This is a genomic window from Sphingomonas trueperi (genome assembly GCF_040545665.1).
GTDB classification, from domain to species: domain Bacteria; phylum Pseudomonadota; class Alphaproteobacteria; order Sphingomonadales; family Sphingomonadaceae; genus Sphingomonas; species Sphingomonas trueperi_B.
The window spans coordinates 1-112,996 of record NZ_JBEPMH010000001.1; the positions used below are offsets into that span (position 1 = coordinate 1).

Sequence of the window (112,996 nt, forward strand, 5' to 3'; positions counted from 1 at the left end):
CCATCCCGAACTCGGCCGTGAAACCAGACAGCGCCGATGGTACTATTGCTCAAGCAATGGAAGAGTAGGTCGCCGCCAGGCATTGAAGCCGGTGTCGGCAAAGGCACGGAAACCAAAACCCATTCACAACGTCCCCCGTTCTGCCTCCCACGAGGCAACCAGCATTGGCGCGGGGTGGAGCAGCCCGGTAGCTCGTCAGGCTCATAACCTGAAGGCCGCAGGTTCAAATCCTGCCCCCGCAACCAAACACCGACATACCAAACCGCTTCAGGAAATCCTGAGGCGGTTTTTTTATGTCTGTTTTCCGTGAGTTATTCCCGAGTCGCATGATCTCAGGAAGCTTCTCTGGACCCCACCGAACGCCAGGACGTCGATTTGCATTTGGGGGTATTTTCTGGGGTAATCGTCGCACCCCCAGCCGAGTACCCCCAGATGGCGCTCAAGGAACTCGAAGTCCGCTACGGGGCAAAGATCGAACTGACCGGTGTCCGCGCCGCGCACGAGCGCGGCGGGCCGGGCTAGGTGCGGCCGTCCTCGCCGTGGCAGTAGGTGGACAAGCGAGACGGTGGGCCATCCTACTGCCTGCCAGGTCGCGAAGCCGCCTCCAGCACCTCGGCTGCGCCCGCCTCTCTGCGCAGCACTGCAGGCCTGGTCGTGGCGGCGCCGCTGCCCTCTTCATCGACGACGACGCAAGGTGGATCGGATCGGTCGGCCTCGCCGTGCGATAGCGGGAGGTGGCGCCGGGGATGGCTTCGGCGGGGCGCGTTGCGGAGGTCGAGGATACGGGGACATCCGCGCACCCTAATCAGGCGCGCGAGCTTGTCCGGGACATGGCGTTGGGGCAGGCATGAGGCGACCCTTGCGTGGCGGTGCCGGACGCGATCCTCCAACTGACGCCTCGTGGGAAGATCGCCATCCGCCCGCGGACAATCATCCCTTTCCCCAAGATGGCGCCTATCGCCATATCGGCAGCCCGGCCGCATTGCTGCTGCTGGTCTTTGCGCTGAGCGCGCAGGCCGGCAGGAACGAGGGGCGGGGCCTCGCCGCGCTGGCGGCGACGACGCCCACATCGATGTTCTACCGGCGCGCTGCCTTCGTGGTGGCGGGCGCGATTTGGTCGTTGCTGATGGCCGTGCCGGCGACGCTGCGGGCGGGGTCGTCCGAACCGCTGCTGCTCGCGGGCGGCGTGGGCGCGAGCATGGCATTTCTCGCCATGGCCATCGCCGCCTTCACCGGCTCTGCGTTCGCGCCGCGCATGCTCCTGCTCGTCGGGTGGTACGCCTATTTCGCCACCTGACTCGACGTGCGGAAATCAGTGGGAGGGCGCGCGTTCCAAGCCAACGCGGAGATGGCAAAGGCCCGCGGTCGCGGGCCTTTCTATCTCCCTGAAGACCGGCGGATCTGAGCCCTCCCGAGCGCGGAGCCTCCCAAGGCAATTGCGCCACCAGCATCTTCTGCAAGCACCGGGGCAGCGGCTGTAGCCGGATCCGCTGCGCGCGGCTGGGCCAGAACACTCCCGGCACATCACCTTCCACAGCCGGGCGACAAAGGTGCGAAGCCCGCCGCGTACCGGCACGGTACCGGCCGGAGGGGGCGAACCTCGGTATAGGGTATAACCCTACCCCGTAGAATGGCCGCCATCCTCCTGATTTGCGAGGTTTTTGCCAGAACAAGCGGGAGCCGATCGCATGGATGTATCACCCCTGGCGACGGTCGTGCCGGCGCTGAAGGAACTGCCTGCCTTCACCGAAGGGCAACGGGTCCGCGTGCGGGAACGCGCGCCGATCGGCCATTACCGCGTGCCGATCTATCTTCGCGGCCATGCCGGCACCGTCGAGCGGGTGATCGAACCCGCGATGATCGACAATGAAGAAGAAGGCTATGGCCGCAACGCCGGCAACAAGCTGCATTACTACCGCGTGTCGTTCCCCATGACCGAGGTCTGGGGCGACTATGACGGTTCGCCGCGCGACGAACTCCACATCGAAATCTTCGAAACCTGGCTGGAGCAGGCCTGATGGCGCACGGCCACGACCATGATCACGATCATGACGACCACGCCCCGATCGTCGCCGACGCCGCCCCCGACTATTACGAGGTGATGGAGACGGCGGTCCGTGAGATCCTGATCGCCAAGGGTTATCTCACCGCCAATGACATCCGCCACCAGATCGAGGTGTTGGACAGCCGCACGCCCGCGCTGGGCGCGGCGGTGGTCGCGCGGGCCTGGACCGATCCCGCCTTCAAAGCGCGACTGCTCGAAAACGGCCGCACCGCCTGCGAGGAACTGGGGATCAGCTTCTACGACGATACCCAGCTGATCGTGCTGGAGAACACGGCCGAGGTGCACAACCTGATCGTGTGCACGCTCTGCTCCTGCTATCCGCGCCCGGTGCTGGGCCTGCCGCCCGACTGGTACAAGCTCAAGCCCTATCGCGCCCGCGCGGTGAGCGAGCCGCGCAAGGTGCTCGCCGAATTCGGCACGATCCTCCCCGACGATGTCGAGATCCGGGTCAGCGATTCCACCGCGGTCATCCGCTATCTCGTCCTGCCGCGCCGCCCCGAGGGGACCGAAGGCTGGTCCGAGGCGCAGCTGGCCGCGATCGTCACCCGCGACGCGATGATCGGCGTGATCCCCGTAACGCTCGAGAAGGAGGCCGCGTGATGCCCACCCAGGATTTCGTCAGCCGCCTGCCCAATGACATCGGCGGGTTCGAGGCCGGGTCGGTGCAGCGCGTCGAGCATGTGCTGGAGCCGTGGGAAAAGCGCTGCCACGCGCTGGCCGACGTGCTCGACTTCAAGAAGCTGATCAACACCGAGGAGAAGCGCAAGGGCGTGGAAGCGCTCGGCGAGACGCTGATCGGGAAGCTGCCCTATTACGAACGCTGGATCGTCGCCTTCGCGAACATCAGTTTCACCAAGGGCTTTTTCACGCCGACCGAACTGGCCGAAAAGATGGCCGAGGTGGAGGCACGGTTCGCGGCGCAGCAGGCGGACTGACATGGCAGCGCAGCCCACCTGCTTTCAGGAAGCCGATCCCAGGCTGGCGCTGTGGCGCCGCGCCGGCGTGGAGGGAGCCGGTACCTTCTTCCTGATGCTTGCCGCGGGCGGGGGCGGGATCGCCGCCGCGCGGGTCTTCGCGGCGGTGCCGGGCATGATCCTGCCGATCACCGCGATCGTGATCGCTTCGGCGCTGGTGGCGCTGATCGTGGCGCTCGGCAGCGTCTCCGGCGGCCATTACAATCCCCTGATCACCATGCTCCAATGGCTGGCCGGGGAGCGCTCGCGCGGGTGCACCATCGCCTATATGCTGGCGCAGTTCGCCGGCGGGCTTGCCGGCGGGATCGCCGCGGCGCTGCTCTGGGGCGCGCCGGTCGGCGGGGCAGGGGGCTTCGGCTGGCATGGTATCGCCAGCGAATTCGTGGCCAGCGCCGGGCTGATGCTGGTGGTGTTCGGCTGCATGCGCAGCAAGCGGGTGGAGACCGGACCCTTCGCGGTGGGTGCCTGGCTGATCGCCGCCGTCATCGCGCTGCCGACCACCTCCTTCGCCAATCCGGCGATCGTCCTCGGCGCGGCGGTCTCCGCAGGCCCTGTTGCGTTGGGAGGGGCGTCCCTGGTGCCTTATGTTGGCGCCGAGATCGTCGGCGCGCTGCTCGCACTGCTTCTTCTTCTGCTGCTGTTTCCCAGGGGAGCCGAGGCGTGATCCCGCCTGCGACGTCGGCGCCCGCGGCAAGCGCCCGCTTCCGTCGCCACCTCGCCTGGGTCTATGCGGTGCTCGCGGTCCTGAACCTCGGCGGATGGGGCGCCGCGCTGCTTTTCTTCTATCGTCAGCCGGCGATGCTCGGCATTGCGGCGGTCGTATATGGCCTGGGCCTGCGCCACGCGGTGGATGCCGACCACATCGCCGCGATCGACAATGTCACGCGCAAGCTGATGCAGGAACGCCAGGAACCGGTGTCGGTGGGCTTCTGGTTCGCCATTGGCCATTCGCTCGTCGTGATCCTCGTTACCGCATTGGTGGTTCTCGCTACGTCGAGACTGCAGGTGTTTGCCGCGTTGCAGGAAGCCGGAGGCACGATCAGCACCTGTGTCTCGGCCGCGTTTCTGCTCGCCGTCGCCGCGATGAATGTCGTCATCTTGCGCACGATCCTCCGCGCCTTGCGCCGCGTACGAGCGGGAGACGCGATCGATGACGGGGAACTCGATCTATTGTTTGCCGGCACAGGACCGCTGTCCCGTCTGTTCCGCCCGCTGTTCAGGTTGATTTCCCGACCCTGGCAGATGGCGCCGCTGGGGTTCCTGTTCGGCCTGAGCTTCGACACCGCGACGGAAGTGACCTTGTTCGGTCTCTCCGCAACCCAGGCCTCGCACGGCGTGTCGCCGATGGCCGCGCTGATCTTTCCCCTGCTGTTCGCGGCAGGCATGTCGCTGCTCGATACCACCGACGGGGTGCTGATGGTCGGCGCTTATCGCTGGGCGTTCGTGAAGCCGGTGCGCAAGCTCTACTACAATATGACGATCACGCTGATGTCGATTGCCGTCGCCCTCTTCATCGGCGGTGTGGAAATCGTCGCGCTGGTCGTCCGCCGCATTCATCTCGAAGGCGCTGTGGCCCAGATCGCCACCGCGCTGAACGAGAACTTCAATGCGCTGGGCTTCGCGATCATCGCTGCCTTTGGGCTTGCGTGGCTGCTATCCTATTGCCTCTTCGGACGCATCGAGGCACCGGCCCGCGCACTGGCCGAGCGCTAACGCCCGGCAGGCTGGCGATTCCGCGGCGCACGAGTGCCGAAGTAGCGCGTGGGCGCAGTCCTTCGCCGCCCTGACGTGCTTTTTGTCAATCCTGGCCTATAGGTCTGGCGACACCCGATGATAATCCCGGGCCCCCAGAATTGTTGGTTGCGGATGCCCTATGGATCGACTGGAAATGCTGCGGACGTTCATCGCGGTTGCCGACAGGGGCAGCTTCGCGGAGGCGGCGCGCAGCCTGAACATGACGCCCTCCACCGCCACCCGCGCGATCAAGGACCTGGAAGAGTCGCTCGGGCTGACGCTGCTGATGCGCACCACCCGCTCGGTGCGGCTGACCGAAGCCGGCGAGGGCTATATCGCCCGCTGCCGCGCGGCGCTGGCGGAGCTGGACGCAGCGGAACGGGACGTGCGCGGCGTCGGCGCCAAGCCGCGCGGCACGCTGGTCGTCACTGCGCCGATGGTGTTCGGCCGGCTCCACATCGTGCCGGTGATCGACGCGGTGATCCGCACCAATCCCGATCTCAACATCCGCCTGCTGCTGCTCGATCGCGTGGTGCGGATGGTGGAGGAGGGGATCGATGTCGCCGTGCGCATCGCCGATCTCTCCGACAGCGCGTTCCACGCCGTCCGCGTCGGCGAGATCCGCAAGGTGGTGACGGCGAGCCCGGCCTATCTCGCGGCGCATGGCGAGCCGGCCACTGTGGCCGACCTCGCCGCCCACCGTCTGATCCATTTCGACGGGCTCGCCGGGCCGCCGGGGGAATGGCGCTTCGGCCCTTCCGGGCGGCCGGCGCTTCGGCTCGAACCGCGCCTGATCGTCAACAGCGCGGACGCGGCGATCCAGGCGGCGTGCCTGGGGATGGGGATTACGCGTGCGCTCTCCTACCAGGTGGCGAACGATATCGGCGCAGGACGCCTGCAGCGGCTGCTGGTCGACCAGGAGCCGTCCCCCGTGCCGGTGCACCTGCTGTTCCAGGGCCAGCGCTCCGCCTCGCCCAACCTTCGCGTGTTCATCGAGGCGGCGAAGCAGTATTTCCGGACCGCCCACCTCGGCTGAGCCGGGGCAGGACGGGTGCGCAGGCCCTTGCGGGAAGAGGCCTGCGCACCAGGCTCATGCCGCGCGGTCGTGAAACGGATAGTCGGTGTAGCCGCGCGCATCCCCGCCATAGAAGGTCGCGCGATCATAGGCGTTGAGCGGCAGGCCCAGCCGCAGCCGCTCCGGCAGGTCGGGATTGGCGATGAACGCGCGGCCGAACGCCACCGCATCGGCATCCCCGGCCTCCAGCAGCGCTTCTGCGCCGGCGCCGTCGAACCCGCCGGCTGCGATGATCGTCCCGCGGAACAGGGGGCGCAGATGGCGCACCGCGACCGGTTCGGCCTCGGCGATCAGTTCCGTGCCCTTGATGCGCGGCTCGACGACGTGGAGATAGGCGATGCCCAGCGCATCGAGCTTTCGCGCGACATAGCCGAAGGTCGCCTGCGGATTGCTGTCGACCATCGAGCCATAGGTGCCGCTGGGGCTCAGCCGTACGCCGACGCGATCGGCACCGAACGCGCCGATGGCGGCTTGCGTCGCATCGAGCAGGAAGCGGGCGCGGTTCTCGATCGGGCCGCCATAGTCGTCGGTGCGCCGGTTGGTGCCGTCCTGCAGGAATTGATCGGGCAGATAGCCGTTGGCGCCGTGGATCTCGACCCCGTCGAAGCCGGCGGCTCGGGCCCGCGCCGCGCCCGCACCGAACTCGGCGACGATCGCCGGGATCTCGTCCCGCTCCAGCGCGCGCGGCATGCTGAATGGGACGGGGCCGTGCGTCGCATAGCCATAGCCCTCCGCAGCGATGGCCGAGGGCGCGACCGGCGCCGCGCCGTCCGGCTGGATGTCCGGATGCGATTGCCGGCCGACATGCCAGAGCTGCAGCACGATCTGCCCACCCCTGGCATGGACGGCATCGGTCACCGCCCGCCAGCCTTCGATCTGGGCATCGTCATAGATCCCCGGCGCGCCGGCATAGCCATAGCCCTGCCGCGAAATCGGCGTCGCCTCGGAGACGATCAGCCCGCCTCTGGAGGCGCGCTGGGTATAGTATTCGCGCATCAACGCGCTCGGGCGATCGCCGGGATCGGCGCGCATGCGGGTGAGCGGGGCCATCACCACGCGGTGGCCCAGCGAAAGGGCGCCGGCGCGGACCGGCGTGAACAATTTGGACATGGGGACGTACCTTTCGATGGGGCTTCAGGCGACCGGCACCAGCGCCTCGACACGGGCGATGGCGCGTCGGACGGCGGGGCGCTGCTCGACCTCGGCATACCAGCGGGCGACGTTGGGCGCGGCTTCCAGGCCGACCCCGGCGAATTCGCGGCGCCACAGCCAGCCGAAATGGGCGATGTCGGCGATGGTGAAGGCGTCGCCGGCGGCGAAGCGGCGTGTCGCCAGCACCGCGTCGAGCACGGCAACCGTCCGCCTGGCTTCTGCGGAGAAGCGCTCGATGGCGAGCGGCTGCGGCTCGGCAGCAAGGCGCTGGAAGAAACCGGACTGGCCGAAGGCGGGGCTCAGCCCGGAGGCGTGGAAGAACAGTTGCTCGAACACGCGCGCCCGCGCCTCGCCCGTGGCGGGGAGCAGCTTGCCGGTCTTCTCGGCGAGATAGACCAGGATCGCGGCGGACTCGGTGAGCACCAGGTCATTGTCGACCAGCACCGGCACCTTGGCGTTCGGGTTGAGCGTGACGAAATCGGGCAGCTTCTGCTCGCCCTTGCGGATGTTCACCGCGTGCAGGTCATAGTCGAGCCCCAACTCTTCCAGCGCGATCGGCACCTTGATGCTGTTGGGCGTGGCGAAGGCATAGACGTCAAGCATGGGAGTCCTCCCTGGAGTGGAGACGGGCGCGGAGCAGCGGGGCGGCCATCGCGACAAGCGCCGGGATGGGGCTGCCGGTGCTCTGAAAGGCGAGCAGCCCGTCGAGGACCGCGGGTGCGGCGCTGGTCCGCATCAGCCATGTCAGCATCGTCGTTCTCCTCGTCCGCTTCGGCCGATCCGAAGGCGTGACGTCCAGATGCCTATTCTGCTGTGGACATGGCAGCGGGCTCCGGGCGATAACGTCCATTCCAGGGAGGAATGACGTGGACCGATATCAGGCAATGGCCACCTTCGTGCGGGTGGTGGAGACCGGCTCCTTCTCGGCGGCGGCGCGCTACTTGAACGTCGGCCAGCCGGCGGTGTCGAAGACGATCGCGCAGCTGGAGAGCCGGCTGCAGGTGAGCCTGCTGATCCGCTCGACCCACGGCCTCACCCCGACCGAGGCGGGGCAGCGCTTCTACGAGCGCGCCAAGCTCGCCATCCAGGAGGCGGACGAGGCCGAGCTGGCCGCGCGCGGGGCGGGGGCTGGCCTGTCCGGCTGCTTGCGCGTGTCTGCCGCCACGACCTTCGCGCGGCTGCATGTCGTGCCGCTGCTGCCCCGCTTCCTCGAACAGCACCCGGAACTGGAGATCGACGTGATCCTCGACGATCGCGTGATCGACCTGATCGCCGAGGGCATCGACGTCTCGCTGCGGATGGGGGCGCTGCCCGATTCCTCGGCCGTCGCGCGCAAGCTGGCGACCGGGCGGCGTTCAGTGCTGGCAACGCCGGCCTATCTCGCCCGTGCCGGTGAGCCGCAGAACCCCGCCGAGATCGCGGCGCACGACACGTTGCTGTACAGCCAGCTCTCCAACATCTGGTCCTTCCACCGCGACGGCACCGAAGCCTCGGTGACGGTGCGCAGCCGGGTGCGGGTGAGCGCGGCGGAAGGGCTGCGCGCCGCGGTGCTGAGCGACATGGGGCTGACCATCGCCTCGGACTGGATGTTCTGGTCCGAACTGGCCGACGGGCGCGTGCGCCGGGTGCTGGCGGATTGGGCGCTGCCGCCGATCGACCTGTGGGCCGTGTTCCCCGCCGGGCGCATGGCGAGCGCCAAGGCACGCCAGTTCGCCGCCTTTGTCGAGGCGGCGATGGCAGACCACCAGGCTACATCCCCGAACTAGCAGCGGCGGCTGCTCATTCCCCGGCGGAATGGACGTTAGTCGCTAGGCGCGGCTGCACCGGCGGCGCGCGGTGGCGCATCTGTGCCTTGCCACTACGGACAAGGACCAAGCCCCATGACTCTCCAAGCCAAGCTCGATGCCTTCAAGGCCGATTTCGAAGCCGGCAAGCCGCCCTACAACGTGCCGCCCTCGGTGATCGCGACGATGCGCCGCGCGACGGCGGAGCTGATCGCCAGCGGTGCTGCCGGCGAAGCGCGCAAGGCGGGCGACAAGGCCCCGGCCTTCACCCTGAACGATCCCGACGGCAACCCCGTCTCCTCGGCGGCGCTGCTCGCCAAGGGGCCGCTGGTCGTCAGCTTCTATCGCGGCGTCTGGTGCCCCTATTGCAACATGGAGCTGCAGGCGCTGCAGGAAGCGCTGCCGGCGTTCCGGGCGCTGGGCGCCAGTCTCGTCGCCATCTCGCCCCAGACCGCGGTGAACAGCCGCAAGTCGGTGCGCCAGAATGCGCTCGATTTCCCGATCCTGTCGGACACCCATAACGATGTCGCCGCAGCGTTCGGCCTCCGCTTCGCGCTGCCCGACTATCTGGTCGAGCTCTACCAAGGCCTCAAGAACGACCTGCCGTCGTTCAACGGCGACTCCAGCTGGACCCTGCCGATGCCGGCCCGCTACGTGATCGGCCAGGACGGCACGATCCTCTATGCCGAGGTGAACCCGGATTACACCCGCCGCCCCGAGCCCGAGGACATGCTCCCGGCGCTTCGTCGCGCCATCGCCCTTTCCGCCTGAGCCTCCGCCCGGCCGCGCCGGCGGCCGGGCCTTTCAGGAGCAGTCCCATGTCGCGTACCTTCCTCGTCACCGGTGCCAGCAAGGGCATCGGCCTTGCCCTCGCCCAGCGCCTGCATCGAAGCGGCCATCAGGTCGTCGGCCTCGCGCGCCGCTCGACGGCGGACTTTCCGGGCACGCCGGTGCTGTCCGACCTTTCCGATCCCGCGGCGACCGAGGCGACGCTCGGCGAACTCGCCGCCCATTTTCGCTTCGACGGCGTGGTCAACAATGTCGGGCTGGTGCGCCCGCAGCCGCTCGGTGCCGTCGAGCTTCCGGTGCTGGACGAGGTGCTGCGCGTAAACCTCCACCCCGCGCTGCAAGCCGTGCAGGCGCTGCTGCCGGGCATGATCGAGCGCGGCTGGGGCAGGGTGGTCAACATCACCAGCCTTACCGTGCTCGGCGCGCCCGAGCGCACTGCCTATGCCGCCGCCAAGGCTGCGCTGGTCAGCTTCAGCCGCAGCTGGGCGCTGGAGCTCGCGACCACCGGCATCACCGTCAACGCGGTGTCGCCGGGACCGACCGAGACCGCGCTGTTCCGCGAGAACAATCCCGCGGGCAGCAGCGGCGAGCAGCGCTACCTCGCACAGGTGCCGATGCGCCGCTTCGGCCACCCGGACGAGATTGCCGCGGCGATCGCCTTCCTGCTTTCCGACGATGCCGGCTTCATCACCGGCCAGACGCTCCATGTCGATGGCGGCGCGTCGATCGGCAAGGCGGCGTTCTAAAACAGCATCCCGCGTCGGCGCTCACGGGCCGGTGCGCTGGTGGAGGAGCTGCAGGCACCAGTCCGTGAACGCGCGGACCTTGGCGGGCCGGTGCTGGCGGGTGGGATAGAGAGCGTAGAGCGGGAAGGTCTCGCCCGGCCAGTCCGGAAACAGCTCGACCAGCGCGCCGCGCGCCAGCAGGTCGCGGCTGCCCAGCTCCAGGATCTGCGCGATCCCGGCGCCCTCGCAGCAGGCCCCGATCATCGTGTCGACGTCCGATACCATCAGCCGCGCCGGCTGGCGCACGGGGAGCACCAAGTCCCCCCGGCGAAACTCCCAGGCGAAAGGACGGCCGGTGCGGGGATCCTGATAGTCGATGCAGGCGTGGTCGATCAGTTCCCGCGGGTCGGCCGGGCGGCCGTGCGCGGCGAGATAGCCGGGCGAGGCCACGGTCAGGATGCGCGTCTCCAGCAGCTTGCGCGCGGTGACCCCCACCGAGGGCGGCTCGCCGAAGCGCAGCGCCATGTCGAACCCGTCGGCGACCAGATCACCCATCTGTTCGCGCATCAGCAGCTCCAGCCGCAGCTCCGGATGCGCTGCGAGAAACGCCGTCAGCGTCGGCGCGAGCACCAGCCGCGAGAAGAACGGATCCACGTTCACCCGCAGCCTGCCGCGGACGCGCTGGCTGCTGCCGGCGGCTTCGAGCGCGGCCTGTTCGATCCCTTCGAGATGCGGGCCTACCCGTTCCCAGAAGCGCCGGCCTTCGTCGGTCAGGCGCAGGCTGCGCGTCGTCCGGTCGAGCAGCCGCACGCCGACGCGCGCCTCCAGCCGCTGGATGGCGCGCCCGACGCCCGACTGGGTCAGCCCCAGCGCCTCGGCGGCACGCGTCATCGTGCCGGCTTCCACCACCGCCATCAATACGGTCACACCCGAGAGCAGCCGTCCGTCATACGCCATGGTTCCATGACTCCTTGTCCGGAATGTCTGGACGGAACGGCGCTACGCCCGTCGGGGTTGCTGCGCCATAGCGGCTGGACCCGTTCTTCAGGAGGATCGCATGACGGAAGCTTCGACTGCCCTTGTTCTCGGTGCGTCGCGGGGGCTTGGGCTTGCCCTTGCCGAGGAATGGCTCGGCCGCGGCTGGCGGGTGATCGCCACCGCGCGCGGCGCATCGGAGGGGCTCGACGCGCTCGCGCGTCGTTATCCCGATGCCCTCGCAATCGAGCAGGTCGACATCAACGCGGCGGACGCGGTACGGGCACTGCGCGCGCGGCTGGACGGGCGGCGGCTCGACGTGCTGTTCGTCAATGCCGGCATCGCCCGCGCGATCGAGGCGAGCCCCGCCACGGCGGACGAAGCCGATTTCCTCGACATGATGCGGACCAACGCCTTTTCGCCGGTCCGCGCCGCCGAACTGCTGCGCGACCTGGTACCCGCAGGGGGCACGATCGCGGTCATGACGTCCGAGCTGGGCAGCATCGAGCATGCCGGCGGCGGCTGGCAGCTTTATTCGGCGAGCAAGGCCGCGCTCAACATGCTGATGAAGGGCTATGCGGCAAAGCATGCCGGTGACGGGCACGTGCTGCTCCTCGTCGCGCCGGGCTGGGTGCGGACCGACATGGGCGGCAGCGACGCGGCGCTGTCGATCGAGGAGAGCATTCCGCTGGTCGTCGACATGATCGACGCCAATCGGGGCAAGCCGGGGCTGCGCTATGTCGACCGGTTCAACCGGTGCATCCCCTGGTGACACCGCACGGCGTCCGCGGCGACCGAGCCTCCGCCGCGGACGCTCCCAGTCAGCGGGTCGGCAGCGTGCGGCCCAGAAAGTCCTGGATCAGCGGCACGATCTCGTCGGCCTTGTCCTCCAGCGCGAAATGGCCGGAATCGATCAGGTGCAGTTCGGCCTGGGGGTTGTCGCGCAGATAGGCCTTGGCGCCGGCGACGACGAAGCATTCGTCGTTGGCGCCCCAGACGATCAGCATCGGCGGCTTGCGCGTCCGGAAAAAGGCCTGGAATTGCGGATAGAGCGCCAGGTTGGTGCGATAATCGTAGAACAGGTCGAGCTGGATCTCGTCGTTGCCCGGCCGATCGAGCAGCGCCTGGTCGTGGCCCCAGGTGTCCGGGTCGACCCGGCTGGGGTCCGACACGCCGTTCAGATATTGCCATTTGGTGATCTCCGGCGTCACCACCTTGCGCAACGCGTTACGGTTCGCGGGGCTGGGATCGGCCCAAAGCGCCTGTACCGGTTTCCAGAAATCCTGGATGCCGTCGAGATAGGCGTTGCCGTTCTGGACGATCAGCCCGGTCACGCGGTCCGGGTGGCGCAGCGCCAGGCGCAGGCCGATCGGCGCGCCATAATCCTGGATGTACATCGTATAGCGGGTGACGCCGATCTGATCGAGCAGCGCTTCGGTCACGTCGGTCAGGTGCGCGAAGGTGTAGGCGAACTGGGTATGATCGGGCGCGCTCGACTGGCCGAAGCCGGGATAGTCGGGCGCGATCACATGGTAGCGCGCCGCGAGCGCCGGGATCAGGTTGCGATACTGGAAGGACGAGCTGGGAAAGCCGTGCAGCAGCAGCACGGTCGGCGCGTCCTTGGGGCCGGCCTCGCGATAGAAGATGTCGAGGCCCTGCACCTTGGCGGTGCGGTAGTGGATCACCGTCTCCGGCGCCTGCACGTTGGCGGCGTTTGTAGGGTCGGCGGCACGCGCGGCGGGTGTGCCGAAGGCGAGAGCTGTGGCAAGCGCGCCGAGGGCGATGGCTTTCATCATGATCTGCTCCTTGAGCGAAGGACTTTGAACGCGCGCTTTTCGCTCAAGGCAGATCGGATGATAATCAGTGTATATTGAAGTTCATCGTTGCGATTATGGTCGATAATCTCAGCGTGTGGACGCGACGAAGTCCAGAACCGCCTTGGCGAAAGCCTCGGGTTCCTCGAGATGCGCGAAATGCCCGCTATGCTCGAACAGGGCCTGGCGGGCGTCGGGCAGATGCTCGGTCAGGGCGTCTGCATATTCGGGGCCGAGGATGAAGTCGTCCCGGCCCGCCATCACCAGCGTCGGCGTGGCCAGCGTGTGCAGCCGTTCGCGCACGTCGAACGGCGCGGCGTCGCCGACCAGGAAGGTGGCGTGCAGGGCGCGGCGCAGCGCCGCCAGCATGTCGGCGGCGCGGACGGGATCGGAGAAATAGGCGGGCAGCAGCCCCTGCAGCGCCGCGGTATAATCGGCGTCGCTGCGGATCGCGGGCAGGCCGTTCCAGGCGGCGCGCACGCTCTCCGCGTCGGGCGTATCGCGATGGCGGCGCACGAAGTCGTCGATCCGCGTCGCGGCTGCTGCCATGAAGCCTTCGCTGGTACTGGCAGCGCCGGCATGGAGCAGCAGGCCCGCCACTGCGTCCGGCCGGCGCAGCGCCGCCTCGAGAACGACGAACGCGCCGTGCGAATGGCCGAGCAGGTACGGGCGGTGCACCCCCATGGCGTCGATCAGCGCGAGCAGATGGTCTGCAAAGCGATCGACCGAATAGCCCATCGGGTGCGTCGGCAATCGCCCGGACGCGCCGGTGCCGATCGGATCGAGATAGACCATGGTCAGATGCGCCTCGAGCAGCGGCATGCGCAGATAGCCGGAATCGATCCCCGGCCCACCGGAATGGACGATGCAGCAGGGGCCGGTGCCCGCCACGTGGAAATGCTGCGGGATGCCCGCGACGATAAGGGTGTGACTACCTTGCGGGAGAGGGAAATTCATGGGTTCGCTACCGATACTTGGTTGACGGAATGCAGAACCCGGCCCGCGCCATTGGGGCGCGGGCCGGGCAGGTTCGCACGTGGGGGAGGCGTGCGGGTCAGGCGGCCTTGGTCACCGGCTTGGTCCATTCATTGCCCTGCATGAAGCTGTCGAGCGGGGTGTGGACGATGTGGTTGGTGTAGTTGCTCATCACCTTGGTCGCGACGCCGAGCACCACCTCGAGCACGTTCTGGCGGGTGAAGCCGGCGGCGAGGAACGCGTCCACTTCCGCGCTGTCGACCCAGCCGCGGTTGCGGACGACCAGCGTGGCGAAGCGGTGCAGCGCCTCCAGCCGCGCGTCGGGCAGCGGGGTGCCGGCACGCAGCGCCGCGATCACGCCCGCGTCCATCTTCTGCATCTTGGCCAGGGTGGTGTGGCCGGCCATGCAGTAATGGCACTCATTCTCGAAATTGGCGGTGAGGTAGACCACCTGCTGCTCATGCGCGGTCAGGCTGGTCTTCGAGAACAGGTCCCACAGCGCGGTGTAGCCGGCGAGCAGCTCGGGCGATTCCGCCATGTAGGACTGGAGGTTGGGGACGAAGCCGAAGGCTGCCTTGACGCCTTCGAAGATCGGGCGTGCGGCGGCCGGGGCGGTGTCGACGGTATAGGCGGTGAAGTCGGTCATGGGTCGTTCCTTTCCTGGGGTGATGCGTTCGACAGGCAGGGAAATGCCGCTTTCCACCGCGGCGACGAAGACCGCTTGGCCGACTAATGCCTATGCCTGCCGAGAATGGGTTGGCGGCTGGTTGGGCTCAGCCGGGATGGCGCGCGAGGAAATCGAGGATCCGCTGCGCGATGGCATCGGTGGCTTCGTCGAGCGCGAAATGGCCGGCGTCGAGCAGGTGGATCTCGGCATCGGGCAGGTCGCGGCGATAGGCCTCGGCACCGGCGGCGACGAAGGACGGATCGTTGGCGCCCCAGGCGACCAGCGTCGGCGGCCGATGCGTGCGCAGCCACGCCTGCCAGACGGGATAGGCGGCGACGTTGGTCCGATAGTCGTACAGCAGCGCCGCCTGGATCGCGCGCTGCCCCGGCCGAGCGAGATGGGCGGCCTCGTCGGTCCAGCTGTCGGGGTCATAGCGTTCCGGATGGCGGGTGCCGGCGAGGTGGCGCTGCTTCGTGGCCCCGAAGGACAGGAAGGCGTCCACCACCTCGGGATGTTCGGCCGGCGCCGCCCAATAGTCGGCGATCTTCGCCCATTTCGGGCCGAGGCCCTCGCGATAGGCATTGCCGTTCTGGACGATCAGCGCCTGCAGCCGCTCGGGATGCGCGAGGATCATGCGATAGCCGACCGGTGCGCCATAATCGTGCAGGTACAGCGAAAAGTGACGGATCCCGAGCTGGTCGAGCAGCGCACTGATCGTCCGAGCGAGGTGATCGAAGCTGTAGCGATAGGTGAGGGGCGGCGGCGCGTCGCTCTGGCCGAAGCCGGGATAGTCGGGCGCGATGAGGTGATAGCGCGTCGCCAGCAGCGGGATCAGGCTGTTGAATTCGCGCGACGACGATGGGAAGCCATGGAGCAGGACGATCGTCGGTGCGTCCCTCGGTCCCGCCTCTCGGTAGAAAATCCCGACGCCGTCGACCTGCACCGTGTGGAAGCTGGTCGTCGCCGAGGTGGAGGGCAGGGGCGGGGTGGTCGGCGCGGGCAGCGCCGGTGTGGCAGCGCTGAGGGCAAGGGCCGCAAGCTGCTGGAACATGGAAGCCTCCGAAGGTTGTTGCGTTGCGCAGGTCGCCGGTCGACAGGGCCGTCAATGGAGCGCGGCGAGGAGTCCGTCGCGAAGCCACGCCCCCAGCCAGCCGCCGACGATGGCGGCGCTGCCGGCTTCGCCGTGCTCGTCCGCGAGGGCGGCGCAGAGCGCACCGAAAGGCATCCCCGCTTCCAGCTGCAGGATGGCCGTCGCCTCGGCTTGCTCGATCGTGCGGAAGCTGGGGTTGAAGCCGTCGCGCCAGAGCAGCACGGCGCCAGGCGCGGGCAGGCGCTGGGCGGCAGGCGGAACGGTGCCGTCGACAAGCGACTGCCACAAGGCGGCGGCATTGGTGGTCACCGGCAGCATGGCGAGGGTGGGCAGGAAGGCGAAGCGCGCCGTTTCCCATTCTACCGTGCCGAGCGCTTCCACGGAGAGGGCGGCGACGTCGGTTGTGGTGAACGCCGCCGCCAGCGCCCATTCGATGCGCGCCAGCTCGGCGCATTCGGGATCGTCGGGATAGAGCGCCGCGATGGTCGCCGGGAAGTCCTCGCCATAGGCGTCGAGCGTCCAGGCGGAGGGCGGCGAGGCTTCGATATGCCGTGCGGCCGCGGCGAGGAACGCCGTCTCGCCCAGCCAGCGCTGCAGCCGCGGAAAGCTGCTCTCGAGCGCGGCGACCAGCTGGCTGCGATAATTGTTGAGATAGACATCCAGACCCGCGCCGCCGCCCAGTCGCGTCGCCGCGTCCGGACATTCGGCCTGCAGCCAGCGGCCGAAATCCGCCTGGAGCGCCGCCAGCCTCATGCCGCCACCCGCAGCGCGGCAATGGCGCGCGCGTGATCGAGTTCGGCGAGCAGCTCGGCGAGCGGGGGAATGGCGTCGTCGCGCTCAATCATCGCCGCGACCGGCCCGACACGCTCCAATGCTTCGGCATAGAGCGCCCAGACGGGATCGGGCACCGGCCGGTCGTGCGTGTCGATCAGCAACGTGTCGCCGCGGCTGTGCCCGGCAAGGTGGATCTGCCGGACGCGCGTGGCGGGAATGCCGGCCAGATAGGCATGCGCGTCGAACCCGTGATTGGTCGCGCTGACGAAGATGTTGTTGACGTCGAGCAGCAGTTCGCAGCCGGTGCGGGCGCACAGCGCATCGAGAAACGCCCATTCGGTCATGTCCGCACGGTCGAAGGCGATGTAGCTCGACGGATTCTCGATCAGCATGGTGCGACCGAGCGCCTCCTGCGCGGCGTCGACATTGTCGCACACTGTCCGCAGGGCTTCCTCGGTATAGGGCAAGGGAAGCAAGTCGTGCGACTGGAAGTCGCCAAACCGCGTCCAGCAGAGATGGTCCGAGACGAACAGCGGCTCGACCGCGTCGACCAGCGCGCGCAAGCGCTGCAGATAGTCGCGATCCACGCCGTCCGCCGAGCCGACCGACATCGACACGCCGTGCAGCGCCACCGGATGGCGCTCGCGCACCCGGCGCAAGATGTCGCGGGGGCGGCCGCCGGGGACCATGAAATTCTCGGAGATGACCTCTACGAAGTCGACCGGGACCGGCGCTGCGGCCTCCAGGAAATCGGCATAATGCGGCTTGCGCAGCCCCAGGCCGAAGTGATGCGGATGGGCCATGCCCTTCCTCCTTCAAAACGGGGCGGCCCGGCGGGGAGGCCGGGCCGCCGGGCGCGTCACTTCGGCTCGGTGAGGCTGCCGCCCTGCGCCTTGCAGGCCTTGGCGGACACCGCTTTGAAGCCCTGGCCCTTGCATTCGTTCTGGCCCTTGCAGTCGTGGTTGCCCGACTTGCAGTCCGACGTGCCCTTGCAGCTGTTGATGCCGTAGCAATGGACGACCTTGCCCGCCGAAGCGGCCGGGGCGGCGACGCTGACGCCGGAGAGCGCGACGAGGGCGGCGGTGGCGGCGATGCTGGCGCCGGTCTGGAGTGTGATCATGGAGTGGTTCCCTTGGATGGATTGGTGCCGGATCGGCCTTCCACCTACGGGCCGGCACCAGGGCCGGTTACACGCTCACCACCGCAATACGCGCGGCCCCAGCAACGCCCCCAAGCCGGTCGCCAGCAGGATGCCGAGGCTGTACCAGGTCAGCACGAACACCGCGGCATATTCGTCGCAGTGGAGGCAGTAGATGGTGGCAGCCCAGGCGCCCGCGGCCAGGCCCGCGGCAGCGCCGGCAGCGCGCAGATTGGTCGGCGCGAGCTTGCGGAACGACCAGAGCAGTCCGAGGAAGATCGGCACCGCGAGCAGCAGCACGCGCCAGGGGCAGCGGTTCCAGCTGCCGCCCAGCCACATCGACAGCCAGTCGCGCATCGGCGTGCGTGACATTTCCTCGATGGCGAGGGCTCCGAGCAGCAGGCTGGGCAGCGCCAGCGGCCACAGCATGCGCAGCGACCCGCCCTCCGGCCGGGCCAGCCGCACCGTCGCCGCGACGGCGATCAGCCCCAGCGAAAGCGTGTAGGCCCATTTCATCCAGAACGAGAAGCCGAACATCGCCTGCGGAAAGTCCGGCCGCATGCCGAACAGCGCGAAGACCAGTCCGATGCTCACCACGCCGCCGCCGGCGATGCCCAGCGCGATGCGGCGCCCGATGAAGCGCGGCGGGATGGCTGGGACGTCGGCGGACAGCGCGGCGATCAGCCGCTCGGTGCTGTTGGTGTCGGGGTCGTGCGCCATCATTCGTGCCCCCGCAGCCGCGCCGCGAGCGCCTTGAGCCCGCGATGGACCGATACCTTGACGTCGGACTGGCCGATCCGCGCGCCCTCGGCCGCTTCGGCGACGCTCAGGCCCTCCAGATGCGTGTCGCGGATCGCGCGCGCCTGCTTGTCCGACAGGCCGGAAAGCAGGCGATCGACATCGACACGCGCGGTCACCGCCTCCTCGAAGCCCTCCGTGATCAGGATCGCCTCGACCTCCTCGATCGGCACCGAAACGCGGCGCCGTCGCAGATGGTCGATCAGCCGGTAGCGGGCGACGGCGTAGAGCCAGGCGGTGAAGGGTCGATCGCGGTCATAGGTGCCGCGCTTGGTGTGAATGGCGATCAGCGTTTCCTGCACCAGATCCTCGATATCCTCATCCCCCCGCATTCGCCGACGAAAGAAGCTGCGCAGCAACGGGACGAGCGCGCGCAGCAACGCCGCATGCGCCGCGGCATCGCCGTCCAGTCCCGCCGTCATCCACGCTCGTAGCTCTGCTTCGCTGTGCCGCATTCCCACTCCTGGTCGGGCGTACGTGGGCGAATGGCGGCAGGTTACAGAAGCGGTGCAGAAAAGAAATCGCACGGAGGGCCGGGGCGGATCTGTAACCGCGGCTTTGCCCGCGGCGTACGGCAGCAGGTGACCCGGCGCCTCCGCCTTCCCGGGGTCACCGCGCGGCGGCCATGCCCCCCCTGCGGACCGCCGCGCGAGAGGCCCCCTTCAACGGAGTATCCCCATGATCAAGACGTCCGCCGCGCTCGCCGCGACCCTCGCCCTCGGCATCGCCGCCACCGCCGCCCAGGCCCAGCAGCCCAAGATGGAGAAGTGCTACGGCGTGGCACTTGCCGGCAAGAACGACTGCAAGGCGGGCGCCGGCACCAGCTGCGCCGGCACCGCGACCAAGAACTATCAGGGCAATGCCTGGAAGCTGGTCAAGGCGGGCACCTGCACGTCGATCAAGACCCCCAAGGGCAACGGCTCGCTGACGCCCAAGGCGTGATCCCGTGCCCGGCCGCGAGACCGGCCGGGCATCCTCCCACATTCCGGAGTTCGCCATGCGATCCTTCGCCGCCCTCTATGCCAGCGCCTGCGCCCTTGCGGCGCGGCTATTGCCGCCCTCGTTCCTGCTGCTCGTCGCGCGTGTCGGCATCGCGGCGATCTTCTTCCTGTCCGGCCGCACCAAGGTGGATGGCTGGCTGACGATTACCGATTCCGCTTACGAACTGTTCCGAACCGATTATGCGCTGCCCTTCGCGCCGCCGGTGCTCGCCGCGCATCTCGCAACCTATTCGGAGCATCTCTTCCCGATCCTGCTCGTACTCGGCCTGTTCACTCGGCCTGCCGCGCTGGCGCTGCTGGGCATGACGACGGTGATCGAAGTGTTCGTCTATCCCGATGCCTGGCCGACGCATCTCAGCTGGGCCGGGCTGCTGCTCCCGCTGATCGCCGCCGGGCCGGGGGCGTGGTCGCTGGATCGCCTGATCGGGCTGGACGGGCAGGATACATAGCAGGGCGCGGCGGCGACGCGGCCGCAGCTTCTGCCGCAGCCCAAAGGGGCCGGTTGGGTCTCCCGGCAGATTGCTACCTTCCCCCTACGAATTGGCAGTTGCAACCTAGTTGATCGGGTTGTTGGCCGCGGGCGCGTCGCCGCGCGCTGCGGGTACGAAGTCCTCCCGCACCGCCTTGGCGACGAGATCGGGCGGTAACAGGCCGAGGCCGATCACGAAATTGTTGAAGGCGAGGCGATCGAAGCGCGCACCCAGCGCCAGCTCCGTTTCGACGCGCAGCTGGAGCAGGCGGGTATAGCCGTAAAAATAGCTGCCCGCCTGACCCGGCGCGCGGGAGGTGTAGCGCTCGATTTCCTGCCGCGCCATCGCCGGCGACTGCACCACCTCCTCGGTGAGAATGCGGCCGGCCTCGTCGAGCGAGATCCGGTTCAAGTTGAGCATTGGATCGAGCATTGCCCGCGCAGCGCGCAGCAGCCGCGCCTGCAGCGCCATCAATTGCCCGTCGAGCGGGTGGTAGGGCAGGGCCTCCGCCTCGGCATAGAGCGCCCAGCCTTCGACATTGACGCTGTTGAAGGCATAGAGCGAGCGCGCCTGCGAGACGCCGCGCTCGACCATCGCGGAGAATTGCAGCTCGTGCCCGGGGCGCCCCTCATGCGCGGCGACCGTCCATTGCACCGCACGGGAATTGAAGTCGTCATAGGCCGACTTGGGATCATTGCTGCCGACTCCGATCGGCAGCACGAACACGCCATGCTCGCCCTTGTTGCCCACCATCGGCGGCGGCTGCATGTGCGGGGCGGGGCTGGCGGCGGACTCCGCCGCGCTGGCAAGCCGCATCTCCATCGGTCGGCTGGGCAGGTCGACGATGTGTTCGCGGCGGATCACCGACTCGTTGGTGCGGATCACCTCGGCATAGCTTGCCTCGAGCTGGTCGTTGGGGACCGGCGCCTGCTTGATCCGGCGGATGACGTCGCGATAGTCGGTCTGGCTCCACCCCTTTTCTTTGGCAACGCGGGGTGCGAGCGCGATCATCGCCGCCCGCGTCTCGGCATATTCGATCTGGGCTTGGCGGATCAGCGCGTCGGGCGCGATGTCGATGCCGCGCTCCTTGAGCTGGAAGGCATAGACCTCGGCGGGCAGGTGAAAGTCCTCCCGGGCGAGCGGGAGCACCGTCGCCCGTTCCCACGCCGTATAGGCGGCGATTTGCGCATCGAGCTTGGCCAGCGCGCGCTCGGCCCCGGTGATCTTGTATTCCTGGAACAGGTCGCGGATGCCCTTGGCGTAGGTCTCGGCATTGGCGAGCGCGCGATCGAGCGTGACGCGGGTGGGGCCGAGCAGACCGGGCGCGCGGATTTCCTCGAAGCGCGCGCGGGCCTGGTCGACCAGCGGCGTCGTGCCGGGCCAGTCGCCGACATAGCGGCGCAGCAGTTCCACAGCCTTGGCGCGGCGGGCGGGCGCGACCTGATCGTCGAGCAGGCCTTTGATGCCCTCGAACATCGCCGCCGGCGCATCGGTCCAGGCGAGGAAGTGGCGGCGGTTCAGCCGGTCGCGCTCGAGCTGCTGATCGATCGCGCCGATCAGGATGGCGAGGTCCTGGCGGACATTGGCATCGTTCGCCGCGGCCAATCGGCGAACGAACTCGGCGCGTACCGGCGCAAGGGCGGCGGCACGGCGCGCCTCCAGCTTGGGCTCGAGGTCGCTGGCACGCCCGTCGAACGCCACCACGCCTTCCTGCGATATCGTCTCCGGATCGAACTGCCCCTCCGCTTCCAGCAGCAACCGGGTGTTGGCGTCGCTCACGGCGATCCAGGCCCGGCCGGTGGGGTCCGGCAGCGGGGCCGCGGCTGCGGGCGTCAGGCTATGGAGGGCGAACGCGAGGATGGAGGCGGTGCGATGCATGGCAGTTCCGGCGGGAAAGGAGGGATCAAGGCGGTGATGACCTGCGGCAAGCAACGGGAAAGCAAGCCGCGGTTCAAGCGGAAATGTTCGGCGCCTCGGCTCGAATTCAGGATGGCGTCGAGAAGGGCTGGAGGAACCCGGCCCCTGGGTACTTCCCGTTCGGCGGAGAAGGCGATAGGAGCCCATATCGACGCCGGCCGCTGAGCGAGCGTGCGGGCGACCCAACCGAATTCCTTGAAAGTCTCCGCGCGTGTCATCGACCAACGATCAAACTTCCGAAACTGCGCTTCCCCTCGACGTGCTGACTCCGTCGGCCACCCTGTCGATGGACGAGATCCACCAGCGCTATCCGGCACGGTCGCTGCCCGAAGGCGCACGCGTGACGCGGTTCGGGCCCAGCCCGACCGGCTTCATCCATATCGGCGGCCTTTACGTTTCGCTGATCTCGGAGCGCACCGCGCACCAGTCCGGCGGGCTGTTCTACCTGCGGATCGAGGACACCGATCGCAAGCGCGAGGTGCCCGGGGCGGTGGAGCTGATCCTCGGCGCGCTCAACGACTTCGGCATCGCCTTCGACGAGGGCCCCTCGGTGGCCGGCACCGAGACCGGCGCCTATGGCCCGTATCGCCAGAGCGAGCGGCAGGAACTCTACCAGAGCGTTGTCCGCGACCTGCTCGTGCGCGGCCATGCCTATGCCTGCTTCGCGACGCCCGAGGAGCTCGAGGCGATGCGCACCGAGCAGAACCTGCGCAAGATCCCGCCCGGCTATTATGGCAGCTGGGCGATCTGGCGGAACCGCAGCCTGGAGGACGTGCAGGCGGCGCTGGCCGAAGGCCGCAGCTTCGTGATCCGGCTCAAGGCGCCGGCGGCCGAGGGGAACGGCCGCGTCGAGCTGCCCGACCTGATCCGCGGCAAGCTCAACGTGCCGGCGAACAACCAGGACATCGTCCTGCTCAAGGCCGACGGCCTGCCGACCTATCACCTCGCCCATGTCGTCGACGATCACCTGATGGGCACCACCGACGTGATCCGCGGCGACGAGTGGCTGTCCTCCTACCCGGTCCACGCCCAGCTGTTCGACCTGCTCGGCTGGGAACGGCCGCGCTATGCGCATATCGCGCCGATCGAGAAGAATGTCGGCTCGTCGCGTCGCAAGCTCAGCAAGCGCCACGATCCGGAAGCGGCGGTCGACTGGTATTCGGTCGAAGGCTATCCGCGCCAGGCGGTGATCGAGTATCTGCTCAACCTTGCCGACGGCAAGTTCGAGGACTGGCGCAAGGCCAACCCGACCGCGGATTCGGAGAGCTTCCCGCTCCAGGTCGAACGCCTGAACCGCAGCGGCGCGCTGTTCGATCTGGTCAAGCTGTCGAGCATCAGCCGCGAGGTGATCGGCGCGATGACCGCGGCGCAGGTCTATGACGCGGCGCTGGCCTGGGCGCAGGTCCATGACCAGCCCTTCGCCGAACGGCTCGCCGCGCATGCCGATTATGTCCGGGCGATCCTGAACATCGAGCGCGGTGCGGCGCGGGCGCGCAAAGACATCGTCAAATGGTCCGACGTGCCAAGCGACACCGCCTATTTCTTCGACGATCTCTTCGTGCCGCGTGACGAGGCCAACCAGCCGCTCTGGGAGGCACTCGCGCCCGGCCTGGCCGCGATCTTGCGCGAAGTGGCGGAGGGCTTCGACCCGGCAGTCGATCGCGACGCATGGCTGGAATGGGTCCGCGCCATCGGCGAGAAGCATGGCTATGCTGCCAACGGCAAGGCCTACAAGGCCGAGCCGGAGCGCTATCAGGGCCAGTTCAGCGCGATCGCCGGTGTGCTGCGCCTGGCGCTGGCCGGCAAGCCGAACACGCCCGATCTGTTCGAGGTGATGACGGTGATGGGGCCCGAGCGCGTGCGCGCGCGCCTGTCAGCCGCCGCGGCATCGATCGAGGGCAGGGCGAGCGGTCAGAGCTGACGCTCGTTCCAGCAAGGACCGTGGGGCTCACCTGGAAGCGTTCGACAAATCGTCCGCCGCCGGTTAGGTCGAGCCTCGTGTCCGTCCTGCGCCGCCTCCTGCTTGAGCATCGCCTGCTGTGCGGCTGCCTGATCGCGGCTGCGCTGCTGATGAAGGCGGTGCTGCCGGCCGGGTTCATGCCGATGCAGAGCGGCGGCACGATCATGCTGGGTTTCTGCTCGGGATACGGGCCCAAGCCGATGGCGATGCCGATGGCCATCCCGATGAAGGATGACCGCTCGAGCCCCGACGAGCACCAGCCCAAGACCGAGATGCCCTGCGCATTCTCTGGCCTCGCGATGCCCGGCCTCGCCGCGGTCGACCCGACGCTGCTCGCGCTGGCGATCGCCTTCGTCCTCGAACGCGCGATCCGTACCGCGACCATCCTGCCCAGGATCGTCCGCGTCTATCTTCGCCCACCCTTACGCGGGCCACCACTCGCCGCCTGATCCCTCGTTACCCTTTCAAGCGTTCGCGCGGTTGCGCGGGCGCGCCCGGATCAGGAAGATTTCATGTCCAAGCTATTGTTTTCGGCGACCGTTTCGGCCGTCCTCTGCGCATCTGCCGCGTCCGCGCAGACGTATGACGATGCACGCCGTGCCGAACTGCTCCGCCAGCGCGCGGCGATCGACGCCGAGCTGGCCAGGCTCGATGCCGCCGCGCCGAAGCCGCAAGCCGCACCGGCGGCCGTAACGCCGCCCGGCACTGACGAGATTTTCGTCACCGGCAAGGCGCTGTCGCTGACCACACGCGTCAGCGGCCAGACGGTGACGACGGTCGACGCCGCTGCGTTCCGCAATACGCCGGCGACGACGATCGCCGATATCGTCCGGCTCTCGCCCGGCATCGCGGTCACCCAGGGCAATGGCCCGCGCGACGTCGGCGTCTCGGTGCGCGGCTCGAACGCACGCAACGGCTTCGGAGCGCGCAACCTGCAGGTCTTCGAGGATGATTTCCCAGTCACCCAGCCCGACGGCCTCGCACGCTTCGACCTGACCGACCCGCATGCGTACGGCGCGGTCGACGTGGTGCGCGGGCCCTCCTCGGCGCGCTACGGCAACTATGCGCTGGGCGGCGCGGTCAACTTCCGTACCCGCTCGGGCCGCGAGATCCAGGGCGTCGGGGCCGGGTTCGACGCGGGCGGCGACGGCTATGCCAATCTCTATGCGACGATCGGGCACGCGACCGCGGGCCACGATATCGCGGTGTTCGGCAGCTATGTCCGCGGCGACGCCGTCACCGGCCACACCGGCTACGAGACAGGGACGCTCAACGCGCTGGCCAAGTTCGAGCTGGGCGCGCGCGACCGCGTGGCGGTAAAGCTGATCTACAACGAGGGCGATTTCCGCCTCTCGACCCGGCTCTCGTACAATCAGTACCTGACCAACCCCTATCAGCAGGGCTGTCAGGCAGCGGCGACCGCCGCGCCGGGCTGCGGCACCATCTCGGTGCTGGTCAACGGCATCAACGGCGCGCGGATCGCCCAGACCGCCGACGAGGGCAATCTCGCGCGGAACGACCGGCGGACGATCGTCGGCACGCGCTACGAGCATGACCTGGGGCCGAACACCACCTGGCGCACCCAGGCGACCTTCGACAGTCGCGTGGTCAACCAGCCGACCAGCGCGACGCCGTTCAAGGGCACGCTCGACAGCTACAACCTCACCTCGGACGTGACCCATCACGGCCGGATCGCGGGGATGGAGTCCACGAGCTTCGTGGGCGTGTTCTACAATTATCTCGACAACCAGAGCTACAGCTTCAACAAGACCCCCGCCGGTCGCAACGGCTTCGGCGCGCTGACCCAGACGGTGTTCGGCGACGTGCGGAACATGGGGGTGCGTGCCCGCGAGGAACTGCAGTTCACAGGCCGGCTGCAGGCGATCGCCGGGATCGGCGCCGAACGCTCGATCCTCGACATGCGCCAGACCGCGTACAGCTATCCGGTCGGTACCAACCCGGTGCTCGCCTTTATCCCCGCCGATCGCCACTTCACCAACGTTGCCCCGGAGGCGGCGCTGTTCTGGCAGGCGGTCGACGCGGTGCGGCTGCATGCGCGGGTGGGCACCGGCTACGGCATCCCGCAGGCGGGCAACCTGTTCGTCACGCCCGCAGGCGTTGCGGGCAACAACGCCAGCCTCAAGGCGCAGCGCAACACCGGCATCGACCTCGGCGCCGAAGTGGCGCTCGGCAGCAACTTCAAGGCCGAGCTGACCGGCTATTACGAATGGTTCACCAACGAGCTGGTCAGCCAGTCGGCCGGGGTGAACCTGCTCGCCTATACCTCCAACGTGCCGCGCTCGGTGCATCGCGGGGTCGAGCTGGGGGTGAGCTGGAAGCCGCTGCCGGGGCTGCTGCCCGGCGCCAAGCTCGACGCGAGCTACAGCTACAACGATCAATATTACACCGACTTCCAGGAGCGGCTGACCGCCGGCAGCGTCTCCCGCGTGCTCGATCGGGGCGGCAAGGCGATCCCGGGCGTGATCCCCAACTTCGTCAACGCGCGGCTTGGCTATGATCAGCCGGCCGGCCCGCTCCAGGGCCTGGGCGGCTTTGCCGAGCTTTCCTATCGCGACCGGTTCTTCGTCGACAACAGCAACCTGCTGGCCATGCCCTCGGCGACGTTGGTCAACCTGAACCTGCATTATGACCCGCCAAAGGGCAGCGGCCCGCTGTCGCGGCTGAGCTTCTATGCCTCGGTGCAGAACCTGTTCGACGTGACCTATGTGGGTGCGGCCTCGGTGATCGCGAACAGCCTCGCGACTTCGGGCGCGGAGAACCCGGCATCGGTGCTCGCCAACACCACCGGCTCGGTCTACGCCGGGCAGCCGCGGACGGTCTATGCCGGCGTCAAGGCACGGTTCTGAGGGGAGGGGATCCATGGCGCATAGCCTCAACCGGCGCTGGCCGAACACCGCGACCGTGTGGCGCTGGCATTTCTACGCCGGCCTGTTCTGCATCCCCTTCGTGCTGTGGCTGGCGGTCACCGGCTCGATCTATCTGTTCCGCCCGCAGGTCGAGGCGCTGATCGACGCGCCTTATGCCAACCTGGCCATCACCGGCCCGCGCGCCTCGGCGGCGGCACAGGCGGCGGCGGCGGTGCGGGCGGTGCCGGGATCGGTGCTCCATCGCTACCAGCTGCCCGAGACCGATCGCCAGGCGGTGCAGATCATCGTCGGCAAGGGGCAGGACGAGACGCGCGTCTATGTCCATCCTCAGACGCTGGCGGTGCTCAAGACGGTCGACGAGGACCAAAGGCTGATGCGGGTGGTGTTCCGGCTGCACGGCGAGCTGCTCGCCGGCACCCTGGGCTCCTACCTGGTCGAGCTGGCCGCCTCCTGGACGATCGTGATGCTGCTCTCGGGCCTGTTCCTGTGGTGGCCGCGCCGCGCGGGGCTGGGCGGCATCGTCTATCCGCGGTTGAGCGCAGGCGGGCGGCGCTTCTGGCGGGATCTCCATGCGGTGACTGGCTTCTGGGTGTCGGCCTTCGCGCTGTTCCTGCTCGTCGCGGGGCTGCCTTGGGCGAAGAGCTGGGGTGGCTATCTGAAGGCCGTGCGCGGGGTGGTGGAAGGCCACCCCGTCAAGCAGGACTGGACCACCGGTCGCGCCGACGAACTCCGTCAGCGCGCCGCCGCCGATGCCGGCACCCGCGCAATGATGGGCGAGCATGCCGAGCGTCACGGCATGGCGATGGCGCACCCGTCGGTCTCCTATGTCCCGCTCGACCGGCTGATCGCCACGCTCGGCCCGCTGCGCCTGGCGACGCCGGTGCTGGTCTCCCCGCCGACCGGTCCCGGCCAGCCCTGGACTGCCAAGTCCGATGCCGCCAACCGCCCGCTGCGCACCGACCTGACGCTCGACGGCGAGACCGGCAAGCTGCTCACCCGCAAGGATTTCGCCCAGCGGCGGCTGGTCGACCGGCTGGTCGGATACGGCGTGGCGATCCATGAGGGGCAGGCGTTCGGGTGGCTCAACCAGCTGCTCAACCTGCTGACCGCGCTGGGGCTGATCCTGCTCGCGGTGAGCAGCGTGGTGCTGTGGTGGCGCCGGCGGCCCGAGGGTGCGCTCGGTGCGCCGCGCGGGGGGGAGCCGCGACCTGCGGCGCTGGCCTTCTTCGCGCTCGTGATCGCGCTGGGGTTGTTCCTGCCGCTGATGGGGATCAGCCTGCTCGCGGTCCTGGCGGTCGAGCGGTTCGTGCTGGTCCACCTGCCGGGCGCGCGGCGCTGGCTGGGGCTGCGCGGGGTGCCGGCAGCGGCCTAGACGCCATAAAGGTGCAGCGGCTAGCCTTGTAGCCGGAACCTATCGCCGCGCCGGACCTGTAGTCCGGGGCCGCGATGCGGACCGCAGGGGGAAGACGATGCATCCGGTCGACACGTTTGAGCTGGTTCTCGTGCTGTTCGCGGCGATCATCGCGCTGCACTGGGCGGCCGAGCGGCTGTCGTTCCTGCCCTCGGCGGCGTTGCTGCTGGGCGGCGGGGCGCTGGCCTTTCTGCCGAACCTGCCCAAGCTGTCGCTCGATCCCGAGCTCGTCCTGGTGCTGTTCCTGCCGCCGCTGCTGATGGACGGCGCCTATTATGCCGCGTTCGGGCGGCTTCGGCGCCATCTGCCGGGGATCCTGTCGCTGGCAGTAGGCGCGGTGCTGTTCACCACGCTGGTCGTCGGGCTGGTGCTGCACCTGCTGGTGCCGGGGCTGCCTTGGGCGGCATGCTTTGCCCTTGGCGCGATCGTCTCGCCGCCCGACGCGGTCGCCGCGCGATCGGTGCTGCAGCGGGTGCAGCTGCCGCGTCGTCTCCAGGCGCTGCTCGAAGGCGAGAGCCTGATCAACGATGCGACCGGGCTGGTGCTGTTCCGCTTCGCCGTCGCCGCCACGCTCACCGGCCGCTTCAACGCATTCGATGCGGGGACGAGCTTCGTCCTGCTGTCGATCGGCGGCGTGGTGGTCGGCACCGCCGTCGGCTTCGGCGGCAAGTTCATCCTGCGCCGCCTGCCCGACCAGACGCTGATCGTCGCCACCGCGACCCTGCTCAGCTGGGCGGCCTATCTGGCCGGCGAGGCGCTGCACGTCTCCGGGGTGATCGCCGTGGTCGCGGCGGGCATCGTGTTCGGCTGGTATCAGCACGAGGTGCTGCCGGCGCGGGTGCGGATGCAGGGCGCCGCCTTCTGGCGGACCCTGGTGTTCAGCCTCGAGGCGCTGGTGTTCATCCTGATCGGCTTCTCGCTGCGCGGCGTGCTCGATCGCGTCGGGCTGGAGCGGGTGTTCACCTCGATGGCGGTGCCGGTGATCGGCATCGTCGTCGCGGTGCTCGTCACCCGCTTCGTGTGGGTGTTCGGCAGCGAGCTGCTGCTCGGCACGCTCAAGCGGACCGGCGTATCGCGGGTGCGGCCGCTGGGCTGGCGACAGGCGACGGTGCTGTCCTGGGCGGGAATGCGCGGCGTCGTCACGCTGGCGGTCGCGCTGTCGCTGCCGAACGAGATGCCCGGCCGCGACCTGATGCTGGTCAGCGCCTTCGCGGTGATCCTCGCCACCGTGGTGCTGCAGGGTGCCAGCCTTGGCTGGGTGATCAAGGCGATCGCACCGCAGGACCGCGATCCGCCGCCCAACGTCACGCTGGTGCAGGCCGAGGCGGCGATCGCCCACGCCAAGCGCATCGAGGTGGAGGCACGCGCCTATGACGAGGAAGGCACGCTGATCCATCCCCGGCTACTCGAGGAATATCGCAAGCGGGACCATGTCACCGAACGCTATGCCGGGGATGCCGGCAGCTACATGCCCGGCATCCGCGCCCATTTCGACATGGTGCTCGCGGCGGTGGCGGCGGGGCGCAAGGAGCTGATCCGCCTGCACCGCCAGGGCGAGATCGAGGACGAGGTGCTGCACAATCTGGAGCGCGATCTCGATCTTGAGGAACTGGGCGCACTGTTCCAAGGGGGCGAGGGCGCCGAAATCCGCGGCCCGGGAGAACAAGCGTGACCGATCCGCAGCCCGCATCCTTCACGATCCGATCGGCGGTGCCGGCGGACCGGGCGCAACTCGGCCGGCTCGGCGCGCAGATGGTGGCGGTGCATCATGCCTTCGACGCGCGCCGCTTCATCGCGCCGACGCCGGAGACGCCCGAGGTCTATGGCGGCTTCCTCACCCGGCAGATCGAACGGGCAGAGTCCGTGCTGCGCGTGGCGGCAGCGGGCGATGCCGTGCTCGGCTATGTCTATGCCGGGGTGGAGGGCAACGACTATATGGCGCTGCGCGGGCCGGCGGGGGTGATCTACGACCTGATCGTCGCACCCGAGCATCGGCGCCAGGGCATCGGCCGCGCGCTGCTCGACGCGGCGATGGCAGCGCTGGCGCCGCATGCGCTGCCCCGGCTCGTGCTGTTCACTGCCGAGCGCAATGTCGAGGCGCAGGCGCTGTTCACCGCGGCGGGCTTCCACCGCACCATGGTGGAGATGACCCGCGATCTCGCCTGAGCAGCGCGCCGGCCAAGGAACCTTTGCAGGATCGGAGAGCTATGGCTAGGGGCCGCACGGTCAGGCGGCTGGAGCGGGCGTGAACCGAAGCGAAGACGACACCGACGCCGACGCGCGGCGGACCAGTGCAGCAGTGCGGGCGAAGCGACGGCGTCGCGTCGCGGTGGCGCTGCTCGTGCTGGTCTCGGCCAGCGTGGCGACGGTGTGGCTCCAGCGGCGGACGATCGCGCAGGGCTTTGTCGATCGCGAGCTGGCAAACCGCGGGGTGGCCGCACGCTACACGATCGAGCAGCTCTCCCCCTGGCGCCAGCGGCTGACCAACGTCTCGATCGGCGATCCGCGCAACCCGGACCTTACCGCCGATTGGATCGAGCTGCGCACGGCGCTCACCCCGTGGCGCGCCGAACTGCTGGTGGCGAAGGCGGGGACGGTGCGCGTGCAGGGGCGGATCGTGAACGGCGCGCTGTCGCTGGGGTCGCTCGACCGGCTGATGCCGCCGCCCTCGGGCAAGCCCTTTTCCCTGCCGCGGCTCAGCGTCGAGGTGGCGGACGCGCAGCTGCGGCTGGCGAGCGACGCGGGGCTGGTCGTGCTCGGCCTGCGCGGCAAGGGGCTGCTGACCGACGGGTTCGCCGGCACGGTGCGCGCGCAGTCGGCACAGCTGCAGTTCGGAAACTGCGATCTCCTCGGCCTGGGCGCCGAAATGCAGGTCCGCATCCGCAAGGGCGCGCCCAGTCTCACCGGGCCGCTGGCGGCGCAGCGGCTCGCGTGCGGGGACGTCCGGGCCTTGGGCCCGCGCGGCACCGTGCGCGCGACGCTCGATGCGTCGTTTGCCGGCTGGAACGGCGATGCGCGGCTGGGGCTGGCATCGCTGCGCGCTGGCTTGGGCACGCTTGGCCAGACCGATGCACAGGTTGACTTCGCCGGGGATCGCACCCGGACCGCGGGGAGACTTACGCTGCACGGAGTCGACGCGGCGACGGATGCGGTCCGCGCCCATATTGTCGAAGCAGGCGGGCGCTACGCGGTCGGCACGGTGCTGGCCTTCGACGGCCGCATCGGCCTGCAGGACGCGGCGATTTCCCCAGCGATCCAAGCGCAAATTCGCAGCTATCGCAAATCATTAGCAGGCACGCCGGTCGGTCCGCTGGCCGCTAAGTTCGCCGCGGCGGTGGATGCCGCGGGACGAAGCTTCGACGGTTCCGCCATGCTAGGGATCGCCACGCGGGGGAGCGGCGCGACGATGCGGGTGAACGCCGTCGATGTCACCGCGCGATCCGGCGCGCGCGTGCGCTTTGCGGGCGAGCAGGGCGCGGTGCTGGATTTCCCCAAGGGTACGGTCGCGCTTGCCGGGCAGCTGTCGCTCGGCGGTGGCGGGATGCCGGAGCTTGCGCTCGATCTCCTCCAGCGGCCCGGCAGCGACCAGCTTCAGGGCACCGGTACGCTGCGCCCCTATGCGGCCGGCGGCGCGCGGCTGGCGCTGGCGGACCTTTATTTCACCATGCGGGGCAGGGCGGGGTTGGCGCGCACCGTAGCGACGGTTTCAGGTCCGGTCGGCAGCGGACGGATCGAGGATCTGTCGATCCCGCTGGTCGCGCGCTGGAACGGCCCGAGCGTGCTGGTGAACCCCGCGTGCGAGACTCTCGGTTTCGCGCGGATCAGCGCGTCCGGCATGGTGCTGCGCGGCCATCGCCAGCGGCTGTGCCCGGTGGGGCCGGCGATGCTCGCCTGGAACGGCAGGCGCGTCACCGGCGGCGTCCGTACCGGCGCGATCGCGCTGGCGGGCAGCATGGGCAGCAACCCGCTGAGCCTCGCCGCGGGCGGGGCGCGGGTGGATCTCGCCCGGCAGGCCTTCGACCTCACCGGCGTTGCGGTGGGGATGGGCGCGGACCGGCCGACTCGGCTCGATATCGGCCAGCTCCAGGGCACGTTCGGCGGCGCGCTCGGCGGCAGCTTCGATGCGCTGGGCGGGCAGATCGGCGCGGTGCCGCTGGTGCTCTCGCAGGGCAAGGGCAGCTGGCAGGTCGCCGATGGCGGGCTGGCGCTGCTCGGCAGCTTCCGCCTCGCCGATGCCGAGGCCAGCCCGCGTTTCGAGCCGCTGCTCGCCCCCGCAGGCCGCCTCACGCTCCGCGGCAACCGGATCGAGGCGCAGGCCGATCTGATCGGCACCAAACGGGCGGTGGAGGTCGCCAAGGTCTCGATCACCCATGATCTCGGCAAAAGCGAGGGGCAGGCGCTGCTCGACGTGCCGGGCCTTCGCTTCAAGACCGATGGCCTCCAGCCGCTCGACCTCACCCCGCTCACCCTGGGCGTGATCGCCGATGTCGACGGCACCGTTGCAGGCTCCGGGAAGATCGCGTGGGACAGCGCGACGGTGACCAGCACCGGCCGCTTCACCGCCTCCAACGTCGCGCTGGCGGCGGCCTTCGGCCCGGTGCAGGGGCTGACCACCGAGCTCGACTTCACCGATCTGCTGAACGCACGGACCGCGCCGGGGCAGGTGGCGACGGTGACCGAGATCAACCCCGGCGTGCCGGTACGCGAGGGCGTGTTCCGCTACCAGCTGCTCGACAGCAGACGCGTGCGGGTGGAGGGCGCGCGCTGGCCCTTCGCCGGGGGCGAACTCATCCTCGAGCCGACCACGCTCGACTTCAACGAGGCGGGCAAGCGCCGGATGACCTTCCAGGTGAAGGGCGTCGACGCCGCCCTCTTCCTCAAGGAAATGGCGTTCGACAATCTCGATGCCACCGGCACCTTCGACGGCACGCTGCCGATGATCTTCGACGAGACCGGCGGGCGGATCGAAGGCGGCGAGCTGCGCGCCCGCAAGGGCGGCCACATCGCCTATGTCGGCGAGATCTCGCGCGAGAACCTGGGCACCTGGGGCAACATGGCGTTCCAGGCGCTCAAGTCGCTCGACTATCGCAACCTCGCGATCCGGATGAACGGGCCGCTGGCCGGCGAAATGATCACCGACATCAGCTTCTCCGGCCTCAGCCAGGGGCAGGGCACCAAGTCGAACTTCCTGATCCGCCGGCTGGCCAGGCTGCCGCTCGTCTTCAACGTGCGGATCAACGCTCCCTTCCGCCAGCTGATGGACTCGGTGCAGTCCTGGTACGACCCGCGCCGCCTGATCGAGCGCAACCTGCCGGCGTTGATCGAGGAGCAGAAACGTGCGCAGGAAGCGAGGCCGGGCACCGTTCAGCCCGCCGAAAGCACAACCCGTCCATGAAAGGCATGTCTATGAGCTTGGAAGCATGAAAAAGGGTTCGTCTCTTCGGCTGGGTGCATGCGGGATCGCGCCGCTGGCGCTGCTCGGCGGCTGCGTGACGGTGAACGCGCCCGACAAGCCGATCGTGATCAACCTCAATATTTCGATCACCCAGGAAGTGGTCTATCGCCTCGACAACAAGGCGAAGGCCATCATCCAGGACAATCCGGGGATTTTCTGATGCGACAGTTGCTCTCGACCTTCGCCATGGCAGCCGCGATCGCGGCGGGCGGGATCGCCCCGGCCTACGCCCAGCGCGACCCCGCCTATCAGGCTGCGCGCCAGCAGGGACAGGTGGGCGAACAGCCCGACGGCTATCTCGGCATCGTCGGCGCGGCGTCGCCCGAGCTGCAGGCGATCGTCAACAACATCAACATCCAGCGCAAGCGCCAGTACACCCAGCAGGCGGCGGCGAGCTCGACCGTCGAACAGATGGCGTTCGTCACCGGCTGCAACCTGATCCTGCGCACCGCCCCGGGCGAGAAGTATCGCGCCCCCGACGGCCGTTGGCTGACCCGCGGCAGCGACGCACCGGTCCGCGACCCGCGCTGCCTCTGATCCCCGCGGCGTAGCGGGGGCTCACCCTCGCTTACGCCCGCATGCGCCCCGTCCCGCCTAAGCGGACGGGGCGCATGCGGTCGGCCCCCGGTTCGTGCAGGCGCATCGCCAACAGCACGAAGGGACGGGCGCAGACCCCATGCATCGCCGATTTTCGCCTGCTGCAGTCCGCCGCCCGCGCATCTGGCTGCGCCTCGCGCCCCTCGCGGTGGTAGCGATCGGCGGCTGTGCGCGCCCCAGCGAACAGCTGGCGCCCCAGCGCTACAATCGTCCCTGGGCCCCCGCGACGGGTGCGAGCGGCGAGATCCTGCCGGTGCCAGCGGGCAAGGCCGTGCCCACGCTGCCGGGCGGCTATGTGCTGCCCGCAAACCCGGCGCTCGCGACGCTGCCTGCCGCACCCGAGACCGATCCGCAGCACGTCTATACCCTGACCGAGCTGGTCGACCTGGCGCACACCGCCAATCCCAGCCTGCGTGTCGCGTGGTATGAGGCACGCAGCGCGGCGCTGGTGCCGGGGATTATCAGCGCTACCCACGGCCCGCGCATTTCCGCGACGGGCGTGGGCGGCGGGGTGGTGAGCAGCGGCTATCTCGGCAAGGGCGCGAACGGTGAGGACCGCGATTCCAACGGCGGCACCGCGGTCGCGGCGATCTCGCTCGAATGGCTGCTGTTCGATTTCGGCGGGCGCGAGGCGCAGATCGCCGCGGCGCGCCAGCAGGCGCTGGTCGCCGACATCGCGTTCACCGCCGAGCACCAGCAGGTCACCCATCAGGTGGCACTGGCCTATTATGACGACGTCGCCGCGCGGTCGCGTTCGGCCAATGCCGATCGTGCGGTCGAGCTGGCGGCGCAGGTCCAGGTATCGGCCGAGGCGCGCTTCCGCCGCGGTGTCGGCACCACGATGGAGGCGGCGCAGACGCGCCAGGCGACCGCCCAGCTGCGTCTCGCCGCGGTCCAGGCGCGTGCGGCGGCCACCGACGCGCGGTTGCGGCTGATTACCGCGATCGGCCTGCCGCCCTTCACCAAGTTGCGCATCGCCGACACCGGGGATCGCACGCTCGCGCCGGCGATGGCGGACATGGCGGAGGAGGCTGTCGCCAAAGCGCTCTCCCGCCGGCCGGACATGCTGGCGGCGCTCGCCAGCCGCAAGGCGAGCGAGGAGGGCGTGCTGGCCGCCCGCGCCGACTTCAAGCCCAAAATCTTCGCCTCGGGCACCGCCTCGCACATCCGCGGCAATCGCGACCTGACGACGCTGCCCGGCACCGGCGGGGAATCGGCAACGCTCAACGTCTCCGCGCGCAAGACCAGCGGCTCGGTGCTGGTCGGGCTGCGGGTGCCGCTGTTCGACGGGGGGCTACGCGCCGCGCGGCTCGAACAGGCGCGCGATAGGGTGGAAGGTGCCTCGGCGAGGCTGGAGGCTACGCGCGATCGCGCCGTGCTCGAGATCGTCACTGCCGAGAACGGGCTGCGCGCGGCGCTGGAGGCGAATGCCGCCGCCGAGGAATCGCGCAGCGCAGCCAGCACCAGTTTCGATGCCGCCTTCGCCGCGTACAAGAACGGCGTGGGTGCGGTCGCCGAGGTGAGCCTGGCGCAGCAGCAACTGCTCGCCGCGCAAAATGCGGTGAGCGATGCTCGTGCCTCTGCGCTGCGGGCAGCAGCGACGCTGGCGCTGGCGACCGGCACGCTGGGTGCTGCGCCGGAATGATCCGTTAGCCCTGCATCTCACTGCCGCTAGCGCTCGCTTACGCCGTGCGGGCGTGACGCGGCCTTATCGTCACTATCATCTGGCGGGTTCTGCCCGCGCTCCATCGGGTTGCCGTTCCGGGAGGCACCGTGTCCACGAAGCCCTTCGATTACGCAGCAAAGCTTGATTATGCGGGGAAGACGGCAGCGATCATCGGGGGCGGGGTGATCGGCGCATCCTGGGCGGCGCTGTTCGCCGCCAACGGGCTGAACGTCGTCATCAGCGATCCTGACCCTGATATCGAGACCAAGGCGCGGACGCGCATTGCCGCTGCGATGCCCGCGCTGGTGGCGCTGGGGCATGCGCCGTTCGATATTGGCGAACGGATCCGCTTCGTCGATGATCATGCCTATGCCGTGGCCGATGCCTTCCTCGTGCAGGAAGCCGGACCCGAGCGACCGGGGTTCAAACAGGGCCTTTGGGAAGTCGTCGAGGGCGCCGCGCCCGCCGACGCGCTGCTGTGCAGCTCCAGCGCGGGCATCCCCGCCTCGCTGCAGCAGATCGAGATGCGGGATCACACGCGCCTCCTCATCGCGCACCCGATCAACCCGCCGCACCGGATGCCGCTGGTCGAGGTGGTGCCGACCCCGACCACCGATCCCGAGGTCACCGCGCGGGCGGTCGCCTTCTATGACGGGCTGGGCAAGGTGACGCGCGTAATCCGCAAGGAAGTGCCCGGGTTCGTCGCCAACCGCTTGCAGGCGGCGATCTTCCGCGAGTGCGTGGCGCTGGTGCGCGGCGGCGTGGTGACGATCGACGAACTCGACGATATCGTCACGACCTCGCTCGGCGTCCGGCTCGCCACCTCGGGCCCCTTCCTGTCGCTTCATCTGAGCGGCGGGGACGGCGGCTTGCCGCATTCGATCGAGCAGCTCGGCCCGCCCATGGAGCGACTGTGGGAGTCGCTGGACGCGGCGGACTTCGATCCGGTCACCAAGGAGTTGATCGCCCGGCAGGCCGAACAGTCCTATGGCGCCTGGCCGATCGCGCAGCTCGCCCAGACCCGCGAGGCCAGGGAGATCGCTGTCCTCAACGCGCTTGCCGCAGCCTGATCCTCAGAACCGTCTCATTCGGTGGGGCCGGACGCCGGAAGACACCACGACCTGGCGATGTTCGATCCAGGCGATGAACCGGTCGTGCCCGGAGAACTCGAAGCGAATCTCGTCGTTCAGGCTGTGCACGATCGGGCAGGTGAGGAAGCGATCGATATTGCGTGACCAGATCTTCCACATCCGCGGCCGAACATAGCCTTGTTCGCGCAGCTCGTAGAGTTCCAGAATCAGGTGCAGCACCTGCAGCAGCCCCGGCAGGATCCGGGCAACTTCCTCGGGGGGAAGCTCGGCGGTCCAGATCGGCAGCAACTCGGTGCGCAGCATGTGGCGGATGGTCTGCAGGCGATCCGAAAAGGACAGGAAGATTTGCGCGTTGAGCTGGCGGGTGTTGTTCCGCATGCCGACATACACGGCGATCATGCCGACGAACACGCCACCGGTGGTCATCAGTCGAAGAACAGTTTCCAGCATCACGCCCGTCTGTAGCAGCCGCTTGACTCCCTGGCTCAGGGACACGCCAAGCTAGGCGGCCCCTCGCACTTGCAGAGGTAAGCAGAGGTTAGTCGGCCATGCTGGGCAGCAGCGCCCGCGCGGCACGGATGTCGGCGAATGCGTCGTCGCCCTCGATGGTGGCGAGCACCGGCGCGAGGATCGCCTGCGCAGCGCTTGGTTCGGCGAGCCGCGCCAGCGAGGTCGCTGCGCGCAGAGCCCACAGTCCCGCGCCCTGTTCCTGGGCGAGCGCCAGGGCCTGCTCGAAGCGGCGCTGTGCACCCGCCACGTCGCCGGCATCGCGCTTGGCTTCCCCGTCGGCGCGGAGAATTTCCGCCGTGGCCCATTGCGGCGGACCGGCTTCGGCGCGTGCAACCACCTCCGCATCGCATAGTGCGGCGCAGGCGGTGACGAACACGTCCTTGTCGTGCGGGAGCGGCGGCCGCAACTGCTCCAGCGCGGGCAGCTGCGGCACCTTGCGCAGGCGGAGATCGGCGATCCGCGTGAACCAGTCGGCGAGCTCAGCCATATAGTTGAAGCGGTTGACCCCGGCCGTGCGGGCGAGCAGCCCCGCATAGTGGCGGGCAAGCTCGTCGTCGCCCAGCCACAGCGCGATCGGGCAGGCAGCGCTGGCCAGCAGGTAGCAAAAGGAATTGGAGTTGCGAAGCCGGTGGGCATCGATCGCCGCCTCCATGATCATCGCCTTGGCACTTTCCAGCTTGCCTTGGATCGCCAGCGTCACCGCATGGTTCCCGCGCGTGATCGTGGCGTGGTCGAAGCGGAGCACCGCGCCATAGGATCCCCGCCCGGTAAGCCCGCGGACGAGATCGCCGCCGATCGCCGCCGCCTCGCGCACGCGGCCGGAACGGAGCGTCATGACGGCGATCACGCGGCGGGCAAAGGCCTGCAGCTCGGAATCGAGAACCGACCCCTCCGGCCCCAGCATCTGCTGCGCGAGCGTGAGGGCTGCTTCATGGTCCCCCAGGATCGTGCGATGGCCGGACAGCAGCCAGAGGCCGGTGGCGCGGGCCAGGGGATCGCCGATCTTCTTGCCGATCCGCAACACCTGCGTCGCCGCGCGGACAAAGGCTTCGCTGGGCCGATCGGAATTGTAGAGCAGCACGCACAAGCCGTTCTGAAGCTGGATCTCCTCGGGACCGCCGGCTTCGCCGAGCGCCTCGAGTGTCGCCAGCGCGCGCTCCAGCCAAGCGTTGTATTCGCCGAACTGCGACATGCCGAGCCACAGCGGTGCCGAGGCGATCGTCAGCCGCACGCCCAGGCGCATGTCGCCGGCTTCGCCGAGCGACCAGGCGAGCGCCGCGCGCACATCGTCGATGGCCGGGCCATAGCGTTCCCACCAGATCGTGCGCTCGAGCCGGGACCAGTCCACCTGCGCGCGCGCCAACACGCCGCCGACCCATTCGGCGTGGCGGCGCGCGGTGACGCCTGCCAGCCCGGACTCCTCCAGCTTGCGCCGGGCATAGGCCTTGGTGGTCTCGAGCAGACGATAGCTGACGCCGTGCGGCGCGGTCTCGACGACGAGCAGCGACTTGGCTGCGAGCTGCAGCACCGCCTGTGCGGTTTGCGTCTCGGCCTCGTCGTCCAGCGCCGCCACCTGTACGGCGGCGGGCAGATCGAAGCCGGCGCGGAACTTCGCGAGGCAGCCGAGTATGGTGCGCTCCGTCGGGGAGAGCAGCTCGAAGCTCCAGTCGAGCATCGCCTCCAGCGTCTCGTGCCGGGCAAGGGTACGGCGGCCGAAGGCCAGCAGCGACAGGCGGACGGTGAGTCCGCTGGAAAGCGCATCCAGCCCCACCATCGGCACCGCCGCCGCCGCCAGCTCGAGCGCGAGCGGGAGCCCGTCGAGCGAGCGGCATACTGTTGCGATCTGCCGGGCATTCTCCTCGGTGATCGCGAAGCCGCCCATGGCCGCGCCGAGCCGCTCCGCGAACAGCGCGACGGCGGGATTGTCCGCGATCATGCCCGTCGTGTCGGCAACAGACGGGACGGGCAGGGGCTGGAGATGCACCTGCATCTCGCCCGGCACGCGGATCGGTTCGCGGCTGGTCGCCAGCAGCTTCACGCGCGGGCAGGAGCGCAGCACCGTGTCGGCGACATGTGCGACGACGCCGATCAGATGCTCGCAATTGTCGAGCAGCAGGATCAGTTCAGATTCGCGCAGACGATCGACCAGGACCGACGGGGTCGTGTCGCGCCCCATCGGGCTCTGCAGCGCCGCCGCCGCGGCCGCGGCGACATGCTCGACCGTCGCGCAGTTGGTGAGGTCGACGAAACACACCGGCGTCTCGTCGTCGATGCCCGCCAGCGCGGCGAGCGCGACGCTCGTCTTGCCGATGCCGCCCGCGCCGACGATGGTGACGAGCCGGTGGAGATGAATGCAGGCCTGCACCTGCGCCACGCTCTCCTCCCGGCCGATCAGCCGGTTGACCTGAAGGGGCAGGGGGAGCGGCTGGAACCCGGGCGATGGCGCGGCCTCGTCGCTCTCCTCCCCGGCATCGTCGACCGCCACGTCCGCGCTGAGCCGATAGCCGCGACCGGGCACGTTGACGATCTCCACGTCGCTGTCCGCGGCACGCAGCGCCCGGCGAATCGCGCTCATGTGGACACGAAGGTTGTTCTCCTGGACGAACAGGTTCGGCCAGACATGCTCGTTGATTTCCTGGACCGAGACGACCTCGCCGGCGCGTTCGGCCAGCAAGGCGAGGATCGCGAGCGCGCGGGAGCCGAGGCCGACGCGCACGCCGCCGTTCAGTAACTGCTCGCGCTCGGGCCGAAGCTCGAACGGGCCGAACCGCAAGATCCTCTCGGTCATGGCTGTGCCGCCATCGTTAAAGCCATCAGCGTCCCCCCGAACATACCGTTAGCGCTAACCTATGCGCGAATTAGCAGCTCTTGGCATCTGTTAAGTGGGGAAGTGTCGCGGCCTGGAGTATCCGCCACGAGCAGAGGGGGACGATCGGCAACCATGTCCGACGCCGCCCGATCACCATGATGGGGAGACTGTGTATGCGCCGGGCAGATCCTGCCGCGCCGGCCCGTGCCGGCGAAGAACCGTTGATCGAAGAACCCACGGCCGATGCCGTGCGTGGCCAGCTGGAGCGGCTGCGCACCCATGCGTTCGCCGGCTCGGGCAAGCTCTTTTCCTTCCTCCGCTTCGTCGTCGACGAGGCGCTGGCGGGGCGGGCGGCGACGCTCAAGGAACTGGTGATCGGCATCGAACTCTACGGCGGCGTGGTCGACTATGATCCGCGGATCGATTCCACGGTGCGGGTGGAGGCGCGGCGACTGCGGCGCAAGCTCGATGCCTATTATAGCGGCCAGGGCGCCGGCGACGCGGTGATCATTTCGATGCCGACCGGCAGCTATGCACCCTGCTTCCGGATGCGCGTCGAGGCCGAGCCGGTGCTGCCGAAGCTGCCCGAGGCGGTCCTTCGTGCGCCGATGCTGGCCGTGCTGCCGTTCACCGCCTTGTGCGGGGAAGAGCGTGCGTTCGCCGCCGGCCTTACCGACGAGCTGATCCATGCAGCCGAGCGCGCTGTCCGGTTCCGCGCGGCGCCGCGGGCGATCATGTTCCAATTCCGCGAGACCCGCTATTCGCTCGACGTCGTCGCAGCAGAGGCCGGTGCCGATCTCGTGCTCCACGGCACGGTGCGCCGCGCGCAGGACGTGCGGCGGATCGCCATGGAGCTGTCCAATCGTTGGGGCCAGATCCTCTGGTCCGATCGCATGGATGTCGCCGGCGACGACGATCTGGCTGCCCAGGAGCGGATCGCGGCGGAGATCCTCACGCGGCTGCCGGCGGCATTGGCGGAGGCGAGCTGACAGCGGTGTCGCTCTCCGGCGGCGGGAATGCCGCGAGCGTTTCCGCGTCGCGGGCGACCGCTTCTAGTTCCGCCTCTGCGCTCGGCTGCGCGAGCAGGAGCGGCGATTCCAGCCGATTGATGCGTGCGAGCAGGTCGTGCCGCGTCTCGATCCATTCGGGTGCGGGGCGGAGGCGCTCCGGCTCGAACGAGGCGAGTTCCATCGAGCGGCGGAGCGTCGTCGCTGCGGCCATCGCCCGGCTGACGCGCGCTTCGCGCATGGCACCGTCGGCGCCGGCCGCCTGACGCAGCAGCGCGACCAGCCGCGCGATCGCCGGATCGATTGTACTCGCCACCGACACCGGCCAGAGCCGGGTGAACACCAGATAGGACATGCCCGTACCGAGCAGCACGCCCAGCACGCGATCGCGCGCCACGCTGAGGTCGAACCCCGGCCCGTGCCCCTGGAGGCTGCACAGCAGGAAGGCGAAGGCCAGCTGGAACCCGGCATAGGCGATCCGCGCATCGCCGGCCGCCACCCAGGCGGCGAGGAACATCCCCACCGCGATCACCAGCAAGATGCCGGTGATCGAGGTGATCGCCGGCAGCACATAGACGATCGTCGCCAGTCCCAGGCCCGCGCCGACCAGGCAGCCGATGATGCGCAGCGACAGCTTCTCGATAGTCTCGGCCGCGGTGCCGAGGCCGACGATGTAGCAGGTGATCATCGCGGTATGGATGCCCGGCCAGTCCCACAGCGCGAACAGCAGGTAGCAGAGCATCGCGCCGATCGTGACCTTCAGCGCATATTCGACATGCGCCGGGTTGCTGAAGGCATCGGCGGCGAAGAAGCCGGATTTCTCCGCACGCGCCGTTGCGGGCATCGGCGGTGGCGTGGTGGTGAAGCCGGTGATCGCTTGGGTCAGTGCGGCGAGGGCGGGCGCGAGATCGGCCGGTACCTTCGGCCAGCATGGCGGATCGATGGCGACGGGATAGCCGCCGCCCGCAAGGATCGCCGCCATCGCGCGCAGCGTCGGTGCGAGTGCATCGGCAAGGGCTTGGCGCAGATCGGCGTCGGGCTGGCGGTCGAGCAGGTCGACGGCGGCGAGGATGTGCGCCGTGGCCGCCGCTGCCGAGCGATAGGCGGCCGCGCTTCCGGGCCGCAGTGCTCCCTCCATCCGCGCGAGCTTGAGAAGCCCGGGCGCGCCGATCGCGGCCTGACGCCGCAGCGCCTCGAACTGCGTCCGCGTCGCGTCGCCGGGTGCGTCGAGCAGGTCGGCGGCGCTGGCAAGCGCCCGCGCGAGCAGCCCGCCGGCCAGCCGGCGCGGCGACGGTGCGAGCAGCAGGTCGGCGAGTATCGACACCCCGGCGGGTACCCCGACGAACAGCCACGCATAGAGCAGCCCGCGCGTCGCCAGTTCGCCGCCCGGCAGGCTGCCGAGCAGATCGAGGACATAGGCGGTTATCAGCGCCATGGTCGGCGCGAAGGGGCGCAGCTTGCTCGCCGAGCCGAGGAACATCAGGCCGAAGGACAGCCCGCCCATCGCCATGGTCCGCCAGAAGGGGGTGTCGATCAGCAGCGCCGTGACCGGCACGAGCAGCGCGATCAGCACCGTGACGAACAACTGCATCACCACCGCCAGCATCACGCCGCTGGTCCGATCCGGTCGGTTGAGGAAGAGCCCGAGATACACGATCAGCGCTGGATCCGGGATCTCGAACCACAGCGCGATCAGCCCGGAGCCGCAGCAGACCAGGGTCAGCCGCAGGGCGTAGGCGAGGCGACCCGGCGTGTTCGCCCGGAGCGCCGCCCAGGCCGCCGCGAGCGGGCTGGGCGGCTCAGTGCTTGCAGGCACTGCCGGACCGGATCTGGACGACGGCGCTCGCGCCCAGCCGCATCAGCGTTGCGGGCGGTGCGGTCAGGCGGACGCGGACCGGGAAGCGCTGGGCGACACGCACCCAGTTGAGCGACTTCTCCACATAGGGCAGTGCGCGCGGCACGTTGATCCGCTCGCCGTCGAGCACGCCGGCGCCGATTCCGGTGACCACGCCGCGGATCGGCTGGGTGCGGTCGATCATCGTGTACACGGTGGCGCAGTCGCCGGGGGCGATGCGCTTGAGCTCGGTCTCGCGGAAATTGCCCACCGCGAACCATGCGTCGGCATTGACCAGCGTGAAGATCGACTGGCCGGGGGCGACCATCTCGCCCGAGAGGACGGCGAGCCCAGTGACCCGGCCGGCATGGTCGGCGCGGACCACGGTGTTGCCCAGCGAATGCTCGGCGACGGCGAGCGCGGCTTCGCGCGCCTGGATGTTCGCGGCGGAGCTGTCGGTGGTGTCGATCGCGGCGGCGGTGCCCTGGCGTTGCGTCTGCGCTTGACGCAGGCTGGTGGCGGCATCCCGTTCGTTGGTCTCGGCCTGGTCGAGCTGCTGGCGAGGGATATAACCCTGGTCGGCGAGCGGCCGTAGCCGCGCGACCGTGCGGCGGGCGAGCGCGAGATTGGCTTCGGCGCGCGCGATCTGCTCGGCGGCGACGGTGGCGGCGGAGCGCTGGGTCGATACCGCACGACTCTGGCTGGCATGCGAGGCGCGGGCGAAGGCCAGGTCGGCACGTGCCTGGGCGACGGCCTGCTGATAGGGTACGGGATCGATGCGGAACAGCAGCTGGCCTGGGCGGACGAGCTGGTTCTCGGTCACCGCGATCTCGACGATCCGACCGCCCACTGCGGGAGCGACGTGGACGACTTCGGCATCGATCGATGCGTCGTCGGTGGAAGGGTGGGCGCTGCTGCGCTGCAACGCATAGATGCCGAACGCGACCGCGAGAACGATGACGGCGATCGATACCAGCCGGGCCCCCAGGCCGAAACGGGACTTGCCTTCTACGCGCATCGTCACAGCCCCACGCAGAGCGCGGCGACGAGCAGCCCCGTGGTGGTGCCGATCGCGGTGCACAGCAGCAGCTGGTAGGGCAGCCGGTGCGACAGGCCCGAGACCACCATCAGCGTGCGCGCCACGCCGGCCGCGACGCAGCCGATCACGGCGCACGCCAGCCAGATCGGGAAATAGGCGCCGAAGAAGACGAGCGACGGCGCCCCACGCGCGCAGCCGGCGGCCGGCACCGCGAGGAACGCGGCGGTCAGACGCACCGCGATGCTGTCCGGCCTGCCGAGCCGGGTTGATAGGGGGCTGGCACGCACGTCGCCGTCTCCGAGGTTGCTGTCGGGCCGGTTTCGCCGTCCGCGCCGCGCTTCGGGAGTGAGGCCGGGTTGGTGCGATCGGCTTACCCGGGCTAACGTCTCGCCGCAGCTTCCGCGGCTAGAAGGTGATCCGTTCCGATTGGGAGAGCTCGGAGCGCGTAGCGGCGGGAGCAGGCCCGCAGCGCGTTCGCCCCCTCTTACACGCGGCGCGGCCTGCCCCCGCCTTAGTGGGCCAGCCGATCCGCCAGCCAGCGCGCGGCGGTATCCGGACTTTGCTTATCGGTATCGCGATCGACCAGGTAGTTGGCCTGCCGCATGTGCTCGACCGGTACGGCGCCGATCAGCGGGCGGAGCGCCGCCTGGAAGCGCGCATCGTTCGCATGTTTCGGCGAGATCAGCAGTACCGCGTCATAGCCGGGGATCGCGCCCTTGGGGTCCTTCAGCACCGCCAGTCCCTGCGCGGCGATCCGGCCATCGGAGGAGAAGGCCGGGATCACATCGGCGGTGCCGCTGGTCAGCGCGCGGTACATGAAGGTCGGTTGATAGGGATGCGCCTCGGCGAAGCGCAGGCCATAGGCACGCTGCACCGCCTTCCATTCCGAGCGCTCGAGGAACTCGATATCGGTGGCGAGCTTGAGCGACGGGGCGACCCTGGCGAGATCGGCGATGGTCGCGATGCCGCGTCGCCTGGCGTCGTCGCCGCGCATCACGAAGGCATAGGCATTCTCGAAGCCCAGAGAGCCGAGCAGCGTCACGTTGCTGGTGCGCTTCGCCCAATCGGCAACCCCGCGGACGATCTCGGCGCGCGGCGGCACATCGGTGCGGTGCATCTGGTTGGTCCAGATCGTGCCGGAATAGTCGACATAGACATCGATCGCATCGCTCACCAGCGCACCATAGGCGACGCCCGAGCCGAGCCCTTCGCGGTAGCGGACGGTATAGCCCGCTGCCTCCAGCCGCGCGCCGATCAGCCGGGCGAGAATATATTGCTCGGAAAAGCCCTTGGCGCCGATCGTCACAACGCCGCGGCTCGACGGCCAGGCGGGGGCCAGCGCGGCGAGCGCACCGGCGGCGAGCAGGCCCAGGCTCAGCCAAATGAGCAGGCGGCGACGGTGCGCGATGGCCCATTCGGCCAGCCCGAGCAGCGCGTCGACCGCCAGCGCCAGTCCCGCAGCGGCGATGCAGCCGGCGAGCACCAGCGCCCAGTTCTGCGTCTGCAACCCGGCGAAGATCAGGTCGCCCAGGCTCGGCTGGCCGACGGTGGTGGAGAGCGTCGCGGCACCGATGGTCCACACAGCGGCGGTGCGGATGCCGGCCATCACCATCGGCGCGACCAGCGGTGCCTCGACCAGGCGGAGCGTCTGCCACCGGGTCATGCCGACGCCGTCCGCCGCTTCGCGCACCGCCGGGTCGAGCGTGACCAGCCCGGTCACCGCATTCCGCAGGATCGGCAGCAGCGCGTAGAGGGTGAGCGCGAGCAGCGAGGGCAGGAAGCCCAGTGCCGGAATGCCGCCGCCGACCAGCGTGGAGAGCGACAGCAGCAGCGGGTAGAAGAGCGCGAGCAGTGCTAGGCTGGGGATGGTCTGGATCAGGCTCGCCAGCCCCAGTGCCGCGCGGGCAACGCCGCGATGGCGGGCGGAGAGTACCGCCAAGGGCAGGCTGATCGCGATGCCGAGCAGCAGCGCGGCGAAGGCGAGCAGCAGATGCTGCGCCAGCAATTCGGGTACGCGGGCGAAGGCGGCGGTCATCGGGCGAGCGCCGCCAGCCGCTCGGCCTGTTCGCGCGGCACCGCGACCAGCGCATCTGCCGCTGCGCCGCCCTTGCCGGCGAGCAGGTCGCGGGGGGAAGCATCGCCGACGACGCGGCCGGCTTCCATCACCAGGATGCGATCGGCGAGCAGCAGCGCCTCGGCCATGTCATGCGTGACCAGGATGGTGGTGAGCCCCATCGCCTCGTGCAGCGCGCGGATCGCCTTGCCCAGCGCGTCGCGGGTGACGGGATCGAGCGCGCCGAACGGCTCGTCCATCAGCAGCAGCCTTGGCGACGTGGCGAGCGCGCGGGCGACGCCGACGCGCTGGCGCTGGCCGCCGGAGAGGGCGTCGGGCATCCGCGCGGCCATGCCCTCGGGCAGGTCGACGAGCCGCAGCAGTTCGGCGACGCGTGCCTGCCGGTCCTTGGTGCCGGCCAGCTTGAGGCCGATCGCGACATTCTCGCCCACGGTCAGATGCTGGAACAGCCCGACATTCTGGAAGACATAGCCGATGCGGCGGCGCAGCAGGTGCGCCGGCTCGGCATCCACGGGCGCGCCGTCGATCAGCACCCGGCCCTCGCTCGGCTCGATCAGCCGGTTGACCATCTTGAGCAGCGTCGACTTGCCCGAGCCCGAGGCGCCGACCAGCGCGACGAAGCTGCCGCCGGCGATCTCCAGCGAAACGCCGTCGACCGCCCGCGCGCCCTTCGCATAGGATTTGCTTACGCCTTCAAAGGCGACGCTGCGCAACGGGTCCGGCATCTCCTTCCGCTTGTGGGGAAAGTCGCGGCAAAGGTCAAAGCGCCGCCTCAGTTGGGCCGGATCGCGATCCCCGCCACCACCGCATCGCCGCCGACCGGCTCGAACGCCAGCACCAGCCGCCCGCCGCTGCTCTTCACCGCGAAGCTGCGGGTGACCGCCTTGTTCGCGCCGCCCGCCGCCTGCATCGGCGAAAAGGCGTCGATCACCCGCTGCCCGTTGGAGAGAACTGCAAAGCTGCGCGCGGCGCCCTTGGCCGCATCGGGCTCGAAGCTGGCGATGGTCACCGTCCAGCTGCCGTCGGGCAGGGGCATGTCATAGCCGAACTTGCCCTCGCGGTAGCTGCCGAACAGCGCCGGCATGTCGGTGCCCTCCACCTTGGGCGGCGGTGCGAAGGGCGAGCGGCCGGCGAGCACCTTCGCCGTGCCGCCGCGGAAGAAGTCGTCCGAGCCGTAGCGGTCGCCGCCCATCGTGCCCCCGACCAGCGCGCCGCTATCGATGAACACGCCCTTGCGCGGATCGGGCGCGGTCCAATCGATCGCATCGCTGACCTGCTTGCCGCCGATCGTCGCGGTGGCGACGAGGTGGTTCGCCCCCGGCGCCAGCGCCACGCCCGGCCACACGCAGATCCGGTCGGGGCAGGCGACCGTGCCCACCGGCTTGCCGTTGACCGACAGCGACACCCGATCGGCATTGGAATAGCCGCGCACGTCGGTCACCGCATAGGCGCGGTCGACATAGCGGCGGCCGTTGAGGTGCAACACCGGCGCGTCCGACCAGCTCGCCTGGATGAAATAGAAGGCATCCTTGCGCGTCTTGCGGTCGTAGGAGACCAGGCCCTTGGTGTTGATGTCGGTCGCATCGCCTTCGTTGCGCATCGTCGTGGCGAAATCGAACAGGTTCCACAGCCAGCTCGCCGACAGATAGGGCCGCGCGCGGATCTGCTTCCAATTCTCTTCGATCGCGAGGCTCTGATATTCCTCGGGCTGCGGGCGGCCATAGGCGGCGACCGGGCCGCCGCGCGGATTGTCGCTATGCTGGGTCATCGCGCCGCCGGCACCCCATTCGCTCAGGCCCATCGGCAGCGTTGGGTGCTTGGCGTGGAGCGCGTCGAGCGCCGGGCCCACACCGTCCAGCGCGCCATAATACCAGCCATAATAGCGGTTGAGGCCCATCACCTGCGTGACGCCGTTGAGGCTGGGCGATCCTTGCATCGACAGGATCGAGGGCGTGTCCTCACAGCAATCGGCATAGACGGTGGGGCGGCTCGGATCTTCGGCGCGCGCCAGCCGATCGAGCTGCTCCAGCATCGCGCGCGACTGGGCGGGCTTTCCGCCGCCGCCTTTCCGCATCGCATCGATCGCCGCGCCGATATCGGCCTCGTTGCCGACCGACCAGAGCAGGATCGAGGGGTGGTTGTAATTCTGGTGGATCAGCTCGCGCAGCTGCTCCTCGGCATTGGCGATGGTCTCCGGCGCGGGCGGCAGGCTGGGCTCGACATTGGCCTCATGGACGAAGGGAAGTTCGGCCCAAACCACCATGCCCGCCTTGTCGGCCGCCTCGGTCCATTCCTGCGCGTGCTGATAGTGCGCGTGGCGGATCGTGTTGGCGCCGAGCTCGAGCGCGAAGGCCATGTCGCGCGCATGGTCCTCGGGCGACAGCGCCCAGCCCTTGCCGCCGACGTCCTGGTGGCGCGAGACGCCGTGGAGCGGGGTCGGCTTGCCGTTTAGGATCAGGCCGCGATTGGGATCGAAGGCGAAGCTGCGGATGCCGAGCGGCTGAACCTGCCGGTCGATCACCCGGGCCCCGTCGCGCAGCTCGCTGACGACGCGGTAGAGATAGGGATCGGCGCGGCCCTGCCAGAGGTGGGGCGTACGCACGGTGAGGCTGCGCTCCACCGCCAGCGCCTGGCCGGGGGCGAGCGCGGCCGGCGCACGATCGGTGGCGACGGGCTTGCCGGTCGCGTCCTGGATCGTGGTGGTGAGCGTCAGCGTGCGGGCGCGGGTGCCGAGGTTGCGCAGCAGCGTCTTGGCGGCGACCTCGGCGCGCTCGGCCGAGACCTTGGGCGTATGCAGATACACGCCCGGCCCGCCATGGTCGGCAAGGTCGATATGTGCATCCTCCACCGCGATCAGCCGCACCCCGCGATAGATGCCGCCCTGCACGAAGAAATCCCCGCCGAGCGGAATCACATGCTCGGTGCTGCTGCCCGGGGCCGAGGCGCTGTTGTCGGCGCGGACGGCGAGGGTGTTGGCGCCCGGTTTGAGCGCGGCGGTCACGTCGATCCGGAAGCGGCCGAAGGCACCGGCATGGCGGCCGACATGCTGGCCGTTGATCCATACATCGGCGATCTTGGAAACGCCGTCGAATTCCAGGAACAGCCGCCGCCCGTTCAGCGCGGCCGGCACGGTGAGGCTGCGCCGATACCAGCCTTGGCCCTGCCGCATGTCGGCATCGGCGGCCCGCGTGACGGCATAGGTGCCGACCTTGTTCCAGGTATGCGGCACCGATACCGGCTGCCAGGCCGCATCGTCGAAGCCGGGAGCGGCGGGGCTGGCATCCGCATCGCCGAAATGGAAGCGCCAGCCGGTGGAAAGATCGATCGTCGCGCGGGGCTCGGCGCTTGTCTGCGCCTCGGCAGAAACCGGCGCCACGATCGCGACGGACGAGAGCAGGAGTGTGGCCAGAGCAGAAGGGGTGCGCATCGCGATGTCTCTCCCATGGCGACCGCTCGGACGGCGCCTTATTGGTCATACCACTCGCATGGCGGTGGCCTGTCAATCAAGAGCATCGCATGGATGCAAATGCATCACCCGGATTTATACTGGGCCAGCCAGCGTCCGTCGGTAAAAGTCGAGCGTCAGCGCCATCGCCTGCAGGAAAAGCGCGGGATCGTAGCGCGGCCCTTCGTCGCGCAGGAAGGCGTGCTGCGCGTTGAACTCGTGCCAGGCATAGGACGCGCCAACTTCTTCCAGCCGCGCCCGGATCGCCTCGCGGCCGGCGAAGGGGATGTGCGGGTCCTGGCGCCCCCAGACGAGCAGCAGTTCGGCCTTCAGATCGGCCATCCGCGCGAGGCTGTCGTCGCTGCGGCCTTCGCCGAGCGTGCCCGAATGGATGTCGGTGGGGTAGAAACACGCCGCCGCCGCAACGCGCGGATCGAGCGCGGCGCGATAGGCGAGGTGCCCGCCCAGGCACACCCCGAAGGTGCCGAGCTTGCCCGAGCAGGCGGGGTGCGCCGCCAGCGCGGTGAGCGCCGCGGCGGCATCCGCATCGAAGGCGGCGACCGGCTTGGTGATCTTGAGCGCATTGCCGCGATCGGTGCCTGCGGGATCATAGGCGAGCACCGTGCCGGCCGGTTCATATTCGTGATAGACCTCCGGCACCGCGACGAGCAGGCCGTTGCCCGCGAGCATCGCCGCCAGCCGCCGGATCGGTGCGGTGACCTGGTAGATCTCGGAGAAGAGCAGCACGCCGGGGAAGCGCCCTTCCACCGCCGGGCGGAACAGGTGCATCCGCATCGTGCCGCCGCCGGGGACTTCGATATCCTGGGTCTCGTCGCTGCGGATGATCATGGGCTGCTCCCTTTGCCGGTTCGGCGGCGGCTTTACACGAGAGGGCGCGGAGAGGAACCCAAACTGCGCTACCAGCCGTCATCCCGGGGAAAGCCGGGATCCATTGGCGCTCCTTCGCGGCGCTTGCTGGCACCGGGAGGCGACTGGATCCCGGCTTTCGCCGGGATGACGAGGGCTAGGGAGTGCATCGCGCCATAATGCGTGCGCGCTATCCACAGATTCGTCGGCGCCCCCGCTGGACAGGCCTGCGCCCGCCCGAATAGCGGCAGGCGCATGCCTGTCATTGCAACCATCATGAATTCGAACACCGGCGAACCCATCCAGAAGATGACGTTCAACCGCATGCCCAAGCCCTGGGCGTCCTTCACCCTCTCGAACGGCGAACTGGTTCAGGCCAGCCGCGTCGACATCGGCAAGCCCGCGCCGGGCAAGGTCGTCGTGCCGGTCCATGTCTGGGTCGCACCCAAGAAGACCGACCGGCAGGACGATTAAAGCCAGCCGCCCTTGAAGCCAGCGCGCTGCAACCCGCGACGGATATGCGGGTTGCGGCGCATCACCTCCCAGACGAGGCCGGTGCGCAAATTCTCGATCATCAGCAGGATCGGCCCCTGGTCGATGCCGAGATGGTCGCCGTCCACCCAGCCGATGCCCGGCACGATCTTGCCATGCTTGAGCGGCGCGGTCGCGCGGGTCAGGGTGGGGTTGAAGCTGTCGAGAAAGCCGTAGCGGCCATAGATGCCGCGGCCGTAGCGCGCATGCATCGTCGCCACCGCGCGGCCGGCAAGTTCGGGCTCGAACGCGATCGAAGCCGCCGCCGCGGTCGGCGCCAGCGTGCCGTCGTCGCGATCATCGGGTCCGCGGGCTGAATAGCTGAAGAACTCGCGCTCGCGCCCCGCGATGCGCTGCTTGAAGTCGCCGGGGCCGTCGCACGCGGTCAGGCCCCACACGTCCGCGCCATAGCCCGCCCAGCCGCCAGGATTGGCGATCGCATAGTTGCGCTGCGCCCGCACCGCGCGGCGGCTGTTCTCGAAATAATCGATGCCCTTGGCCGCCATATAGGGATCGCGGATGCCGCGGAAATCGATCCAGCAATGGCTGTACTGGTGGATGAACAGCGGCGCGAAATGGAGGTGCGGCTCGCCCCATTTGTCGCTCCACTGCGCGTCGAACCGCGCGGTCCAGGCGGCCCAGGTCTCGGGCGGCAGCGGGTGGCTCGGCGAGCCCAGCGCCAGCACATAGAGCAGCAGCCCCTCGTTATAGATGTTCCAGTCGGAGGGGATGAAGCCGCTCTCGGGGTGCCAGCCCATCGAGACGAAGGGCGGGCGCGGGGTGATCCAGGCCCAGTCAACCGCGGCATAGAGCTGGTCGGCCAGCGTGCGGATCTCGGCCTCTTGCGGCTCGTCGGCATCGAACCAGCTCTGCGCGAACAGCACGCCGCCCAGCAGCAGCGCGGTGTCGATCGTCGACAGCTCGGCGCGGGCGAAGCGGCGGCCCTTGGTCACGCCGAGGAAATGGTAGAAAAAGCCCTTGTAGCCGCTGGCGTCGCTCTGCCCGTCGCCCTGCGGCGCGGTGGCGAAGAAGCGCAGCGTGGCGAGCGTTCGGGTCCGCGCCTGCTCGCGGGTGATCCAGCCGTTGGTGACGCCGATCGGATAGGCGGTCAGCGCGAAGCCCACCGCGGCGATCGAGGCGAAGGAGGGGGTGGGCCAGCGATCGGGCGCCAGGCCGGTCTCGGGATCGGTGGTGTCCCAGAAATAGCGGAAGGTACGTTCCTGCAGGTCGCGGATCAGCGGGTCCGCGCTCGGCGCGGGGCCGGTGCCGCCGATGCGGGTGCCGGGTTGCGAGCATGCGCCCGCGAGGCCCGCCAGCGCCAGCGCGCCGGAGCCGAGCAGTTGCCTGCGATCGATCATGAACTTGGGTCCTGCAAAAAGATGGGGCGGCGCAAGGGAGATGCGCCGCCCCAGTAGGAGGGATCAGAAGGAGTAGCCGACCGACAGCTTGAAGGTGCGCGGCGGGTTGCCGCCCACGTCATAGCTGCTGCGCGCGCCCCAATCCTGCGAGGCGGGGTCGTTGTTGAAGGTGATGTAGTTGTAGTCGTTGAACACGTTCAGCACGTCGACGCGGAAGCGCAGGCGGGTCTGATCGCTGATGAAGTGGATCGGCACGTACTTGGTCAGCGCCATGTCGAGCTGGCGCCGGCCCCAGCCGCCGCCCGAACCATCGACCTCGCGGCCGACGACCACGCGCTGGAACGGGTTGGACTGGTTGAGGATCGCCTTCTGATAGGCCGCGGATTCGATCTGGAACTTGGACGACAGCGCGAAGCCGAGCGGCAGGTCGACGCTACCCGCCATCACCAGCCGATGCCGTGGCACGCCCGACGAGCGCAGCATCGGATAGTCGCTGACCGATGGGAAATCGAGCAGATAGGTCTCGCCCAGCTGGTTCTCGGTCGCCTCGGTATAGGTGTAGGTCGCATCCAGGCTCCAGGGCGAGGCCTGGGTGTAGCTCTTGGTGACCTTGAAATAGACCGAGTCCGCGTTGGTCTTCAGCCCGTTGGTGCCGAGGATGATGCTGTTGTAGCCGGCAGGCGAGAAGCCGAAGGGCGGCGACGGCGTGTCGGTCGGGTTCGTCGGATCGTTGAAGAAGAAGCTGCCGTCCGGCCGGCGGTTGCCGAGAAGGAATGCGAAGCCGTTCTTGCTGGCGACATGGCTATAGCCGAGTTCGAGGCCGACCTGCTGGAAGCGCCCGCGGATGCCGAGGCTGAACTGGTCCGAATAGGGAACCTTCAGGTCGTTCCTGAGGAAGCGGAACTCGCGGCCGCCGCCGGTCGCGCCGGCGAGCAGCTGCTGGCGGCCTTCCGGGGTCAGGTAGATCGGATTCCAGGTGACGCAGGTCGACGCATCGGCGCCGACGCAGGCGTTGTTGGGATTGGAATCCGCGCCGCGGAAGTTGAAGCGACGCACCGCATAGACGCCCTGGCTCACTTCCTGCTGGAGGAAGTCGAACTGGTTGCGGTCATAGGAGCGGCCATAGCCGCCGAACACCGCGAACCGGCCGGCCTCGTCGATGCGATAGGTGAAGCCGAGGCGCGGCTGGAAGGCGCCGGTGAAGGTCTTGCGGTTGCGGCCGTTCGAGATGAAGTCGTTGATGTTGTAGTCGGCGTTGACCAGGTTCGGATAGTTGGCCGGCGACACCGCCGTCAGGTTCTCCTGCGAGGTCACATAGTTCACGAAGGCCGGGGTGCGCTCATAATCCCAGCGCAGGCCGAGGTTGAGCGTCAGGTGCGAGGTCACGTCCCAATCGTCCTGCGCATAGACGCCGAACTGGAAGTTGCTCGAACGGATGTCGACCGGGCCGTTGCCGGTGGGGACGCCGAACTCGAGCTGATACGGCACCTGGTCGTTGAAGCCGGTGGGGCTGAACGCGTTGATGTCGTAGGTATATTGCGGGTTGGCGCGGTTCTGCTCGATCGAGCGCAGGCGGATGAAGCTCGCCTTGGTGCCGACTTTGATGGTGTGGCCGTTGAAGCCGGTCCAGGTGAAGTCGTCCTGCACCGTCCAGCCCTTCTGGCCCTTGTCCTGCTGGCTGCCGCCGCCGCCGAAGCGGAGCAGGTCGGTGCGGGTGAAGTTGCTGTTGTTCACCGTCGAGGCCTGGAAGAAGCTGGTGTTGCCGACGGTTTCCGGCGTCGGCGCCCATTTGGTGTCCTGGTAGGATACGCGGGCGTCGTTGATCCAGTTGTCCTCGCTGCGCTGCCAGCGGAGCATGAAGCGCTTCTCGTCGACCTTGTTGAGCGTCGCGGTGTTCGCCGCGTTGATGCCCGTCGCGATCTGCGAGCCCGATTCCTTGCGATACTTGCCGGTGAGCTCGATCAGGTCCTTGTCGCTCGGCTCGAGGTCGATCTTGCCGAAATACAGGTCCTCGTTGAAGCGCTGCGAGAAGGTACCGAAATACTGCTGGTACTGCGTCGGGAAGATGCTCGTCGAGACGCCGTTCTCCGGCCGCACGTCATAGGGGCTGTCGATCCGCTTGCCTTCGTAGGTGACGAAGAAGTGCGCCCGATCCTTGATGATCGGGCCGCCCAGCGCGACGCCGAACTGCTTGTTGTTCGAATTGACCTTGTCGCGCTCGACCGGGAAGAGCTCGGTCGGACGGCGCGCGCGCAGGTCCTGGTTGGTGTAGTCGATAAAGCCTTCGCCGTGGAACTCGTTGGTGCCCGACTTGGTCGCGGCGGTGATCGCCACCGAGCTGACCTGGTCGAACTCCGCCTTGTAGTTGGACGAAAGCACCTGATACTCGCCGATCGCGAGCTGCGGGAACGGGTTGCCCGCCGAGCTGTCCTGCCCGGTGATGCCGTTCTTGAGGACGTAATCCTTCTGGCTGACGCCGTCGATGAACACGTTGACGGTGCGGCTGTCCTGCGCGCCGCCCTTGATGCTCGACGTGCCGTTGGCCCCTTCGATGAAGCGCACGCCCGGGGCGAGATCGGCGAAGGCAAGGAAGTTGCGGTTGTTCTGCGGCAGCTGCTCGATCAGCCGCTGGGTGATGTTGATGCCGACCTGGCCGCCGTCCAGCGAGCGGATGCGATTGCCGGTGACGACGATCTCGTCGCCCGTCGCGGGCGCTGCGGTATCGTCACCCGTGGGCGCGGCGCCGGCATCGGCGGCCGGGGCGGTCGTGGTCGTCGACAGGTCGAGGTCCAGCCCGGCATTCTGGCCGACGCGCAGCGTGAACGCATCCGAATTGCGCACGCCGTTCTCCAGCTTGATCTCGAGGCGATAGGTGCCCGGGCGCAGCGAGGCGAAGTTGTAGGTGCCGTCGGCGCGGACGGTCGCGCTGCGGCGGATGCCGGTCGACACTTCGATCGCGGTGACTTCGGTGACCGGGTTGTTCGCCGGCGCGGTGATCGTGCCGCGCAGCGATGCCTGGCCGACCTGGGCCATCGCGGGGGCGGGGGCGAGCAGGGCACCGCTGCCCAGCACGGTCATCGTCAGCAATGCGGAACGCAAAACTAGCTTGTTCATGGTTACTCTCTATCTCCCCGGCGGATCGGGTTTTCTGTTGTGTTTTTGGGGTGTTGGCGGGTCGATTCCCGCGCGATGACGATCGGCGCACGCCATTCGAGCGTGTCGTCCGGGGCGCCATCGATCAGTCCGGCGAGGCGCACCACGGCACGCGCGCCGAATTCGGCAATGTCGATGCTGGCGGTGGTGAGCGCCGGCGAGATCAGGCGGGTTAGCGGGATGTTGTCGAACCCAGCCACCGCCACCTGCTCGGGCACCGCGACGCCCGCGCGCTTGAGCGCCATCAGCGCGCCCACCGCCATCATGTCGTTGGCGGCGAACACCGCATCATAATCGGCGCGCTCGGCCTGGAGGGTGGCGATGGCGGCGGTGCCCGAATCCTCAAGGAAGTCGCCGGCGATCACCCGCAGCTCGAGTCCAAGCCGCGCACAGGCCTCGCGGGTGCCCTGCAGACGTTCGCGCGCATCGATATTGTCGTCGGGGCCGGCGATATGGACGATCCGGCGGCAGCCGCCTTGGGCGAGATGCTCCACGACCGCGACCGCTCCGGCAACGTTGTCGACGCGCAGTTCGGGACGCACGCCCTCGTGCGGCGCGCAGTTGACCAGCACCGAGGGCATCGTGCGCGGCAGATGCTGGAACAGCTCGTCCGAGGTGATTTGCGGCGCCATCACTACCAGTCCGTCGACCCGGCCGCGCATCGCATGCAGCGCGGTGACGCCGCGATCGGCCTCGCCGTGCATCACCATCAGCAGCAGGTGGAGGCCGAGTTCGGAGGCCTGGCGGTCCATGCCGCGGAGCAGTTCGGAGAAGAACTCGCCGTGGAGGTCCGGCACGACCACGCCGATCGTCGAGGAGCGGGCGAGGCTCAGGTTGCGCGCGCCGGCATGCGGCACATAGCCGAGTCGATTGGCGACCTCGCGGATATGATCGCGCAGTTCGGGACGGATGTTGGTTGCGCCGTTGAGCGCACGCGACACCGACGCGACCGACACCGACGCTTCCCGCGCGACATCACGGATCGTTGCGTTCGGCATGGCGGTCTTCGTCCCCTCCTGGGTCTTGGGTTGCGACGGCTTGTTTGCCGGTCTTGGCGTCAAGCTCTTGATGTAACCGGTTACATGAAGCAATAGCGGGTTGCAAGATTGTTGATGCGGTGGCCGATGTAGGGCCACGCTGTGGGAGGAAACGCGTGAAGGACGGCCATATTTCCAGGCGTGCGGTATTGATCGGGGCGAGCGCGGCGGCGGCCTGGGCGGCAAGCCCGGCGCGCGCGATGCTGCTCCAGGCGGGAGCGAAGAAACTGCCCGCCGCGGTCGAGTCGCTGCTCGCCAAGATGACCGTCGAGGAGAAGGCCGGGCAGCTCACGCTGATGGCTGCCGCCTGGTCGGGCGGGGCGGCGGTGACGCTCAACCCGGCGGGTGCGTCATCGAACTTCGACGGGCAGCTGGGCGAGGTGCGCGCCGGGCGGCTGACCGGCGTGTTCAACGGCAACGGCGCGGCGATGGCCAAGCGGATGCAGACCGTGGCGACGCGCGAATCGCGGCTCAAGATCCCGCTGCTGTTCGCCGCCGACGTGATTCACGGCTTCCGCACCGTCTTCCCGGTGCCGATGGGCGAGGCGGCGAGCTTCGATCCCGATCTCGCCGAGCGCACCGCGCGGGTCGCGGCGGTGGAGGCGGCGGCCGCCGGCATCGACTGGACCTTCGCGCCGATGGTCGACATCACCCGCGATGCCCGCTGGGGCCGCAGCGTGGAAGGCGCGGGCGAGGACGTGCTGCTCGGCAAGCTGATCGCCGCGGCGCGGGTGCGCGGCTTCCAGGGCGCCAAGGGGCTCGAGGCGGCGGACGCGGTCGCCGCCTGCGCCAAGCATTTCGCCGCCTATGGCGCGGTGGAGGCGGGGCTCGACTACAACACCGTCGACATTTCCGAGCGGACGCTGCGCGAAACCTATTTCCCGCCCTTCGAGGCGGCGCTCGCGGCCGGCGCGCCGACGGTGATGGCCTCGTTCAACGAGCTGTCCGGCATCCCCGCCACCGCCAACGAATGGCTGCTGACCGAAGTGCTGCGCCGCGAATGGGGCTTCGACGGCTTGGTCGTATCCGACTACACCGCCGACGAGGAACTGATCGCGCATGGCTTCGCGGCGGACGCGCGCGAGGCGACGAAGCTCGCCTTTATGGCCGGCGTCGACATGAGTATGCAGAGCGGCTTCTACATCAAGCACCTGCCGGATCTGATCGCCAAGGGCGAAGTGCCGATGGCGCGGCTCGACGAGGCAGTGCGGCGGGTGCTGGCGCTGAAGGTGCAGCTCGGCCTGTTCGACGATCCGTTCCGCCGCATCGATCCGGCGCGCGAGAAGGCCCGGGTGCGCACCCGCGCCAACCTCGCGCTCGCCCGCGAGGCGGGGTCGCGCTCAATTGTGATGCTGAAGAATGAAGGCGGCCTGCTGCCGCTGCCGCGTTCGGGCAAGAAGATCGCGTTGATCGGGCCTTTCGCCAGCGGGCTCCATGACCTGATCGGCACCTGGAACGTCTATGGCACCGATGCCGAGGCGGTCGATCTCGCGACCGGCGTCAAGGCGCTGGTCAAGGATCCGTCGCTGGTGAGCGTTACCGAGGGCGCCGGGCTCGACTGCCCGATCCCGGGCGGGATCGAGGCGGCGGTGGCCGCGGCGCAGGCCGCCGACGTGGTGGTGCTGGCGGTGGGCGAGCATGCCCGCATGTCGGGCGAGGCGCAGTCGCGTTCCGCGATCGTCGTGCCCCCGGCGCAGATGGCGCTGGCCGAGGCGGTGGCGGCGACCGGCAAGCCGTTGGTGGTGCTGCTCCGCAACGGCCGCGCGCTGGCGCTGGAGGGCGCGGTGCTCAAGGCGCCGGCGATCCTCGTCACCTGGTTCCTGGGTTCCGAGGATGGCCCCGCCATCGCCGACGTGCTGTTCGGCGTGGTCAGCCCCTCCGCGCGGCTGCCGGTCTCGTTCCCGCAGGCGACGGGGCAGGAGCCGTACCACTATGACCACAAGCCGACCGGCCGCCCCAACCCGGCAGGTCCGCTGCAGGAATATAAGACGCATTACCGCGAGTTTCCGAACCAGGCGCTGTTCCCGTTCGGCCATGGGCTCACCTATGGCGAGATCGCGTACAGCGACCTCGATCTCGGCGGCGGCAGGCTGACGGCGGACGGCAAGCTCGTCGTCTCGGCGACCATCGCCAACAGCGGGTCGCGTGCGGCCGAGGAAGTGGTGCAGCTATATATCCGCGACGTGGCGGCGAGCGTCACCCGACCGGTGCGCGAATTGAAGGCGTTCCGCCGCGTCGCGCTCAAGCCGGGCGAGCGCAAGCAGGTGCAGTTCACGCTCACCCGCGCCGACCTGCTGTTCATCGGCCAGGCGCTCAAGCCGACGGTGGAACCCGGCAAGTTCCAGCTCTGGATTGCACCGTCCGCGGAGGCGGAAGGCGTGTCCGGCAGCTTCGAGCTGATCTAGCTATAGCATTGGCAGCGTATCCTCCCCCGCCAGGGGGAGGTGGCCCGCGAAAGCGGGTCGGAGGGGGAGGAAGCACGACGGTCGTGAGGTTCTGGCATCCTCCCCCTCCGTCGCCTTCGGCGCCACCTCCCCCTGGCGGGGGAGGATAGGTCAGGCCAGCGTATCCCGCCTGAGCGGCAGCGCCAGCACCGCCGCCAGCGCGCCGAGCAGCAGCACCGCCGGCCCCGCCAGCATCAGCCAGCGGATCGCCGCCAGGCTCGCCGCCCCTTGCGGCGCCCCCGCGACGAAGCCGCTGGCCTGGTAGATTGCCCCGATCGCGAACCCTGCCGCCGCCAGCGCCGCCTTCTGGGCAAGCGCGAAGGTGCCGAAGGCGATCGCTTCCACCCGCACGCCGCTTCGCGCCGCACCCCAGTCGACGCTGTCGGGCAGCAAGGTCCAGGCGGCGAGCCCGAACCCTGCGAACGCGATCTGCATGCCGAGCAGGAACAGCGTCGCCGCGCCGACGCCGGGCGTGGGCAGCAGCACGAAGCAGGCGGGCAGGGCGAGCGCCAGCCCGCACGCCGCCAGCCATGCAGCCCGCGCCCCGGCCCGCCGCGCGGCGATCGTCCAGAGCGGCGTCGCGACGAGGCTGGCGAATGCCATCGCCGCCAACGCCTGCGGCCCGGCGGGATCGTCGGCGAGCACATAGCGGAAGAAATAGAGCACCGATTGCGTCGTCAGCGCCGCCGCCGCCGCACCCGCCGCCGCCGCGAGGTTGAGCGCGACGAACGCACGGTTGCGCGCGAGCAGCACCAGCGCCGGGCCGATCGCCGGACGGGTCGCCGCGTCCTCCGATGGCCGGCGCTCGGGCACCTTCCACGCGATCGCCAGCAGCAGCGGCACGCCGAGCGCCGCGAGCAGCGCGCTTGCCGCGCCGTAGCTCCCCAGCGTCCGCACCAGCCCTGGTAGCGTCCCCGCGACAAGCGTGGCGGCGACCGCGCCGAAGATCATCCGCAGCCCGGCGAGCAGCGACCGCTCGGCGCTGGTGCCCGCCAGCCGGGTCGTCCACGCCGAATAGGGAATGTTGGTGAAGGCGTAGAGCGTGCGGAAGCCGAGCTGCGCGGCCAGCGCCGTCGCCCAGCCGCCCACCGGCACCGCGAACATCGCGACGAAGGCGAGCCCCAGCGGCACGGCGCCCCAGCCGATCAGCCAGCGATAGGGTCGCCGCATCCGCTCGGCGACCACGCCCGCGACGAAGTCCGCCGCACCGTCCCAGGTCGCGCCGACCAGGAACAGCGTGCCGGCCAGCGCCGGGGCCAGCCGCAGCGTGTCGATATAGAAGAACAGCAGGTAGAGATTGACCGCCTGCCAGTAGAGATTGAACGCGAAGTCGCCCGCGCCGAACAGTAGCAGTGCGGTGCGGGATGCCGGGGCGGGCGGGGTCATCGAGGCAAGGGCTGCGCGAGCATCCGCCTCGTCTTAGCGCCCGGCCTGCGCCTGTCCACGGGACGGATTCAGAAGAAGCGCGGGATCGGTCCCAGCTGTGCGGTCTGGTCGGGCAGGTCTACCTCGATGCCGTCGGCATAGCACCAGCCCCAGCCTTCGGGCGGGTCATAGCCTTCCATGATTGGGTGGCCGGTCTCGTGGAAATGCGCGGTGGCATGGCGGTTGGGCGATTGGTCGCAGCAGCCGACATGGCCGCACTCGCGACACAGCCTAAGATGCACCCACCAGCTCCCGGTCTTGAGGCACTCCTCGCACCCTTTGGCGCTGGGCGTGACTTCGCGGACCGTTTCCGAATTCATGTGCGAGCAGCGGGTCATGGCGATCTCCTTGAACGAGGGTCTAGCGTAGGCCCAGCGCAGGGTCGCCTGTACGTGAGGATGGGGACGCAAAAAGGGGCCGCACCGATGGTGCGACCCCATTTTACGCGGCTTGCTGTCTACTTAGCGGCGAGCGTCGAGGCTCCAGCCGCCGGCGCCGAACGCGACGACCTGCAGCAGGCCGCCGGCCATCGCGATGTTCTTGAAGAAGTGGATGAACTGGTTCTGGTCCCCCAGCGCCGAATGGAAGGCGAGCGCGGTCGCGACCGAGAAGGCGGCGAGGATCGCGGCGACGATCCGGGTGCGGTAGCCGAGGATCAGCGCGATGCTGCCGCCCAGCTCGACGAGCAGCGCGATCGCGAAGCCCAGCTGCGGCAGGGGCAGGCCCGACGACGCGATGTAGCCGATCGTGGCAGCCGGCGCGGCGAGCTTCGACAGGCCGCTGAGCAGGAAGATCGCCGCGATGCCGATGCGGCCGACCAGCGGCAGGGCCGACTGTACCTTGGTAGGGGTGGCGGTGTGCGAATAGGGTGCGGTAGCCATGATGTGTCTCCGAATGAGGGCGGGGACCGATCTGCCTCGCCTGGTGACCGGAAGATGGTCCCGGCGAGATGGCCTGAGAACTGGAATAAAGTCGTCCCATACGTTCGACTATATCGAAAAGAGGCTATTCAAGTCTGTCGAACGAAAGCGTCGAAACTATCCGGCTGATCGGAAGTGTGGCGCCGGGCTAGAAACGGCCGAACACAGGAGGTTTCGATGGATCGTACCGCAGCACCCCAACTCAGCCAGACCGAATGGGCCGCCGTCTCGGTCGCCTTCCAGGACGCCGCGGCCTGCGGCTGCAGCGCCGTGGCGGCAACCGAAAAGCCCTCGCTGCTCGGCCGCGTCGCGGACACGCTGTTCGGTGCCCGCCGCCCGACGCCGCTCGCCAACCCGCGGCTGGAGGCGATCCGCCAGTTCGTCTGCACCACGCGCCGCCAGCGCCAGCCCGCCGCGCATCTGGTGCCGGTGCTCGCCGATCATGGCTTCAACCCTGCGCAGATCGAAGCGATCGCACTGCTGGCGATCTGAGGGCCACGACCATGCTGCACGCCACCGCCCATATCGGCGCCGAGGCCATGGAGACGCAGATCCAGGCCGGCAGCCATGCCATCCTCGCCGACGAGCCGCCGAGCAATGGCGGCACCGATGCCGGCCCCGCGCCCTACGAACTGCTGCTCGCCGCGCTCGGCGCCTGCACCGCGATGACGCTGCGCATGTACGCCGACCGCAAGGGCTGGCGGATCGACGCGCTCGATGTCGACCTGCGGATCCTCGGCAAGCCCGAGGAGCGCCACATCCGACGCGTGCTGACGATCGCCGGTCCCGACGCGGCCGCCAAGGCACGGCTCGCCGAGATCGCCGAGCGCACCCCAGTGACGCTGACCCTCAAGCAGGGTATCGCGATCGAGACCAAACTGGCGGAGCAGACGGCATGAGCAGCGAAGTGGCCTTGGACGCGATCGCGCGCGATACCGGCGCGGGCAAGTTCCAGGTGGCGGTGCAGGTCGCGGGCGTGGCGCTGATGCTCGACGAGCCGGTGTCGGTCGGCGGCATGGGGACGGGGCCGACGCCCTATCAGATGCTCGCCTCGGCGCTCGCCGCCTGCACGACGATGACGCTGCGGGTCTACGCGCTGCAGAAGGGCTGGCCGGTCACCGGCATCCGCACGCTTGCCGGGCATCAGCGCCAGGCAGGCGTCCAGCCGGCCGACCTGTTCACCCGTCGCATCGAGATCGAGGGCGACCTGGACGACACGCAGCGCGCCCGGTTGCTCGAGATCGCCGATCGATGCCCGGTGCACCGCACGCTCACCGGTGGCGCGCGCGTCGAGACCGAACTCGCCGACGCCGCGGCGCCCACTGAGCCGGCCGCCGCGCATGCCGCCGATCTGGAGCATGCGATCCGCGACGCCTGAGGCTTGTGTATCGAAACATTTCCGACATGCCATCGTTAGGCCCTCCAATAGCTTCGGGGGGACGACATGGTACGCACTGCACGGATATTGGGACTTACGACGGCGCTGCTCGCGGCCGGCAATGCCTTTGCCGACGACGATCCGCGCTTCTGCCCGACCCGCCCGAGCATCGGCGGGTCGAGCTGCACCACCGAGCCGGGCCGCGTCCATGTCGAGGCGTCGTTCGTCGACTGGGAGCGCGACGACACCGCCGACCAGCGCGAGGACCGGATCGTCGCCGCCGATCTGCTGGTGCGCGCAGGCGTGGGCTCCAAGACCGAGGTGCAGCTGGGCTGGACCGGCTATGGCCACGACCGCACCCGCGACAAGGCGAGCGGTGCGATCGATTCCGTGGGCGGCACCGGGGATTTGCGCTTCGCGATCCGCCAGCACCTCGCGGGCGAGAAGGGCAAGCCCTTCTCCGCGGGCGTGGAGGGGTTCGTGACCGCGCCGACCGGCAAGTCGCCGATCGGCGACGGCACCTGGTCCGCCGGCGCGATCGTGCCGGTGCAATATGACCTGACCGAGAAGCTCGCCATCGCCTTCACCGGCGAGGCCGACGCCGCCGCCAACGAGAGCGGGCAGGGCCGGCACTTCGCCTACAGCGGCATCACCAGCCTGCGCTACAAGCTCAGCGAGAAGGTGACGACGACGGCGGAGCTCTCGCTGGAGCGCGACAATGATCCCCAGGGGCACGAGACCCATGCGCTCGCCGCGCTGTCGACGGCGTGGCGTCCGACCAAGGTGCTGCAGCTCGACCTGCTCGCGGTGGCGGGGCTGAACCACGACTCCCCGGACGTGCGGCTGGTCGCGGGCGGGGCGGTACTGTTCTAGCAGGTGGACGCGGCGGGGCCGGGGGCTGTTTTGCCCTACCTGTCGTCATTCAAATCATGCTTCCCGCTTGTAGCTTACGAAAGCCGCTGCGCGCTCGATGGATCTCTTATCCCCGCTATACTACCGTGTCGGCGGATAGGGGTTGGGCCAGCGCCGGGTACTCCTTGTGGCGAACAGGAGTTTCGATGAATTTAGAAGAGCTTAGGTCGACGTTGCGGGGGGTCGGTATAATCATAGCGCAGGGCCACATCCCGCATTTTGCGACCGAAAGTCCCATCCAGCTGGATAGCCTCGTAGCCATCGGCTCGTGCAGCATCGGAGCTTTCACCTATGGGGCGAACCTGTTCCTTCACTATGCGGACGTCGGAAGATACTGCTCTATCGGTCCCGATGTCTGTATCGGGCTCGGTAATCACCGGACGGACCTCTTCAGCACACACCCGCTTGCCGTAAAGGGCGGCAGTCAGTTTACCTGGCACCATCAGTTCGGAGTGATGCGCAACAGTTTGAACGAACCAGTTGAAGCCGGGCCCGGTCTCCCGAGAACGACCATCGGCAACGATGTCTGGATCGGGCGTGGCGCCCTCATCAATGACAATGTCACCGTCGGCAATGGTGCGATCATAGGTGCGGGTGCTGTCGTCACTCGTGACGTACCAGACTATGCGGTTGTCGTTGGCGCGCCAGCGAAGATCGTTCGCTATAGGTTTGACGACGACCTCATAGAGAGGTTCCTACGCCTACGCTGGTGGGACCTTGATCTATCCGCGCTGAGCGCGGTCCCGGTGGAGCCAGACGCGTTCCTGGCCGCACTCGAAAACGCGTTGCGCTTGAAAGAGGTGGCAAGGTTGCCAACGGAATCGGTGAATATCGGCCCAGGTTGAAGAGCGCGAAGTATTGAAGGCCGGCATCCGTAGGCGTCGGATTATACCCTCTGTTGGTGATCAGCTGACCGCGTTACTGGCTCACGCGCCTTTCATGCCATCCCAACCTGCCCGTGTGCGCGGGCGAAACGTCCTAGACTCCCTGAACTTCGGACGATGACACCATCTCGCGCGGCGGTTCTCCATCATCTAAGCCTCGCCCAGGCCCTCCAGGTCCACGTCCTCGCGGCCGACGTCCACGAACCGCGCGCGCAGCCACGACGCCGCCGGGCCAGGTGGCACGTCCCGTCGCCAGATCGCGCCGAACCGGTACATGCCGCCGGGGCTTTCCGGCATCGCTAGCCGTACCAGCGTGCCCGCGACGAGGTCCGGCTCGATCAGCGGCAGCGGCATGTTGCCCCAGCCGATGCCTTCGCGGAGCAGCGCGTGCTTGGCGCCGAGATCGGCCAGCCGCCAGGTGCGCGGGCTCATCACCGCGAAATCGCGGCCGGCGGTGAGCGGGGAGCGGTCGGAGAGCACGAGCTGGACATGGTCGCGCCCCGCACCGGGCGGGATCGGGTCCATCCGGCCGAGCGGATGGTCGGGGGCGGCAACCGGCACCATCGCCACCGAGCCGGCCGCCTCGCACTCGATGCCGTTCATGCCTTGTGCCAGCGGGCCGGAAATGCCGAGCACCGCCTTGCCGTCCAGCACCAGGCTGGTGATCGCGCCCAGCGCCTCGACGTGGAGGCGCAGCGTCACCGTCGGAAATTCGGCGCGGAAGGCGCGCAGCACTTCGCCCAGTCGCCGGGTGGGCAGCATCACGTCGACGGCGAGGTTCACCTCTGCCTCCAGCCCGTCGAGCAGCCCCTTCACCTTGGCGCGCAGCCCGTCGATGCCCTGCGCCACCGTCCGCGCCTCGGCCAGCACCGCTTCGCCGGCGGTGGTAAGGCGGGGCTTCTTGGTGCCCTCGCGGTCGAACAACAGCACGCCGAGCTGCGCCTCGAGATTGGCGATGCCGTAGCTGATCACCGACACCGCGCGGTTGAGCTGGCGCCCCGCGCCAGCGAAGCTGCCGCTGTCCACCACGGCGAGGAAGATGCGGAGCTGGTCGAAGGTGGGCGTGCCCGGGTTTGACATTTCTATTTCCTGGAACGTTTCGCTTCAACTTATCCGACTGATTGGAGAAGTCGAGCCCGCCTATATCCGGGTCATCGAAGCGGCGCCGAGAGCCGGCGCACCCCCACAGGGAGACCCACAATGATCGAACTTCGCCCCTTTTCCAGCCTCGGCGGTGCAAACCATGGCTGGCTCGACGCCAAGCACCATTTCTCCTTCGCCAACTATTATGATCCGGCCCGCACCAGCTGGGGCAATCTGCGCGTGTGGAACGACGACACGATCGCGCCGCAGAGCGGTTTCCCGCCGCACCCGCACCGCGACATGGAGATCATCACCTATGTCCGCGACGGCGCGATCACGCACCAAGACAATCTGGGCAATCACGGTCGCACCGTCGCCGGCGACGTGCAGGTGATGTCTGCGGGCACCGGGATCGCCCATTCGGAATATAACAAGGAAGACGAGACCACCCGCATCTTCCAGATCTGGATCCAGCCGACCCGCGGCGGCGAGAAGCCGAGTTGGGGCACGCGCCCCTTCCCGAAGACCGATCGCGCCGGCCAGTTCGTGGTGCTGGCGAGCGGCTTCGAGGGCGACGGCGACGCACTGCCGATCCGCACCGATGCCCGCGTGGTGGGGGCGACCCTGCGCGCCGGCGAGACCGCGGAGTACACGCTCGGCAGCGATCGCCGCGCCTATCTGGTGCCCGCCACCGGAGCGGTGGAAATCGACGGCGTGCGGGTCAATGCCCGCGACGGCGCCGCGATCAAGGATGCCGACGTGGTGAAGATCACCGCGATCGAAGACAGCGAGATCGTGATGGTCGACGCGGCCTGAACGAAAGACGGGCGGTACTTCGGTGTCGCCCGCCCTGCTGCTGCGGGACTAAATTGCATTAACTTGTATCATGCTGATTTAAATAGAATTGTTGCCGTGATCTTGGAACGGCATGAAGCGTGGGCGGGTTCTCCCTGTTGACCGCAACAGGGAAACCGTCCTTGACCAACCATGCCGCTACCACGCATTCGAGCAGCAACTTCGCGCTGATCTGCTTTTCGCATCTTCGCTGGAACTTCGTCTTCCAGCGACCCCAGCACCTCATGACCCGCTTTGCGCGCAACATGGACGTGCTGTTCTGGGAAGAGCCGGTCGACGACGACAGCCCGACGCCTTGGCTGGAGTTGCGCGACGAAGGGGCAGGGGTGACCGTGGCGGTGCCCCATCTGCCCGGTAGCATGGGCGGCGATGCGCGAACGGCGGCGCTGCGGGCGCTGCTCGACGAGCATGTCGCGGGCATCGGCGAACAGCTGATCCGCTGGTATTACACGCCGATGATGCTGCCCTTCTCGCGGCATCTCGCGGCCGCCTGTACCGTTTATGACTGCATGGACGAGCTGAAGAACTTCCGCTTCGCCCCGCCCGAGCTGATGCCGCTTGAGCAGGAACTGTTCGGTCTCGCCGATCTCGTCTTCACCGGCGGCTACAGCCTCTACGAAGCCAAGCGCGGCAGCCATGCGTCGGTCCACCCGTTCCCCTCGAGCGTCGATACTGCGCATTTCGCGCAGGCGCGCGCGCTGGTGCAGGATGTCGCCGATCAGGCCGGGCTGCCGCGCCCGAGGCTCGGCTTCTACGGCGTGATCGACGAGCGGATGGACCTGGGGCTGATCGCGGCGATCGCCGATGCGCGGCCCGACTTGACGATCGTGATGGTCGGCCCGGTGGTCAAGATCGATCCCGCCGAACTGCCGCAGCGCGCCAACATCGCCTGGTTGGGCTCGAAGAGCTATGCCGAGCTGCCGCTTTATGCCGGCGGCTGGGACGTTGCGCTGATGCCGTTCGCGATCAACGCGGCGACGCGCTTCATCAGCCCGACCAAGACGCCGGAATATCTCGCGGCAGGCCTGCCGGTGGTATCGACGCCGATCGTCGATGTGATCCGCCACTATGGCGACGTCGCCGGCGTGTTCGTGGCGGAGGGCGCCGCGGCGTTCGTCGATGCCTGCGACCAGGCGCTGGCCTTGCGCCGCACCGGCGACGCCTGGCGGATCGAAGCGGACACGCTGCTCGCCGAGCAGAGCTGGGATCAGGTCGCGGCGCGGATGCTGGGGCTAATCCTGCAGGTCGCCGAGCCGGACCGGCCGCTGCTCAAGCCGGTGCGCAGCGCGCATTACGACTATCTGATCGTCGGCGCGGGCTTCGCCGGATCGGTGATGGCCGAGCGGCTGGCGGCCGATGCCGGCAAGCGCGTGCTGGTGATCGACAAGCGGCCGCACATCGCCGGCAATGCGTTCGATCACAAGGATGAAGCGGGCATCCTGATCCACCAGTACGGCCCGCATATCTTCCACACCAACAGCGCGGATATCTTCGACTATCTCTCGCGCTTCACCGAATGGCGGCCATATGAGCACCGCGTGCTCGCCGAGGTGCGCGGGCAGCTGGTGCCGATCCCGATCAACCGGACGACGCTGAACGCGCTGTTCGGTCTTTCGCTGGAGACCGAGGAGGAGGCCGCCGCCTTCCTCGCCGCGCGCGCCGAGCCGGTGACGGTGATCCGCAGTTCCGAGGACGTGGTAATCTCGGCGGTGGGGCGCGAGCTCTACGAGACCTTCTTCCAGGGCTATACCCGCAAGCAATGGGGGATTGATCCGTCGGAGCTCGACAAGAGCGTCACCGCCCGCGTGCCGACGCGGACCAACACCGACGACCGCTATTTCACCGACCGCTTCCAGGCGATGCCGCGCGACGGCTTCACCGCGATGTTCGCGAGGATGCTCGATCATCCGAACATCGACCTCGAACTGGGCGTGACCTTCGAGGAGGCGAAGCGCCGGTTCAGCTTCGACCAGATCGTCTATACCGGCCCGATCGACGAATATTTCGACTTCCGCTTCGGTAAGCTGCCCTATCGCTCGCTGCGCTTCGAACATGTCCAGGAGGACCGCGAATGGGCGCAGCCGGTGGCCGTGGTGAACTATCCGGACGAGACGGTGCCGTTCACGCGGGTGACCGAGTACAAGCACCTCACCGGCCAGCAGGCGCCGACTACCAGCCTCACCTATGAATATCCGAGCGCGGAAGGGGATCCCTATTACCCGATCCCGCGCCCGGAGAACCAGGCGCTGTTCAAGCGCTATGAAGCGCTGGCCGAGGCGACCAAGGGCGTGCTGTTCGTCGGCCGGCTGGCGACCTATCGCTATTACAACATGGACCAGGTGGTTGGGCAGGCGCTCGCCACCTATCGCCGCCACATCGCCGAAGAACGCGAGGCCCCGCCGCTCACGGCCGCGGCGCTGGCGGAATGAGGGCTGCTGCTTCTTGTCCCCCGCCCGCTTGCGGGAGGGGGATTGGCTGCGGGAGAGGAGAGAGCGTTACGCCGCCTTGGCCGAGCCGTCGGAAGTGTTCGGGCGGTCCTTTCCCGCCTCCACTCCAATGATCGGCCAATGGGGCGCCTTGTCGTCGAGCGTGCGCAACAGACGGAGGAACTCGACCTCGGTGTCGTCATAGGGAACGCCGCCGACGTCAAAGATGTCATGAAACCACTTGTCCTTGAGCCCCGCCAGATTCGGGTTTTCCCAGGCCGCCCAGGGCAGGTGGGTCTGCGTCTTGCCGCGCACCAGGCCCCAGCAGAACGCGCCGACTTGGCGAGCCTTGGCCACCGGCAGGATGGCCTCGAAGGTGCTGCCCGCCGGGCGCGCCATGAACTCGGTGCACCAGATCGGCCGGTCGAACCCGCTCAGCCAATCGATCCGCTGCGCGAAATCCTCGGCGGTGCCATAATTGTGGAACGAGATCACATCGGACAGGCCGGTCTGCGCCTGCTGCAGCGGCGTGAGCAGCTCGGGCGAGGACCAGTCGCCCAGCCAGATGCCGCTGGTCAGCGGCTGCACGGGGCGCATGCTGCGTGCCCAGGCGAACGCGTCGACCAGCAGCGGCAGGACGAGGTCGGCCTTGGCGCCGAGCTCGCCTGCGTCGCACAGCGAAACCTCGGGGCCATTGTCCGGCTCGTTCCAGATATCCCAGGCGAGCACGCGGCGATCATTGCGGAAGCGGCCGACCACGCCCTTGATATAGGCTTCGAGCCGAGGCCGTTGGGCAGGATCGCGCAGCGCCGGAATGCCGGGCGACTGCACCCAGCCGGAATTGTGCACGCCCGGCTTGGGCGCGGGCTGCGGGCCCAACGCGGGGTCCGGGTGCCAGCAGGAATCGAACAGGACCAGCATCACCCGGATGCCGTAGCCGTCCGCCACCGCCAGCATCGTTGCGATGCGGTCGAGAAAGCCTTGCGGGTCTTCGGCCCAGAGCAGGTCGTGCAGGTAGACCCGCACCGCGTTCATGCCGACGTCCGCCGCCAGCGCCAGCTCGGCGCGGATCGCTTCGATGTCGAAGGTCGCCGCCTGCCACATCTCGAGCTGGTTGATCGCGTTCGAGGGCGTGAAGTTGCAGCCCATTACCCAGGGCTGCTGCGCATACCACGTCTTCGCTTCGATTTCCGACCAACGGCTGACCATCGCCTCGAACTCCGCCAACACTCGTTCCGACATCGCTGCACAACCCCTGATAACAATGTGGTTTTTATAGGCGGAGAAGTGAATTGCGGTCGTATCCGCTACGCGCTTCCTCGGAGGGGAACGGGGAATTTTTGCGACGAACCGAGCCGCGACGCTAACCCGGGTTGGTCGCGAGCGTCGCTCCTCCAACCATCCGGCAGAGGAGGGCCCCGATGAAACCACTAGAACTTTGGGGCGGTGCTGAGTGCACGGTGAACCGCGTCGGCGATGGATTCCGCGATCAACTGATCGAAACCGGCCATCACGGCCGGCCGGAGGATCTGGATCGCATCGCGGCCCTTGGTGTGCAGGCATTACGCTTCCCGGTGCTATGGGAGCGCGTCTGCCCGGACGATTCGGCGTGCTGTGACTGGGCGTGGAGCGACAGCCGTCTGGCGCGGATCCGCGACCTCGGCATTCGGCCGATCGTCGGGTTGATCCATCATGGCAGCGGCCCTCGGCGCACCGACCTCCTCGATCCCCAGTTCGGCGTGAAACTGGGCGAGTATGCCGCACGCGTCGCCGATCGCTATCCGTGGATCGCCGACTGGACGCCGGTCAACGAGCCGCTGACGACCGCCAGGTTCGCCGCGCTCTATGGGCACTGGTATCCGCACGCCCGGGACGAGGGCAGCTTCTGGCGCGCACTGGTGCATCAGGTAGAAGGCGCGGTTTGCGCCATGGCGGCGGTGCGGCAAGTGCGGCCGGATGCTCGGCTGATCCAGACGGAGGATCTCGGCAAGACCTATGGTACGCCGGCTACCCGGCCCCAGGTCGCCTATGACAATGACCGGCGCTGGATGGGCTGGGACCTGCTGTGCGGCCGCGTCGTCCCCGGCCATGCGCTGTGGGAGCGGCTGGCCGGTTTCGGGCTGGCCGATAAGCTGGAAGCGCTCGCCGGCGCGCCTTGTCCGCCGGATGTGATCGGCATCAACCATTACCTGACGAGCGACCGCTTTCTGGACGAGAATGTCGCGGCCTATCCGCCGGCGATGCGCGGCGGCAACGGCAGCATTGCCTATGTCGATACCGAGGCGGTGCGGGTGCTCGATCCCGCGCCCGCCGGCTTGGCGAACGCGCTTGCAGAGGCCTGGTCGCGCTATCGCATCCCGATTGCGATCAGCGAGGTCCATAACGGCTGCACCCGTGAGGAACAGATGCGCTGGATGCGTGACGCCTGGCAGGATGCCGAGGCCGCGCGCGCCGCAGGCGTCGAAGTACAAGCGGTGACTGCCTGGTCGCTGTTCGGCGCCTCGGGCTGGAACACGCTGCTGACGGCACCGGGACTCTACGAGCCCGGTGTATTCGACATCCGCGGCGGCGGACCGCGCCCCACGGCGATGGTGCCGCTGCTGCAGGCGCTCGTTCGAGGCGGACGGCACGACCACCCCGTGCTCGACGGCAAGGGGTGGTGGCAGCGGGATTTACGCCTGACCCATCAACCCCGGCCGCACCCCTATCCGGGCTCGCGGTGCAGAAGCAGGGGCGGGCCCGGGCGTCCCTTGCTGATCGCCGGCGCGACCGGCACACTCGGGCAGGCACTCGCCCGCAGCTGCGAGGTTCGCGGGCTCGCCTATGTCCTCACCGATCGCGCGGGGCTTGATCTTGGCAACAGCGCCTCGATCTCCGCCGCGCTCGACACGCATCAGCCCTGGGCGGTGATCAACGCGGCGGGCTGGGTGCGTGTCGACGATGCGGAAGACGAGGAAGCGGCGTGCTTCGCTGCCAATTGCCTGGGCGCCACCCAACTCGCAATCGCGGCGTCCGAGCGCGACATCGCGACGGTCAGTTTCTCCAGCGACCTGGTGTTCGACGGCACCTCGGGCAGACCCTATACCGAGGCCGATCCTTGCGGGCCGCTTGGTGCCTACGGCCGTAGCAAGGCGGCGATGGAGGTAGCGATCGGCGGTGTGCCCGGCAGCCACCTGATTGTGCGGACGGCAGCGTTCTTCTCGCCCTGGGACCAGCACAACTTCGCGGTACACGCAATCGAGGCGCTGGCGGTTGGGCGGCGGTTTGCCGCCGCGAAGGATCAAGTCGTCTCCCCCGCCTATGTACCCGATCTTTGCAACGCGGTGCTTGACGAACTGATCGACGGAACGAGCGGCATCCTGCATCTTGTCAACCAGGGAGCGGTAAGCTGGGCGGGCTTCGCTACGTCGGTAGCAGAAGCCTGCGGGCTGCCGGTCCGACTGATCGATGCGGTCCCCGGCGCCGCGCTCGGCTGGAAGGCCGCACGCCCCTGCCATGTGCCGCTCGCCAGTCAGCGTATGCCCTCACTCGAGGCTGCGCTGCAGGCCTTCGCCACCACGCCCGAGGTGCTGGAACGCATCGAGAGAGCGGGGCAGGGGATCGAGGCGCTGCAATCCGCCTGAGCCCGGACCCTCCGGCAAAGCCCCTCTTGCGCTGGGCAGCCGGAGCGCCGATGTAGTCGCGGGCAATACAACAACCACGAGATCATCCCACATGCATCCGCTTTCCGGTCAGATGACCATCGATCCCGTTACCGGCGCACTCGTTCCCATCGTCATCGAGCAGTCGAGCCGCGGCGAGCGCAGCTTCGACATCTATTCGCGCCTGCTGCGGGAGCGGATCGTGTTCGTCACCGGCCAGGTGGAAGACCATATGGCCTCGCTGATCACCGCCCAGCTGCTGTTCCTCGAATCGGAAAATCCGAAGAAGGACATCTGGATGTACATCAATTCGCCGGGCGGCGTCGTCACGGCGGGCATGGCGATCCACGACACGATGCAGTATATCCGTCCGCGCGTCGGCACGGTGTGCATCGGCCAGGCGGCGTCGATGGGTTCGTTCCTGCTGGCCTCGGGCGAGCCGGGCCTGCGCGTGGCGCTGACCAACGCCCGCATCATGCTCCACCAGCCCTCGGGCGGTGCCCAGGGCATGGCGTCGGACATCGAGATCCAGGCCAAGGAAATCCTGCGGATCCGCGCGCGTATGAACGCGCTGTATGCGAAGTATACCGGCCAGCCGATCGAGAAGATCGAGACGACGATGGACCGCGACTCGTTCTTCGAAGCCGAGGAGGCCAAGGCCTTCGGCATCGTCGACGAAGTCTACGAGAAGCGCCCAGTGCCGAGCGAGGATGCGGCAGCGGCAAATTAACACTATATCCCTATCCTCGGCCGCCTGACGATTCCCGGTGCATGGAACGTCGGGCGGGCGGGGCGATTTATGGATTGCCGGAATTTCGCCTGCGTGTAGGATGGCAGGCGAGCGTTACGCGCCCGAGGCGCGAAGGATGGATTGAATGACCAAGCTCAGCGGCGGTGACTCGAAGAGCACGCTCTATTGCTCCTTCTGCGGCAAGAGCCAGCACGAGGTGCGCAAGCTCATCGCCGGCCCGACCGTGTTCATCTGCGATGAGTGCGTCGAGCTGTGCAACGACATCATCCGCGAGGAGACCAAGTCCTCGCTGGTGTCCAAGAAGGACGGGGGCGTCCCCTCGCCGCAGGAAATCTGCGACGTGCTCGACGACTATGTCATCGGCCAGAAGAAGGCGAAGCGCGTCCTCTCGGTCGCGGTGCACAACCACTACAAGCGGCTCAACCACGGCGCCAAGGGTGCCGATGTTGAGCTCGCAAAGTCGAACATCCTGCTCGTCGGCCCTACCGGCTGCGGCAAGACGCTGCTGGCGCAGACGCTGGCGCGCATCCTCGACGTGCCGTTCACCATGGCCGATGCCACCACGCTCACCGAAGCCGGCTATGTCGGCGAGGACGTGGAGAACATCATCCTCAAGCTGCTCCAGGCCTCGGACTATAATGTCGAGCGGGCGCAGCGCGGCATCGTGTACATCGACGAGATCGACAAGATCAGCCGCAAGGCCGAGAATCCGTCGATCACGCGCGACGTGTCGGGCGAGGGCGTGCAGCAGGCGCTGCTCAAGCTGATGGAAGGCACCACCGCGAGCGTTCCGCCACAGGGCGGTCGCAAGCACCCGCAGCAGGAATTCCTGCAGGTGGATACGACCAACATCCTGTTCATCTGTGGCGGCGCCTTTTCGGGCCTCGAGAAGATCATCGGGGATCGTCTGCAGGGCAAGTCGATCGGCTTCGGCGCGCATGTCGCCGCACCCGACGAGCGTCGCACCGGCGAGCTGCTCCGCCAGACCGAGCCGGAGGATCTCCTGAAGTTCGGCCTGATCCCCGAATTCGTCGGCCGTCTGCCGGTGATCGCGACGCTGGAAGACCTCGACGTCGAGGCGCTGATCAAGATCCTGACCGAGCCGAAGAACGCCCTGGTCAAGCAGTATCAGAAGCTGTTCGACATGGAGGCGGTCAAGCTCGGCTTCACCGACGACGCGCTCACCGCCGTCTCGAAGAAGGCGATCGAACGCAAGACCGGCGCCCGCGGCCTCCGCTCGATCCTCGAAGGCATCCTGCTCGACACGATGTTCGACCTGCCCAGCATGGACGGTGTCGACGAGGTCGTGGTCGACAAGGATGTGGTCGAGGGCCGCAAGGAGCCTGTCCGCATCTACGCCAAGAAGGAAAAGGCCGGCAGCGCCGCCTGATCCCGAACGACGGCATCGAACAAAAGGCGCGTGGGTCACCCCGACCCGCGCGCCTTCTTGTTTTTCAGCCATGCACCGGCGCTGGTTCTGTCCGGGTGCCGGTGGATGACTCAGTTGTCGTCGGCGCTTTCCGCATCGTCCAGTTCGGGCGGCCAGTCGAGACCATGCAGCAGCTCGGCGAACGCGTCTTCGAGCTTTGCCGAGCGCGACCAGCTTCCGCGCGCCGCCACCAGCCAGGTGCCGCCGGCGGGGCAGAACAGATAGCTTTCGGAGGTCAAGGGTTGCTCCTTCCCGTCGAGCGTTCCGGTCATGGTGAAGCGGGCGTGATAGGCGACGTCGGGGGTGGCGCCGGAAGGGGAGGGCCACCGGTCCTGCAACGCCAGCTTCACATCGGCATAGCTCCTGGCGACGTTGCGCTCGATCTCGGCAAACGCATCCGCGCAGTGCTGCCCGGGCGGGGCGGGGTAGACGTAGAGAGTCACGAAGCCGAGCTCGCCGCCGCGCCGCAGCGAGTAGCCGGCGCTGACGTCGAGCTGTTCGGCATCATAGCTGTGGATTCGCGTGCGCAGCGCATTGCCGAGCCGCTCCGGGAACACCATGCCGCTGGCGGTGTGCGTCCAGTCGCCGTCGATGCGCAGATCTTCCTGTGCGCTGGCCGGCAGCGCGGCGAGCATCAGGACAGGCCCCAGGATCAGGCCGCGAAGCAGTTTCATTCCTCACCCCAGCAGGTCGTGCGCATCTCATGGTGCGGTCGAAGAGTCGCAGAGCCTTGCGGACGATGCAAGCGGGGGCGTGCCGGTGCGCCCCGCGCGCAGGTCAGAAGAGGCCGGGCACGAAGCGCTTCACGCGGGCGGCATAGGCCTCATATGGGCGGCCGAACCGTGCGCGCAGCAGCGCTTCCTCCTCGACGACCCGGATCCAGGTACCCCAGGCGAACAGCGGCAGTCCCAGGACCAGTCCGCGCCAGTGGCCGAAGGCGGTCGCCATCGCCAGCAGCATCGCGAACAGGCCCGTATAGATCGGGTGCCGGATGGTGGCGAAGGGCCCCCAGGTGACCAGGTCATGGTCGCGCCGGGTGCGGGCGGCGAAGCTCCAGTTGCTGCCCATCGCCGTCGCCGCCGATAGGAACAGGCCGATGCAGGTGCCGACGAAGACCGTCACCACGACCGCCTGGCCGAGCGATGCCGCCGACGCGGCCTGCAGCGTGGGCCGCATCGGGCCGAAGGCGACGAGGAAAAAGCCCGCGCCCTGTAGCCAGATGCCACGGCCCGATCGGCTGCTGATCTGCGCGTCGGCCTCACCGCGGCGGAACCGGCGGAAGCGGAAGAACAGCAGTGCGGCGACGAAACCCGCCAGCCCGATCAGCAACGCAATCAGTGCCGGCACGCCGATCGGCGTGGGTGCGACGATCGCGATCATCGTTCGCGCGCCCAGCGCTGGACCGCGTCCACCGCGTCCGAGCGACGCAGGATATGCGCGTTCGGATCAAGCACGACATGTGCGGCGGCGGGAACGGTCAGCGTAGCGGCGCCGCCGGGCATCGCCACCTTCTGCAGCTTGCCGTCGATCGACACGTCCACCGGAAGCGGGAACGGCCGGTCGGCGCGCGTCTTCCAGCGCAGCGTCAGCCGGTCACCGGCGCGCTCGCTGACCAGCTCGGGCAGGTCGGCCTGGTAGAGATAGACGTCGAAGAACCATTGCAGGTCTTGGCCGGTCACCTGTTTGACGATGCCGATATATTCGGGCGTGGTGCCGAAGCGGGGCGTGAAGTTGCCGGGCTTGGGATCCGGCCGGCCATAGACGATCCGCCGGGTCACCTCGAAGAACTGGTCGTCGCCGATCAGGTAGCGCAGGGTGTGGAGGATCCAGGCGCCCTTGTAATAGATGTCCTGGCCGGGGCCGCCCTTGTCCTCCTCGTACACCTCTTCCTCGGTGCGGATCTTGCCCGCGACGATCGGCGCCTTGTCGCGGATGGCGAGGCGGTACTGGTCCATCATCGCGGCGTAGCGGGCATCGCCCTCGCGCCACTGGCCGTAGAGCGGCTGCATATACTGGGTATAGCCCTCGTGCAGCCAGTAATCGTCCCAGTTGGCAGCGGTCAGCTGGTTGCCGAACCATTCATGGCCAAGCTCGTGCTGGAAGATCTCGTCGAAGCCCGACGGCGTCTTGCGGTAGTTGTTGCCATACGCGTTGATCGTCTGGTGCTCCATGCCCATGTGCGGCGTCTCGACCACGCCGAGCTTCTCGTCGCCCCAGGGGAAGGGGCCGATCATGCTCTCGTAGAAATCGACCGTCGGTGCGAACTCGGCGAACAGCGCCTTGGCCTTGGCTTCACGGCCGGGCAGATACCAATAGTGCAGCGGGAAGCTGTTGCCGAAGCGGCTCTTATACACGGCCGTCAGCTCCTGATAAGGGCCGATGTTGAGCGCGACGTCATAGGGGTTGGGGCTCTTCGCGCGCCAGTGCCAGGTGGTGCGGCCGTCGGCGAGCGTCTCCACCCGCAACAGCTTGCCGTTGGACGGCGCCTTGAGCCCGGCGGGCACGGTGATGTGCAGGTCGACCAGCGCGGGCTCGCCCTGCGGGAAATCGAGGCACGGCCAGAACAGATCGCAGCCATAGCCTTCCGCGGTGGTGGCGATCCAGGGCTTCTTGTCGCCCGGCGTGGTCGCCCAGACGAGGCCGTCGTCCCAGGGCGCGCGCACCGCGACGTGCGGGGTTCCGCCATAGGCGATCTCGGCAACCACCTTGTCGCCGGCCTTGAGCGGGCGGGGCAGGGTGATGAACAGCCGGCCTTCGGGGTTGCGCCACTGCGCGGGCGTCAGGGGCTTGCCGTCGATCGTGATCGCGCTGACCGGCAGGTTGCGGTCGAGGTCGATCTGCAGCTCGCGTTGCGGTGCGCTGGTGCGCAGGGTGAGCGTGGCGGTGCCGTGCAGCGCATAGCTGGCCGGCAGCACCTCGATCGCGAGATCGGCATGGTCGAGCCGCAGCGCCGCGCGCTCCGGCGCGATGGCGCCGCCAGAGGCCTGGGTCGTCGGGGTGATCGGCGGCTCGCCGCGCTTCTGTGCCTGTGCCTGCCCCATCGTCGTCGTGAGCGCGGCCACGGCCATCGCGAATGTCGAAATCTTCAATGCGTCCCCCAAATGGCCCTGTTGTCCCGTTCCACGGGCGAATCGACAGGTGCGGGCATGATAGCGCTGCCGCCGTGCGAGGCGAGAGGCGTAAGAACGCAGCCGAGGGCTGGAGTTTTCCACCGCAATCTGGGTTAATGCCGCCACGCGATTGATGCGCTCGTTCCAGGCCCCATATATAAGGTCTATGGTGCCCCCCGATGGGGGCAGACCCGGAGTTTTCATGAAGCAGTCCTATCCCGTCCTGCCGCTTCGCGACATCGTCGTCTTCCCGCACATGATCGTGCCGCTGTTCGTCGGCCGTGATAAGTCGGTCGCGGCGCTGGAAGCGGCGATGGCTGCCGACAAGGAGATTTTCCTCGTCGCGCAGCTCGATCCGGCCGAGGACGATCCCGGCCGCGAAGACCTCTACGATACAGGCGTTTCCGCCGAAGTGCTCCAGCTGCTCAAGCTGCCCGACGGCACCGTGCGCGTGCTCGTCGCCGGTAAGGAGCGTGGCAACCTGCTCTCCATCGAGGAGACCGGCGCCTATCTCACCGCCCATGTCGAGCCGGTGGAAGCGGGCGATACCGCGCTCGAAGCCGCGCAGGAAGGCGTCGACGAGGCCGTTTCCAATCTGAAGCCCGAGGATCTCAGCCCCGAGCTGAAGGCGCTGATGCGCTCGGTCGTCGAGCAGTTCGAGAATTACGCCAAGCTCAACCGCAAGCTGCCGGCCGAGACCGCCGTCCAGCTGGGCGAGCTGGAAGATCCGTCGCGCCTCGCCGACGCGGTCGCCGCCAACATCTCGGTCAAGGTAGCCGACAAGCAGGCGCTGCTGGTCGAGAACGATCCCCAAAAGCGTCTCGAGATGGTGTTCGCCTTCATGGAGGGCGAGCTGGGCGTGCTGCAGGTCGAGAAGAAGATCCGCAGCCGCGTCAAGCGCCAGATGGAGAAGACGCAGCGCGAATATTATCTCAACGAGCAGCTCAAGGCGATCCAGCGCGAGCTGGGCAATGAGGGCGAAGAGGGCGAGGGCGATGAGGTCGCCGAACTCACCCAAAAGATCGCCACGCTTAAGCTCTCCAAGGAAGCCCGCGCCAAGGCGCAGGGCGAGCTGAAGAAGCTCAAGACGATGGCGCCGATGTCGGCCGAGGCCACCGTCGTGCGCAACTATCTCGACGTGCTGCTGGGCCTGCCCTGGGGCAAGAAGTCCAAGCTGAAGAAGGACATCGCCGAGGCGCAGGGCGTGCTCGACCAGGACCATTATGCCCTGGAGAAGGTGAAGGACCGGATCGTCGAATATCTTGCGGTCCAGGCGCGCACCAACAAGCTGAAGGGGCCGATCCTGTGCCTCGTCGGCCCGCCGGGCGTGGGCAAGACCAGCCTGGGCAAGTCGATCGCCAAGGCGACTGGCCGTGAGTTCATCCGTCAGTCGCTGGGCGGCGTGCGTGACGAGGCCGAGATCCGCGGCCATCGCCGGACCTATATCGGCTCGCTGCCGGGCAAGATCGTGTCGAACCTGAAGAAGGCCGGCACCTCGAACCCGCTGTTCCTGCTCGACGAAATCGACAAGCTCGGCCAGGATTTCCGCGGCGATCCCGCCTCGGCGCTGCTCGAGGTGCTGGATCCGGAGCAGAACAGCAAGTTCAACGACCATTATCTGGAGATCGACATCGATCTTTCGGACGTGATGTTCGTGTGCACGGCCAACTCGCTCAACCTGCCACAGCCTCTGCTCGACCGCATGGAGATCATCCGCCTGGAGGGGTATACCGAGGACGAGAAGGTCGAGATCGCCGAGCGGCATCTGGTCGCCAAGCAGGTCGACGCGCACGGGCTGAAGGACGGCGAGTTCACGCTCACCAACGAGGGCCTGCGCGACCTGATCCGCTATTACACCCGCGAAGCCGGCGTGCGTACGCTGGAGCGCGAGATCGCCAAGCTCGCTCGCAAGAGCCTGCGCAAGATCCTGGAGGGCAAGGAGACCCAGGTCACCATCACCCCCGAGAATCTGGCGGAATATGCCGGTGTCAGGAAGTATCGCTTCGGCGTGGGCGAGGAAGAGCACCAGATCGGTGCGGTCACCGGCCTTGCCTGGACCGAGGTGGGCGGCGAGCTGCTGACCATCGAGAGCGTCACCGTGCCCGGCAAGGGCGCGATCAAGACGACCGGCAAGCTGGGCGACGTGATGAAGGAATCGGTGGAAGCCGCGTTCAGCTTCGTCCGTGCGCGCAGCCCGAGCTACGGCATCAAGCCGAGCCTGTTCGCGCGCAAGGACATCCACGTCCACCTGCCCGAGGGCGCGGTGCCGAAGGATGGTCCGTCGGCGGGTATCGGGCTGGTCACCTCGATCGTCTCTACGCTGACCGGCGTCGCGGTTCGCAAGGACATCGCCATGACCGGCGAAGTGACGCTGCGGGGTCGGGTGCTGCCGATCGGCGGGCTCAAGGAGAAGCTGCTCGCGGCGCTGCGCGGCGGCATCAAGATGGTGCTGATCCCGGAGGAGAATGAGAAGGACCTCGCCGAAATCCCTGCGAACATTCGCGAGGGGCTGGAGATTGTCCCGGTTTCGCACGTCGACGAGGTTTTGCGGCTTGCCTTGACCGAGCCGCTCACTGCAATCGACTGGTCGGATGCCGATGATCTCGCTACCCAGCCGCCCGCCGGGCTGCCGGCGATCGGAGATGCTTTGCATCATTGACATGTCGTAACTTTTCTGACGCAATTCGCGCCGAAAGACTTTGACTCCGGCGGCTCGCCCGTGCTGACTCGCACGCTAGCGCAGCCGCCGCGACTCATTCGGCTATCCAATCCAATCCAACGCGGTATCCCGCACAATATCAGGGGGTTTGCACCAGCATGAACAAGCAAGAGCTGATCGGTCAGGTTGCGGATGTTTCGGGCCTGGCCAAGGGCGACGCGGTGAAAGCCGTCGAAGCGGTGTTCGACGTGATCACCGGCGCGCTCAAGAAGGGCGACGAAGTCCGCCTCGTCGGCTTCGGCACCTTCTCGGTCAGCAAGCGCAAGGCTTCGACCGGCCGCAACCCGCGTACCGGCGAGGAGATGACCATCAAGGCATCGAACCAGCCCAAGTTCAAGCCGGGCAAGGTGCTGAAGGATTCGGTGAACTAAGCACCGAAAATTTGCGGGCAGGGTGCGAAACGGGGCTGGACAGACCGCCAACCGCACCGTAAAGGCCCGCTTCCCGTTTCGGCCGCAGGGGTTTACCCACAGGCCAATGGGCGCGTAGCTCAGTGGTAGAGCACTGTGTTCACACCGCAGGGGTCGCTGGTTCAATCCCAGCCGCGCCCACCATGTAGAGAAGCCCGCCGGACCCCAGGTTCGGCGGGCTTTTTCGTTGCTCGCCCCGCTGGCGCGCGATAGGCGCGGCGCCACAGCCCATGGCCGGTCCTCCGATTGCCGCGCGCGGGCGCGGAAGGAGACGAGGTCGATGTTGTGGGCAGGAGCGACGGTCGCGGCGGCGGCCTTCCAGGTGGCGCGCAACGCCTTCCAGCGCGGCATGATGGCCTCCAGCGGCCCCTGGGGCGCGACGCTGGTGCGCTTCCTGTTCGGGCTGCCCTTCTCGACCGCGCTGATGCTGGGCGCCATCGCCGTGGCGGGGCCGGGCAATCTCCACCCGCATCTCGGCTGGGCCTTCTGGTGGCCGGCGCTGCTCGGCGCACTGGCGCAGGTGCTCGCCACCGCGGCGTTGCTCCAGGCGATGCACCATGCCGGCTTCGCGGTCGGCACCGCGCTCCAGCAGAGCTCGGTGCCGCTGGCCGCGCTGGCGGGCCTGATCGTCTTCGGGGATACGCTGAGTGCGCTGGGCTGGCTGGGCGTGGCGGCGACGACCGCGGGGCTTTCGGTGCTGGTCTGGCCACGCAAGGTGGGCGGGGAGGGGCGACTGCTGCCCGGCGTGGTGTTCGGGACGCTTTCCGGCCTGTTGTTCGGACTCGCCCTCAATGGCTTCCGCCATGCTGGACTCGCGCTGGAGCCGGCGCATCCCTTCTTCGCGGCGATGACCAGCGTCACGCTGGTGCAGGCGGTGCAGACCGTCGGGCTGATCGCCTTCCTGCTGTGGCGCGATCCGGCGGCACTGCGCGCGGTGATTGCGGGATGGCGCGGATCGCTCGGTGCCGGGTTGTTCGGGGCACTGGCCTCGTCCGGCTGGTTCTTCGCGCTCAACCTGGCGCCGGCGGCGGCGGTGCGCTCGCTCGGCGTGGTCGAGATGCCGATCGCCGCGGTGGCCGGGCATCGGCTGTTTCGCGAGGCGCTCAGTGTGCGACAGGCGATCGCCGGGCTGGCCGTTTGCATCGGCGTGGTGCTCACCGCCGGGCTTTGAGTCCTGGCACCCCAAGCGACGCAGGTTTCACCAAAACGTAATTTAAGCGACTTCAGAGTGTCATTAGAACCGCATTATCGAGTCATTTTCGCCGTCTAGGGCCCGCTTGGGCGCAAGAGGGGCATCGCACGCATCGCCACGCGCCCGGTTCACAACGAAGACGGGAGAAATTGCGCGATGGCGAGCTTCAAGCGCTACGGCCTAATGTTCATGACGACAGCCGCCACTGCGGCGCTCTCCGCCTGCAACGGCGCGGACAATGTGGCCTCGCCGGGGGCAGGCAGCGTCGTGATCGTCGCGCCGACCCCGACACCCACCCCCGTGCCCACCCCGGCGCCGACCGCCGACATCACTGCCGCGCAGTTCGCTGCCCAGACTACCGTCAATGGCATTTCGATCACTGCCGACGAACAGCTGGCGCTGGTCAAGGGCGGTGCTAACAATAATGTGAACGGCCTGAGCGCGGCCATCTCCGGCCTGTTCCCGGCGACCGCCACCTCGCTCACCGCCGCGACCGATCCGTCGTCGCTGGGCAGCTTCTTCACCAGCACCAACTATGTCGGCGCGCTGAACGGCCCGACCGACACCGCCTTCCAGCAGTGGACCTGCAACTCGACCACCGCGAATTTCGGCGGCACGGGTGCTGCCTGCACCGCGGTACCCGCGGTCGGCACCGGCGGCTCGGCCGCGGCCTGCCCGACGGGCACTACCGATGACGGTCTCGTCCAGACCTTCCGCGCCTGCCGCCTGCCGGCTGCGATCACCAACAACCTGACGCTGCCGAAGATCGCGGGCGTGTTCTACCGCCTGCGCGGCCAGACCGAAGTCGGCACCGACCAGGGCGCGAGCGGCGGCACCGGCGTGACGCTGACGATCGAGCCGGGCGTCGTCATCGCGGCTGATTCGAGCGAGGCAACCAACGACCTGCTGCTCGTCAACCGCGGCTCGAAGATCCAGGCGGTCGGCACCCGCGAGGCGCCGATCATCTTCACCTCGCAGCAGAACCTGACCAACAACGGCGTCAGCGACGCGACCCAGGGCCAGTGGGGCGGCATCATCCTGCTCGGCCGTGCGCGCACCGCGGTGTGCGCCTCCGGCACCGGCGGCGCAAACCCCACGCCGTGCCAGCTCGCGATCGAAGGCGTCACCGGTCGTTTCTACGGCGGCACCGACGATGCCGACAGCAGCGGCCAGATGTCCTATGTCCAGATCCGCTATTCGGGCATCGCCATCTCGGACGGCAACGAGCTGCAGGGCCTGACGCTGGGCGGCGTCGGCTCGGGCACCGTGCTCGATCACATCCAGAGCCACAACTCGGCCGATGACGGCATCGAAATCTTCGGCGGCGCCGCGAACATCAAGTATATCGCGGTCACCGGCGCGGACGATGACGGCTTCGACGTCGACAATGGCTGGCGCGGCTTCATCCAGTTCATGATCGCGGCGCAGAAGGTCTCGGGCGCGACGGCCGACTCCTTCTCGACCGAGATCGACTCGAACAATGCCGAGGACCTGCTGCCGCGCACCTGGGGCCGCTATGCCAACTTCACCTTCATTCAGACGGCGATCGCCCCGGCGGCGATCCGGCTGCGGGGCGGTGCGGACATGACCTTCGTCAACGGCATCGTGAAGACGCCGTCGAACGTCGCCTGCGTCAACCTCGTCGCCGGCGAGACGAGCCAGACCGACCGCTCGACGATCCGCGCCAAGAACGACGCGCTGCAGGACCAGGGCCCGCCGGTGTTCAATTCGGTGTTCTTCGCCTGCAACGGCCGCTGAGGCCGCAAGCACCCGCGAACCCGAGCCGGGGTGGTGCGCGCCACCACCCCGGCATCGCACGACCTTTCAAGACTGGATGACCCGGCCATGCAGCGACGCCACGCCTATGCCACGCTTCTTCTTCTGACGTCCCAGCTCGTGCCGGCGGCGGCGCTCGCCCAGAGCGCGGCCGCGCCCGCACCGACGCCGGCAGCCCCCGCGGCGACCCCGCAGGACACAGCCGCGCCGCAGGACGCGCAGCCGCCGGTCGAGGTCTCCGCGCCGGGCTTCGACGGCTCCGTGCCGCAGGAGATCGTCGTCACCGGTCGCTACATCCCCAACGTCGTCCGCGCGACCCCGCAGGTCGTCTCGGTCCTGTCGAGCGAGGATATCGCCCGCACGGGTGAAGGCGACATCGCCGGCGCACTCAGCCGCGTCACCGGTCTCAGCGTGGTCGGCGGCGGCTTCGTCTATGTCCGCGGCCTCGGCGACCGCTATTCCTCGTCGCTGCTCAACGGCTCGCCGCTGCCGAGCCCGGAGCCGCTGCGCCGCTCGGTGCCGCTCGACATCTTTCCGACCACCATCGTCGGCTCGGCGCTCGTCCAGAAGACCTATTCGGTCAATTATCCCGGCGAGTTCGGCGGCGGCGTGATCAACCTTACCACCAAGGCGATCCCGAAGAAGGATTTCCTCACCTTCGGCGGCTCGCTCGCCGCAGACGACGCGACCACCAGCGAGCTCGGCTACACCTATTATGGCGGCAAGCACGACTGGCTCGGCTTCGACGACGGCACCCGCTCGGTGCCCGACTTCATCCGCAACGCGCCCAAGGGCACGGGCATCATCCCGGCCGACCAGGTGCTGCAGCTCTCCAACGCCTCGACCACGCTGCTCCAGCGCAACGCGCAGCTGCCGGCGAACTGGTCCGCGGAGATCAGCGGCGGCGGGGCGCTCGACCTGGGGGCCGACCAGCTCGGCATCGTCGCCTCGCTAGGCTACAGCAACACCTGGAGGACGCGGCTGATTACCCAGCAGGACAGCGTCAACACCAATGGCGACCTGCGCAACGATTTCCGCACGCTGCTGACCGACAACCGGGTGATCGCCAACGGGCTGCTCGGCCTCGGCTATGCCTTTGGCGAGAACACCATCCGCCTCACCAACGTGTACATCCGCGACGTGCTCAAGCAGGGCCGCGGCGCGGCGGCGGAAGTGTACAACAACGCCAGCGGCCTGCGCTTCCAGCAGAACACGAACTGGTTCCAGCGCGAGCTGTTCGAGACCCAAGGCGTGGCGGAGCTCCGCCCGTTCACCGGGGTGAAGCTCGATCTGCGCGGTGCCTATGCCAATTCGAAGCGCAACGCGCCCTATGAGCGCCAGTTCGACTATCTCTGCTCGGCGACCACCACCACCGGCCAGCCGATTTCCTATGACGGCGGCAACGGCGCCACCGGCTTCCAGTGCAACGGCGCCTATCAGGTCACCCAGCGCTTCTCGCCCTTCGCCTCGATCATCTTCTCGGACCTCAACGAGAATCTGTGGACTGGGCAGGGCGACCTTTCCTACAAGCCCGATGCGATCCCGCTGACGCTGTCGACCGGCTATTATTATTCGGACACCAAGCGCTTTTCGCGGCGCCTGCAGTTCAACTACCAGACCAGCGTCGGCGGCGGCACCGCGCCGGGCTATCCCTACAACCTGCTGCGCCCGGACTATCTGCTGAGCCCGGACGTGGTGAACAACGCCTGCCCGCAGCAGGGCACCGGCGCCTGCACCATCCAGCTGCAGTTCAACACGCCGCTCGGCGCCTATGCCTATGATGCGGGCTTGCGCATCCATGCCGGCTATCTCCAGGCCGAGACCGATGCGATCGACGGTCTCCGCGTGGTCGGCGGCGTGCGTTACGAGAAGGGCAAGCAGTTCGTGACGCCCGTCGACAGTCCGTCGACGCGGCTGGACAATGATTATTGGCTGCCGGCGGTCACGCTCACCTGGAACTTCGCGCCCGACATGCAGCTGCGCGGCAGCTATGCGAAGACGATCTCGCGCCCGCAGTTCCGCGAGCTCGCGCCGCAGCAGTTCCGCGATCCGGACTCGGACCGCCTGTTCTTCGGCAACCCGCTGCTGCGCGACTCGACTCTTCAGAATTTCGAGGCGCGCTACGAGTGGTTCTTCGCGCGCGAGCAGCGCTTCACGCTTGCCGGCTTCTACAAGCGGATCCGCAATCCGATCGAGCAGGTCGGCTTCTACACCGGCTCGGACGATCGACTGCAGACCGGCTTCACCAACCTGCCCAAGGCGACGCTCTATGGCGGCGAAGTCGAGGTGCAGAAGTACATCCCGCTGGAAGGGCTGAACGGCGCCTTCTTCGCGACGCGCCGGATCACCGCGATCGCCAACTACACCTACACGCATTCGGAGATCACCGCGGACTGCAGCTGCGCGCCGAACGTGCTCAACCAGACGATCGGTTCCTGTCCGACCGGGTTCGGCCCGGCGTCGCTCCAGTTCCGCGACGGCGCGCCGCTCACCGGCCAGTCCGATCATCTGGTCAATCTGCAGCTGAGCCTGGAGGACACCGCCCGCCTGTCGCAGCTGACCTTCCTGTTCAACTATGCGAGCGACCGCGTGACCAATCGCGGCCCGTCCAACCTGTCCGGCACCGGCTTCCAGCCGGACGTGATCGAGCGGCCGGGCGTGCGCTTCGACATCGTCGGGCGCCAGGGCTTCGAGATCCGCGGCGCGCAGTTCGAACTGAAGCTGGAGGCGCGCAACCTTACCCGCACGCGCTTCAACGAGCGGCAGACGTTCGACAGCGGCAAGATCGTCTATGCGAACCGCTATATCCAAGGCCGCATTTTCAGCATCGGCCTCAGCACGACCTTCTGATCGAGGCCGTTCTCAGGAGCGAAACGCCCGGGGGAGGTTCCTCCGGGCGTTTTCGCATCGCGCGGTCACCAGGCCCAGGGCCGCTCGCGGAACCACTGGGTGATCACGTATTTGGTGCCCGCGCGCACCTTCATCGCATGGTGGATCGTCGCCGGATTGATGCTGCCATCGGGCCGCAGATTGTTCCAGGCGAGCAGCTTGCCGGGCTCGGGCTGGACGATCTTGTCGATCGCCTTGAAGCGCGTGGCGCCGCCCGCCTCGACATGGTTCAGGTAGAGCATCACCGTCCAGGTCCGCTGGCCGGAGACGTCGCAGAATTTGTAGAAGTCGGGCGTGCCGGGATCGAAATAGTCGGTATGCGCCTTGAACTCCTGTCCGATCGCATAGCGCTGGCCCTGCATCGGCTCGGCATGCGCGCCGTCGAGCCCGATGAAGTCGAGGATGCGGGCTTTGAGGTCGATCGCCAGCGGGTCGTCGGCGGCGAGATCGCAGGTCTCGCTGGTGCGGAAGGCGTAATCGTCGCCGGCATTGGCGAGGGTGGAGGGGCGGCGCTTCTCGTCGATGCGCGCCACCAGCGCCGCGCATTGCGCTGCATCGAGGAAGTTGCGCACCATGAACAGCGTCACCTTCGGGCTCGGCACTTTCTGCACGCCCGGATAGGATAGAATGCGTTCGACGACCGGTTCGGAGGGATGGCCGCTGCCGAGAGAGGAAAGGGGAGACATCTGCATGGCCGCACTTTTGCCAAAACAGGTGGCTTCCTGCCAGCAGGACGCGCGATCGTCACAAATCTGCAGGTCGATTGTCATAAAGCCTGCGTAGCCGGGCCTGGTCCAGCAGGGGGATGACAGGTGCATATCGAGGTCGAACGGCATCCCGAAGCGGCAGGCGCGCCAGCGGCCGGAGCAGTGCGCCTGGAGGTGTTGCTCGCCGAGGCGGCGCAGCTCGAAGCGTCTCACCTCCATTTCGAGCCGAACAACCGGGGCATCGAGATCGCGTTCCGCGCCTCTGGGCTGCTCCATCCCTTTCGCGAGGTCGATCGGGACGAAGGCGAGGCGCTGATCCGTCAGATCACCGCCGCGGCGCGGCTGTCTCCGGAAGGCGTGCTGCCCCAGCGCGGCGAGATGCGCTGGGAAGGCGAGGTGCTAGACGTCTTCGTGCTGCCGGTCGTGCTCGGGCAGCGGGTGGTGCTACAGCGTGCGCCCCGCCAGGCCGGGCACCGCGAACTGGAGGCGCTGGGGATGAGCGCGGCGCTGGCCAACCACGCGCGCACGGTGCTGGCGCGGCCCGGTCTCGTGCTGGTGGCGGCACCGGCGGGGCAGGGCGGCAGCACGACGTTGCAGACGCTGCTCGGCCTCGCCGTATCCCGCACCCGGCCGGGCCTCGCCATCGCGACCGGTGCGATGCCCGATATGCTGGGGGTGACCTGGGCGGACGGATCGGTCGTCGCCCCGGCGGAGACCCTGCGCGCGGCGATCGACCAGGACGTCGACGTACTGATGATCGATTCGATCGCCGATCGGGCCGCCGCCGCGGCGGCAATACAGGCGGCGCAGGCGGGGCGACTGGTGCTGGCGGGGATCGATGCGGCCGATTCGGTGGCGGCGATCCAGCAGATGCGCAGCTGGCGGGTGGAGGCCTTCCACCTCGCTTCCGCGCTCGGGCTGGTGATGGCGCAGCGGCTGGTGCGGCGACTGTGCCCCGAATGCCGCGAGCCGGTGCAGGCGACCGGATCGGTCTCGGCGCTGCTTGGCTTCGATCCCGGCGCGATCGTCTACGCCTCTGCCGGGTGCGTGGTGTGCGGGGGCACGGGGTTTGCCGGGCAGACCGGCGTGTTCGAATCGATTCGCGGCGACGCGACGATCCGCCGGCTGGTCAATGACGGCGGCGATGCAGCGATTCTCGCCCGCCATGCCTTTATCAGCACCCCCAATCTGGGCTCCGCCGCACGGCACCTCGCCCGCACCGGGGTGACGACGCCGGAGGAGGCAGTGAAAATTTCCCGCGGGCAGGGTGCGTAATCATCTTGCGCTCCGCTTCGGAGCCCGCTAAGCGCGCACTCCTTCACGGCGACCATAGCTCAATCGGTTAGAGCGCTGGTTTGTGGTACCAGAGGTTGCGGGTTCGATCCCCGTTGGTCGCCCCATTTTCCCCCTTCATCACAGCGCGGATCCATCCATGATCACCGACTGGGGCTTTCCCGATTTCGACGACCACGAGGGCGTTCACCTCTTCTCGGATCGGGCTTCCGGCCTTAGCGCGATCATCGCGGTCCACTCGACCGCGCTGGGCGCTGCCGCGGGTGGCGTGCGCTTCTGGCACTATGCCGATCACCGCGCCGCGATCACCGATGCGCTCCGCCTCTCGCGGGGGATGAGCTACAAGAACGCGATGGCCGATCTGCCGATGGGCGGCGGCAAGGGCGTGATCCTCGCGGACAAGCCGGGTGCGGAAGTGACCCAGGCGCAGCTGGAAGCCTTCGGCCGCGCAGTCGAGTCGCTCCATGGCCGCTACGTGACCGCCGAGGACGTCGGCATGTCCGAAGCGCGGATGAAGGTCGTCGCGACCCAGACCGAGCATGTCTCCGGCCTGCCGGTGGCGGCGGGCAGCGCGGGCGGCGATCCGGGCCCGGTGACGGCGCGCGGTGTCTATCTCGGCGTCAAGGCGGCGGCGAAGCGCGGGCTGGGCGTCGATTCGATGGCCGGCGTGCGCGTTGCAATACAGGGCGTCGGCTCGGTCGGCGGCGGGCTTGCCCGGCTGCTGGCGGCGGACGGCGCGAAGCTGACCCTGGCCGACGTGCATGGCGACCGCGCCAAGGCGCTGGCTGCCGAGCTGGGGGCCGAGGCGATCGATGCCGATGCGATCCTGACGCACGAAGCCGATATTCTCAGCCCCTGCGCGCTGGGGGCGATCCTCACCGAACAGTCGATCGCGGCGCTGAAGGTGCGCGTCGTCGCCGGCGGTGCGAACAACCAGCTCGCCACGCGCGAGGACGGCCACCGCCTGCATGCGCGCGGCATCGTCTATGCGCCGGATTATGTGATCAACGCCGGCGGCATCATCAACGTCGCGCTCGAATATCTCGGGCAGGGCGACCGCTCCGAGGTCGATGCGCGGGTCGAGAAGATCCCGGTGCGCCTCGACCAGGTGTGGGATGAAAGCGCCGCGACCCGCGATCCGTCGAGCGAAGTCGCCGACCGCATCGCCCAGCGCCTGATCGGGCGGTAATCCTTTTTAGATCCTCCCCGGAACGGGGAGGGGGACCATTCGCGCAGCGAATGGTGGAGGGGGCTCTCCACGCGCGAGTCCGGTGTTGAAGCCCCCCTCCACCACGCGGCTTGCGCCGCGCGGTCCCCCTCCCCGTGCCGGGGAGGATCTTGACGTTACAACCACGCGGTCTGCGCCGCCAGCCACAGGCCGATCGCGACGAACAGCAGCGCCGCGATGCGGTGCACGGTCGTCAGCGGCACCCGGTCGATCACCGCCTTGCCGAGGAACACTGCCGGCACATTGGCGAGCATCATCCCCAGCGTCGTCCCCGCCGTCACCGGCAGCACCGCATGGAAGCGCGCGCCGAGCGCCACCGTGGCGACCTGCGTCTTGTCGCCCATCTCGACCAGGAAGAAGGCGATGGCCGTGGTGAGGAACGCGCCGAACCGGGCCGGCTTGGGCGCTTCCTCCTCGTCGAGCTTGTCCGGGATCAGCGTCCACAGGCCCATCGCGACGAACGACGCGGCGATCGCATAGCGGAACCAGATGCTGTCGAGCAGCCCGGCGACTTCGGCACCCACCAAAGCGGCGAGGAAATGGTTGGCGATCGTCGCGGCGAAGATGCCGCAGATGATCGGCACCGGCTTTTTGAAGCGGGTGGCGAGCAAAATCGCCAGCAGCTGGGTCTTGTCGCCGATTTCGGCGAGCGCGACCACCGCGGTGGAGGTGAGCAGGGCTTCCAAGAAAATCTCCGGGGCCGGGCGGATGCGAATCCAACGACATCGCATCTCCCCGCCCGGCACGAGCGGAAATGCGACGCCATTGGTCTCGCCCGAACCTTGCGGCTCCGCCTGCGCCATGGCCTCTCGACCAAGTATGTTGACGCAAGCGCCCGGTGCGCGCGGCACCGACTGGCTACTCCCCAGATGACCGGGCTCGGGTAGCGGAGGCTGCACGGCTTTGCAACCCTATGCGCAAGGAGGGGCGGGGCGGTGCAATCGCTGCTTGGAATCGGGGGAGAAACCCGGCTAATCCTCTCCGCGTGCCGATGCTTCACGCCCTCGCCAATCCGGCGCGCTTCCTCAAGATCGCCCGGCCGCTGACGCCTGCCCTGTTCTGGGTAGGTCTTGCACTGACGCTGTTCGGCGCCTGGGCCGGTCTTACCCAGACGCCCGCCGACTATCTGCAGAAGGACAGCGTGCGCATCCTCTATATCCATGTGCCGACCGCCTGGCTGGGCATGGGCGGGTGGAGCAGCCTGGCGGTAGCCTGTTTGAGCTATCTGATCTGGCGGCACCCGCTGGCCATCGTCGCCGCGCGCGCCATCGCGCCGGTCGGCGCGATCTTCGCCGCGCTGTGCCTGATCACCGGCTCGATCTGGGGACGTCCGACCTGGGGCACCTGGTGGGAATGGGACGGACGGCTGACCAGCATGCTGCTGCTTTTCTTCGTCTATATCGCCTGGATCGCGCTCGCCCGCGCCGATGCAGAGCGGAGCGGCGACGGGCGTATTCCGGCGCTGTTCGGTGTCGCGGGAACGGTGCTATTGCCTATCATTCGCTATTCGGTGGTGTGGTGGAACACGCTGCACCAGGGGGAAAGCATCGGCCTCACCCGCAGCAGTATCGACGCTTCAATGCTCTGGCCGCTCTGGTTCACCTTGTCGGGATTCAGTCTGCTCTTCGGAGCGATCGTGCTGATGCGGATGCGCACGCTGCTCGCCCGGCAGAAGGTCGAGGCCCGGCTGCGGCGGAGGGCGGCGCAATGAACCATTGGTGGTTCGTGACCGCCGCCTATCTGGTGGTGGCGCTCGGCACCGGCGGCATTGCCGCCGCGAGCTGGTGGGGGATGCGCCGCGCGGAAGCCGCCGCCGAAGCGCTGGGACGCCGCGCGTGAAGGCAAAGCATCAACGATTGACGCTCGCATTGCTAGCGGTCGCTGCGATCATCGGCGCGGCGCTGCTGGCGCTTTCCGCGCTCAAGGACCAGGCGGCCTTCTTCTACGCCCCCGGGGACGTCGCCGGAAAGCCCTTGCCGCTGGGCAAGGCGGTGCGGCTGGGCGGCATGGTCGAGAAGGGCTCGCTGGTCCGCGCCAAGGACGGTGTGTCGATCGCCTTCAAGGTCACCGACGGCAAGGACGTGGTGCCGGTGCGTTTCCGCGGCGTGACGCCGGACCTCTTCCGCGAAGGATCGGGCGTGGTCGCCGAAGGCCAGTTCCAGCCGGACGGCAGTTTCGCCGCCGACAATCTGCTCGCCAAGCATGACGAGCGCTACATGCCGCCGCAAATGGCGGGGAAGATGCACAAGAGCGAGTCGCTGGAGCCATGATCGCCGAAGCCGGGCTCGCGGCGCTGTGGCTCGCCACCGCCTTCGCCATTGCGCAGCTGCTGCTGGGCGCCGCCGCCGCGCGGGCGGGCGATCCGGGCGCGATGCTGCCGGGGGTGCGCAAGATTGCGCTGGTCCAGGCGCTGTTCGCGCTGCTGGCCTTCCTGATCCTGATCTGGCTGTTCGTCACCTCGGACATGTCGGTGCTGCTGGTGGCGGAGAACAGCCATTCGTTGAAGCCGATGCTCTACAAGGTCGCCGGCGCCTGGGGGAACCACGAAGGCTCGATGCTGCTCTGGGTGACCGTGCTCGCAGTCGCCGGCGCAGGCGTGGCGCTGTTCGAGCGGCGGCTGGTGGCGGAGACGCTGTCGGCGACGCTCGCCGCACAGGCCGCGATCGCGATCGGCTTCTACGCCTTCCTCGCCTTTGCCTCGAACCCCTTCGCGCGGCTCAACCCCGCGCCGGCGGACGGGCAGGGGCTCAACCCGCTGCTGCAGGATCCTGGCCTCGCCTTCCATCCGCCGACGCTCTATCTCGGCTATGTCGGCCTTTCGGTCGCCTTCAGTTTCGCGGTCGCGGCGCTGCTGATGCGCGACGTCGGCCCCGCCTTCGCCAAGGCGATGCGGCCCTGGGTGCTCGCCGCCTGGATCTTCCTGACGATCGGCATCACCGCCGGCAGCTACTGGGCCTATTACGAGCTCGGCTGGGGCGGCTGGTGGTTCTGGGACCCGGTGGAGAATGCCTCGCTGATGCCGTGGCTCGCGGCGACCGCGCTGCTCCATTCGGTCAACGTGCTGGCGACGCGGGACGGCCTGCGCGCCTGGACGCTGATGCTGGCGGTGGTCGCCTTCTCGATGTCGATGGTCGGCACCTTCCTGGTGCGCTCGGGCATCCTGGTGAGCGTCCACGCCTTCGCGGTGGACCCGACCCGCGGGAGCTTCCTGCTGGCGCTGCTCGGCATCTATATCGGCGGCGCGCTGGCGCTGTTCGGCGCGCGGGTGGGCACGGTGACGCAGGGCGCGACCTTCCAGCTGGTCAGCCGCGAGGCGGCGCTGGTGCTCAACAACCTGCTCCTCAGCGTGATCCTGGGTATCGTGCTGATCGGCACGCTCTATCCGCTCGTGGCGCAAGCGATGGGCGTACAGCTGTCGATCGGTGCACCCTTCTTCGAGAAGACCGCGGTGCCGGTCGCGCTGTTCCTGGTCGCAGGTACGGCGGCGGGGCCGCTGCTGCGCTGGCGGAAGGATTCGGCGCAGGCACTGCTCTCCCGCCTGACGATCCCGGTTGCCGTCGCGGGCGTCGCCTTCGCGCTGTTCTTCGCGCTGTCGGGCTTCGCATCGCCGATCGCGGTGCTGGTGCTGGCGCTGGCCTTCGGGCTGGCGGCCGCGAGTATCGCGCCTTTGTGGAAGCGCAATCTGCGCCGCACGCCGCTTCCGATCTACGGCATGGTCGTCGCGCATCTCGGCATGGCGGTGAGCCTGGGCGGCATGGCGGCGGACACGCTCTTCAAGCAGGAGCGGCTGGCCGCCGTGGCGATCGGGGACAATCTCACCGTCGGCCCGTTCAAGGTGACCCTGAGCGAGGTGCGGCCCACCGTCGGCCCCAACTGGTCGGCACTGGAGGCAAGGCTGCAGGTGCAGCGCGGGACCGCCGAGCCGTTCGAGCTGGTGCCCCAGCAGCGCTTCTTCGCCAACCCGCCTACCAATACCAGCGAGGCGGCGATCGCCACCTTGTGGGACGGCCAGGTCTATACCGTGCTCGGCGCGGCGGACGGGGCGGGGCGCTGGCAGCTCCGCTTGTGGTGGAAGCCCTTCGTCACGCTGATCTGGGCGGGCGGCGGGCTGATCGCCTTGGGCGGCATCCTGTCGCTGCTTGGCCGGGTGCTCCGCGCCCGCCGCGAGGCGCGCGAGCGGGAGGAATGGGCATGAAGAAGCTGCTGATCTGGCTGCCGCTCGCCCTGTTCGTACTTGTCTTCGTGCTGGTGGTGAACGGCCTGATCCAGCCGAGCGACCGCATCGTCCGCTCGGCCATGGTCGGCAAGCCGCTGCCCACGCTGCAGCTCCCCGCGATCGTTGCGGGCAAGCCCGGCATCGACACGGCGGCCTGGCCCAAGGGCAAGCCGCGGCTGCTCAACGTTTTCGCCAGCTGGTGCATCCCTTGCGTCGCCGAGGCGCCGCAGCTGCTCAAGCTCAAGCAGGCGGGCGCGCAGATCGACGCGATCGCGGTGCGCGACACTGCGGCCGAGGTGCGGGCCTTCCTCGCCCGCAACGGCGACCCCTATACCCGCATCGGCGACGATGCGGCGATGCGGGCGCAGCTCTCGCTCGGCTCCTCGGGCGTGCCGGAGACCTTCGTGATCGACTCGCGCGGGGTGATCGTCGACCAGCATATCGGCGACATTCGTGCCGAGGACGTGCCCAAGCTGCTTGCCGCGCTGGAGAAGGCGAAGTGAGGCGGGCGCTGCTGCCCATCGCGCTGCTGCTGGCCGGCGCGGCGCACGCGGATTCGACGCTGCCGGCGTCGCCGCTCGCCTATACCCAGCTGCCCGACCCCGACCAGGAAGCCCAGGCCAAGGCGCTGATGGAGACGCTGCGCTGCCTCGTCTGCCAGGGCCAGAGTATCGCCGACAGCGACGCGGACATGGCCGGCGAGATGCGCGCGCTGGTCCGCCAGCGGATCGCCGCGGGCGAGCGGCCCGCCCAGGTCCGCAAATGGCTGATGGAGCGCTATGGCGACTATGTCACCTACGACCCGCCGCTGAGCTGGGTCACCGCACCGCTGTGGATCGCCCCGCTGGCGCTGCTCGCCCTCGGCCTGCTGATCGCGCGCCGCCTGTTCAAGAGGAAGACGGCATGACGGGATGGCTGGTCTTCGGCGGCTTTGCGGTGCTTGCGATTGCGCTATTGCTACTCATTCGCTTTCCGAAGCGCTTCTGGACGGTGCCGGCGATGGCGGTGATGCTGGCGGGCGCCGGCTATGCCTGGCAGGGGCAGCCGAGCCTGCCGGACCATCCGGTGGAAGGCGTCGCCAGCGTGCGCCCGCTCGATCCCGACCTGATCGCGGCGCGCGAGGGCCTCTTCGGGCGGTTCAACTTCGACTACAGCTACTTCATGGCGGCCGATGCGATGACCCGCGCCGGAGCGCCACAGCTCGCCGCGAACGTGATGCTGGGCGCGGTGCGCAAGGCTCCGAACGATTTGGGGCTCTGGTCCGGGCTCGGTCTCGCGCTTGCCGAACATGACGGCGACCAGCTTTCGCCTGCGGCGCGCTACGCCTTCGACAAGGCCGAGACGCTTGCGCCGAACCACCCCGGGCCGCCCTTCTACCGCGGTGTCGCGCTGGCCCGGGCTGGGGATCTGGCGGGCGCCCGCCAGGCCTGGGGCAAGGCGCTCCGCCTCCTCCCGCCGAGCGCAAGCTATCGCGACGACATGGTAAGCGTGATGCTGAAGCTCGATCCGGGCCTGGCCGCTGTCGCGAGGGGCGCGCAAGCCCCGGCCGCGGCGCCCGCCAGACCCTAAGGCAGCGTCAACCCTCTATACTGGAAGGAGCGCCGCGTACGGGCGCGCCTTCCAGGGACGGTGACTGCAATGAAGAAGACCGCGCACAAAGCCGCCGCCAAGACCGAACAGGCCGCGCGTGCGCAGGCGCAGGACATGCTGCACACCATGTTGCAGGACCTGATCCAGATCGACGATCGGCCGGAGATCTGGGCAGCATTCCCCCAGTTCCTGCAGGCGTTGCCGCATTTCTCCTCTGTGATCCGCGACACACACGCCGCGGCGATGCGCAGCAATCCTAAGATCGAGCTCTTCTTGGCGATCGCGCTCGAGATCCTCGTCGCGATGTGCGAAGCGCATGAGGGGCAACTGCCCGCTGCGGTTGCTCGCCTCACGCGCGCTGCGACGATGCAAAGCAATTCGCTGCTGCTCCAAGGCGCCCTGTTTCACGTCCAAGGCCTGGCCGATCCCGCCAATCCCAAATACCGGCTGGAGGGGCGCTTCTGCGTCAAGCCGTTCGTCGAACTCCATGTGCTGGACAATAGCACGCACCAATGCTGCGCGAACTGGCTGCCCACCTCGGCGGGCGACCTGAGCCAGTCGGATTGGGAGAGCGTGTGGAACTCGCAGGCGGCGCAAGCGGTGCGCGCCAGCATCCATGACGGCAGCTATCGCCATTGCAACAAGACGGCCTGTCCTGAAATCCAGGCCGGCACGCTGCCGACGAGGCAGGAGGCGATGGTACGTTGGCCGAGCCTTGCCGCACTGATCGCCGAGCGCGAAACCGAGATGCAGCAGGGGCCGCAGGACGTGAACCTCGCCTATGACGTTACCTGCAACCTCTCCTGCCCGAGCTGCCGCACGAGCAAACAGGCTGCAGATGCCGCCACGCGCGAGCGCTACAGCGCGATGCAGGAGCGCGCGATCCTGCCGATGCTGCGGGATGCCAAGTCGGTGTTCATCACGGGATCGGGCGATCCCTTCGCCAGCAAGAATTTCCGCCAGCTGATGGAGCGGCTGACCGCGGACGACTATCCCGAGCTGCGCTTCCGCATCATGACCAACGCGATGCTGTTCACCCCGTGCGAGTGGGAGAAGTTCCCGGCGCTGCATGGCCGTGTCCAGTCGCTCCAGATCAGCATCGACGGGGCGTCTAAGGAAACCCACGAACTGCTTCGACGTGGCGCGCGCTGGGAGGTGATGGAGGAAAATCTGCGCTTCGCCGCCGACCTCTTGGCGCAGGGACTGGTGGACTCGCTGTATCTCAGCTTCACGGTGCAGGTGGACAATTTCCACGAGATGGGCGCCGCGGTCGATCTGGCCGAAAGTCTTGGGGTCACCAGCCTCTATTTCGGCAAGATGACCAACTGGGGCACCTTCTCGCCGGAAGAATATGCGCAGAAGGCGGTATTCGCGCCCACCCATCCGCAATATCGCGCGTTCCTGGCGGCGATGGCGGATCCGCGGTTGCGCTCGCGTCGCGCGATTCTGGGCAATCTGGTCGACTATCTGCCGCAGCAGGCCGTAGTGGCCTGAGCCCTCTCGCCCGGGCAGGTGCCCGGACGAGAGGGGCGGGGTTCAGCCCGCCCAGGCTTCGAAGGGCAAGTCTAGCGCGTCGGCCACCGCCTGGTGACGGATCTTGCCGCCCGAGACGTTGAGGCCGTTGGCGAGGTGACGATCGGCCTGCATCGCGGCTTCCGCGCCGTGGTTGGCGAGCTTGAGCACGAAGGGCAGCGTCGCATTGTTCAGCGCGAAGGCCGAGGTGCGGGCGACCGCACCGGGCATGTTCGCCACGCAATAGTGGATCACGCCGTCGATCTCGAACACGGGATCGTCATGGGTGGTCGCACGGCTGGTCTCGAAGCAGCCGCCCTGGTCGATCGCGATGTCGACGAGCACCGAGCCGCGCATCATCGTCTTGAGCATGTCGCGCGTGACGAGCTTGGGCGCCGCCGCACCCGGCACCAGCACCGCGCCGATCACCACCTGCGAGGTGCGGACCGCCTCGGCGATCGCGGCCTTGCTGGCATAAGCGGTCTTGATCTGGCTGCCGAAATGCATGTCGAGCTCGGCAAGGCGCTCGTTGTTGATGTCGTAGATCGTCACGTCGGCGCGCTGGCCGGTCGCCATCTGCGCGGCGTTGATGCCCGAGACGCCGCCGCCGAGGATCGCCACCTTGCACGGTGCCACGCCCGGCACGCCGCCGAGCAGCTCGCCGCGGCCGCCCTGTTCCTTCTCGAGATAGTGCGAGGCGACCTGGACCGACATGCGGCCGGCGACTTCGCTCATCGGCTTGAGCAGCGGCAGGGCGCCCGAGTTGGAGGTCACCGTCTCATAGGCGATGCAGGTCGCGCCGGACTTCATCAGGCCCTCGGCCTGCGGCTTGTCGGCGGCGAGGTGGAGATAGGTGAACAGCAGGTGGCGCGGCTCGAGCAGCGCGATTTCCTGCGGCTGCGGCTCCTTCACCTTCACGATCATGTCCGACTGGGCGAACACGGTCTTGGCGTCGGGCGCGATCTGCGCGCCGACCGCGGTGTAGGCGGCATCGTCGAAATCGATGCCCATGCCGGCCTTGGTCTCGACCAGCACGCTGTGGCCGGCATGGACCAGCTCCGCCACCGAGGCGGGGGTCAGGCCGACACGATATTCGTGATTCTTGATTTCCTTGGGAACGCCGATGCGCATGGGAACTCTCCTAAGTCCTGGTGCGCGCGATATACCGCGGATCCGCCACGCGAATCTCTGCAAAGCAGGCCGCGCCAGCGGCCGCTGTATGCATGGATCTTGCGTTTGTTGGGCTGTCGCGCGCATTCCATGCGGAATGGATCGAATCGACACAGCAATCCTCAAGCTGCTCGCCGCAGACGCGCGCGCGCCGGTGAGCCAAGTAGCGGCGGCGGTGGGGCTGTCGCAATCCGCCTGCACCCGGCGCATCCAGGCGCTGGAGGCGAACGGCCTGATCCGGGGCTATGGCGCGCGGCTCGGGCACCGCACGCTCGGCTTCCGCGTCACCGCGCTGGTCGACATCACGCTCGGTACGCAGGTCGAGGAAGACCTTGCCCAGTTCGAGGCGGCCGTGGGGCGGATCGACGGGGTGGTCGAGTGCGCGCTGGTCTCGGGCGGGCAGGATTACCGGCTCAAGATCCTGTGCCGCGACCTCGACGATTACGAACGGCTGCACCGCGAACATCTCGGCCGGCTGCCCGGCGTGGTCACGATCAACAGCAGTTTCGTCCTGCGCGAGGTGCCGACACGGGGCGAGGGCGACGCCTTGTTCGGGGCCGCGCGATGACTATCTTGGGGTCCGTTGGAACGGGCGGGGCGCTGGTGCGTCTAGCGGCCCTGGACACGCTTGTTGATAGGGCATGTTGCACATGCTAACGGCCCGCATCCTGATGATGATGAGAACACAGGTCTCTATGGCCAGGTCGGTTCGCTACTCTCAGCGTCTGTCGCACCGGTGAACACCGCTGTGAACGGAGACGCTGCCGCGCTCCTCCCCGATTCGGACCCGCATGTCGGTCATGGCCATCACGGCCAGGACCCGACGTGGAAGCTCGCGCTTGGTGCCATCGGCATCGTGTTCGGCGACATCGGGACCAGCCCGCTCTACGCGTTTCGCGAGACCTTCGCGAACGAGCATCACGAGCTGCCGCTCGACACGCCGCACGTGCTGGGCGCGATCAGCCTGATGTTCTGGTCGATGATGGTGGTGGTGACGCTCAAATATGTCACGATCATCATGCGGGCGGACAACAAGGGCGAGGGCGGCAGTCTGGCTCTGCTTGCGCTGATCTCGGGCCGGGGCGGCCAGCGCCGCTGGACCCAGGGGATCGTGCTGCTCGGCGTGTTCGCCACCGCGCTGTTCTACGGCGATTCGATGATCACCCCGGCGGTCTCCGTGCTGTCGGCGGTCGAGGGCCTCGCCGTCGCAGCACCGGGCTTCCACCGGCTGGTGGTGCCGATCGCGGTCGTCATCCTCGTCATGCTGTTCTCGATCCAGCGGACCGGCACCGCGCGCGTGGGCGCGTTCTTCGGGCCGGTGATGATCTTCTACTTCCTCGTCATCGCGACGCTGGGCGTGATCAGCATGGTCCAGACCCCGCATGTGCTGCAGGCGCTGTCGCCGCACCATGCGGTGCATTTCTTCATGCTGGACCCGCTGCGGGCGTTCCTGGCGCTCGGCTCGGTGGTGCTGGCGGTGACCGGTGCCGAGGCGCTCTACGCCGACATGGGCCATTTCGGCCGCAATCCGATCCGCTTCTCCTGGCTGTGGTTCGTGCTGCCGGCGCTGATGATGAATTACATGGGGCAGGGCGCGCTGCTGATCCGCGATGCCGAGGCACTGCGCAGCCCCTTCTACCTGCTCGCGCCGGAAGCGCTGCGGCTGCCTTTGGTGTTCGTCGCCACTGCTGCTGCGATCATTGCATCGCAGGCGGTGATCTCGGGCGCCTTCTCGGTGACCCAGCAGGCGATCCAGCTCGGCTTCGTGCCCCGCCTGCGCATCGACCATACCAGCGCGGCGACCGCCGGGCAGATCTACATCCCGATCATCAACTGGGCGCTGATGATCATGGTGATCCTGCTGGTGCTCAGCTTCCAGACCTCGTCGAACCTGACCGCGGCCTACGGCATCGCCGTCACCGGCGCGATGCTGATCGACAATTGCCTGCTCGCGGTGGTGCTGTTCAACCTGTGGCACTGGAAGAAGCGCTACGCGATCCCGCTGCTCGCGATCTTCTTCACGGTCGACCTCGCCTATTTCGCGGCGAACCTCACCAAGGTGCCCGATGGCGGCTGGTTCCCGCTGATGGTGGGCTTCATCATCTTCACGCTGCTCACCACCTGGGCCAAGGGGCGCAAGCTGATGATCGCGCGGCTGCGCGAGAGCGCGATGCCGATCCAGATCTTCATCGAATCGGCCGCCAACGCCGCAACCCGCGTGCGCGGCACGGCGGTGTTCATGACCTCGACGCCCGACGGCGTGCCGCACGCGCTGCTCCACAACCTCAAGCACAACAAGGTGCTGCACGACCGGGTGATCCTGCTGACCGTCAAGATCAGCGACGTGCCCTATGTGCCGGAGGAGAAGCGCCTGGTGGTGGAGGATCTCGGCAAGGGCTTTCACCGCATGATCCTCTACTATGGCTTCATGCAGGAGGCGGACGTGCCGGCCGCGCTCAAGTCGGTCGATGCCTGCGGGGCCGAGTTCAAGATGATGGAGACCAGCTTCTTCCTGGCGCGACAGACGCTGCTGCCCTCCTCGCGCCCGGGGATGATGATCTGGCGCGAGAAGCTGTTCGCCTGGATGCTGCGCAACGCCGAAAGCGCGATGGAGTTCTTCCGCCTGCCCACCAACCGCGTGGTCGAGCTGGGCAGCCAGGTGGAGATTTGAGCGGGGCGCCTGCTCCGTTGATCGTGACCGCGCTGTTCGGCAGGCAGGACCAGGCCTGGTTCGATTCGCTCCGCCGCGCGCATTTCCCGCCCGAGCGCAACCAGCTCGATGCGCACCTCACGCTGTTCCACCATTTGCCGCCCTCGGTGGCCGAGGAGCTCAACCACCGCCTTGCCCAGGAAACCCGCGGGGTGCGCGCGCCTCGGGCGCGGGTGAGCGGTCTGATGTCGCTGGGGCAGGGGGTAGCCTATCGAATCGAGGCGCCCGAGCTGGACGCGATTCGAGGTGGGCTGCTCCAGGCCTTTGCCGGGCTGCTCACGCCGCAGGATGCGGGCCGCTGGCGGCCGCACGTGACCGTGCAGAACAAGGTCCGTCCGGTGCTGGCCAAGGCGCTGCTGCGTGCGCTGGAAGCCGATTTTTCGCCTAAAACCGTGGAAATCGCGGGGCTTGCAAGCTGGTGGTATCGCGGCGGTCCGTGGGAATTACATTCTCGTCACATGTTCGCTTGACGGATCGTGTCCACCGACATAGATGGCCGCTCTCGCTTCGGGGCGGAGTAGCTCAGTTGGTTAGAGCAGCGGAATCATAATCCGCGTGTCGGGGGTTCAAGTCCCTCCTCCGCTACCATCCCCAAGCGTTTGATCAGGCTCAAGAAGCCTTCCGATAGTCGGTTGTAGACGAAAGGCCTGAGAGGCCCTTTTCAGTTGCATTTCGGCCCTTTTCCCATTGTCGGCGTGCTCGTGCCGCTAACCCAAATCAGACCGGCCGAGGATATTTCAAACCTTTGCGCAGTTGGGCCCGCACGGCTTTGGAGGGCGCGCGGATGTCAACGGCAACGGCAACGGCAACGGCGAAGGCATCAGGTACCGCGGCCGAACGTGGCGGCGCGCGCAAGCGTGCGACGCACGCGCTCCAGGCGCTCAATTTCTTCATGGCGGATATGCAGGCGGGCATCGGGCCCTTTCTGGGCGTGTTCCTCCAGCAGCGCGGCTGGACTGCCGGGCCGATCGGCACGGTAATGACCGCCGGCGGCGTCGCGGGCATGGTGATGACGGTCCCCGCGGGCGCCTTTATCGACCATACCGAGAAGAAGCGCCTGGTGGTGATCGTCACCGGCATCTGCACGGTGCTCGCTTCGTTCCTGATCCTGTTTTCCCAGACCGGCTGGGTGGTGACGATCAGCCAGGTGGCGACCGCCATCGCGGGTGCGGCGATCGGCCCGGCGGTGACCGGGATGACGCTGGGTGTCGTTCGGCAGGCGGGGTTCAACGCGCAAAACGGCCGCAACCAGGCCTGGAACCATGCTGGCAACATGCTCGGGGCAGGACTGTCGGGCTGGCTGGGCTGGAAGTTCGGGATGCCGGCGATCTTCTACCTCGCCGCGGCATTTGGGGTATTGGCGATCGCGTCGGTGCTGATGATCCCGGAACGCGCCATCGACCATGCCAGCGCCCGCGGGCTCGAGGCGAAGGAAGACAAGGATGCGGAAGCGGGGAAGGGCCAGGCCGAGGGCTTCGCCGCGCTGTTCCAAACCAAGCCGCTGCTGATCCTCGCAGCCGCGCTTGCCTGCTTCCACCTCGGCAATGGCGCGATGCTGCCGCTGTACGGGCTGGCGGTCGTCGGCGCGGGCAAGGGGGATGCGGCGCTGTTCACCGCCATGACGGTGGTGGTGGCGCAGGCGGTGATGATCCTCGCCGCGCTGCTCGCGATGCGGATGGCAGCGGGACGCGGCTATTGGCTGGTGCTGCTGATCTCGTTCGCCGCGCTGCCGCTGCGCGGGCTGCTCGCCGGCAGCTTCATCGAACATTGGGGCGTATGGCCGGTGCAGGCACTGGACGGCATCGGTGCAGGGCTGCAGAGCGTCGCGGTGCCGGGGCTGGTGGCCTGCATGCTCGACGGAACCGGACGGGTGAACGTCGGCCAAGGCGCGGTCATGACCGTCCAGGGCGTGGGAGCGTCGCTCAGCCCGGCGATCGGCGGCTGGCTGGCGCAGGCGATCGGCTACCGCGCCGCCTTCTATATTCTCGGCAGCTTCGCCCTGATCAGCCTGGCGCTGTGGATCGGTTTCGCCGCGATTCTGCGGCCTGCCTGTGCCGGTGCACGGCCTTCGCAAGGCGCATGACCCCCGCGACGGTCATCACCTGGGCCATTTGCTGCGCCGCCACGGCTGGCGTGATCCTGCGCCCGTTTCGCTGGCCCGAGGCGATCTGGGCGGTAGCTGGCGCGGCACTGCTGCTGCTCCTTGGCCTGATGCCGTTCGGGGCGGCGGCGGGCGCCGTTGCCAAGGGGCTCGACGTCTACCTGTTCCTGATCGGCATGATGCTGCTGAGCGAGACCGCGCGCGAGCAGGGGCTGTTCGATTGGGTTGCGGCGACCGCTGCCGCCCATGCGCGCGGATCGACCGCGCGGCTGTTCCTGCTGGTGTATCTGACCGGCGTGGTCACCACCACCTTCCTGTCGAACGACGCGACCGCCGTGGTGCTGACCCCGGCCGTCTATGCCGCCGCGCGCAAGGCCAAGGCGGACCCGCTGCCGATGCTTCTCGCCTGCGCGCTGATCGCCAATGCCGCGAGCTTCGTGCTGCCGATCTCCAATCCCGCGAATCTGGTGCTGTACGGGGGCAGGATGCCGCCGCTCGGCCAATGGTTCGGCTCGTTCGCATTGCCTTCGGTTGCCGCGATCGTCGTGACCTTCTGGATGCTGCGATGGGCGGAGCGGGAGCGGCTGTCCGGGAACTGCGAGACCGACATCGCCCGCACGCCGCTCTCGGGCGGCGGCAAGGCGGCGCTGGCCGGCATCGCCGCGACCGCGCTGCTGCTGCTGGCAATGTCCGCGCTGGACCGGCCGCTGGGCCTGCCCACCTGCATCGCAGGCGTGGCGACGACGCTGCTCGTCTGCCTGCGGGCGAAGCGGTCGCCAGTGGCGCTGGCGCGCGCGGTCTCCTGGAGCGTGCTGCCGCTCGTCGCCGGCCTGTTCGTACTGGTGGAGGCGCTCGGCCGCACCGGGGTGATCGGGATGGTCGCGCATGCGCTGGGCTTCGCGGCCGAAACGCCGGTGCTCGGCGCGGCGGGGGCAGGCGCGATCCTGGCGGTCGCGTCCAACCTCATGAACAACCTGCCTGCCGGGCTGATCGCCAGCGAGGCGGTGGCGCAGGCGCATGCGCCTCGGCTGATGGTGGACGCGCTGCTGATCGGGGTGGATCTGGGCCCGAACCTTTCGATCACCGGCAGCCTGGCGACGATCCTGTGGCTGCAGGCGATCCGGCGCGAGGGCGAGGATGTCGGCTTCTGGCGGTTTCTGAAGGTCGGCGCGGTGACGATGGTGCCGGCGCTGGTCGCGGCGTTGGGCGCGCGGATGCTGCTCGGCTGAGGGATGGGCGGCCGGGCAGGGGCTTCCCGGCGCTTTGTGCATCGATACGGATCTGAACGGCAAAACGCATCGGGACGGCACGAAGCCCTCCCGATGCGCATTGATCAGCCGATACGGATCAGAACTTGAAGCTCGCGCCGGCGCTGAAGTTGCGGCCGACGAGACCGGCATAGTGCCAGCTGCTCAGATAGTTCGGATTGCTGGTATAGGCACCCGCTGCCAGCGGCGCACGGGCATTGGTCAGGTTCTGGACGTTGACGAAGAAGCGGAACTTGTCGTTCACCTCCACGGCAGCGTTGAGATCAACATAGATGAACGGACGGATGAAGCAGAACTTCGATGCATCCTCCGGGCGGGCGATCGGCGCAAGCGTGTGCGAGCACGACAGATCGATCTTGTTGGTGACCGGATCCGGCGAGATTTCGTCCGCTGCGACCTGCTTGATGCGGCCGACATAATAGGTCGTCGCGGTCAGCGAGAACTTGCCGACTTCCAGCGCATTCTGCCAGTTGCCGCGGATGCGCGGCGTACCGCCGCCCGACGAGAGCTCGTAGGGCCCCAGCGTACCGGCATACTTCTGCACCACGCCCGACGGGGTGACCAGATCGAGGCGCAGGACGCGGGTGACGTCCACGCGGCTTATCAGGCGCACATTGTCCGAGAAGCGGACGTTCGCGGTCGCCTGCATGTCGATGCCCGAGCTGACCTGATAGTTGGCGTTGACGTAGGGCACGTTGAACACCAGCAGGCGGGGCAGCGCGTTCGGGTTGACCGGATCGGGCGCGTCTACGACGTTGCACTGATAGCCCGGACCCACCGCGGCGAGCGCAGCGCAGCCAGCGGCGGCGGTGGTCTGCCCGTAATAGGCCTTGATCGCATCGGCGCGGAGCGGCCCGCTGACGATCAGGTTCGACTTCTTGATGTTGTAATAGTCGACCGTGACGTTGAACCAGCGCGTCGGCCGCAGCATCGTGCCGACGGTGACGCTCTGCGAATTTTCCGGCAGGATGTTGGGGTTGCCGGTGGCGCCGCTGCCGATGTTGTAGGTGCCCGAATAGGCCGGGTTGCCCGGATGGGCATCGACGAAGCTCTTGATCGGCGTGTACGAGGAGAAGCCCGAATAGCTGCTGAGCGCGTTGTATTCGGCGAAGGTCGGTGCGCGGAAGCCCTGCGAATAGGTCGCGCGGAAGGCAATCTGCTCGGTCGGGTTGAACTTCACGCCGACCTTGGGCGAGAAGTGGCTATAGCCCTGCGAATAATGGTCGTACCGGCCCGAGACGTTGACGTCGACCGTCTTCAGGAATGGTGCGTCGATCTCGAAGAAGCCGGCGGTCACGGTCTGGCGACCCTGTGCCGACGAGGTGTTCAGCGCATAATAGCTGAGGTCCGCATTCTGGTTGCGGTTCATCAGCGTCTCGCGCCGGACCTGGAAACCGCCGCCGATGTTCAGGTCGCCGCCGGGCAGCGCCATCACGGTCTTGATCAACGAACCGCCGATCGTCGCCACTGTCGAATAGGACGGCGTGGTGCGCTCCGGCGAGATCTGGTTGCGGACCGCCGCGCTGTTCTGCTCCGGATTGACGAAATTGTACGCACCCGTGTTGATCGCGTTCAGCAGGCCCTGGATGTTGATGAATCCGCGCTGCGTGACGGCGAAATTGTCGCGCGCATAGACGCCGTTCAGGCGGAACTTGAACCCGTTACCCAGATCGCCCGAGATGCCCGCGGTGGTGCGGAACACGTCGACATAGCGGAAGCTGCCGGCGGGAATGTCACCGAACAGATAGTAGATGCGTGCGGCGCTCTGCGACGGATCGGCGCCGGTAACGGCATAGGGGTTGTTGGGGTTGAGCCGGCGATCGGCCGCGGTGGCGCAGTTGGTGCCCGCCGCGCAGACATACATCGGCAGCACAATGCCCGGGCTGCTGGATGCGATCGAGGCCGAGCCGCCGAACGGCTGGGTCTGGCGGATGCCCGAGGGCGTGCCGGTGATGGTGACTTCGGAATGCGAGTAGCTGCCGCTGGCGAACGCTTCGAGATTGTCGCTCAGGCGCGCGGTGAGGCGGGCCGTGGTCGAATAACGCTGCTGCTTGGGCTGGATGATCGAATATTCATCCGGAAGATTGTGCTTGCAGCCGGTGCCCTGCGCGGCGCCCGAGGTCACCGTAAAGGTGCCGTTGGCGCAGGCATTGGGGTTGAGCAGCTGATATTGATTGGTGAGCGGTGCACCGACCTGGCCGGCGAGCGGGTTGTTGAGATCGGTCTGCCGCACGCGCGTGACGACCGCCTGCGGATTCGGCGTGGTCAGGCTGTCGTCGTTGCGGTTGCGATCGAGCAGGCCGCTGGGCGTCAGGTCGAGCGTGTTGAACGGGTAGCCGCGCGAGTGATTGGTGATATACCCGTCATAAGTATATTCGCCGTTCACATAGACGTTGAAGCCCTTTTCCTGATAGTCGCCATAGCCGGCGGTCAGCGTCGCGCGGTAATGCGCGCCATCGCCCTGGCCGGTCGTGCCGCCCTGGACCGAGCCTTCGATCCCCTGGACATTCTTCTTGCTGATCAGGTTGACCACGCCGCCAATCGCGTCCGCACCGTAGGTCGAGGACGCACCGTCCTTCAGCACTTCGATACGGTCGACGATGCTGAACGGGATGGAGTTCAGGTCGACATAGGAATTGTGACCGTCGTCATTGAGCGGGAAATTGGCCGAGCGGAGGCCGTCGATCAGCACCACGGTCGATGAAACGCCGAGGCCGCGGAGCGAGACGGCGGCGCCACCGGCCGAGAAGCCGTTGCGAAAGCCCGTTGAGATCGAGCCGGCGCTGTCCGCGGATACCGAGCGAATCGCGTCCTGCGCCGTGGTGATGTTGGCGCGCTGAAGGGTTTCCGAGCTCAGCACCGTGACGGGCGAGATCGAGCTCGCGTTTGAATTGCGGAACAGCGTGCCAGTGACAACGATCGGTGCCTGGTCAGCCGGAGCCTGCTCCTGAACGTCGGGCGTTGCCGGATCCTGCGTCGCCTCAACCGTGCTGGCGACGGTGTCGGTCGCCTGCGTGGGGGCAGCCGTCTGCGCGTGCGCCGGCGCGGCGATTGCCGTGAGCAGCGCTGCGGTCGAAATCCCATACCGCAGGTTCAGAAAACGCGCGGAATCCATCAAAATCATGAAGCTGTTCCCTTTTTGCGCAGCGGCGACTTTTCATCGCTTCGGACCAAGCCAAGGCCTGGCGCTGCGGGAGGGCCGCTATCATCGGCGAAGTTAAAGGAGAGTTTAAAATATTGAGATGGCCCAACTGTTTATTGCCGACGGTGGGGACGCTCCTGTCTGTACGCACACGATCGACGGCGAGCTGCCGACTAAAAGTAACAAAAATGAGAAATATAGTTTCAATAGTTTGATATTTGATTCCATCTGCTTTGTGTGCGTTAGCGGAAGCAGCGGGGATGAGCGGTCTTTCTTCAAGGCGGCATCACATTAGCAACCGGCTAACGATATCTGCACATCGTCGATTAGGTCCGCCGCGTTAGCGTGTGGATGACTGTAAGTCTTTGGGAGGCTTGGCGACGTGTCAGGGGAGAGGCGCTCTTGCAGGGCGTCGGGATCGGACAGGGCAGGGCGCTTGCCATGGCAGTGCTGAAGACCGTTTCCTCTGTCGACGTCCGGCTCGGAATGTTCATCCACGGCTTTGAGGGGTCGTGGTGGGAGCACCCCTTCTGGCGGACGCGCTTTCTGCTAACCGACCTCGAGGACCTTCAGAAGCTGCGCGGGTTTCACGGTGGCGTGATCATCGATGTCGCGCGGTCGCAGGAAGCGGGAGCCGATGTCGTTGCTGCGTCCGCTGCGGCAGCGGGCTGCGCAGAAGAGACGGAAGCGCCACTGCGTTCGCCTGCAGCGAGCGGGAAGCGGCACCTTCCCGATTCCTCCGCTGGTGGTTTCTCCGCGGATCAGGCAGAGGCCGCCGCGCTGGTCGCGGGGGCGCTCGATACCGTCCGCGGCACGTTCGACGATGTCCGGTTGGGGCGGGCGGTCGCGCATGAGAAGGTCGCCGCGCTGGTCGACGACATTTCCGGTCAGCTCGATCGCAACGCATCGGCGTTGCTCCGCGTGCTCCAGCTCAAGAGCAAGCACCAATATACCTATCTCCATTCGGTCGCCGTCTGCACGCTGATGGTCAATCTGGCGCGGCATCTCGCGATGGACGAGGAGTCCGTGCGCACGCTCGGGCTTGCCGGGCTGCTCCACGATGTCGGCAAGGTCGCGATCCCCGATGCGGTGCTCGACAAGCCCGGCCGCCTGTCGGCCGAGGAATTTGCGCTGGTGCGCACCCATCCGGAGGAGGGGGCGGCGCTGCTGCGCGAGGACGACACGATGCCGGCATTGGCGATGGAGGTGTGCCTGCACCATCACGAGCGCTGGGACGGCAATGGCTATCCGCACGGGCTGAAGGCGGAGGATATCAGCCTGCCCGCGCGTATGGGGGCGATCTGCGACGTCTACGACGCGCTGACGTCGCACCGCGCCTATAAACGCGCCTGGCTGCCCGCACGGGCGCTCGGCGCGATGTGGAGCTGGGAGGGGCATTTCGATCGCGAATTGCTGTTCCAGTTCATGCGCAGCATCAACCTCTATCCGCCCGGCATGCTGGTACGGCTCGCCTCGGACCGGCTGGCGCTGGTGCTCGACAATGGCGGGCGCGCGACGCGGACGCGGCTGCTGGTCTTCCACTCCTTCGCCGAGGGGCGTGCGCTGACCCCGACAACGCTGGTGCTGAGCGCCGGGACCGAGGAAGACAAGGTCGTCGGCTTCGTCCGGCCAGAAGAGTCGCCGAGTGCGATTCCGTCGCTGGACTTGTATCCGCCGGTCGCTGTAACAAATTAGGCATAATACCGGAACGGCACGCGATTCCGGATCGTCTATAACGAAGAACAGGAAGAGGGTCGCTTGAACGGAGTCGCCGTATAATGCGTGCATTACATGAATTGCCGCCGGAGCAGGTCGAAGGCCGGGGTGTCGATCCCGCCGCATCGGGCAGCCTGTTGATCATGGCCATGGGCAGCGTGCTGTTCTGGGCGAGCGTGGCGGTGTGGATCCTTCGCTGATCCGCAGGAAGTTCGTCTTGGTGCCGTAACAGCTTTTCCGTTCCGGCACGGCGTTGCAGATGTGTCCCGCGACGCCATGTTGCTTCCGACGATGCGCTGTCTCTAGAAGCGGCATCGAAGATTCGTCGGAAAGCAGACCATGACCGCCACCCATTCTACCCGCATGTTGATCCTGGGCTCCGGCCCCGCCGGCCTCTCGGCCGCCATCTATGGCGCGCGCGCGGGGCTCGCCCCCATCGTCGTCCAGGGCATTCAGCCCGGCGGCCAGCTGATGACCACGACGGATGTCGAGAATTATCCCGGCTTCCGCGAGGTGATCCAGGGCCCGTGGCTGATGCAGGAGATGCAGGCCCAGGCCGAGCATGTCGGCGCCCAGATGATGTGGGACACGATCGTCGAGATCGACGTCAGCCAGCGCCCGTTCCGCCTCGTCGGCGACGGCGGCACCGTCTATACCGGCGACACGCTGGTGATCGCCACCGGCGCGCAGGCGCGCTGGCTGGGCCTCGATTCGGAAGAGCTGCTCAAGGGCAAGGGCGTCAGCGCCTGCGCAACCTGCGACGGCTTCTTCTTCCGTGGCAAAAAGGTGGCGGTGATCGGCGGCGGCAACACCGCGGTCGAGGAAGCGCTGTACCTGACCAACCACAGCCATGACGTCACGCTGATCCACCGCCGCGATTCGCTGCGCGCCGAGAAAATCCTCCAACAGCGCCTGTTCGCCAACGAGCGGATCAAACCGCTGTGGAACAAGGAAGTCGTGCGCTTCATCGGGGGCGGCCAGCCCGAGGGCCTGGTCGGCATCGAGCTGAAGGATACGGTGACCGGCGCGCTTTCGACGCTGGAGGTCGACGGCGGTTTCGTCGCGATCGGCCACCATCCGGCGACCGAGCTGTTCCGCGGCCATATCGCGCTCGACGACGACGGCTATATCCAGGTCGAGAAGGGCACGACCAACACCAGCGTCCCCGGCGTGTTCGCCTGCGGCGACGTGATGGACAAGCATTATCGCCAGGCGATCACCGCCGCCGGCACCGGCTGCATGGCCGCGCTGGATGCGGAGCGCTTCCTCGCCGCGGCCGATTTCGAGACGGTGGCGCAGGCGGCCGAGTAACGAAGGGTCAGGGCGCTCGCTGCTCGGCGAGCGCCTCGATCACCCGCTCGTAGAGCCAGGCCTTGTCGGCAGTGCCGGCAAAGACATGGCTGGCGGTATCGAACTGCTTGCGGCGGACGCGGGTGCCAGCAGCGGCGAAGGCCGGCTTGTGCAGGAATTCGGCGAAGCACGCAGCGATCTTGTCGCGGGTGGCGAGCAACACCGTCATCGGCACCTCCGCCGCGGTGAACGCCGCGGCGAGTTCGCTGCCGAGGCTGCGATGCGTTTCGGGTCGCCGTGTCGCGACTCTGCCGATCACCTGCCGCATCCAGCCGCGCGATGCTTCTCCCTCCTCGGGTTCTTCCGGCGGGGGAAGGGGGGCGACGACCACGGGATTGGCGAGCAGCAGCGCGTCGATCCGCGCCTGGGCATGGAACAGCGCGAGCGCCGTCGCGCCGTCGCCATTGCCGAACGCGACCACGCGCCGCAGCTTCGCCTCGCGCCGGAAGGTGCTGACCGCCGCGACGATGTCCGGCGCGCTTTCCAGAAAGCCCTGGTTGCTGCCCGCCGAATCGCCGACGCCGCGGCGATCGAAACGGAACACCGGATAGCCTGCCGCGGCGATGCGGTGCGCCAGCTGCGACATGCTGCGATGCGGCCCGCTGCGGATTTCGTTGCCGTTCGACACGATCAGCAGCCCGGTAGCGCCCGACGCGCTGTCCAGCGTGCCGACCAGCATGTCGCCCAGGCAGGGAAAGCCGATCAGGCTTCGCACATGCGCACCCAGGCGGCGAGATCGTCGGCGAGCAGCGTGGCGAGCGCGAGGTCGTTGTCCGGCGTGGGTTCACGCCACAGTGCGCGGCCGGGGACGAGGCGATCGGCCGGGCGGGTGTCGCCTTCCAGCCGGAGCGTGCGCGCCGGTTCGACATGGCAGTCGGGCAGCTCGTCGAGAAAGGTGTCGGGCAGGCGATGCCCGCCATAGCCGGGCGCGTCCCCGGCGCGGTGGATGCGCCGCAGTGCGCGCAGCAGCGCGTCGCCCGGCTGCGGCGCGAAGTGCCAGCGGCGGCGGATGACCACGCTGCCGTCGAGCAGCGCGCCGCTGCGCAGCGCCATCGAATAGGCCCGCCCGCCGGCGGTGCGCGCCGCCGCGCCGAAGCCCGCGCGCAGGTCGGAAATCGCGATACGCTCGCTCGGGATCAGGCTCTCGCCGGTGCCGGGAAGCTCGGGCAGCACGCCGGCGATGCCGTGGTTCTCGGCGAGCGACCGCAGGATCGTCGCGGCGAACCCGCGCATCCGGTTCGCCTCCTCGAACAGCGGCAATGCCACGATGACGACCGGGCCGCTGCCGGGACCGAAGCGCACCATCGCTTCGCGGCCGCCTGCCCAGTCATAGGGTTCGATCACCCCAATACCTTTTGCGCGGCGAAGCGGGTGAGCGAGCCGAAGCTCTCCAGCATCTCGCCATCGACCTCGTCATCCTCGATCAGGATGCCCAGCCGGTCCTCGATCTCGGTCAGCACGCCGGCGACGGCGAGCGAATCGAGTTCGGGCAGGGCGCCGAACAGCGGCGTGGTCTCGTCGAACGCGGCAACGCGATCGTCGCTCAACCCCAGCACGTCGCGCAGCACGCCGCGGACGGTGGTTTCGATGTCGAGCATGGCTTCAGGCCGCAATGGGGTTCCCCTGCAAGAAATTTGCGCTTCCGTAAGGCTTGGCGGCGGCGCTGCCAAGACTATGGGTGTGGCATGATCGCGCTCGATCCTGCCCCGCATCTTATAGACGCGCTGCCGCTGCGTGGCGCGTCGGACGCCGTTGCTTTGGAAGACAAGGCCGGCACGCTGACCTATGCCGAACTGGAGGCGGCGGTGGGCGGCATGGCGCACGCGCTCGCCGCGCACGGCCTGCCCGCCGGCGAGCGGGTGGCGAGCTGGCTGCCCAAGACGCGTACCGCTTGCCTACTGCCGCTGGCCGCGCCGCGTGCCGGATTGGTCCATGTGCCGGTCAACCCGGCGCTCAAGCGCGCGCAGCTCACGCACATCTTGGCGGACAGCGGCGCGCGGCTGCTGATCACGCAGCATGCGCGGCTGGCGGCGCTGGAGCCGGGTGACGTGCCTCCCGATTGCCGGATCGTCACCGAGGAACAACTGGTCGGCGCCGATC

At 68.0% G+C, this 112,996-nt stretch carries 102 protein-coding genes, 4 tRNA genes, 1 rRNA gene and 1 riboswitch (1 of these 108 cut by a window edge); of the genes, 66 read left to right on the forward strand and 41 right to left on the reverse strand.

Going from position 1 to position 112,996, the window contains the following annotated elements; all coding sequences use genetic code 11:
• From rrf to ABIC65_RS00040, 9 genes are all read left to right on the forward strand, one after another.
• Positions 1-81, forward strand: a 5S ribosomal RNA gene (gene rrf, locus ABIC65_RS22305); the annotation flags it as partial.
• A gap of 87 nt (positions 82-168) precedes the next feature.
• Positions 169-245, forward strand: a tRNA-Met gene (locus ABIC65_RS00005).
• A 737-nt stretch (positions 246-982) separates the two neighbouring features.
• The gene (locus ABIC65_RS00010; protein ID WP_354306171.1) at positions 983-1,297 is read left to right on the forward strand and encodes a hypothetical protein; all 315 of its coding nucleotides are present in this window, start codon (positions 983-985) and stop codon (positions 1,295-1,297) included.
• Positions 1,298-1,688: 391 nt separating this feature from the next.
• Positions 1,689-2,018: an SH3-like domain-containing protein gene (locus ABIC65_RS00015; protein WP_354306172.1), complete on the forward strand. Its 330-nt coding sequence runs from the start codon at positions 1,689-1,691 to the stop codon at positions 2,016-2,018.
• Positions 2,018-2,665 (forward strand): nitrile hydratase subunit alpha, encoded by a 648-nt coding sequence (gene nthA / locus ABIC65_RS00020; RefSeq protein ID WP_354306173.1) that lies wholly within the window; start codon positions 2,018-2,020, stop codon positions 2,663-2,665. The genes ABIC65_RS00015 and nthA overlap by 1 nt, the downstream gene beginning before the upstream one ends.
• The gene (locus ABIC65_RS00025; RefSeq protein WP_220667363.1) at positions 2,665-3,000 is read left to right on the forward strand and encodes an SH3-like domain-containing protein; all 336 of its coding nucleotides are present in this window, start codon (positions 2,665-2,667) and stop codon (positions 2,998-3,000) included. Before nthA ends, ABIC65_RS00025 begins: the two co-directional genes overlap by 1 nt.
• A 1-nt stretch (position 3,001) precedes the next feature.
• Entirely contained in the window at positions 3,002-3,703 is a 702-nt protein-coding gene (locus ABIC65_RS00030; protein WP_354306174.1) for an aquaporin, read from the forward strand.
• Positions 3,700-4,752: a HoxN/HupN/NixA family nickel/cobalt transporter gene (locus ABIC65_RS00035; RefSeq protein WP_354306175.1), complete on the forward strand. Its 1,053-nt coding sequence runs from the start codon at positions 3,700-3,702 to the stop codon at positions 4,750-4,752. The genes ABIC65_RS00030 and ABIC65_RS00035 overlap by 4 nt, the downstream gene beginning before the upstream one ends.
• Before the next feature lie 175 nt (positions 4,753-4,927).
• Positions 4,928-5,809 carry a LysR family transcriptional regulator gene (locus tag ABIC65_RS00040; protein WP_354306176.1) on the forward strand — a complete coding sequence of 294 codons (882 nt, stop codon included), beginning with the start codon at positions 4,928-4,930 and terminating at the stop codon, positions 5,807-5,809.
• A 54-nt stretch (positions 5,810-5,863) separates the two neighbouring features.
• On the opposite strand, the gene ABIC65_RS00045 is transcribed toward ABIC65_RS00040, so the two are convergent.
• From ABIC65_RS00045 to ABIC65_RS00055, 3 genes are read right to left on the reverse strand one after another with little or no spacing between them, the layout of a single operon-like run.
• Positions 5,864-6,958 (reverse strand): alkene reductase, encoded by a 1,095-nt coding sequence (locus ABIC65_RS00045; protein WP_354306177.1) that lies wholly within the window; start codon positions 6,956-6,958, stop codon positions 5,864-5,866.
• A 24-nt stretch (positions 6,959-6,982) separates the two neighbouring features.
• Complete coding sequence (locus ABIC65_RS00050; protein ID WP_354306178.1) at positions 6,983-7,603, reverse strand: glutathione S-transferase family protein; 621 nt, start codon at positions 7,601-7,603, stop codon at positions 6,983-6,985.
• A complete protein-coding gene (locus ABIC65_RS00055; protein ID WP_354306179.1) occupies positions 7,596-7,751 on the reverse strand; it encodes a hypothetical protein in 156 nt (51 codons plus the stop codon). The genes ABIC65_RS00050 and ABIC65_RS00055 overlap by 8 nt, the downstream gene beginning before the upstream one ends.
• Before the next feature lie 115 nt (positions 7,752-7,866).
• Here ABIC65_RS00055 and ABIC65_RS00060 point away from each other — a divergent pair, with 115 nt between their 5' ends.
• The 3 genes from ABIC65_RS00060 to ABIC65_RS00070 all read left to right on the forward strand — a co-directional run bounded on the left by ABIC65_RS00060 (position 7,867) and on the right by ABIC65_RS00070 (position 10,319).
• The gene (locus ABIC65_RS00060; protein ID WP_354306180.1) at positions 7,867-8,766 is read left to right on the forward strand and encodes a LysR family transcriptional regulator; all 900 of its coding nucleotides are present in this window, start codon (positions 7,867-7,869) and stop codon (positions 8,764-8,766) included.
• Between the two features lie 114 nt (positions 8,767-8,880).
• The gene (locus tag ABIC65_RS00065; RefSeq protein WP_354306181.1) at positions 8,881-9,555 is read left to right on the forward strand and encodes a peroxiredoxin-like family protein; all 675 of its coding nucleotides are present in this window, start codon (positions 8,881-8,883) and stop codon (positions 9,553-9,555) included.
• A gap of 47 nt (positions 9,556-9,602) precedes the next feature.
• Positions 9,603-10,319: an SDR family oxidoreductase gene (locus ABIC65_RS00070; protein ID WP_354306182.1), complete on the forward strand. Its 717-nt coding sequence runs from the start codon at positions 9,603-9,605 to the stop codon at positions 10,317-10,319.
• Between the two features lie 21 nt (positions 10,320-10,340).
• Here ABIC65_RS00070 and ABIC65_RS00075 read toward each other — a convergent pair whose 3' ends face one another.
• Positions 10,341-11,255, reverse strand: coding sequence for a LysR family transcriptional regulator (locus ABIC65_RS00075; RefSeq protein ID WP_354306183.1), 915 nt, complete (start codon positions 11,253-11,255; stop codon positions 10,341-10,343).
• Positions 11,256-11,355: 100 nt separating this feature from the next.
• Here ABIC65_RS00075 and ABIC65_RS00080 point away from each other — a divergent pair, with 100 nt between their 5' ends.
• Positions 11,356-12,045, forward strand: coding sequence for an SDR family NAD(P)-dependent oxidoreductase (locus ABIC65_RS00080; protein WP_354306184.1), 690 nt, complete (start codon positions 11,356-11,358; stop codon positions 12,043-12,045).
• 49 nt (positions 12,046-12,094) lie between these two features.
• Here ABIC65_RS00080 and ABIC65_RS00085 read toward each other — a convergent pair whose 3' ends face one another.
• The 9 genes from ABIC65_RS00085 to ABIC65_RS00125 all read right to left on the reverse strand — a co-directional run bounded on the left by ABIC65_RS00085 (position 12,095) and on the right by ABIC65_RS00125 (position 18,951).
• Positions 12,095-13,066, reverse strand: coding sequence for an alpha/beta fold hydrolase (locus ABIC65_RS00085; protein ID WP_354307741.1), 972 nt, complete (start codon positions 13,064-13,066; stop codon positions 12,095-12,097).
• 111 nt (positions 13,067-13,177) lie between these two features.
• A complete protein-coding gene (locus tag ABIC65_RS00090) occupies positions 13,178-14,044 on the reverse strand; it encodes an alpha/beta fold hydrolase (protein WP_354306185.1) in 867 nt (288 codons plus the stop codon).
• A gap of 97 nt (positions 14,045-14,141) precedes the next feature.
• Complete coding sequence (locus ABIC65_RS00095) at positions 14,142-14,708, reverse strand: carboxymuconolactone decarboxylase family protein (RefSeq protein WP_354306186.1); 567 nt, start codon at positions 14,706-14,708, stop codon at positions 14,142-14,144.
• A gap of 127 nt (positions 14,709-14,835) precedes the next feature.
• A complete protein-coding gene (locus tag ABIC65_RS00100) occupies positions 14,836-15,780 on the reverse strand; it encodes an alpha/beta fold hydrolase (RefSeq protein ID WP_354306187.1) in 945 nt (314 codons plus the stop codon).
• 51 nt (positions 15,781-15,831) lie between these two features.
• Positions 15,832-16,572, reverse strand: a complete 741-nt coding sequence (locus ABIC65_RS00105; RefSeq protein ID WP_354306188.1) for a DNA-binding domain-containing protein — start codon at positions 16,570-16,572, stop codon at positions 15,832-15,834.
• The gene (gene bufB, locus ABIC65_RS00110) at positions 16,569-17,396 is read right to left on the reverse strand and encodes an MNIO family bufferin maturase (RefSeq protein WP_354306189.1); all 828 of its coding nucleotides are present in this window, start codon (positions 17,394-17,396) and stop codon (positions 16,569-16,571) included. The genes ABIC65_RS00105 and bufB overlap by 4 nt, the downstream gene beginning before the upstream one ends.
• Positions 17,397-17,452: 56 nt before the next feature.
• Positions 17,453-17,713: a BufA2 family periplasmic bufferin-type metallophore gene (gene bufA2, locus ABIC65_RS00115; RefSeq protein ID WP_354306190.1), complete on the reverse strand. Its 261-nt coding sequence runs from the start codon at positions 17,711-17,713 to the stop codon at positions 17,453-17,455.
• Between the two features lie 75 nt (positions 17,714-17,788).
• On the reverse strand, positions 17,789-18,454 hold the full coding sequence (locus ABIC65_RS00120; protein WP_354306191.1) for a DUF1109 domain-containing protein: 666 nt from the start codon (positions 18,452-18,454) through the stop codon (positions 17,789-17,791).
• A complete protein-coding gene (locus ABIC65_RS00125; RefSeq protein ID WP_425338763.1) occupies positions 18,451-18,951 on the reverse strand; it encodes a sigma-70 family RNA polymerase sigma factor in 501 nt (166 codons plus the stop codon). Before ABIC65_RS00125 ends, ABIC65_RS00120 begins: the two co-directional genes overlap by 4 nt.
• A gap of 256 nt (positions 18,952-19,207) precedes the next feature.
• Between ABIC65_RS00125 and ABIC65_RS00130 the strand changes: the two genes are divergently transcribed.
• Complete coding sequence (locus ABIC65_RS00130; RefSeq protein ID WP_121077929.1) at positions 19,208-19,471, forward strand: BufA1 family periplasmic bufferin-type metallophore; 264 nt, start codon at positions 19,208-19,210, stop codon at positions 19,469-19,471.
• Positions 19,472-19,526: 55 nt separating this feature from the next.
• Positions 19,527-19,979: a DoxX family protein gene (locus ABIC65_RS00135; RefSeq protein ID WP_354306192.1), complete on the forward strand. Its 453-nt coding sequence runs from the start codon at positions 19,527-19,529 to the stop codon at positions 19,977-19,979.
• 105 nt (positions 19,980-20,084) lie between these two features.
• Here the strand turns inward: ABIC65_RS00135 and ABIC65_RS00140 are convergent, their stop codons facing one another.
• The gene (locus ABIC65_RS00140) at positions 20,085-21,878 is read right to left on the reverse strand and encodes a DUF885 domain-containing protein (protein WP_354306193.1); all 1,794 of its coding nucleotides are present in this window, start codon (positions 21,876-21,878) and stop codon (positions 20,085-20,087) included.
• Between the two features lie 298 nt (positions 21,879-22,176).
• On the opposite strand from ABIC65_RS00140, the gene ABIC65_RS00145 reads away from it, so the two are divergent.
• The 11 genes from ABIC65_RS00145 to ABIC65_RS00195 all read left to right on the forward strand — a co-directional run bounded on the left by ABIC65_RS00145 (position 22,177) and on the right by ABIC65_RS00195 (position 36,964).
• Complete coding sequence (locus ABIC65_RS00145; RefSeq protein ID WP_354306194.1) at positions 22,177-23,838, forward strand: glutamate--tRNA ligase; 1,662 nt, start codon at positions 22,177-22,179, stop codon at positions 23,836-23,838.
• Between the two features lie 77 nt (positions 23,839-23,915).
• The gene (locus ABIC65_RS00150) at positions 23,916-24,326 is read left to right on the forward strand and encodes a DUF2946 family protein (protein WP_354306195.1); all 411 of its coding nucleotides are present in this window, start codon (positions 23,916-23,918) and stop codon (positions 24,324-24,326) included.
• A gap of 63 nt (positions 24,327-24,389) precedes the next feature.
• Positions 24,390-26,744, forward strand: a complete 2,355-nt coding sequence (locus ABIC65_RS00155) for a TonB-dependent receptor family protein (RefSeq protein WP_354306196.1) — start codon at positions 24,390-24,392, stop codon at positions 26,742-26,744.
• Positions 26,745-26,757: 13 nt separating this feature from the next.
• Positions 26,758-28,137, forward strand: a complete 1,380-nt coding sequence (locus tag ABIC65_RS00160; RefSeq protein ID WP_354306197.1) for a PepSY-associated TM helix domain-containing protein — start codon at positions 26,758-26,760, stop codon at positions 28,135-28,137.
• Between the two features lie 97 nt (positions 28,138-28,234).
• Positions 28,235-29,848 carry a Na+/H+ antiporter gene (locus ABIC65_RS00165; protein ID WP_354306198.1) on the forward strand — a complete coding sequence of 538 codons (1,614 nt, stop codon included), beginning with the start codon at positions 28,235-28,237 and terminating at the stop codon, positions 29,846-29,848.
• Positions 29,845-30,342, forward strand: a complete 498-nt coding sequence (locus ABIC65_RS00170) for a GNAT family N-acetyltransferase (RefSeq protein WP_354306199.1) — start codon at positions 29,845-29,847, stop codon at positions 30,340-30,342. The genes ABIC65_RS00165 and ABIC65_RS00170 overlap by 4 nt, the downstream gene beginning before the upstream one ends.
• 79 nt (positions 30,343-30,421) lie before the next feature.
• Entirely contained in the window at positions 30,422-33,571 is a 3,150-nt protein-coding gene (locus ABIC65_RS00175; protein WP_354306200.1) for a YdbH domain-containing protein, read from the forward strand.
• 25 nt (positions 33,572-33,596) lie between these two features.
• Positions 33,597-33,791 (forward strand): YnbE family lipoprotein, encoded by a 195-nt coding sequence (locus ABIC65_RS00180; RefSeq protein ID WP_354306201.1) that lies wholly within the window; start codon positions 33,597-33,599, stop codon positions 33,789-33,791.
• Positions 33,791-34,168 (forward strand): YdbL family protein, encoded by a 378-nt coding sequence (locus tag ABIC65_RS00185; protein ID WP_354306202.1) that lies wholly within the window; start codon positions 33,791-33,793, stop codon positions 34,166-34,168. The genes ABIC65_RS00180 and ABIC65_RS00185 overlap by 1 nt, the downstream gene beginning before the upstream one ends.
• A 139-nt stretch (positions 34,169-34,307) precedes the next feature.
• Complete coding sequence (locus tag ABIC65_RS00190) at positions 34,308-35,873, forward strand: TolC family protein (RefSeq protein ID WP_354306203.1); 1,566 nt, start codon at positions 34,308-34,310, stop codon at positions 35,871-35,873.
• Positions 35,874-36,001: 128 nt separating this feature from the next.
• Positions 36,002-36,964 (forward strand): 3-hydroxyacyl-CoA dehydrogenase NAD-binding domain-containing protein, encoded by a 963-nt coding sequence (locus ABIC65_RS00195; RefSeq protein WP_354306204.1) that lies wholly within the window; start codon positions 36,002-36,004, stop codon positions 36,962-36,964.
• A gap of 3 nt (positions 36,965-36,967) precedes the next feature.
• Here the strand turns inward: ABIC65_RS00195 and ABIC65_RS00200 are convergent, their stop codons facing one another.
• Together ABIC65_RS00200 and ABIC65_RS00205 are read right to left on the reverse strand one after the other, a co-directional pair.
• Positions 36,968-37,435, reverse strand: a complete 468-nt coding sequence (locus tag ABIC65_RS00200; RefSeq protein ID WP_354306205.1) for a hypothetical protein — start codon at positions 37,433-37,435, stop codon at positions 36,968-36,970.
• A gap of 88 nt (positions 37,436-37,523) precedes the next feature.
• On the reverse strand, positions 37,524-40,283 hold the full coding sequence (locus ABIC65_RS00205) for an ATP-binding protein (RefSeq protein ID WP_354306206.1): 2,760 nt from the start codon (positions 40,281-40,283) through the stop codon (positions 37,524-37,526).
• A gap of 194 nt (positions 40,284-40,477) precedes the next feature.
• On the opposite strand from ABIC65_RS00205, the gene ABIC65_RS00210 reads away from it, so the two are divergent.
• A complete protein-coding gene (locus ABIC65_RS00210) occupies positions 40,478-41,293 on the forward strand; it encodes a hypothetical protein (protein WP_354306207.1) in 816 nt (271 codons plus the stop codon).
• Here ABIC65_RS00210 and ABIC65_RS00215 read toward each other — a convergent pair.
• The 7 genes from ABIC65_RS00215 to ABIC65_RS00245 all read right to left on the reverse strand — a co-directional run bounded on the left by ABIC65_RS00215 (position 41,256) and on the right by ABIC65_RS00245 (position 50,552).
• Positions 41,256-43,127 (reverse strand): FUSC family protein, encoded by a 1,872-nt coding sequence (locus tag ABIC65_RS00215; protein WP_354306208.1) that lies wholly within the window; start codon positions 43,125-43,127, stop codon positions 41,256-41,258. The genes ABIC65_RS00210 and ABIC65_RS00215 overlap by 38 nt on opposite strands.
• Positions 43,111-44,163 (reverse strand): multidrug transporter subunit MdtN, encoded by a 1,053-nt coding sequence (gene mdtN / locus ABIC65_RS00220; protein WP_354306209.1) that lies wholly within the window; start codon positions 44,161-44,163, stop codon positions 43,111-43,113. The genes ABIC65_RS00215 and mdtN overlap by 17 nt, the downstream gene beginning before the upstream one ends.
• Positions 44,164-44,165: 2 nt before the next feature.
• On the reverse strand, positions 44,166-44,471 hold the full coding sequence (locus ABIC65_RS00225) for a hypothetical protein (RefSeq protein ID WP_354306210.1): 306 nt from the start codon (positions 44,469-44,471) through the stop codon (positions 44,166-44,168).
• 224 nt (positions 44,472-44,695) lie between these two features.
• Positions 44,696-46,219, reverse strand: a complete 1,524-nt coding sequence (locus ABIC65_RS00230) for an ABC transporter permease/substrate-binding protein (RefSeq protein ID WP_354306211.1) — start codon at positions 46,217-46,219, stop codon at positions 44,696-44,698.
• A complete protein-coding gene (locus tag ABIC65_RS00235; RefSeq protein WP_354306212.1) occupies positions 46,216-46,983 on the reverse strand; it encodes an ATP-binding cassette domain-containing protein in 768 nt (255 codons plus the stop codon). Before ABIC65_RS00235 ends, ABIC65_RS00230 begins: the two co-directional genes overlap by 4 nt.
• Before the next feature lie 47 nt (positions 46,984-47,030).
• Entirely contained in the window at positions 47,031-49,685 is a 2,655-nt protein-coding gene (locus ABIC65_RS00240) for a glycoside hydrolase family 2 TIM barrel-domain containing protein (RefSeq protein WP_354306213.1), read from the reverse strand.
• 114 nt (positions 49,686-49,799) lie between these two features.
• Positions 49,800-50,552, reverse strand: coding sequence for a dienelactone hydrolase family protein (locus ABIC65_RS00245; protein ID WP_354306214.1), 753 nt, complete (start codon positions 50,550-50,552; stop codon positions 49,800-49,802).
• Between the two features lie 273 nt (positions 50,553-50,825).
• Between ABIC65_RS00245 and ABIC65_RS00250 the strand changes: the two genes are divergently transcribed.
• Positions 50,826-51,044 carry a hypothetical protein gene (locus tag ABIC65_RS00250; protein WP_125977593.1) on the forward strand — a complete coding sequence of 73 codons (219 nt, stop codon included), beginning with the start codon at positions 50,826-50,828 and terminating at the stop codon, positions 51,042-51,044.
• Here ABIC65_RS00250 and ABIC65_RS00255 read toward each other — a convergent pair.
• The 3 genes from ABIC65_RS00255 to ABIC65_RS00265 form a co-directional block, all read right to left on the reverse strand.
• Positions 51,041-52,459, reverse strand: a complete 1,419-nt coding sequence (locus ABIC65_RS00255) for a glucoamylase family protein (protein WP_354306215.1) — start codon at positions 52,457-52,459, stop codon at positions 51,041-51,043. The genes ABIC65_RS00250 and ABIC65_RS00255 overlap by 4 nt on opposite strands.
• Positions 52,460-52,522: 63 nt before the next feature.
• A complete protein-coding gene (locus ABIC65_RS00260) occupies positions 52,523-55,573 on the reverse strand; it encodes a TonB-dependent receptor (RefSeq protein ID WP_354306216.1) in 3,051 nt (1,016 codons plus the stop codon).
• A gap of 2 nt (positions 55,574-55,575) precedes the next feature.
• Positions 55,576-56,610: a LacI family DNA-binding transcriptional regulator gene (locus tag ABIC65_RS00265; RefSeq protein ID WP_354306217.1), complete on the reverse strand. Its 1,035-nt coding sequence runs from the start codon at positions 56,608-56,610 to the stop codon at positions 55,576-55,578.
• Positions 56,611-56,849: 239 nt separating this feature from the next.
• Here ABIC65_RS00265 and ABIC65_RS00270 point away from each other — a divergent pair, with 239 nt between their 5' ends.
• Complete coding sequence (locus tag ABIC65_RS00270; protein WP_436286706.1) at positions 56,850-59,054, forward strand: glycoside hydrolase family 3 N-terminal domain-containing protein; 2,205 nt, start codon at positions 56,850-56,852, stop codon at positions 59,052-59,054.
• 150 nt (positions 59,055-59,204) lie between these two features.
• Here the strand turns inward: ABIC65_RS00270 and ABIC65_RS00275 are convergent, their stop codons facing one another.
• From ABIC65_RS00275 to ABIC65_RS00285, 3 genes are all read right to left on the reverse strand, one after another.
• Positions 59,205-60,479, reverse strand: a complete 1,275-nt coding sequence (locus tag ABIC65_RS00275; RefSeq protein ID WP_354306219.1) for an MFS transporter — start codon at positions 60,477-60,479, stop codon at positions 59,205-59,207.
• 68 nt (positions 60,480-60,547) lie between these two features.
• Entirely contained in the window at positions 60,548-60,856 is a 309-nt protein-coding gene (locus ABIC65_RS00280; protein ID WP_354306220.1) for a UBP-type zinc finger domain-containing protein, read from the reverse strand.
• Positions 60,857-60,979: 123 nt separating this feature from the next.
• Positions 60,980-61,399: a DoxX family protein gene (locus ABIC65_RS00285; protein ID WP_354306221.1), complete on the reverse strand. Its 420-nt coding sequence runs from the start codon at positions 61,397-61,399 to the stop codon at positions 60,980-60,982.
• Positions 61,400-61,615: 216 nt separating this feature from the next.
• Here ABIC65_RS00285 and ABIC65_RS00290 point away from each other — a divergent pair, with 216 nt between their 5' ends.
• The 5 genes from ABIC65_RS00290 to ABIC65_RS00310 all read left to right on the forward strand — a co-directional run bounded on the left by ABIC65_RS00290 (position 61,616) and on the right by ABIC65_RS00310 (position 64,573).
• Positions 61,616-61,930 carry a hypothetical protein gene (locus tag ABIC65_RS00290; RefSeq protein WP_354306222.1) on the forward strand — a complete coding sequence of 105 codons (315 nt, stop codon included), beginning with the start codon at positions 61,616-61,618 and terminating at the stop codon, positions 61,928-61,930.
• 11 nt (positions 61,931-61,941) lie between these two features.
• Positions 61,942-62,337 (forward strand): OsmC family protein, encoded by a 396-nt coding sequence (locus ABIC65_RS00295; RefSeq protein WP_354306223.1) that lies wholly within the window; start codon positions 61,942-61,944, stop codon positions 62,335-62,337.
• Entirely contained in the window at positions 62,334-62,816 is a 483-nt protein-coding gene (locus ABIC65_RS00300; RefSeq protein WP_354306224.1) for an OsmC family protein, read from the forward strand. The genes ABIC65_RS00295 and ABIC65_RS00300 overlap by 4 nt, the downstream gene beginning before the upstream one ends.
• A 66-nt stretch (positions 62,817-62,882) precedes the next feature.
• Complete coding sequence (locus ABIC65_RS00305) at positions 62,883-63,689, forward strand: transporter (protein WP_354306225.1); 807 nt, start codon at positions 62,883-62,885, stop codon at positions 63,687-63,689.
• A 185-nt stretch (positions 63,690-63,874) separates the two neighbouring features.
• Positions 63,875-64,573 (forward strand): CatB-related O-acetyltransferase, encoded by a 699-nt coding sequence (locus tag ABIC65_RS00310; RefSeq protein ID WP_354306226.1) that lies wholly within the window; start codon positions 63,875-63,877, stop codon positions 64,571-64,573.
• A 189-nt stretch (positions 64,574-64,762) separates the two neighbouring features.
• Here ABIC65_RS00310 and ABIC65_RS00315 read toward each other — a convergent pair whose 3' ends face one another.
• Positions 64,763-65,692 (reverse strand): LysR family transcriptional regulator, encoded by a 930-nt coding sequence (locus ABIC65_RS00315; protein WP_354306227.1) that lies wholly within the window; start codon positions 65,690-65,692, stop codon positions 64,763-64,765.
• A 120-nt stretch (positions 65,693-65,812) separates the two neighbouring features.
• On the opposite strand from ABIC65_RS00315, the gene ABIC65_RS00320 reads away from it, so the two are divergent.
• Positions 65,813-66,511, forward strand: coding sequence for a pirin family protein (locus ABIC65_RS00320; protein ID WP_354306228.1), 699 nt, complete (start codon positions 65,813-65,815; stop codon positions 66,509-66,511).
• A gap of 263 nt (positions 66,512-66,774) precedes the next feature.
• Positions 66,775-68,979: a UDP-galactopyranose mutase gene (gene glf, locus ABIC65_RS00325; protein ID WP_436286707.1), complete on the forward strand. Its 2,205-nt coding sequence runs from the start codon at positions 66,775-66,777 to the stop codon at positions 68,977-68,979.
• Positions 68,980-69,045: 66 nt separating this feature from the next.
• Here glf and ABIC65_RS00330 read toward each other — a convergent pair whose 3' ends face one another.
• A complete protein-coding gene (locus ABIC65_RS00330; RefSeq protein ID WP_436286708.1) occupies positions 69,046-70,185 on the reverse strand; it encodes a cellulase family glycosylhydrolase in 1,140 nt (379 codons plus the stop codon).
• Positions 70,186-70,397: 212 nt separating this feature from the next.
• Between ABIC65_RS00330 and ABIC65_RS00335 the strand changes: the two genes are divergently transcribed.
• The 3 genes from ABIC65_RS00335 (at position 70,398) to clpX (ending at position 74,758) form a co-directional block, all read left to right on the forward strand.
• On the forward strand, positions 70,398-72,599 hold the full coding sequence (locus tag ABIC65_RS00335) for a family 1 glycosylhydrolase (RefSeq protein WP_354306231.1): 2,202 nt from the start codon (positions 70,398-70,400) through the stop codon (positions 72,597-72,599).
• A 91-nt stretch (positions 72,600-72,690) separates the two neighbouring features.
• Positions 72,691-73,347 carry an ATP-dependent Clp protease proteolytic subunit gene (locus tag ABIC65_RS00340; RefSeq protein WP_010543021.1) on the forward strand — a complete coding sequence of 219 codons (657 nt, stop codon included), beginning with the start codon at positions 72,691-72,693 and terminating at the stop codon, positions 73,345-73,347.
• A 145-nt stretch (positions 73,348-73,492) separates the two neighbouring features.
• The gene (gene clpX / locus ABIC65_RS00345) at positions 73,493-74,758 is read left to right on the forward strand and encodes an ATP-dependent Clp protease ATP-binding subunit ClpX (protein ID WP_064311561.1); all 1,266 of its coding nucleotides are present in this window, start codon (positions 73,493-73,495) and stop codon (positions 74,756-74,758) included.
• Positions 74,759-74,868: 110 nt separating this feature from the next.
• Here clpX and ABIC65_RS00350 read toward each other — a convergent pair whose 3' ends face one another.
• The 3 genes from ABIC65_RS00350 to ABIC65_RS00360 all read right to left on the reverse strand — a co-directional run bounded on the left by ABIC65_RS00350 (position 74,869) and on the right by ABIC65_RS00360 (position 77,865).
• Entirely contained in the window at positions 74,869-75,471 is a 603-nt protein-coding gene (locus tag ABIC65_RS00350; RefSeq protein WP_354306232.1) for a hypothetical protein, read from the reverse strand.
• 103 nt (positions 75,472-75,574) lie between these two features.
• Positions 75,575-76,177 carry a methyltransferase family protein gene (locus ABIC65_RS00355; protein WP_354306233.1) on the reverse strand — a complete coding sequence of 201 codons (603 nt, stop codon included), beginning with the start codon at positions 76,175-76,177 and terminating at the stop codon, positions 75,575-75,577.
• On the reverse strand, positions 76,174-77,865 hold the full coding sequence (locus ABIC65_RS00360; protein ID WP_354307742.1) for a M1 family metallopeptidase: 1,692 nt from the start codon (positions 77,863-77,865) through the stop codon (positions 76,174-76,176). The genes ABIC65_RS00355 and ABIC65_RS00360 overlap by 4 nt, the downstream gene beginning before the upstream one ends.
• A gap of 244 nt (positions 77,866-78,109) precedes the next feature.
• On the opposite strand from ABIC65_RS00360, the gene lon reads away from it, so the two are divergent.
• The 6 genes from lon (at position 78,110) to ABIC65_RS00390 (ending at position 86,854) form a co-directional block, all read left to right on the forward strand.
• Positions 78,110-80,566, forward strand: a complete 2,457-nt coding sequence (gene lon / locus ABIC65_RS00365) for an endopeptidase La (RefSeq protein ID WP_354306234.1) — start codon at positions 78,110-78,112, stop codon at positions 80,564-80,566.
• Between the two features lie 158 nt (positions 80,567-80,724).
• Complete coding sequence (locus ABIC65_RS00370; RefSeq protein ID WP_064311555.1) at positions 80,725-80,997, forward strand: HU family DNA-binding protein; 273 nt, start codon at positions 80,725-80,727, stop codon at positions 80,995-80,997.
• Positions 80,998-81,105: 108 nt separating this feature from the next.
• A tRNA-Val gene (locus tag ABIC65_RS00375) sits at positions 81,106-81,180 on the forward strand.
• A 136-nt stretch (positions 81,181-81,316) separates the two neighbouring features.
• The gene (locus tag ABIC65_RS00380; RefSeq protein WP_354306235.1) at positions 81,317-82,207 is read left to right on the forward strand and encodes a DMT family transporter; all 891 of its coding nucleotides are present in this window, start codon (positions 81,317-81,319) and stop codon (positions 82,205-82,207) included.
• 177 nt (positions 82,208-82,384) lie between these two features.
• Positions 82,385-83,986: a hypothetical protein gene (locus ABIC65_RS00385; protein ID WP_354306236.1), complete on the forward strand. Its 1,602-nt coding sequence runs from the start codon at positions 82,385-82,387 to the stop codon at positions 83,984-83,986.
• A gap of 87 nt (positions 83,987-84,073) precedes the next feature.
• Positions 84,074-86,854 carry a TonB-dependent receptor domain-containing protein gene (locus tag ABIC65_RS00390; RefSeq protein ID WP_354306237.1) on the forward strand — a complete coding sequence of 927 codons (2,781 nt, stop codon included), beginning with the start codon at positions 84,074-84,076 and terminating at the stop codon, positions 86,852-86,854.
• Positions 86,855-86,919: 65 nt separating this feature from the next.
• On the opposite strand, the gene ABIC65_RS00395 is transcribed toward ABIC65_RS00390, so the two are convergent.
• Complete coding sequence (locus ABIC65_RS00395) at positions 86,920-87,579, reverse strand: prolyl hydroxylase family protein (RefSeq protein ID WP_354307743.1); 660 nt, start codon at positions 87,577-87,579, stop codon at positions 86,920-86,922.
• Between the two features lie 126 nt (positions 87,580-87,705).
• Between ABIC65_RS00395 and ABIC65_RS00400 the strand changes: the two genes are divergently transcribed.
• The 3 genes from ABIC65_RS00400 (at position 87,706) to ABIC65_RS00410 (ending at position 90,082) form a co-directional block, all read left to right on the forward strand.
• Complete coding sequence (locus tag ABIC65_RS00400) at positions 87,706-88,875, forward strand: GspE/PulE family protein (RefSeq protein ID WP_354306238.1); 1,170 nt, start codon at positions 87,706-87,708, stop codon at positions 88,873-88,875.
• A gap of 48 nt (positions 88,876-88,923) precedes the next feature.
• A tRNA-His gene (locus ABIC65_RS00405) sits at positions 88,924-89,000 on the forward strand.
• A gap of 32 nt (positions 89,001-89,032) precedes the next feature.
• Positions 89,033-90,082 carry a Glu/Leu/Phe/Val family dehydrogenase gene (locus ABIC65_RS00410; RefSeq protein WP_354306239.1) on the forward strand — a complete coding sequence of 350 codons (1,050 nt, stop codon included), beginning with the start codon at positions 89,033-89,035 and terminating at the stop codon, positions 90,080-90,082.
• A gap of 155 nt (positions 90,083-90,237) precedes the next feature.
• Here ABIC65_RS00410 and ABIC65_RS00415 read toward each other — a convergent pair whose 3' ends face one another.
• A complete protein-coding gene (locus tag ABIC65_RS00415) occupies positions 90,238-90,807 on the reverse strand; it encodes a TMEM165/GDT1 family protein (RefSeq protein ID WP_354306240.1) in 570 nt (189 codons plus the stop codon).
• A gap of 10 nt (positions 90,808-90,817) precedes the next feature.
• Positions 90,818-91,001: riboswitch (yybP-ykoY riboswitch) on the reverse strand.
• A gap of 111 nt (positions 91,002-91,112) precedes the next feature.
• On the opposite strand from ABIC65_RS00415, the gene ccmC reads away from it, so the two are divergent.
• The 8 genes from ccmC (at position 91,113) to ABIC65_RS00455 (ending at position 97,421) form a co-directional block, all read left to right on the forward strand.
• Positions 91,113-91,832 carry a heme ABC transporter permease CcmC gene (ccmC, locus tag ABIC65_RS00420; protein WP_354307744.1) on the forward strand — a complete coding sequence of 240 codons (720 nt, stop codon included), beginning with the start codon at positions 91,113-91,115 and terminating at the stop codon, positions 91,830-91,832.
• Positions 91,829-91,960, forward strand: a complete 132-nt coding sequence (locus ABIC65_RS00425) for a hypothetical protein (RefSeq protein WP_354306241.1) — start codon at positions 91,829-91,831, stop codon at positions 91,958-91,960. The genes ccmC and ABIC65_RS00425 overlap by 4 nt, the downstream gene beginning before the upstream one ends.
• Positions 91,957-92,391 (forward strand): cytochrome c maturation protein CcmE, encoded by a 435-nt coding sequence (gene ccmE, locus ABIC65_RS00430; RefSeq protein ID WP_121077827.1) that lies wholly within the window; start codon positions 91,957-91,959, stop codon positions 92,389-92,391. Before ABIC65_RS00425 ends, ccmE begins: the two co-directional genes overlap by 4 nt.
• On the forward strand, positions 92,388-94,316 hold the full coding sequence (locus tag ABIC65_RS00435; RefSeq protein ID WP_354306242.1) for a heme lyase CcmF/NrfE family subunit: 1,929 nt from the start codon (positions 92,388-92,390) through the stop codon (positions 94,314-94,316). Before ccmE ends, ABIC65_RS00435 begins: the two co-directional genes overlap by 4 nt.
• Positions 94,313-94,840, forward strand: coding sequence for a redoxin family protein (locus tag ABIC65_RS00440; RefSeq protein ID WP_141985101.1), 528 nt, complete (start codon positions 94,313-94,315; stop codon positions 94,838-94,840). Before ABIC65_RS00435 ends, ABIC65_RS00440 begins: the two co-directional genes overlap by 4 nt.
• Positions 94,837-95,244: a cytochrome c-type biogenesis protein gene (locus tag ABIC65_RS00445; protein WP_354306243.1), complete on the forward strand. Its 408-nt coding sequence runs from the start codon at positions 94,837-94,839 to the stop codon at positions 95,242-95,244. Before ABIC65_RS00440 ends, ABIC65_RS00445 begins: the two co-directional genes overlap by 4 nt.
• Complete coding sequence (locus ABIC65_RS00450; RefSeq protein WP_354306244.1) at positions 95,241-95,906, forward strand: tetratricopeptide repeat protein; 666 nt, start codon at positions 95,241-95,243, stop codon at positions 95,904-95,906. Before ABIC65_RS00445 ends, ABIC65_RS00450 begins: the two co-directional genes overlap by 4 nt.
• 69 nt (positions 95,907-95,975) lie before the next feature.
• Positions 95,976-97,421 carry a radical SAM protein gene (locus ABIC65_RS00455; protein ID WP_354306245.1) on the forward strand — a complete coding sequence of 482 codons (1,446 nt, stop codon included), beginning with the start codon at positions 95,976-95,978 and terminating at the stop codon, positions 97,419-97,421.
• Between the two features lie 42 nt (positions 97,422-97,463).
• Here ABIC65_RS00455 and ald read toward each other — a convergent pair whose 3' ends face one another.
• A complete protein-coding gene (gene ald / locus ABIC65_RS00460; RefSeq protein ID WP_354306246.1) occupies positions 97,464-98,570 on the reverse strand; it encodes an alanine dehydrogenase in 1,107 nt (368 codons plus the stop codon).
• Positions 98,571-98,706: 136 nt separating this feature from the next.
• Between ald and ABIC65_RS00465 the strand changes: the two genes are divergently transcribed.
• The 6 genes from ABIC65_RS00465 to ABIC65_RS00490 all read left to right on the forward strand — a co-directional run bounded on the left by ABIC65_RS00465 (position 98,707) and on the right by ABIC65_RS00490 (position 104,649).
• On the forward strand, positions 98,707-99,177 hold the full coding sequence (locus ABIC65_RS00465; protein WP_141985104.1) for an Lrp/AsnC family transcriptional regulator: 471 nt from the start codon (positions 98,707-98,709) through the stop codon (positions 99,175-99,177).
• Between the two features lie 168 nt (positions 99,178-99,345).
• Positions 99,346-101,280, forward strand: coding sequence for a potassium transporter Kup (locus tag ABIC65_RS00470; protein WP_354306247.1), 1,935 nt, complete (start codon positions 99,346-99,348; stop codon positions 101,278-101,280).
• Positions 101,277-101,789 carry a 2'-5' RNA ligase family protein gene (locus ABIC65_RS00475; protein WP_354306248.1) on the forward strand — a complete coding sequence of 171 codons (513 nt, stop codon included), beginning with the start codon at positions 101,277-101,279 and terminating at the stop codon, positions 101,787-101,789. The genes ABIC65_RS00470 and ABIC65_RS00475 overlap by 4 nt, the downstream gene beginning before the upstream one ends.
• Positions 101,790-101,830: 41 nt before the next feature.
• Positions 101,831-101,907: transfer RNA gene (locus ABIC65_RS00480), tRNA-Met, on the forward strand.
• Positions 101,908-102,103: 196 nt separating this feature from the next.
• On the forward strand, positions 102,104-103,402 hold the full coding sequence (locus ABIC65_RS00485; protein WP_354306249.1) for an MFS transporter: 1,299 nt from the start codon (positions 102,104-102,106) through the stop codon (positions 103,400-103,402).
• Positions 103,399-104,649, forward strand: a complete 1,251-nt coding sequence (locus ABIC65_RS00490) for an arsenic transporter (RefSeq protein ID WP_354306251.1) — start codon at positions 103,399-103,401, stop codon at positions 104,647-104,649. The genes ABIC65_RS00485 and ABIC65_RS00490 overlap by 4 nt, the downstream gene beginning before the upstream one ends.
• Before the next feature lie 118 nt (positions 104,650-104,767).
• On the opposite strand, the gene ABIC65_RS00495 is transcribed toward ABIC65_RS00490, so the two are convergent.
• Entirely contained in the window at positions 104,768-107,803 is a 3,036-nt protein-coding gene (locus ABIC65_RS00495) for a TonB-dependent receptor domain-containing protein (protein WP_354307745.1), read from the reverse strand.
• A gap of 468 nt (positions 107,804-108,271) precedes the next feature.
• Between ABIC65_RS00495 and ABIC65_RS00500 the strand changes: the two genes are divergently transcribed.
• From ABIC65_RS00500 to trxB, 3 genes are all read left to right on the forward strand, one after another.
• Positions 108,272-109,525 (forward strand): HD-GYP domain-containing protein, encoded by a 1,254-nt coding sequence (locus tag ABIC65_RS00500; RefSeq protein WP_354306252.1) that lies wholly within the window; start codon positions 108,272-108,274, stop codon positions 109,523-109,525.
• 83 nt (positions 109,526-109,608) lie between these two features.
• Positions 109,609-109,746 carry a hypothetical protein gene (locus ABIC65_RS00505; RefSeq protein WP_164521722.1) on the forward strand — a complete coding sequence of 46 codons (138 nt, stop codon included), beginning with the start codon at positions 109,609-109,611 and terminating at the stop codon, positions 109,744-109,746.
• Between the two features lie 139 nt (positions 109,747-109,885).
• Positions 109,886-110,857, forward strand: a complete 972-nt coding sequence (gene trxB, locus ABIC65_RS00510) for a thioredoxin-disulfide reductase (protein WP_354306253.1) — start codon at positions 109,886-109,888, stop codon at positions 110,855-110,857.
• Between the two features lie 7 nt (positions 110,858-110,864).
• Here the strand turns inward: trxB and ABIC65_RS00515 are convergent, their stop codons facing one another.
• Genes ABIC65_RS00515 through ABIC65_RS00525 form a run of 3 tightly spaced genes read right to left on the reverse strand, consistent with a single transcriptional unit; the run spans position 110,865 to position 112,494 of the window.
• The gene (locus ABIC65_RS00515) at positions 110,865-111,611 is read right to left on the reverse strand and encodes an alpha/beta fold hydrolase (protein ID WP_354306254.1); all 747 of its coding nucleotides are present in this window, start codon (positions 111,609-111,611) and stop codon (positions 110,865-110,867) included.
• Entirely contained in the window at positions 111,599-112,240 is a 642-nt protein-coding gene (locus ABIC65_RS00520; protein ID WP_354306255.1) for a hypothetical protein, read from the reverse strand. The genes ABIC65_RS00515 and ABIC65_RS00520 overlap by 13 nt, the downstream gene beginning before the upstream one ends.
• Complete coding sequence (locus ABIC65_RS00525) at positions 112,237-112,494, reverse strand: acyl carrier protein (protein WP_354306256.1); 258 nt, start codon at positions 112,492-112,494, stop codon at positions 112,237-112,239. Before ABIC65_RS00525 ends, ABIC65_RS00520 begins: the two co-directional genes overlap by 4 nt.
• 87 nt (positions 112,495-112,581) lie before the next feature.
• Here ABIC65_RS00525 and ABIC65_RS00530 point away from each other — a divergent pair, with 87 nt between their 5' ends.
• A protein-coding gene (locus tag ABIC65_RS00530; RefSeq protein ID WP_354306257.1) for an acyl-CoA ligase (AMP-forming), exosortase A system-associated crosses the window boundary here: on the forward strand, positions 112,582-112,996 show its beginning. 1,073 nt of this gene lie beyond the right edge of the window; the window shows 415 of its 1,488 coding nt (coding positions 1-415); the start codon lies at positions 112,582-112,584; the stop codon falls past the right edge of the window.

Bases quoted from the DNA above. Each gene is read 5' to 3' on its own strand.
- ABIC65_RS00385 (WP_354306236.1), top strand. From the start codon at position 82,385: ATGGCGAGCTTCAAGCGCTACGGCCTAATGTTCATGACGACAGCCGCC.
- ABIC65_RS00330 (WP_436286708.1), bottom strand. From the start codon at position 70,185: ATGGTCAGCCGTTGGTCGGAAATCGAAGCGAAGACGTGGTATGCGCAG.
- ABIC65_RS00120 (WP_354306191.1), bottom strand. From the start codon at position 18,454: ATGATGGCGCACGACCCCGACACCAACAGCACCGAGCGGCTGATCGCC.
- ABIC65_RS00435 (WP_354306242.1), top strand. From the start codon at position 92,388: ATGATCGCCGAAGCCGGGCTCGCGGCGCTGTGGCTCGCCACCGCCTTC.
- ABIC65_RS00015 (WP_354306172.1), top strand. From the start codon at position 1,689: ATGGATGTATCACCCCTGGCGACGGTCGTGCCGGCGCTGAAGGAACTG.
- ABIC65_RS00320 (WP_354306228.1), top strand. From the start codon at position 65,813: ATGATCGAACTTCGCCCCTTTTCCAGCCTCGGCGGTGCAAACCATGGC.
- ABIC65_RS00275 (WP_354306219.1), bottom strand. From the start codon at position 60,479: ATGACCCCGCCCGCCCCGGCATCCCGCACCGCACTGCTACTGTTCGGC.
- ABIC65_RS00395 (WP_354307743.1), bottom strand. From the start codon at position 87,579: ATGTCTCCCCTTTCCTCTCTCGGCAGCGGCCATCCCTCCGAACCGGTC.
- ABIC65_RS00355 (WP_354306233.1), bottom strand. From the start codon at position 76,177: ATGATCGCGATCGTCGCACCCACGCCGATCGGCGTGCCGGCACTGATT.
- mdtN (WP_354306209.1), bottom strand. From the start codon at position 44,163: ATGCGCGTAGAAGGCAAGTCCCGTTTCGGCCTGGGGGCCCGGCTGGTA.
- ABIC65_RS00340 (WP_010543021.1), top strand. From the start codon at position 72,691: ATGCATCCGCTTTCCGGTCAGATGACCATCGATCCCGTTACCGGCGCA.
- ABIC65_RS00025 (WP_220667363.1), top strand. From the start codon at position 2,665: ATGCCCACCCAGGATTTCGTCAGCCGCCTGCCCAATGACATCGGCGGG.
- bufB (WP_354306189.1), bottom strand. From the start codon at position 17,396: ATGGCCCATCCGCATCACTTCGGCCTGGGGCTGCGCAAGCCGCATTAT.
- ABIC65_RS00095 (WP_354306186.1), bottom strand. From the start codon at position 14,708: ATGACCGACTTCACCGCCTATACCGTCGACACCGCCCCGGCCGCCGCA.
- ABIC65_RS00230 (WP_354306211.1), bottom strand. From the start codon at position 46,219: ATGACCGCCGCCTTCGCCCGCGTACCCGAATTGCTGGCGCAGCATCTG.
- ABIC65_RS00265 (WP_354306217.1), bottom strand. From the start codon at position 56,610: ATGCCGAACGCAACGATCCGTGATGTCGCGCGGGAAGCGTCGGTGTCG.
- bufA2 (WP_354306190.1), bottom strand. From the start codon at position 17,713: ATGATCACACTCCAGACCGGCGCCAGCATCGCCGCCACCGCCGCCCTC.
- ABIC65_RS00285 (WP_354306221.1), bottom strand. From the start codon at position 61,399: ATGGCTACCGCACCCTATTCGCACACCGCCACCCCTACCAAGGTACAG.
- ABIC65_RS00240 (WP_354306213.1), bottom strand. From the start codon at position 49,685: ATGCGCACCCCTTCTGCTCTGGCCACACTCCTGCTCTCGTCCGTCGCG.
- ABIC65_RS00140 (WP_354306193.1), bottom strand. From the start codon at position 21,878: ATGCATCGCACCGCCTCCATCCTCGCGTTCGCCCTCCATAGCCTGACG.
- trxB (WP_354306253.1), top strand. From the start codon at position 109,886: ATGACCGCCACCCATTCTACCCGCATGTTGATCCTGGGCTCCGGCCCC.
- ABIC65_RS00455 (WP_354306245.1), top strand. From the start codon at position 95,976: ATGAAGAAGACCGCGCACAAAGCCGCCGCCAAGACCGAACAGGCCGCG.
- ABIC65_RS00290 (WP_354306222.1), top strand. From the start codon at position 61,616: ATGGATCGTACCGCAGCACCCCAACTCAGCCAGACCGAATGGGCCGCC.
- ABIC65_RS00260 (WP_354306216.1), bottom strand. From the start codon at position 55,573: ATGAACAAGCTAGTTTTGCGTTCCGCATTGCTGACGATGACCGTGCTG.
- ABIC65_RS00180 (WP_354306201.1), top strand. From the start codon at position 33,597: ATGAAAAAGGGTTCGTCTCTTCGGCTGGGTGCATGCGGGATCGCGCCG.
- ABIC65_RS00310 (WP_354306226.1), top strand. From the start codon at position 63,875: ATGAATTTAGAAGAGCTTAGGTCGACGTTGCGGGGGGTCGGTATAATC.
- ABIC65_RS00165 (WP_354306198.1), top strand. From the start codon at position 28,235: ATGCATCCGGTCGACACGTTTGAGCTGGTTCTCGTGCTGTTCGCGGCG.
- ABIC65_RS00280 (WP_354306220.1), bottom strand. From the start codon at position 60,856: ATGACCCGCTGCTCGCACATGAATTCGGAAACGGTCCGCGAAGTCACG.
- clpX (WP_064311561.1), top strand. From the start codon at position 73,493: ATGACCAAGCTCAGCGGCGGTGACTCGAAGAGCACGCTCTATTGCTCC.
- ABIC65_RS00450 (WP_354306244.1), top strand. From the start codon at position 95,241: ATGACGGGATGGCTGGTCTTCGGCGGCTTTGCGGTGCTTGCGATTGCG.
- ABIC65_RS00055 (WP_354306179.1), bottom strand. From the start codon at position 7,751: ATGCTGACATGGCTGATGCGGACCAGCGCCGCACCCGCGGTCCTCGAC.
- ABIC65_RS00350 (WP_354306232.1), bottom strand. From the start codon at position 75,471: ATGAAACTGCTTCGCGGCCTGATCCTGGGGCCTGTCCTGATGCTCGCC.
- ABIC65_RS00065 (WP_354306181.1), top strand. From the start codon at position 8,881: ATGACTCTCCAAGCCAAGCTCGATGCCTTCAAGGCCGATTTCGAAGCC.
- ccmC (WP_354307744.1), top strand. From the start codon at position 91,113: ATGCTTCACGCCCTCGCCAATCCGGCGCGCTTCCTCAAGATCGCCCGG.
- glf (WP_436286707.1), top strand. From the start codon at position 66,775: ATGACCCGCTTTGCGCGCAACATGGACGTGCTGTTCTGGGAAGAGCCG.
- ABIC65_RS00190 (WP_354306203.1), top strand. From the start codon at position 34,308: ATGCATCGCCGATTTTCGCCTGCTGCAGTCCGCCGCCCGCGCATCTGG.
- ABIC65_RS00070 (WP_354306182.1), top strand. From the start codon at position 9,603: ATGTCGCGTACCTTCCTCGTCACCGGTGCCAGCAAGGGCATCGGCCTT.
- ABIC65_RS00255 (WP_354306215.1), bottom strand. From the start codon at position 52,459: ATGATCGATCGCAGGCAACTGCTCGGCTCCGGCGCGCTGGCGCTGGCG.
- ABIC65_RS00100 (WP_354306187.1), bottom strand. From the start codon at position 15,780: ATGTTCCAGCAGCTTGCGGCCCTTGCCCTCAGCGCTGCCACACCGGCG.
- ABIC65_RS00185 (WP_354306202.1), top strand. From the start codon at position 33,791: ATGCGACAGTTGCTCTCGACCTTCGCCATGGCAGCCGCGATCGCGGCG.
- ABIC65_RS00200 (WP_354306205.1), bottom strand. From the start codon at position 37,435: ATGCTGGAAACTGTTCTTCGACTGATGACCACCGGTGGCGTGTTCGTC.
- ABIC65_RS00335 (WP_354306231.1), top strand. From the start codon at position 70,398: ATGAAACCACTAGAACTTTGGGGCGGTGCTGAGTGCACGGTGAACCGC.
- ABIC65_RS00410 (WP_354306239.1), top strand. From the start codon at position 89,033: ATGATCACCGACTGGGGCTTTCCCGATTTCGACGACCACGAGGGCGTT.
- nthA (WP_354306173.1), top strand. From the start codon at position 2,018: ATGGCGCACGGCCACGACCATGATCACGATCATGACGACCACGCCCCG.
- ABIC65_RS00505 (WP_164521722.1), top strand. From the start codon at position 109,609: ATGCGTGCATTACATGAATTGCCGCCGGAGCAGGTCGAAGGCCGGGGT.
- ABIC65_RS00390 (WP_354306237.1), top strand. From the start codon at position 84,074: ATGCAGCGACGCCACGCCTATGCCACGCTTCTTCTTCTGACGTCCCAG.
- ABIC65_RS00485 (WP_354306249.1), top strand. From the start codon at position 102,104: ATGTCAACGGCAACGGCAACGGCAACGGCGAAGGCATCAGGTACCGCG.
- ABIC65_RS00495 (WP_354307745.1), bottom strand. From the start codon at position 107,803: ATGGATTCCGCGCGTTTTCTGAACCTGCGGTATGGGATTTCGACCGCA.
- ABIC65_RS00045 (WP_354306177.1), bottom strand. From the start codon at position 6,958: ATGTCCAAATTGTTCACGCCGGTCCGCGCCGGCGCCCTTTCGCTGGGC.
- ABIC65_RS00250 (WP_125977593.1), top strand. From the start codon at position 50,826: ATGCCTGTCATTGCAACCATCATGAATTCGAACACCGGCGAACCCATC.
- ABIC65_RS00465 (WP_141985104.1), top strand. From the start codon at position 98,707: ATGGATCGAATCGACACAGCAATCCTCAAGCTGCTCGCCGCAGACGCG.
- ABIC65_RS00425 (WP_354306241.1), top strand. From the start codon at position 91,829: ATGAACCATTGGTGGTTCGTGACCGCCGCCTATCTGGTGGTGGCGCTC.
- ABIC65_RS00440 (WP_141985101.1), top strand. From the start codon at position 94,313: ATGAAGAAGCTGCTGATCTGGCTGCCGCTCGCCCTGTTCGTACTTGTC.
- ABIC65_RS00490 (WP_354306251.1), top strand. From the start codon at position 103,399: ATGACCCCCGCGACGGTCATCACCTGGGCCATTTGCTGCGCCGCCACG.
- ABIC65_RS00155 (WP_354306196.1), top strand. From the start codon at position 24,390: ATGTCCAAGCTATTGTTTTCGGCGACCGTTTCGGCCGTCCTCTGCGCA.
- ABIC65_RS00050 (WP_354306178.1), bottom strand. From the start codon at position 7,603: ATGCTTGACGTCTATGCCTTCGCCACGCCCAACAGCATCAAGGTGCCG.
- ABIC65_RS00380 (WP_354306235.1), top strand. From the start codon at position 81,317: ATGTTGTGGGCAGGAGCGACGGTCGCGGCGGCGGCCTTCCAGGTGGCG.
- ABIC65_RS00370 (WP_064311555.1), top strand. From the start codon at position 80,725: ATGAACAAGCAAGAGCTGATCGGTCAGGTTGCGGATGTTTCGGGCCTG.
- ABIC65_RS00295 (WP_354306223.1), top strand. From the start codon at position 61,942: ATGCTGCACGCCACCGCCCATATCGGCGCCGAGGCCATGGAGACGCAG.
- ABIC65_RS00125 (WP_425338763.1), bottom strand. From the start codon at position 18,951: ATGACGGCGGGACTGGACGGCGATGCCGCGGCGCATGCGGCGTTGCTG.
- ABIC65_RS00090 (WP_354306185.1), bottom strand. From the start codon at position 14,044: ATGAATTTCCCTCTCCCGCAAGGTAGTCACACCCTTATCGTCGCGGGC.
- ABIC65_RS00085 (WP_354307741.1), bottom strand. From the start codon at position 13,066: ATGAAAGCCATCGCCCTCGGCGCGCTTGCCACAGCTCTCGCCTTCGGC.
- ABIC65_RS00500 (WP_354306252.1), top strand. From the start codon at position 108,272: ATGGCAGTGCTGAAGACCGTTTCCTCTGTCGACGTCCGGCTCGGAATG.
- ABIC65_RS00030 (WP_354306174.1), top strand. From the start codon at position 3,002: ATGGCAGCGCAGCCCACCTGCTTTCAGGAAGCCGATCCCAGGCTGGCG.
- ABIC65_RS00210 (WP_354306207.1), top strand. From the start codon at position 40,478: ATGCGCCGGGCAGATCCTGCCGCGCCGGCCCGTGCCGGCGAAGAACCG.
- ABIC65_RS00205 (WP_354306206.1), bottom strand. From the start codon at position 40,283: ATGACCGAGAGGATCTTGCGGTTCGGCCCGTTCGAGCTTCGGCCCGAG.
- ABIC65_RS00135 (WP_354306192.1), top strand. From the start codon at position 19,527: ATGCGATCCTTCGCCGCCCTCTATGCCAGCGCCTGCGCCCTTGCGGCG.
- ABIC65_RS00080 (WP_354306184.1), top strand. From the start codon at position 11,356: ATGACGGAAGCTTCGACTGCCCTTGTTCTCGGTGCGTCGCGGGGGCTT.
- ABIC65_RS00105 (WP_354306188.1), bottom strand. From the start codon at position 16,572: ATGAGGCTGGCGGCGCTCCAGGCGGATTTCGGCCGCTGGCTGCAGGCC.
- ABIC65_RS00270 (WP_436286706.1), top strand. From the start codon at position 56,850: ATGCTGCTCCAGGCGGGAGCGAAGAAACTGCCCGCCGCGGTCGAGTCG.
- ABIC65_RS00300 (WP_354306224.1), top strand. From the start codon at position 62,334: ATGAGCAGCGAAGTGGCCTTGGACGCGATCGCGCGCGATACCGGCGCG.
- ABIC65_RS00305 (WP_354306225.1), top strand. From the start codon at position 62,883: ATGGTACGCACTGCACGGATATTGGGACTTACGACGGCGCTGCTCGCG.
- ABIC65_RS00075 (WP_354306183.1), bottom strand. From the start codon at position 11,255: ATGGCGTATGACGGACGGCTGCTCTCGGGTGTGACCGTATTGATGGCG.
- ABIC65_RS00130 (WP_121077929.1), top strand. From the start codon at position 19,208: ATGATCAAGACGTCCGCCGCGCTCGCCGCGACCCTCGCCCTCGGCATC.
- ABIC65_RS00525 (WP_354306256.1), bottom strand. From the start codon at position 112,494: ATGCTCGACATCGAAACCACCGTCCGCGGCGTGCTGCGCGACGTGCTG.
- ald (WP_354306246.1), bottom strand. From the start codon at position 98,570: ATGCGCATCGGCGTTCCCAAGGAAATCAAGAATCACGAATATCGTGTC.
- ABIC65_RS00315 (WP_354306227.1), bottom strand. From the start codon at position 65,692: ATGTCAAACCCGGGCACGCCCACCTTCGACCAGCTCCGCATCTTCCTC.
- ABIC65_RS00235 (WP_354306212.1), bottom strand. From the start codon at position 46,983: ATGCCGGACCCGTTGCGCAGCGTCGCCTTTGAAGGCGTAAGCAAATCC.
- ABIC65_RS00360 (WP_354307742.1), bottom strand. From the start codon at position 77,865: ATGGCCGTGGCCGCGCTCACGACGACGATGGGGCAGGCACAGGCACAG.
- ABIC65_RS00160 (WP_354306197.1), top strand. From the start codon at position 26,758: ATGGCGCATAGCCTCAACCGGCGCTGGCCGAACACCGCGACCGTGTGG.
- lon (WP_354306234.1), top strand. From the start codon at position 78,110: ATGAAGCAGTCCTATCCCGTCCTGCCGCTTCGCGACATCGTCGTCTTC.
- ABIC65_RS00245 (WP_354306214.1), bottom strand. From the start codon at position 50,552: ATGATCATCCGCAGCGACGAGACCCAGGATATCGAAGTCCCCGGCGGC.
- ABIC65_RS00040 (WP_354306176.1), top strand. From the start codon at position 4,928: ATGCTGCGGACGTTCATCGCGGTTGCCGACAGGGGCAGCTTCGCGGAG.